At 65.2% G+C, this 98,132-nt stretch carries 105 protein-coding genes, 4 tRNA genes and 1 pseudogene (1 of these 110 running past the window's edge); 64 read left to right on the top strand and 46 right to left on the bottom strand.

What is annotated here, in order from left to right:
- Positions 1 to 116, top strand: a pseudogene (locus tag DIE13_RS22420) (electron transfer flavoprotein subunit alpha/FixB family protein); the annotation flags it as partial.
- Positions 117 to 413: 297 nt separating this feature from the next.
- Here the strand turns inward: DIE13_RS22420 and DIE13_RS22415 are convergent.
- Complete coding sequence (locus DIE13_RS22415) at positions 414 to 1,700, bottom strand: D-amino acid dehydrogenase (protein ID WP_124829332.1); 1,287 nt, start codon at positions 1,698 to 1,700, stop codon at positions 414 to 416.
- Positions 1,701 to 1,845: 145 nt separating this feature from the next.
- Here DIE13_RS22415 and DIE13_RS22410 point away from each other — a divergent pair, with 145 nt between their 5' ends.
- Both DIE13_RS22410 and DIE13_RS22405 read left to right on the top strand, forming a co-directional pair.
- On the top strand, positions 1,846 to 2,334 hold the full coding sequence (locus DIE13_RS22410; protein ID WP_124829331.1) for an Lrp/AsnC ligand binding domain-containing protein: 489 nt from the start codon (positions 1,846 to 1,848) through the stop codon (positions 2,332 to 2,334).
- A gap of 103 nt (positions 2,335 to 2,437) precedes the next feature.
- Complete coding sequence (locus DIE13_RS22405) at positions 2,438 to 3,616, top strand: PA0069 family radical SAM protein (RefSeq protein ID WP_124829330.1); 1,179 nt, start codon at positions 2,438 to 2,440, stop codon at positions 3,614 to 3,616.
- A 15-nt stretch (positions 3,617 to 3,631) separates the two neighbouring features.
- Here the strand turns inward: DIE13_RS22405 and DIE13_RS22400 are convergent, their stop codons facing one another.
- Positions 3,632 to 4,099 (bottom strand): NINE protein, encoded by a 468-nt coding sequence (locus DIE13_RS22400; protein WP_096507577.1) that lies wholly within the window; start codon positions 4,097 to 4,099, stop codon positions 3,632 to 3,634.
- A gap of 109 nt (positions 4,100 to 4,208) precedes the next feature.
- Positions 4,209 to 5,348 (bottom strand): PQQ-dependent sugar dehydrogenase, encoded by a 1,140-nt coding sequence (locus DIE13_RS22395; RefSeq protein ID WP_124829329.1) that lies wholly within the window; start codon positions 5,346 to 5,348, stop codon positions 4,209 to 4,211.
- A 152-nt stretch (positions 5,349 to 5,500) separates the two neighbouring features.
- Between DIE13_RS22395 and rpsP the strand changes: the two genes are divergently transcribed.
- From rpsP to DIE13_RS22365, 6 genes are all read left to right on the top strand, one after another.
- Positions 5,501 to 5,755 (top strand): 30S ribosomal protein S16, encoded by a 255-nt coding sequence (gene rpsP, locus DIE13_RS22390; protein ID WP_006400702.1) that lies wholly within the window; start codon positions 5,501 to 5,503, stop codon positions 5,753 to 5,755.
- Positions 5,756 to 5,797: 42 nt separating this feature from the next.
- Positions 5,798 to 6,475, top strand: coding sequence for a ribosome maturation factor RimM (rimM, locus tag DIE13_RS22385; RefSeq protein ID WP_124829328.1), 678 nt, complete (start codon positions 5,798 to 5,800; stop codon positions 6,473 to 6,475).
- A complete protein-coding gene (trmD, locus tag DIE13_RS22380; RefSeq protein ID WP_124829327.1) occupies positions 6,476 to 7,270 on the top strand; it encodes a tRNA (guanosine(37)-N1)-methyltransferase TrmD in 795 nt (264 codons plus the stop codon).
- A 133-nt stretch (positions 7,271 to 7,403) separates the two neighbouring features.
- Positions 7,404 to 7,796 (top strand): 50S ribosomal protein L19, encoded by a 393-nt coding sequence (rplS, locus tag DIE13_RS22375; RefSeq protein ID WP_011883860.1) that lies wholly within the window; start codon positions 7,404 to 7,406, stop codon positions 7,794 to 7,796.
- Positions 7,797 to 7,883: 87 nt separating this feature from the next.
- Positions 7,884 to 8,570 (top strand): CoA pyrophosphatase, encoded by a 687-nt coding sequence (locus DIE13_RS22370; RefSeq protein WP_124829326.1) that lies wholly within the window; start codon positions 7,884 to 7,886, stop codon positions 8,568 to 8,570.
- A gap of 120 nt (positions 8,571 to 8,690) precedes the next feature.
- Positions 8,691 to 9,629: a CobD/CbiB family protein gene (locus tag DIE13_RS22365; protein WP_124829325.1), complete on the top strand. Its 939-nt coding sequence runs from the start codon at positions 8,691 to 8,693 to the stop codon at positions 9,627 to 9,629.
- 77 nt (positions 9,630 to 9,706) lie between these two features.
- Here the strand turns inward: DIE13_RS22365 and DIE13_RS22360 are convergent, their stop codons facing one another.
- Genes DIE13_RS22360 through DIE13_RS22350 form a run of 3 tightly spaced genes read right to left on the bottom strand, consistent with a single transcriptional unit; the run spans position 9,707 to position 12,279 of the window.
- Positions 9,707 to 10,024, bottom strand: a complete 318-nt coding sequence (locus DIE13_RS22360; protein WP_124829324.1) for a putative signal transducing protein — start codon at positions 10,022 to 10,024, stop codon at positions 9,707 to 9,709.
- A gap of 57 nt (positions 10,025 to 10,081) precedes the next feature.
- Positions 10,082 to 11,023, bottom strand: coding sequence for a ribosome small subunit-dependent GTPase A (gene rsgA, locus DIE13_RS22355; RefSeq protein WP_124829323.1), 942 nt, complete (start codon positions 11,021 to 11,023; stop codon positions 10,082 to 10,084).
- Positions 11,020 to 12,279: a M48 family metallopeptidase gene (locus tag DIE13_RS22350; RefSeq protein WP_124829322.1), complete on the bottom strand. Its 1,260-nt coding sequence runs from the start codon at positions 12,277 to 12,279 to the stop codon at positions 11,020 to 11,022. The genes rsgA and DIE13_RS22350 overlap by 4 nt, the downstream gene beginning before the upstream one ends.
- Before the next feature lie 99 nt (positions 12,280 to 12,378).
- Here DIE13_RS22350 and orn point away from each other — a divergent pair, with 99 nt between their 5' ends.
- Entirely contained in the window at positions 12,379 to 13,002 is a 624-nt protein-coding gene (orn, locus tag DIE13_RS22345; protein WP_124829321.1) for an oligoribonuclease, read from the top strand.
- A gap of 16 nt (positions 13,003 to 13,018) precedes the next feature.
- Here the strand turns inward: orn and mog are convergent, their stop codons facing one another.
- Complete coding sequence (gene mog / locus DIE13_RS22340; RefSeq protein ID WP_124829320.1) at positions 13,019 to 13,642, bottom strand: molybdopterin adenylyltransferase; 624 nt, start codon at positions 13,640 to 13,642, stop codon at positions 13,019 to 13,021.
- Positions 13,626 to 14,231, bottom strand: a complete 606-nt coding sequence (gene yjgA / locus DIE13_RS22335) for a ribosome biogenesis factor YjgA (RefSeq protein WP_275405004.1) — start codon at positions 14,229 to 14,231, stop codon at positions 13,626 to 13,628. Before yjgA ends, mog begins: the two co-directional genes overlap by 17 nt.
- Before the next feature lie 127 nt (positions 14,232 to 14,358).
- Here yjgA and pmbA point away from each other — a divergent pair, with 127 nt between their 5' ends.
- On the top strand, positions 14,359 to 15,729 hold the full coding sequence (gene pmbA, locus DIE13_RS22330; RefSeq protein ID WP_098549374.1) for a metalloprotease PmbA: 1,371 nt from the start codon (positions 14,359 to 14,361) through the stop codon (positions 15,727 to 15,729).
- A 90-nt stretch (positions 15,730 to 15,819) separates the two neighbouring features.
- Here pmbA and DIE13_RS22325 read toward each other — a convergent pair whose 3' ends face one another.
- Both DIE13_RS22325 and DIE13_RS22320 read right to left on the bottom strand, forming a co-directional pair.
- Positions 15,820 to 16,320, bottom strand: coding sequence for a dihydrofolate reductase (locus tag DIE13_RS22325; RefSeq protein WP_124829319.1), 501 nt, complete (start codon positions 16,318 to 16,320; stop codon positions 15,820 to 15,822).
- 270 nt (positions 16,321 to 16,590) lie between these two features.
- Positions 16,591 to 16,827: a hypothetical protein gene (locus tag DIE13_RS22320; RefSeq protein WP_311768338.1), complete on the bottom strand. Its 237-nt coding sequence runs from the start codon at positions 16,825 to 16,827 to the stop codon at positions 16,591 to 16,593.
- A gap of 593 nt (positions 16,828 to 17,420) precedes the next feature.
- Here DIE13_RS22320 and DIE13_RS22315 point away from each other — a divergent pair.
- On the top strand, positions 17,421 to 18,818 hold the full coding sequence (locus DIE13_RS22315) for a sigma-54 dependent transcriptional regulator (protein WP_124829317.1): 1,398 nt from the start codon (positions 17,421 to 17,423) through the stop codon (positions 18,816 to 18,818).
- 41 nt (positions 18,819 to 18,859) lie between these two features.
- Positions 18,860 to 19,831, top strand: coding sequence for a thymidylate synthase (locus DIE13_RS22310; protein WP_124829316.1), 972 nt, complete (start codon positions 18,860 to 18,862; stop codon positions 19,829 to 19,831).
- Positions 19,832 to 19,938: 107 nt separating this feature from the next.
- On the opposite strand, the gene DIE13_RS22305 is transcribed toward DIE13_RS22310, so the two are convergent.
- Together DIE13_RS22305 and DIE13_RS22300 are read right to left on the bottom strand one after the other, a co-directional pair.
- Positions 19,939 to 22,431, bottom strand: coding sequence for a DUF6600 domain-containing protein (locus DIE13_RS22305; RefSeq protein WP_124829315.1), 2,493 nt, complete (start codon positions 22,429 to 22,431; stop codon positions 19,939 to 19,941).
- Between the two features lie 160 nt (positions 22,432 to 22,591).
- On the bottom strand, positions 22,592 to 23,299 hold the full coding sequence (locus DIE13_RS22300) for a helix-turn-helix transcriptional regulator (RefSeq protein ID WP_124829314.1): 708 nt from the start codon (positions 23,297 to 23,299) through the stop codon (positions 22,592 to 22,594).
- A gap of 201 nt (positions 23,300 to 23,500) precedes the next feature.
- Between DIE13_RS22300 and DIE13_RS32970 the strand changes: the two genes are divergently transcribed.
- Positions 23,501 to 23,641: a hypothetical protein gene (locus DIE13_RS32970; protein WP_175751069.1), complete on the top strand. Its 141-nt coding sequence runs from the start codon at positions 23,501 to 23,503 to the stop codon at positions 23,639 to 23,641.
- Between the two features lie 144 nt (positions 23,642 to 23,785).
- Positions 23,786 to 24,298, top strand: a complete 513-nt coding sequence (locus tag DIE13_RS22290) for an acyl-CoA thioesterase (protein ID WP_014897688.1) — start codon at positions 23,786 to 23,788, stop codon at positions 24,296 to 24,298.
- 45 nt (positions 24,299 to 24,343) lie between these two features.
- Here the strand turns inward: DIE13_RS22290 and fumC are convergent, their stop codons facing one another.
- The 3 genes from fumC to DIE13_RS22275 form a co-directional block, all read right to left on the bottom strand.
- Positions 24,344 to 25,738 (bottom strand): class II fumarate hydratase, encoded by a 1,395-nt coding sequence (fumC, locus tag DIE13_RS22285; RefSeq protein ID WP_124829313.1) that lies wholly within the window; start codon positions 25,736 to 25,738, stop codon positions 24,344 to 24,346.
- Positions 25,739 to 25,882: 144 nt separating this feature from the next.
- The gene (gene norM / locus DIE13_RS22280) at positions 25,883 to 27,271 is read right to left on the bottom strand and encodes a multidrug efflux MATE transporter NorM (RefSeq protein ID WP_124829312.1); all 1,389 of its coding nucleotides are present in this window, start codon (positions 27,269 to 27,271) and stop codon (positions 25,883 to 25,885) included.
- Between the two features lie 127 nt (positions 27,272 to 27,398).
- Entirely contained in the window at positions 27,399 to 27,617 is a 219-nt protein-coding gene (locus DIE13_RS22275; RefSeq protein WP_014897685.1) for an RNA-binding S4 domain-containing protein, read from the bottom strand.
- 270 nt (positions 27,618 to 27,887) lie between these two features.
- Here DIE13_RS22275 and DIE13_RS22270 point away from each other — a divergent pair, with 270 nt between their 5' ends.
- The gene (locus DIE13_RS22270) at positions 27,888 to 28,286 is read left to right on the top strand and encodes a hypothetical protein (protein WP_124829311.1); all 399 of its coding nucleotides are present in this window, start codon (positions 27,888 to 27,890) and stop codon (positions 28,284 to 28,286) included.
- Positions 28,287 to 28,403: 117 nt separating this feature from the next.
- Here DIE13_RS22270 and DIE13_RS22265 read toward each other — a convergent pair whose 3' ends face one another.
- From DIE13_RS22265 to fdxA, 7 genes are all read right to left on the bottom strand, one after another.
- Entirely contained in the window at positions 28,404 to 29,183 is a 780-nt protein-coding gene (locus DIE13_RS22265; protein ID WP_124829310.1) for a DUF4088 family protein, read from the bottom strand.
- 159 nt (positions 29,184 to 29,342) lie between these two features.
- Positions 29,343 to 29,681, bottom strand: coding sequence for an AzlD domain-containing protein (locus tag DIE13_RS22260; RefSeq protein WP_124829309.1), 339 nt, complete (start codon positions 29,679 to 29,681; stop codon positions 29,343 to 29,345).
- The gene (locus DIE13_RS22255) at positions 29,678 to 30,445 is read right to left on the bottom strand and encodes an AzlC family ABC transporter permease (RefSeq protein WP_124829308.1); all 768 of its coding nucleotides are present in this window, start codon (positions 30,443 to 30,445) and stop codon (positions 29,678 to 29,680) included. Before DIE13_RS22255 ends, DIE13_RS22260 begins: the two co-directional genes overlap by 4 nt.
- Before the next feature lie 117 nt (positions 30,446 to 30,562).
- Positions 30,563 to 31,465, bottom strand: a complete 903-nt coding sequence (locus DIE13_RS22250) for an AraC family transcriptional regulator (RefSeq protein WP_124829307.1) — start codon at positions 31,463 to 31,465, stop codon at positions 30,563 to 30,565.
- A 61-nt stretch (positions 31,466 to 31,526) separates the two neighbouring features.
- Positions 31,527 to 32,012 carry a CreA family protein gene (locus DIE13_RS22245; RefSeq protein WP_124829306.1) on the bottom strand — a complete coding sequence of 162 codons (486 nt, stop codon included), beginning with the start codon at positions 32,010 to 32,012 and terminating at the stop codon, positions 31,527 to 31,529.
- Positions 32,013 to 32,119: 107 nt separating this feature from the next.
- Positions 32,120 to 32,195, bottom strand: a tRNA-Asn gene (locus tag DIE13_RS22240).
- Positions 32,196 to 32,298: 103 nt separating this feature from the next.
- Entirely contained in the window at positions 32,299 to 32,622 is a 324-nt protein-coding gene (fdxA, locus tag DIE13_RS22235) for a ferredoxin FdxA (RefSeq protein WP_059235411.1), read from the bottom strand.
- 278 nt (positions 32,623 to 32,900) lie between these two features.
- Here fdxA and pncB point away from each other — a divergent pair, with 278 nt between their 5' ends.
- From pncB to DIE13_RS22205, 5 genes are all read left to right on the top strand, one after another.
- The gene (pncB, locus tag DIE13_RS22225; RefSeq protein ID WP_124829305.1) at positions 32,901 to 34,097 is read left to right on the top strand and encodes a nicotinate phosphoribosyltransferase; all 1,197 of its coding nucleotides are present in this window, start codon (positions 32,901 to 32,903) and stop codon (positions 34,095 to 34,097) included.
- 86 nt (positions 34,098 to 34,183) lie between these two features.
- Positions 34,184 to 34,846, top strand: a complete 663-nt coding sequence (locus DIE13_RS22220; protein ID WP_124829304.1) for a lactate utilization protein C — start codon at positions 34,184 to 34,186, stop codon at positions 34,844 to 34,846.
- Positions 34,847 to 34,889: 43 nt separating this feature from the next.
- Positions 34,890 to 36,320 (top strand): sodium:proton antiporter, encoded by a 1,431-nt coding sequence (locus tag DIE13_RS22215; RefSeq protein WP_124829303.1) that lies wholly within the window; start codon positions 34,890 to 34,892, stop codon positions 36,318 to 36,320.
- 82 nt (positions 36,321 to 36,402) lie between these two features.
- The gene (locus DIE13_RS22210) at positions 36,403 to 37,392 is read left to right on the top strand and encodes a D-glycerate dehydrogenase (RefSeq protein ID WP_124829302.1); all 990 of its coding nucleotides are present in this window, start codon (positions 36,403 to 36,405) and stop codon (positions 37,390 to 37,392) included.
- The gene (locus DIE13_RS22205) at positions 37,389 to 38,867 is read left to right on the top strand and encodes a DNA recombination protein RmuC (RefSeq protein ID WP_124829301.1); all 1,479 of its coding nucleotides are present in this window, start codon (positions 37,389 to 37,391) and stop codon (positions 38,865 to 38,867) included. Before DIE13_RS22210 ends, DIE13_RS22205 begins: the two co-directional genes overlap by 4 nt.
- 90 nt (positions 38,868 to 38,957) lie before the next feature.
- On the opposite strand, the gene DIE13_RS22200 is transcribed toward DIE13_RS22205, so the two are convergent.
- From DIE13_RS22200 to DIE13_RS22175, 6 genes are all read right to left on the bottom strand, one after another.
- Positions 38,958 to 39,443 carry a GNAT family N-acetyltransferase gene (locus DIE13_RS22200; protein ID WP_124829300.1) on the bottom strand — a complete coding sequence of 162 codons (486 nt, stop codon included), beginning with the start codon at positions 39,441 to 39,443 and terminating at the stop codon, positions 38,958 to 38,960.
- Positions 39,440 to 39,715 (bottom strand): hypothetical protein, encoded by a 276-nt coding sequence (locus tag DIE13_RS22195; RefSeq protein ID WP_006476519.1) that lies wholly within the window; start codon positions 39,713 to 39,715, stop codon positions 39,440 to 39,442. The genes DIE13_RS22200 and DIE13_RS22195 overlap by 4 nt, the downstream gene beginning before the upstream one ends.
- Positions 39,716 to 39,752: 37 nt before the next feature.
- Positions 39,753 to 41,048, bottom strand: coding sequence for a gephyrin-like molybdotransferase Glp (gene glp, locus DIE13_RS22190; protein ID WP_124829299.1), 1,296 nt, complete (start codon positions 41,046 to 41,048; stop codon positions 39,753 to 39,755).
- Positions 41,049 to 41,152: 104 nt separating this feature from the next.
- Positions 41,153 to 41,770: a molybdenum cofactor guanylyltransferase MobA gene (mobA, locus tag DIE13_RS22185; RefSeq protein WP_124829298.1), complete on the bottom strand. Its 618-nt coding sequence runs from the start codon at positions 41,768 to 41,770 to the stop codon at positions 41,153 to 41,155.
- A 29-nt stretch (positions 41,771 to 41,799) separates the two neighbouring features.
- Complete coding sequence (moaA, locus tag DIE13_RS22180; RefSeq protein WP_124829296.1) at positions 41,800 to 42,912, bottom strand: GTP 3',8-cyclase MoaA; 1,113 nt, start codon at positions 42,910 to 42,912, stop codon at positions 41,800 to 41,802.
- Positions 42,913 to 43,044: 132 nt separating this feature from the next.
- Positions 43,045 to 46,215, bottom strand: a complete 3,171-nt coding sequence (locus DIE13_RS22175; protein WP_124829294.1) for an Rne/Rng family ribonuclease — start codon at positions 46,213 to 46,215, stop codon at positions 43,045 to 43,047.
- 718 nt (positions 46,216 to 46,933) lie between these two features.
- On the opposite strand from DIE13_RS22175, the gene DIE13_RS22165 reads away from it, so the two are divergent.
- The 4 genes from DIE13_RS22165 to DIE13_RS22150 are packed head-to-tail and all read left to right on the top strand — an operon-like array spanning position 46,934 to position 50,015.
- The gene (locus tag DIE13_RS22165) at positions 46,934 to 47,938 is read left to right on the top strand and encodes an RluA family pseudouridine synthase (protein WP_124829292.1); all 1,005 of its coding nucleotides are present in this window, start codon (positions 46,934 to 46,936) and stop codon (positions 47,936 to 47,938) included.
- Positions 47,939 to 47,943: 5 nt separating this feature from the next.
- A complete protein-coding gene (locus DIE13_RS22160; protein ID WP_124829290.1) occupies positions 47,944 to 48,603 on the top strand; it encodes an HAD-IA family hydrolase in 660 nt (219 codons plus the stop codon).
- Positions 48,600 to 49,010: a Rieske 2Fe-2S domain-containing protein gene (locus tag DIE13_RS22155; RefSeq protein ID WP_124829288.1), complete on the top strand. Its 411-nt coding sequence runs from the start codon at positions 48,600 to 48,602 to the stop codon at positions 49,008 to 49,010. Before DIE13_RS22160 ends, DIE13_RS22155 begins: the two co-directional genes overlap by 4 nt.
- 12 nt (positions 49,011 to 49,022) lie before the next feature.
- Positions 49,023 to 50,015 carry a S49 family peptidase gene (locus DIE13_RS22150; RefSeq protein WP_124829286.1) on the top strand — a complete coding sequence of 331 codons (993 nt, stop codon included), beginning with the start codon at positions 49,023 to 49,025 and terminating at the stop codon, positions 50,013 to 50,015.
- A 46-nt stretch (positions 50,016 to 50,061) separates the two neighbouring features.
- Here the strand turns inward: DIE13_RS22150 and DIE13_RS22145 are convergent, their stop codons facing one another.
- Entirely contained in the window at positions 50,062 to 50,784 is a 723-nt protein-coding gene (locus DIE13_RS22145) for an SAM-dependent methyltransferase (protein WP_124829284.1), read from the bottom strand.
- A complete protein-coding gene (locus tag DIE13_RS22140) occupies positions 50,781 to 51,410 on the bottom strand; it encodes a Maf-like protein (protein WP_124829282.1) in 630 nt (209 codons plus the stop codon). Before DIE13_RS22140 ends, DIE13_RS22145 begins: the two co-directional genes overlap by 4 nt.
- A 248-nt stretch (positions 51,411 to 51,658) precedes the next feature.
- Here DIE13_RS22140 and DIE13_RS22135 point away from each other — a divergent pair, with 248 nt between their 5' ends.
- From DIE13_RS22135 to nagZ, 22 genes are all read left to right on the top strand, one after another.
- The gene (locus tag DIE13_RS22135; protein ID WP_096507534.1) at positions 51,659 to 52,294 is read left to right on the top strand and encodes a YceD family protein; all 636 of its coding nucleotides are present in this window, start codon (positions 51,659 to 51,661) and stop codon (positions 52,292 to 52,294) included.
- A 97-nt stretch (positions 52,295 to 52,391) separates the two neighbouring features.
- Positions 52,392 to 52,571: a 50S ribosomal protein L32 gene (gene rpmF / locus DIE13_RS22130; protein WP_047900174.1), complete on the top strand. Its 180-nt coding sequence runs from the start codon at positions 52,392 to 52,394 to the stop codon at positions 52,569 to 52,571.
- A gap of 129 nt (positions 52,572 to 52,700) precedes the next feature.
- Complete coding sequence (plsX, locus tag DIE13_RS22125; RefSeq protein ID WP_124829280.1) at positions 52,701 to 53,807, top strand: phosphate acyltransferase PlsX; 1,107 nt, start codon at positions 52,701 to 52,703, stop codon at positions 53,805 to 53,807.
- Positions 53,808 to 54,797 carry a beta-ketoacyl-ACP synthase III gene (locus tag DIE13_RS22120; protein ID WP_124829278.1) on the top strand — a complete coding sequence of 330 codons (990 nt, stop codon included), beginning with the start codon at positions 53,808 to 53,810 and terminating at the stop codon, positions 54,795 to 54,797.
- An 85-nt stretch (positions 54,798 to 54,882) separates the two neighbouring features.
- Positions 54,883 to 55,815, top strand: a complete 933-nt coding sequence (gene fabD, locus DIE13_RS22115) for an ACP S-malonyltransferase (RefSeq protein ID WP_124829276.1) — start codon at positions 54,883 to 54,885, stop codon at positions 55,813 to 55,815.
- Between the two features lie 36 nt (positions 55,816 to 55,851).
- On the top strand, positions 55,852 to 56,601 hold the full coding sequence (gene fabG, locus DIE13_RS22110; protein ID WP_006752487.1) for a 3-oxoacyl-ACP reductase FabG: 750 nt from the start codon (positions 55,852 to 55,854) through the stop codon (positions 56,599 to 56,601).
- A gap of 144 nt (positions 56,602 to 56,745) precedes the next feature.
- On the top strand, positions 56,746 to 56,985 hold the full coding sequence (acpP, locus tag DIE13_RS22105) for an acyl carrier protein (RefSeq protein WP_004197638.1): 240 nt from the start codon (positions 56,746 to 56,748) through the stop codon (positions 56,983 to 56,985).
- 162 nt (positions 56,986 to 57,147) lie between these two features.
- Entirely contained in the window at positions 57,148 to 58,380 is a 1,233-nt protein-coding gene (fabF, locus tag DIE13_RS22100; protein WP_124829274.1) for a beta-ketoacyl-ACP synthase II, read from the top strand.
- A gap of 11 nt (positions 58,381 to 58,391) precedes the next feature.
- Positions 58,392 to 58,856, top strand: coding sequence for a protein YgfX (locus tag DIE13_RS22095; protein WP_124829272.1), 465 nt, complete (start codon positions 58,392 to 58,394; stop codon positions 58,854 to 58,856).
- Between the two features lie 91 nt (positions 58,857 to 58,947).
- Entirely contained in the window at positions 58,948 to 59,547 is a 600-nt protein-coding gene (rpoE, locus tag DIE13_RS22090) for an RNA polymerase sigma factor RpoE (RefSeq protein ID WP_124829270.1), read from the top strand.
- Positions 59,548 to 59,635: 88 nt separating this feature from the next.
- Entirely contained in the window at positions 59,636 to 60,253 is a 618-nt protein-coding gene (locus tag DIE13_RS22085; RefSeq protein WP_124829339.1) for a sigma-E factor negative regulatory protein, read from the top strand.
- A 5-nt stretch (positions 60,254 to 60,258) separates the two neighbouring features.
- Positions 60,259 to 61,311: a MucB/RseB C-terminal domain-containing protein gene (locus tag DIE13_RS22080; protein WP_124829268.1), complete on the top strand. Its 1,053-nt coding sequence runs from the start codon at positions 60,259 to 60,261 to the stop codon at positions 61,309 to 61,311.
- A 16-nt stretch (positions 61,312 to 61,327) separates the two neighbouring features.
- Positions 61,328 to 62,821: a DegQ family serine endoprotease gene (locus tag DIE13_RS22075; RefSeq protein WP_124829266.1), complete on the top strand. Its 1,494-nt coding sequence runs from the start codon at positions 61,328 to 61,330 to the stop codon at positions 62,819 to 62,821.
- A 7-nt stretch (positions 62,822 to 62,828) separates the two neighbouring features.
- On the top strand, positions 62,829 to 63,065 hold the full coding sequence (locus DIE13_RS22070; RefSeq protein WP_124829264.1) for a glutaredoxin family protein: 237 nt from the start codon (positions 62,829 to 62,831) through the stop codon (positions 63,063 to 63,065).
- Positions 63,066 to 63,291: 226 nt separating this feature from the next.
- Positions 63,292 to 65,085 carry a translation elongation factor 4 gene (gene lepA, locus DIE13_RS22065; RefSeq protein WP_124829262.1) on the top strand — a complete coding sequence of 598 codons (1,794 nt, stop codon included), beginning with the start codon at positions 63,292 to 63,294 and terminating at the stop codon, positions 65,083 to 65,085.
- Between the two features lie 16 nt (positions 65,086 to 65,101).
- Positions 65,102 to 65,995 (top strand): signal peptidase I, encoded by an 894-nt coding sequence (gene lepB, locus DIE13_RS22060; RefSeq protein ID WP_124829260.1) that lies wholly within the window; start codon positions 65,102 to 65,104, stop codon positions 65,993 to 65,995.
- A 155-nt stretch (positions 65,996 to 66,150) separates the two neighbouring features.
- The gene (gene rnc, locus DIE13_RS22055) at positions 66,151 to 67,380 is read left to right on the top strand and encodes a ribonuclease III (RefSeq protein ID WP_124829258.1); all 1,230 of its coding nucleotides are present in this window, start codon (positions 66,151 to 66,153) and stop codon (positions 67,378 to 67,380) included.
- A gap of 60 nt (positions 67,381 to 67,440) precedes the next feature.
- A complete protein-coding gene (gene era / locus DIE13_RS22050) occupies positions 67,441 to 68,340 on the top strand; it encodes a GTPase Era (protein WP_096507522.1) in 900 nt (299 codons plus the stop codon).
- Positions 68,327 to 69,166 (top strand): DNA repair protein RecO, encoded by an 840-nt coding sequence (recO, locus tag DIE13_RS22045; RefSeq protein ID WP_124829256.1) that lies wholly within the window; start codon positions 68,327 to 68,329, stop codon positions 69,164 to 69,166. The genes era and recO overlap by 14 nt, the downstream gene beginning before the upstream one ends.
- The gene (pdxJ, locus tag DIE13_RS22040) at positions 69,163 to 69,939 is read left to right on the top strand and encodes a pyridoxine 5'-phosphate synthase (protein ID WP_124829254.1); all 777 of its coding nucleotides are present in this window, start codon (positions 69,163 to 69,165) and stop codon (positions 69,937 to 69,939) included. Before recO ends, pdxJ begins: the two co-directional genes overlap by 4 nt.
- Positions 69,940 to 70,008: 69 nt before the next feature.
- Positions 70,009 to 70,440 carry a holo-ACP synthase gene (gene acpS / locus DIE13_RS22035; RefSeq protein ID WP_124829252.1) on the top strand — a complete coding sequence of 144 codons (432 nt, stop codon included), beginning with the start codon at positions 70,009 to 70,011 and terminating at the stop codon, positions 70,438 to 70,440.
- A gap of 16 nt (positions 70,441 to 70,456) precedes the next feature.
- The gene (gene nagZ / locus DIE13_RS22030) at positions 70,457 to 71,485 is read left to right on the top strand and encodes a beta-N-acetylhexosaminidase (RefSeq protein ID WP_124829250.1); all 1,029 of its coding nucleotides are present in this window, start codon (positions 70,457 to 70,459) and stop codon (positions 71,483 to 71,485) included.
- Between the two features lie 155 nt (positions 71,486 to 71,640).
- On the opposite strand, the gene DIE13_RS22025 is transcribed toward nagZ, so the two are convergent.
- From DIE13_RS22025 to earP, 3 genes are all read right to left on the bottom strand, one after another.
- Positions 71,641 to 73,026, bottom strand: coding sequence for a sigma-54 dependent transcriptional regulator (locus tag DIE13_RS22025; protein ID WP_124829248.1), 1,386 nt, complete (start codon positions 73,024 to 73,026; stop codon positions 71,641 to 71,643).
- A 271-nt stretch (positions 73,027 to 73,297) separates the two neighbouring features.
- Complete coding sequence (efp, locus tag DIE13_RS22020; protein ID WP_034206788.1) at positions 73,298 to 73,855, bottom strand: elongation factor P; 558 nt, start codon at positions 73,853 to 73,855, stop codon at positions 73,298 to 73,300.
- A gap of 139 nt (positions 73,856 to 73,994) precedes the next feature.
- Positions 73,995 to 75,182, bottom strand: a complete 1,188-nt coding sequence (gene earP / locus DIE13_RS22015) for an elongation factor P maturation arginine rhamnosyltransferase EarP (protein WP_124829246.1) — start codon at positions 75,180 to 75,182, stop codon at positions 73,995 to 73,997.
- 76 nt (positions 75,183 to 75,258) lie between these two features.
- Here earP and uvrC point away from each other — a divergent pair, with 76 nt between their 5' ends.
- The 6 genes from uvrC (at position 75,259) to DIE13_RS21985 (ending at position 79,890) form a co-directional block, all read left to right on the top strand.
- Positions 75,259 to 77,313: an excinuclease ABC subunit UvrC gene (gene uvrC / locus DIE13_RS22010; protein WP_124829244.1), complete on the top strand. Its 2,055-nt coding sequence runs from the start codon at positions 75,259 to 75,261 to the stop codon at positions 77,311 to 77,313.
- A gap of 97 nt (positions 77,314 to 77,410) precedes the next feature.
- The gene (gene pgsA / locus DIE13_RS22005; protein WP_124829242.1) at positions 77,411 to 77,998 is read left to right on the top strand and encodes a CDP-diacylglycerol--glycerol-3-phosphate 3-phosphatidyltransferase; all 588 of its coding nucleotides are present in this window, start codon (positions 77,411 to 77,413) and stop codon (positions 77,996 to 77,998) included.
- Positions 77,999 to 78,143: 145 nt separating this feature from the next.
- Positions 78,144 to 78,219 (top strand) — tRNA-Gly (locus tag DIE13_RS22000).
- 52 nt (positions 78,220 to 78,271) lie between these two features.
- A tRNA-Gly gene (locus DIE13_RS21995) sits at positions 78,272 to 78,347 on the top strand.
- Between the two features lie 100 nt (positions 78,348 to 78,447).
- Positions 78,448 to 78,521: transfer RNA gene (locus DIE13_RS21990), tRNA-Cys, on the top strand.
- Positions 78,522 to 78,690: 169 nt separating this feature from the next.
- Complete coding sequence (locus DIE13_RS21985; RefSeq protein WP_124829240.1) at positions 78,691 to 79,890, top strand: site-specific integrase; 1,200 nt, start codon at positions 78,691 to 78,693, stop codon at positions 79,888 to 79,890.
- Between the two features lie 352 nt (positions 79,891 to 80,242).
- Here DIE13_RS21985 and DIE13_RS21980 read toward each other — a convergent pair whose 3' ends face one another.
- The 13 genes from DIE13_RS21980 to DIE13_RS21925 all read right to left on the bottom strand — a co-directional run bounded on the left by DIE13_RS21980 (position 80,243) and on the right by DIE13_RS21925 (position 86,488).
- Positions 80,243 to 80,584: a helix-turn-helix domain-containing protein gene (locus tag DIE13_RS21980; protein WP_124829238.1), complete on the bottom strand. Its 342-nt coding sequence runs from the start codon at positions 80,582 to 80,584 to the stop codon at positions 80,243 to 80,245.
- Positions 80,571 to 80,927, bottom strand: coding sequence for a DUF4031 domain-containing protein (locus tag DIE13_RS21975; protein WP_124829236.1), 357 nt, complete (start codon positions 80,925 to 80,927; stop codon positions 80,571 to 80,573). Before DIE13_RS21975 ends, DIE13_RS21980 begins: the two co-directional genes overlap by 14 nt.
- A complete protein-coding gene (locus DIE13_RS21970; RefSeq protein ID WP_124829234.1) occupies positions 80,924 to 81,277 on the bottom strand; it encodes a hypothetical protein in 354 nt (117 codons plus the stop codon). The genes DIE13_RS21975 and DIE13_RS21970 overlap by 4 nt, the downstream gene beginning before the upstream one ends.
- Complete coding sequence (locus tag DIE13_RS21965; RefSeq protein ID WP_124829232.1) at positions 81,274 to 82,050, bottom strand: hypothetical protein; 777 nt, start codon at positions 82,048 to 82,050, stop codon at positions 81,274 to 81,276. The genes DIE13_RS21970 and DIE13_RS21965 overlap by 4 nt, the downstream gene beginning before the upstream one ends.
- Before the next feature lie 10 nt (positions 82,051 to 82,060).
- Positions 82,061 to 82,507, bottom strand: coding sequence for a hypothetical protein (locus tag DIE13_RS21960; protein WP_260435111.1), 447 nt, complete (start codon positions 82,505 to 82,507; stop codon positions 82,061 to 82,063).
- Positions 82,504 to 83,919, bottom strand: coding sequence for a pyridoxal phosphate biosynthetic protein PdxJ (locus DIE13_RS21955; RefSeq protein ID WP_260435109.1), 1,416 nt, complete (start codon positions 83,917 to 83,919; stop codon positions 82,504 to 82,506). Before DIE13_RS21955 ends, DIE13_RS21960 begins: the two co-directional genes overlap by 4 nt.
- On the bottom strand, positions 83,916 to 84,158 hold the full coding sequence (locus tag DIE13_RS21950) for a hypothetical protein (protein ID WP_124829230.1): 243 nt from the start codon (positions 84,156 to 84,158) through the stop codon (positions 83,916 to 83,918). Before DIE13_RS21950 ends, DIE13_RS21955 begins: the two co-directional genes overlap by 4 nt.
- On the bottom strand, positions 84,158 to 84,430 hold the full coding sequence (locus DIE13_RS21945) for a hypothetical protein (protein ID WP_124829228.1): 273 nt from the start codon (positions 84,428 to 84,430) through the stop codon (positions 84,158 to 84,160). The genes DIE13_RS21950 and DIE13_RS21945 overlap by 1 nt, the downstream gene beginning before the upstream one ends.
- Positions 84,427 to 84,786 carry a beta-hexosaminidase gene (locus DIE13_RS21940; RefSeq protein WP_124829226.1) on the bottom strand — a complete coding sequence of 120 codons (360 nt, stop codon included), beginning with the start codon at positions 84,784 to 84,786 and terminating at the stop codon, positions 84,427 to 84,429. Before DIE13_RS21940 ends, DIE13_RS21945 begins: the two co-directional genes overlap by 4 nt.
- Before the next feature lie 221 nt (positions 84,787 to 85,007).
- Positions 85,008 to 85,160 carry a hypothetical protein gene (locus DIE13_RS32965; RefSeq protein WP_185731216.1) on the bottom strand — a complete coding sequence of 51 codons (153 nt, stop codon included), beginning with the start codon at positions 85,158 to 85,160 and terminating at the stop codon, positions 85,008 to 85,010.
- Positions 85,161 to 85,162: 2 nt separating this feature from the next.
- Complete coding sequence (locus DIE13_RS21935; protein ID WP_124829224.1) at positions 85,163 to 85,378, bottom strand: hypothetical protein; 216 nt, start codon at positions 85,376 to 85,378, stop codon at positions 85,163 to 85,165.
- 143 nt (positions 85,379 to 85,521) lie between these two features.
- On the bottom strand, positions 85,522 to 86,022 hold the full coding sequence (locus DIE13_RS21930) for a hypothetical protein (RefSeq protein WP_124829222.1): 501 nt from the start codon (positions 86,020 to 86,022) through the stop codon (positions 85,522 to 85,524).
- The gene (locus DIE13_RS21925; RefSeq protein ID WP_185731215.1) at positions 85,979 to 86,488 is read right to left on the bottom strand and encodes a helix-turn-helix transcriptional regulator; all 510 of its coding nucleotides are present in this window, start codon (positions 86,486 to 86,488) and stop codon (positions 85,979 to 85,981) included. The genes DIE13_RS21930 and DIE13_RS21925 overlap by 44 nt, the downstream gene beginning before the upstream one ends.
- A gap of 104 nt (positions 86,489 to 86,592) precedes the next feature.
- Here DIE13_RS21925 and DIE13_RS21920 point away from each other — a divergent pair, with 104 nt between their 5' ends.
- The 11 genes from DIE13_RS21920 to DIE13_RS21870 all read left to right on the top strand — a co-directional run.
- Entirely contained in the window at positions 86,593 to 86,841 is a 249-nt protein-coding gene (locus tag DIE13_RS21920) for a hypothetical protein (RefSeq protein WP_260435108.1), read from the top strand.
- A 100-nt stretch (positions 86,842 to 86,941) separates the two neighbouring features.
- Positions 86,942 to 87,466 carry a phage regulatory CII family protein gene (locus DIE13_RS21915; protein ID WP_185731214.1) on the top strand — a complete coding sequence of 175 codons (525 nt, stop codon included), beginning with the start codon at positions 86,942 to 86,944 and terminating at the stop codon, positions 87,464 to 87,466.
- A gap of 9 nt (positions 87,467 to 87,475) precedes the next feature.
- The gene (locus tag DIE13_RS21910) at positions 87,476 to 87,868 is read left to right on the top strand and encodes a hypothetical protein (RefSeq protein ID WP_124829218.1); all 393 of its coding nucleotides are present in this window, start codon (positions 87,476 to 87,478) and stop codon (positions 87,866 to 87,868) included.
- Between the two features lie 154 nt (positions 87,869 to 88,022).
- Positions 88,023 to 90,761, top strand: a complete 2,739-nt coding sequence (locus DIE13_RS21905) for a VapE domain-containing protein (protein WP_124829216.1) — start codon at positions 88,023 to 88,025, stop codon at positions 90,759 to 90,761.
- A gap of 288 nt (positions 90,762 to 91,049) precedes the next feature.
- On the top strand, positions 91,050 to 91,847 hold the full coding sequence (locus tag DIE13_RS21900; RefSeq protein WP_124829214.1) for a hypothetical protein: 798 nt from the start codon (positions 91,050 to 91,052) through the stop codon (positions 91,845 to 91,847).
- A 219-nt stretch (positions 91,848 to 92,066) separates the two neighbouring features.
- A complete protein-coding gene (locus DIE13_RS21895; RefSeq protein ID WP_124829212.1) occupies positions 92,067 to 92,849 on the top strand; it encodes a hypothetical protein in 783 nt (260 codons plus the stop codon).
- Between the two features lie 214 nt (positions 92,850 to 93,063).
- Positions 93,064 to 93,693: a hypothetical protein gene (locus DIE13_RS21890; RefSeq protein ID WP_185731213.1), complete on the top strand. Its 630-nt coding sequence runs from the start codon at positions 93,064 to 93,066 to the stop codon at positions 93,691 to 93,693.
- Positions 93,641 to 95,713 carry a phage terminase large subunit family protein gene (locus tag DIE13_RS21885; RefSeq protein ID WP_124829210.1) on the top strand — a complete coding sequence of 691 codons (2,073 nt, stop codon included), beginning with the start codon at positions 93,641 to 93,643 and terminating at the stop codon, positions 95,711 to 95,713. Before DIE13_RS21890 ends, DIE13_RS21885 begins: the two co-directional genes overlap by 53 nt.
- A 2-nt stretch (positions 95,714 to 95,715) precedes the next feature.
- Entirely contained in the window at positions 95,716 to 95,922 is a 207-nt protein-coding gene (locus tag DIE13_RS21880) for a phage head-tail joining protein (RefSeq protein ID WP_124829208.1), read from the top strand.
- Between the two features lies 1 nt (position 95,923).
- A complete protein-coding gene (locus tag DIE13_RS21875) occupies positions 95,924 to 97,390 on the top strand; it encodes a phage portal protein (protein WP_124829206.1) in 1,467 nt (488 codons plus the stop codon).
- A gap of 55 nt (positions 97,391 to 97,445) precedes the next feature.
- Positions 97,446 to 98,132 carry the 5' portion of a prohead protease/major capsid protein fusion protein gene (locus tag DIE13_RS21870; RefSeq protein WP_260435107.1) on the top strand. Its footprint extends 1,386 nt past the window's final position, so only the first 687 of its 2,073 coding nucleotides appear in the window; it begins with the start codon at positions 97,446 to 97,448; its stop codon lies beyond the right edge, outside the window.

Genomic DNA, 98,132 nt, shown 5'->3' with positions numbered 1-98,132 from the left:
AGGTGATCGTCGCGATCAACAAGGATCCGGAGGCGCCGATCTTCAGCGTGGCCGATTACGGTCTCGTCGGCGATCTGTTCGCGCTCGTGCCGGAACTCGTGACCGAGCTCGGCTGAAGCAGTGTGATGCTTCAGCGGTAAGCAGCAAGATGAGGGGCGCGATGAGCGCCCCTTTTTTCATGCTCCGAGCGAAGAAGGGGAGGTTCCCGGTACGAAGATCGCGTTCGGGCGATGCTGCGCAGAACATGTATTCATGCCGGCGACGGACTCGAAGCAGAGGGCGCCGGGAGCGGGCTCGCGTTGGCGGACATCCCGTTCAGATCCGGCTGTCCGTTCGTCGAAACGAAAAAGGCGCCCGCGCGGCGCCTTTCCTTTCGATGCCGGCCGGCCCGCATGGCGGCGGGCCGTCTGGACTTACGCGTATGCCGGACGCGTCTGCCCGGCCACGTCCTTCAGGTAGCGATGTACCGACAAGTCGTCGGCCTGGATTGCCGGCTTCTTGCCCGAGATCAGGTCGGCCAGCAACTGGCCCGAGCCACACGACATCGTCCAGCCGAGCGTGCCATGGCCGGTGTTCAGGAACAGGTTCGATACCGGCGTGCGGCCGACGATCGGCGTGCCGTCCGGCGTCATCGGGCGCAGGCCCGTCCAGAACGTCGCGTTCGACGTATCGCCGCCGCCCGGGAACAGGTCGTTCACGCACATTTCTAGCGTTTCGCGACGCGCTGCGCGCAGGCTCTTGTCGAAGCCGACGATTTCCGCCATGCCGCCGACGCGGATGCGCTGGTCGAAACGCGTGATCGCGATCTTGTAGGTTTCGTCGAGCACCGTCGACACGGGGGCAGCCGCTTCGTTGACGATCGGCGCGGTGATCGAATAGCCCTTGAGCGGATAGACCGGAATCTTCATCAGGTTCGAGATGAAGCTGGTCGAGTACGAGCCGAGCGCGACGACGTACGCATCCGCGCGTATCGTCTCGCTGCCGCACTGCACGCCGGCGATCTTGCCGCCGGCAATCGCGAGTGCGTCGATCGGCGTGTTGTAGCGGAACTTGACACCGAGCGATTCGGCGAGCGCCGCGAGGCGCGTCGTGAACAGCTGGCAGTCGCCCGTTTCGTCGCCCGGCAGGCGCAGGCCGCCCGTCAGCTTGTGCGACACGGCGGCGAGAGCCGGTTCGGCGTTCTTCAGTTCGGCCGGCGACAGCAGTTCGAACGGCACGTTCGCTTCCTGCAGCACCGCGATGTCCTTCGCCGCGCCGTCGAGTTGCTGCTGCGTGCGGAACAACTGCAGCGTGCCGCCCGTGCGACCTTCGTACTGGATGCCGGTGTCGGCGCGCAGCGCCTGCAGGCAATCGCGGCTGTATTCGGCGAGGCGGACCATGCGGCCCTTGTTGACCGCATAGCGCTCGGCCGTGCAGTTGCGCAGCATCTGCCACATCCACTGCAACTGGAAGCGCGTGCCGTCGAGGCGGATCGCGAGCGGAGCATGCTTCTCGAACATCCACTTGACGGCCTTCAGCGGCACGCCGGGAGCGGCCCACGGCGCGGCATAGCCGGGCGAGATCTGGCCCGCGTTCGCGAAGCTCGTCTCGAGCGCGGGGCCGGCCTCCCGGTCGATCACCGTGACTTCATGACCGGCGCGCGCGAGGTAATACGCGCTTGCCACGCCCACCACACCGCTGCCCAGAATGACGACTCGCATAGCTGCTCCAGATGGAAGGGATCAGGTCGAGGCCGGGCGCACCCGCGGCTCCGTGTAACCTCTAGCTGATCTAGTTTTTTGAGCTATGGTATTGTCGAATGTGTAGGTTTTGTTATCGTATTTTTCAGGTTTTCAGAAGAAACAAATGAGAACGCAACGCCAGCCAGTACGCTCCCTCGACAAGCTCGACCGGCGCATCCTGAAACTGCTTCAGGAAGACGGCCGGATGGCGATGAAGGACCTCGCGGAACAGGTCGGACTGACCGTGACGCCGTGCATCGAACGCGTGCGGCGCATGGAGCGGGACGGCGTCATCACCGGCTATCACGCGCGCGTCGATCCGGGCCAGCTCGGCGCGGCGCTGCTGGTATTCGTCGAGATCACGCTCGGCCACAAGGGTGGCAACATGTTCGAGCAGTTTCGCCGCGAAGTGATGAAGATCGACGAGGTGCTCGAGTGCCATCTCGTGTCGGGCGATTTCGACTACCTGATCAAGGCGCGGATCGGCGAGATGGCCGACTATCGCAAGCTGCTCGGCGACATCCTGCTGCAATTGCCCGGCGCGGTACAGTCGAAGAGCTATGTCGTGATGGAGGAAATCAAGGAGACGCTGACGATTTCAGTCGGCGAATGACCGCTGCGGCGGCCCGGCTTCGGACTGCCTGTCGGTCCACATATCGCGCCCTTGGCACGCTGCACCCAATACTGTATAAATATACAGTATTGGGTGCAGGCGAATGGGTGAGCGCATGGACGGTCTGTCCGACAACGAATTTCCGATAGCACCGCCCGCGCCCCGCAAGGGGCGTGGTGCGGTCGACAACCTGCAGGGCCGTTACGAAACGACCCTGCGCGAAACGGTGGACGACGGCTGGATGCACGAATCGGACGATGCCGATCTGGCCGCGCCGCTGCGCACGCAGGTGTTCGAGGAGCGCGCCAAGAGCATCCTGACGCACAACCAGTCGCCAGACATTCCGTTCAGCGTGTCGCTCAATCCGTATCGCGGCTGCGAGCACGGTTGCATCTACTGCTTCGCGCGGCCTACGCACAGTTATCTCGGTTTATCGCCGGGGCTCGATTTCGAGAGCCGCATCTATGCGAAGGTCAACGCGGCCGAACTGCTCGAACGCGAGATTTCGCGTAAGCGCTACGTGCCCGAACCCATCGCGCTCGGCGTGAACACAGATGCATACCAGCCGGTCGAGCGCGAACTGCGCATCACGCGCAGCGTGATCCAGGTGATGCACGATCACGGGCTGCCATTCGCAGCGATCACGAAGTCGTCGCTGATCGAGCGCGATCTCGATCTGCTCGCGCCGATGGCCGCGCGCGGACAGGTGATGGCTGCGGTCACTATCACCACGCTCGACGCCGATCTCGCGCGCACGCTGGAGCCGCGAGCGGCGACCCCGGCGCGCCGCTTGCGTACGATCCGCGCGCTGCGCGACGCGGGCGTGCCGGTGGGCGTGAGCATTGCACCGATGATCCCGTTCGTCACCGAGCCCGACCTGGAGCGCGTGCTCGAGGCCTGCGCGGATGCCGGTGCGACGCATGCGAGCTACATCATCCTGCGGCTGCCGTGGGAGGTAGCGCCGCTGTTCAAGAACTGGCTGTCCGCGCATTTCCCCGATCGTGCGGAACGCGTCATGAACCGCGTGCGCGACATGCGCGGCGGGAAGGACTACGACTCGGATTTCTCGAAGCGGATGAAGGGGGAAGGGATCTGGGCCGACCTGTTGCGGCAGCGCTTCCGTCAGGCCGTCAAGCGGCTCGGGTTGAATGAACGCACGAACGGCATCCTGGATCTGTCGCAGTTTCGCGGCGCACCGGCGGGCAAGGCGCCCGCGCAGCGCATCGTTGCGGGCGCAACAGGTGCGAAGGTGCGTGACGACGCGCAGTTGAGCCTGTTCTGACCCGCGCGTCGGCGCTTATTGCGAAATCTGCTTTGCTGCTTCGACTTGCGATTCGAAATACGTCTGGAACGACAGCGCGAGCGCGGTCATCAGCAGGAACGCACCGATCAGCAGCGAGAAGATCACGATGAAGATCACTGTCCAGCCGGATCGGCTGTGCTTGCCGGTGTCGGCATTGAATTGCGCATCCCATTTTTCGTCGGGGCGCAGCCCGTAGACGAGCGCGGCGAGGAACGCGGCCAGCAGCGAGATCGCGCCGGGCACCGCGAGCCACCAGCCGAGGCCGGCGCTGCGCTGTGTGGCGGCGAGCAGCAGGAAGCCGGGGATGCCGACGATCGTCGCGAGCAGGTGCGCCCAGCCGTACACGTCGCGAAAGCCATACAGGTAGAAGCGATGCGCGCCGAGCGATCCGAACAGGAAGGCGAGGGCGGCGGTAAGCGTCTTGGAGCGGAAGCGGCGGGACGGTGCGGTGCTGCTGGACATGGGTGGCGGCGGATGATCGTTGCATGGGCGGCCCGACAGGCCGGCGCGGGCGCACGGCCCGGCACGCATTCTACGATGCCCGGTCGGACCCGGTCACCCCTCGCCTGCGTCAAGGTGACGCATAGGTGACGCGGTAGATGGCGCCCGCGTAATCGTCGCTGACGAGCAGCGAGCCGTCCGGTAGCGGCAGCACGTCGGCGGGGCGGCCCCACACCGTACCGTTCGCACGCAGCCAGCCCGTGATGAATGGCGTCTGGCTTGCGTGACTGCCATCCGCCGACACGACGGCGCGCATTACGCGGTAGCCGACTTTCGTGCTGCGATTCCACGAGCCGTGCTCGGCAATGAATACGTTATTGCGATACGACGCCGGAAACATCGGTCCCGTATAGAAACGCATGCCCAGTGCCGCGACGTGCGCGCCAAGTTTCAGGACGGGCTGCACATATCGGCGGCACACGTCGGGGCTGCCGAATTCGGGGTCGGGCGTGTCGCCGCCGTGGCAGTAAGGGAAACCGAAGTCGAGGCCCGCGCGCGGTGCGCGGTTCAGCTTGTCGTCGGGTGCGTCGTCGCCCATCATGTCGCGCCCGTTGTCGGTGAACCACAGCTCGCCGGAGTCGGGGTGCCACGCGAAGCCGACCGTATTGCGCACACCACGGGCAAATACCTCGCGCCCGCTGCCGTCGGCGTTCATCCGTGCGATGATCGCGTACCGGCTGCGGTCGACGAGACATACGTTGCACGGTGCGCCGGTCGGCACATAAAGCTTGCCGTCGGGGCCGAACGCGATGAATTTCCAGCCGTGGTGATGTTCGGTCGGCAGCGCGTCCGTCACGACCACCGGCGCGGGCGGCTTCGATAGCCGGTCGTCGATGTGGTCGAGGCGCAGGATGCGCGATACGGCCGATATATAGAGCGCACCGTCGCGATACGCGACACCGACGGGCATGTCGAGCCCCGACGCGATCACGTAGTGGGCGCCGATCCGGCCCTCGTGCATCACGAGCGCGTGCACGCGGCCTTCCCGTGTGCCGACATACAGGATACCGCGGGGCGACCACGCCATTTCGCGCGCAGTCGGCACGGCGTCGGTCAGCACGTCCACGTGAAAGCCGGGTGGCATGACGAGTTCGCCCACCGGCAGTGCGGCGCAAGCCGCAGCGGACGCGAGACAGGTGGCGAGACCGGCCAGCAAGCCCGTGAGGCGGTGCTGCGCGCGGTGCTTCGACGTTGCGCGAAATAGCGGCATGGCTGTGGGCGGCGTCTGAACACGACGATTGTATGCCCGGTGACTGAGGCATCCGCGGAATTTTTGCGCGTAAGTGTTTGTTGTGGCTTCAGTTTCCGGCTATAATCGCACGTTTCAGTAGTTTCGAACCCGGTTTCCCCGAAGGATTTCATATGGTTATCATCCGTCTGGCTCGCGGCGGCTCGAAGAAGCGCCCGTTCTACAACATCGTTGCTACCGATTCGCGTAACCGTCGTGACGGCCGCTTCATCGAGCGCGTCGGTTTCTACAACCCGGTTGCTACGAAGGGCGAAGCGCTGCGTATCGCTCAGGACCGTCTGACGTACTGGCAAGGCGTTGGCGCACAACTGTCGCCGACCGTCCAGCGTCTCGTGAAGGAAGCGCAAAAGGCGCAACCGGCTGCCTAACATGGCGCGGTGTGCCGGTCGTGCCGGCTGCAAGGAGCATTGATGTCCGGTCACGATTCCGGTAACACGAAGCGCGGGCGAGCGTCGTTTGGCGCATTCGTCCGCAAGCCGGTCGCACGCGACGTTGTCGCGGACGCCGGTACGGCTGCCGAGCAGGGCAGCCTCGAGGCGGTGCAAGCCTGGCCCGACGATGCTGTCGAGGTCGGGGCGGTGGTCGACGCCTATGGCCTGAAGGGTTGGGTCAAGGTGGCGACGCATGCCGACGCCGGTCGCGGCGGCGATGCGCTGCTAAATGCACGCCGCTGGTGGCTGGAACGGGGTGGGGAGCGGTTGTCCGCCCGCATCCTGCAGTCGAAGACGCACGGCGACACGGTCGTAGCGCAATCCGCGGGTGTCAGCGACCGCGATGCCGCACTGGCTTTGCGCGGCTTTCGCGTGTTCGTGCGCCGGGAGGATTTCCCGGCATTGGCCGCGGACGAATTCTATTGGGTCGACCTGATCGGTCTCGAGGTCGTCAACGAGCAATCGGTGGCGCTCGGGACAGTGAGCGGGATGATCGACAACGGCGTGCATTCGATCATGCGCGTCGAATATCCGGCGATCGGCAAAGACGGTCAGCCGGACACCGCCGAACGGCTGATTCCGTTCGTCGGTGTATACGTCAAAACGGTGGATCAGGCGGCACGTCGCATCGTCGTCGACTGGGAAGCCGATTACTAAATGAACCAGGCTACGGAGAGCGCGGTGCAGTTCGATGTCATCACGCTCTTTCCCGAAATGTTCCGCGCGCTGACCGACTGGGGGATCACCAGCCGGGCCGTGAAGCAGGAGCGCTTCGGGCTGCGCACCTGGAACCCGCGTGATTTCACGACGGATAACTACCGCACGGTCGATGATCGTCCGTACGGTGGCGGCCCGGGCATGGTGATGCTGGCCAAGCCGCTCGAAGCTGCGATCGGTGCTGCGAAGGCAGCGCAGGCGGAGCAGGGTGTCGCGAGCACGCGTGTGGTGATGATGTCGCCGCAAGGCGCGCCTTTCACGCACGAACGCGCGATGCGAATGGCGCAGGAGCCGGGCGTCGTCGTGCTGTGCGGTCGCTACGAAGCGATCGACCAGCGTCTGCTTGACCGTTGCGTCGACGAGGAAATCAGCCTCGGCGATTTCGTTCTGTCCGGTGGCGAACTCCCGGCGATGGCGATGATGGATGCCGTCGTGCGCTTGCTGCCCGGTGTGCTGAACGACTCGCAGTCGGCCGTGCAGGACAGCTTCGCCGACGGGCTGCTCGATTGTCCGCATTACACGCGCCCCGAGGAATACGAGGGGATGCGCGTGCCGGACGTGCTGCTCGGCGGGCATCACGCCGAGATCGAGCGGTGGCGACGGCAGGAAGCCTTGAAGAATACGTTGCAGAAGCGGCCGGATCTGATCGACCGGGCGCGTCGCGACAAATTGCTGAGCCGTGCCGACGAGGCATGGCTTGCGAACCTCGCACGCGAAGCGAAGAACGCCTCTTGAGGCGGCGTCGCAGGCGGGAAATGGCGGTGCCGTGCATGCGTGCGCGGTGCCTGATGTAAATCCATCCTCTATCGGGGCCAAGCCTGGGAGCAGGCGGGTGCAAACGCCGACATGATGGCTTTAGGAGTCAGTGATGAATCTGATTGCAAAACTTGAGCAGGAAGAGATCGAGCGCGCGCTCGCCGGCAAGACGATCCCCGAATTCGCCCCGGGCGACACGGTGATCGTGAACGTGAACGTGGTTGAAGGTAACCGCAAGCGCGTTCAGGCATACGAAGGCGTCGTGATCGCGATTCGCAACCGTGGCCTGAACTCGAACTTCATCGTCCGCAAGATTTCGTCGGGCGAAGGTGTCGAGCGTACGTTCCAGACCTACTCGCCGCTGCTGGCGAGTATCGTCGTGAAGCGTCGCGGCGATGTGCGTCGTGCGAAGCTGTACTACCTGCGCGAGCGTTCGGGCAAGTCGGCTCGAATCAAGGAAAAGCTGGTGTCGAAGGATCGCACCGCAGCAGCTTCCCAAGAGTAAGAGCTGTAAGGAAAAAGCACCCACCCGGGTGCTTTTTTCATTCTGGCGCGACAATATGCTCGATACGACACGAACGCGAGAGTTCCATTGAATCGTCGCCCCATCATTGATCCCGAGGTCCTGCCGGTCGAAGGCACCGGCGCGGGCCTGCCCTCCATCGATTCCCGTTTGCTGATGCCGGCCGGCTTGCGCGAGCGTTTCGCGCGCACGCTCGAATGGAGTGTCGAACCCGGCGAAGCGCGGCTGCAGGAGGGTGTCGATCCGCGCAGCGCTGCCGTCCTCGTGCCGCTCGTCGTTCGCGACACCGGCCTCACCGTGCTGCTCACGCAGCGCGCGGATCATCTGAACGACCACGCCGGGCAGATCAGTTTCCCTGGCGGTCGTCGAGAACCGTTCGATTGCGACACGACCGCGACGGCGTTGCGCGAGGCGAAGGAGGAAATCGGGCTGGCCGCAGAGCGGGTCGAGATTCTCGGCGCGTTGCCCGACTACCTGACGGGCACCGGCTTTTGCGTGACACCTGTCGTGGGACTCGTGCATCCGCCATTTACCGTGCAGGCCGACACGTTCGAAGTCGCCGAGATTTTCGAGGTGCCGCTCGCGTTCCTGATGAGCCCGGCGAACCATCAGGTCCGCGTGTTCCGCTGGGAAGGCGGCGAACGTCGTTTTTTTGCGATGCCCTATCCGAATGGCAAATCCGACGGGCATTACTTCATCTGGGGCGCAACTGCCGGCATGTTGCGCAATCTGTACCGCTTCTTGGCAGCCGGATGACATCCCGCCGGATCCGGCGCACGCGGCCGTCTGCCGGGCGTTCGCGCCGGCAGCCATGCGCTGCTTACGCTGTGCTATCGTTATGCAAAAAATGACATAACTCCGAAGACGGCGCCACGCATGACTTTCTTTTCGGTTCTCCTCGCTCTCATCATCGAACAGGTCCGCGCGTTGTCGCCGAGCAATCCCGTGTTCGCGCTGTTCCAGTTTCATGCGGAAACCGTCGCGCATGGTCTCGACGCCGGCAAGCAAAAGCATGGCGTTCTCGCGTGGCTCGCGGTCGTGCTACCGTGGGTGCTGGTCGTCGCGCTGATCTATTTCCTGCTTTACAAGGTGAGCTTCGTGCTCGCGTTCATCTGGAACGTCGTCGTCGTGTATTTCACGCTCGGGTTCCGTCAGTTCAGCCACTATTTCACTGACATCCATCTCGCGCTCAACAATGACGACGTGCCGCGCGCGCGCGAAATCCTGCACGAGTGGACGGGCCTCGATACGGTCGACATGCCGGTCGGCGAAATCGTCCGCCACACGCTGATTCATGCGGTCGTCGCATCGCATCGTCATGTGTTCGGTGTGTTCTTCTGGTACGTGCTGCCGATCGGCCCGGCCGGCGCCGTGCTGTACCGCATTTCCGAATATCTTGCGCGCACGTGGTCGACGCCGGGCGACGATCGCACGGCTGCATTCTCGACGTTCGCGCAGCGCGCGTTCTTCGCGATCGACTGGATTCCGTCGCGACTGACGGCGCTCGGCTTCGCGATCGTCGGCAACTTCGAGGATGCGATCTACGCGTGGCGCAACCACACGCGTCAGTGGCCGGACCCGAACGACGGCGTGCTGCTCGCGGCCGGTAGCGGCGCACTCGGCGCGCGCCTGGCCGGGCCGCTCGCGGAACCGTCGAGTCTCGACGCGCTCGCAGTCGGCGATAGCGGCCCGCTGACGGTTGGCGACGATTGCACGCCGCGCACGCTGCAGTCGGCCGTCGGCCTGGTCTGGCGCGCGGTGATCCTGTGGATGATCCTGCTGCTGATGCTGACGCTTGCCGTCTGGGTGTCATGACGCGAGAGGGCAGCGCCCGATGAAATGAAAAGGCCGGCTTGATGCCGGCCTTTTTGCTGTGGGTGCGCTCGGCGCATTCAGTCGTCGAGCGGATCGCGCACCGCGCCGCATTGCCAGCAGGCCGTGAACTGGGCCTCCAGCGCTTCGCCGCACTGGCGACAGCGCCATGGGGCAGCGCCGGCCGACGGGCCATTCGACGCGGCATCGAGAAGGCGCCGCGCCAGCGCATCGTCGCGCTCGTCGGCGAGCCACAGCTCGGGCGCGCACGCGTCGGCGGGCAGGCCGCCGAGTGCGCCGGTCGCGTAGCAGTTATGCAGCTCGCAACCTATGCCGGCCACCTGCAGGACATTGGCCCAATGCTGCGCAGTCGCGAGATCGGGTGCCTTGAAACGCATCGCGGCTCCTGTCGGTGAAGGCCGGTCCAACCGGCCCGCCTTCTGCCCGCCGCGCGATCAGCGGACGATCTGGCTTGCCTCGTGCACGAGCTGAGCGTAGAGCGCATGCCGCGACGGCGCGATGCGGCCATCGGCGACGGCTTCGAGAATCGCGCAGCCGGGCTCGTGCAGATGATGGCAATTATAGAAACGGCAGTCCGCGAGCAGCGGGCGGAATTCCGGGAACGCGCGCTCGAGGCGGCCTTCGGTCAGGTGATAAAGGCCGAATTCCTGGAACCCCGGAGAATCGATCAGCGCACCGCCGCCTTCGAGCGGATAGAGGCGCGTGAACGTCGTCGTGTGGCGACCGCTGTTGAGCGCCGCCGAGATTTCGCGGGTCGCGGCCTCGGCATTGGGCACGAGCAGGTTCACGAGTGTCGACTTGCCCATCCCGGACTGGCCGAGCAGGATCGTCGAATGCCCGGCCAGATGCGGTACCAACTGCGCGCGCGCATCGTCGGGCGAGCCTTTTACCGACAGCTCGAGCACGTCGTAGCCGAGGGCCCGGTAGGGCGCGAGACGTTCGCGGGCGACCGGGAGTGCGGCTTCGACGTCGATCTTGTTCAGTACGACGAGCGGCTTCAGTTCGTTCGCCTCGGCCGCGATCAGCGCGCGGCCGAGCAGGTCTTCGCTGAAATAGGGCTCGGTCGCGAGAACGATCAGCAACTGGTCGAGGTTGGCCGCGAAGAGTTTCGACTTGAACTGGTCCGAGCGGTACAGCAGGTTGCGCCGCTCGCCGATCTCGACGATCACGCCCTGGTCGGCCGATGCCTGTTCGTACACGACGCGGTCGCCGACCGCGATGTCGCTCTTCTTGCCGCGCGGGAAGCACTGCAGCATCGGGCCGTCGTCGTCGGGGGCGACGATGTAGTGGCGGCCATGCGCCGCGATCACGCGGCCTTCGACTCGCGGCGCGTCCGACGCACGCGGGGCCGGCTTGCGGGAGGTCGGCCGGCTCATGCGTGCTGCATCAGGCGGTCGATCCGCTGCGAGGCGGGCGGATGCGAGTAGTAGAAGGCCGTGTAGACGGGGTCGGGCGTCAGTGTCGACGCGTTGTCCTCGTAAAGCTTCACGAGCGCGCTGACGAGATCCTGTGCATCGGTCTGGCTGGCCGCGAACGCGTCGGCCTCGAATTCGTGCCTGCGCGACGTGAGGCTGCTGAACGGCGTCGCGAAGAACAGGAACACGGGAATCGCGAGGAAGAAGAGCACGAGCGCGGCACCTGCGTTGCTGGAGTCGAGCGACGGCGTGACGCCGAGGCCGGTGTAGAACCACGTGCGTTGCGCGAGCCAGCCGAGCAGGGCGAGCAGCACGAGGCTCAGCACGAACGACACCAGCATCCGCTTCATCACGTGACGGCGCTTGAAGTGACCGAGCTCGTGTGCGAGCACGGCTTCGATTTCCTGGCCCGACAGCCGAGCGAGCAGCGTGTCGAAGAACACGATCCGCTTCGATGCGCCGAAGCCCGTGAAGTACGCGTTGCCGTGCGCGGAACGGCGGCTGCCGTCCATCACGAACAGGCCCTTCGCCGCGAAGCCGCAACGCTTCATCAGCGACTCGATGCGCGTGCGCAGCGCGTCGTCCTTCAGTGGTTCGAACTTGTTGAAGATCGGCGCTATGAAGGTCGGGTAGATCAGCAGCACGAGCATCTGGAACGCGACCCAGACGATCCACGTCCACAGCCACCACAGGCTGCCGGCCTGGTTCATCAGCCACAGCACGACGAACAGCAGCGGCAGGCCCAGCACGGCGCCGAGCAGCGTGTTTTTCAGCATGTCGGTGAAGAACAGCCGCCTGGTCATCCGGTTGAAGCCGAAACGCTGTTCGATTCCGAACTGGCGGTAATACTCGAACGGCACGTCGATCACGCTCGTGATCACGAGCACGGCGGCGACGAGCGCGACCTGCTGCCCGTAGCCGCGACCGAACCAGCCGGTGAGCAGCGTGTCGAGCGCGCCTACGCCGCCGAGCAGCGTGAGACCGACCAGCACGGCCGCGCTGACGACGATCTCGAACATCGCGAGCCGGGTGCGCTCGACGGTGTAGTCGGCCGCGCGCTGGTGAGCACTCAGCGGAATGGTGGCGCTGAACTGCGCGGGCACACCGTTGCGGTGCGCGGCGACGAAGCGGATCTGCCGCGACGCGAGCCATAGCTTGGTGACGACCATCGCGAGCACGGCGATCGCAAACAGCAGGGTGAACGAAAAGGGTGACATCGAAGGCGCCAAAGGGTTCTATGCGAGAATTATATGTTCTTGCGGACCGGGCCCGCTTACGCGATGCCGCCCGCCGTCCGCCATTTTCCAGGATGACTCATGACCGATACCGCCGCTTCCGCCAGCCAGCCCGCGCTCGTGCGCAACGAGTTGAACCTCGTCTGGCTCGACATGGAGATGACGGGCCTCGACCCGGATAACGACCGCATCATCGAAATCGCGGTCGTCGTGACCAATTCCACGCTCGACATTGCCGTGGAAGGCCCTGTGTTCGCGATCCACCAGAGCGACGAAACGCTCGCGAAGATGGACGACTGGAACAAGTCGACGCACGGCCGTTCGGGCCTGATCGACCGCGTGCGCGCGTCGACCGTGACCGAGGAGGAAGCCGCCGCGCAGTTGCAGGCGTTCCTCGCGCAGTACGTGTCGCCCGGCAAGTCGCCGATGTGCGGCAACTCGATCTGCCAGGACCGCCGCTTCATGGCGCGCTGGATGCCGGAATTCGAGCGGTTCTTCCACTACCGCAACCTCGACGTCAGCACGCTCAAGGAGTTGTGCCGCCGCTGGCAGCCCGCGATCTACAAGGGTTTCCAGAAGCGCGCGATGCATACGGCGCTGGCGGACATCCTCGAATCGATCGACGAGCTCAAGTACTACCGCCAGCATTTCCTGATTCCGGCCGCATCGGCGGCGCCGGCAGGCGAGTCCGCGCCGGCCGCCTGAGCGGGCCGGCACACGCTCAGCGCGGCGCGCGCTGGGCGTTCTTCGGCCGGAATGCCGCGACCACCGCGGCGTCGGTCTCGATATACGGGCCGCCGATCAGGTCGATGCAATAGGGCACTGCGGCGAAGATGCCGGGCACGGTCGACTTGCCGTCGGCATCGCGCAGCCCTTCGAGCGTTTCCCGGATCGACTTCGGCTGACCGGGCAGGTTGATGATCAGCGCCGCATGGTCGGCCCGGGCCGTTTCGCGGATCACCGCGACCTGCCGCGAGAGGATTGCGGTCGGCACGAAATTCAGGCTGATCTGCCGCATCTGTTCGCCGAATCCCGGCATTTCCTTTGTTGCCACGGCCAGCGTGGCCTCCGGCGTCACGTCGCGGCGCGCGGGGCCGGTGCCGCCCGTCGTCAGCACGAGATCGCAGCCGGCGACGTCGACGAGTTCGGCCAGCGTGGCGGAGATTGTCGGTGCGTCGTCCTGGATCAGCCGGGTTTCGGCGCGCCAGGGCGAGGTCAGCGCGCCGGCAAGCCATTCCTGCAGCGCCGGAATGCCCTTGTCCTCGTAGACGCCGGTGCTCGCGCGGTCGCTGATCGACACGAGGCCGACCACGAGCTCGTCCGGGTGGTTACGCTTCGTCGTCATGGTCGTCTCCGGCATCGTCCGGCGCGTCATCGCCGTCCGCCTCGTCCGTGCCGCTTGCGGTCTTGATCCACTGGAACAGTTCGCGGAAATAGCGCGGCGGCTTGCCTTGCTGCGCTTCCTTGCGTGCGTTGCGGATCAGCGTGCGGCCTTCCTGGATGTCGGCCTCGGGGTGCTGGCGGAGGAATTCGGTCAGCGCGTCGTCGTTCGCGAGCAACTGTTCGCGCGTGCGCTCGATCCAGTGCAGGCGCGCCGTCGCGGCCTTGTTGACGCCGCGCTGTGCGTCGAGCGCGGTGCGCAGCGCGGCCGTCTCGTCGTCGGTCAGCGAGCGCATCACGCGGCCGACGTACTGCAACTGGCGGCGCTTGCCTTCGTGATCGGTGATCCGGCGGGCTTCGCGCACGGCGTCCGCAAGATCTTCGGGCATCGGCATGCGCTTGAGCGCGTCCTTCGGCAGGTCGACCAGTGCCTGGCCGAGCTCCTGCAGCGCGTGCATCTCGCGTTTCAACTGGGATTTGCTGGGGCGATCGTATCCATTGTCGTCGTCTTCGACGGCATGCTCGATCGGCTGGATTCGGGTTTTGCGTGTCATGGGCGGCATTGTATCGCGGCGCGGACCCCCGAAGCTTGTCGGTATCCGGCCCCGGACCTTGCTATGATCGCGGGATACGCAACATTTTGAACACGCGGGCGCCCGCCCGCCACCGGATATCAAGACGATGGCAGCCAATCTCGACGTACAAGCGCGCTATTTCCCGCACACGCAGGACCAACTCAAAGAAATTGCCTCGGACATCCTTCGCCATGCGAAGGCGCTCGGCGCGAGCGACGCCGCGACTGAAATCTCCGAAGGTGACGGCCTGTCGGTGTCGGTGCGCCGCGGCGAGGTCGAGACGATCGAACACAACCGCGACAAGATGGTCGGCGTGACGGTGTTCATCGGCAAGAAGCGCGGCAACGCGAGCACGTCCGATTTTTCGCCGGCCGCGATCAAGGATACCGTCGCCGCCGCATACAACATCGCGCGCTTCACGGCCGAAGACGACGCGGCAGGCCTCGCCGAAGCCGAACTGCTCGAAACCGACCCGCGCGACCTCGATCTCTATCACCCGTGGGCGCTGTCGGCCGACGAGGCCGTCGAGCTCGCCCGCCGCGCGGAAGACGCCGCGTTCGCCGTCAGCCCGCAGATCCGCAACTCGGAAGGCGCGAGCGTGTCGGCGCAGCATTCGCAGTTCGTGCTCGCAACGTCGCGCGGCTTTCTCGCCGGCTACCCGTATTCGCGTCACTACATCGCGTGCGCACCGATCGCGGGCAGCGGCCGCCACATGCAGCGCGACGACTGGTATTCGTCGAAGCGCAGCGCGGTCGATCTCGCCGCACCCGAAGCCGTCGGGCGCTATGCGGCCGAACGCGCGCTCGCGCGGATGGGGGCACGCCGTCTCGACACCCGCAAGGTGCCCGTGCTGTTCGAGGCGCCGCTTGCGGCCGGCCTGCTCGGCGCATTTGTGCAGGCCGTGAGCGGCGGTGCGCTGTACCGCAAGACGTCGTTCCTCGTCGACAGCCTCGGCAAGCCGGTGTTCGCACCGCACGTCCAGGTCGTCGAGGATCCGCACGTGCCGCGCGCAATGGGCAGCGCACCGTTCGACGAGGAAGGCGTGCGCACGCGCGCGCGCAGTGTGGTCAGCGACGGTGTCGTCGAGGGCTACTTCCTGTCGACCTATTCCGCACGTAAGCTCGGCACGCAGACCACCGGCAATGCGGGCGGCTCGCACAACCTCGCGCTGCGCAGCTCGAATACGCAACCGGGCGACGATTTCGACGCGATGCTGAAGAAGCTTGGCACGGGCCTGCTGCTGACCGAACTGATGGGGCAGGGCGTGAACTACGTGACCGGCGACTATTCGCGCGGCGCGGCGGGCTTCTGGGTCGAGAACGGCGTGATCCAGTACCCGGTCGAGGAAATCACCGTCGCGAGCACGCTACAGGAAATGTTCCGGCATATCGTCGCGATCGGAGCGGATTCGATCGTGCGCGGTACAAAGGAAACGGGCTCGGTGCTGATCGAACAGATGACGATCGCCGGCCAGTAAGCCGAGCGGCATCGGCCGCCATGAAAACGAAAAGCCCGATCGGCGCGAGCCGGTCGGGCTTTTTCATTACGCGTCGCGTCGCTTTGCGCGTCAGCCGTGCTTGCGCGCGTAGACGACGAACGCATAGCCGAACGTGTTCGGCGCGGCAGCCTGGTGCGGGTCGCGCGACACTTCGTGCCAGTGCGCGGGATCGGGCGCGGGGAACGACGCGTCGCCGTCGAAATCCGCATCGATCTCGGTGACGACCAGCTTGTCCGCGAGCGCGAGGCCTTCCATATAGAGCTGAGCCCCGCCGATCAGGAATGCTTCGGGCACGCCATCGCGCGCAGCGAGCGCGAGCGCGTCGGCGAGGGACGTGACGGTGTCGCAGCCATCGAAGCGGCGCGCTGCGTCGCGTGTGACGACGATGTTGCGGCGGCCCGGCAGCGGACGGCCGATCGACTCGTGGGTCTTGCGGCCCATCACGATCGGCGCACCCATCGTCATGCGCTTGAAGAACGCGAGGTCCTCGGGAAGTTTCCAGGGCAACTGGTTGTCGCGGCCGATGATGCCGTTGCGGGCACGCGCGACGATCAGGGTCAACGTCGTCATGAGAGTCGGGAAAAGGGGGAATCGCAATGGCGCCGATTCTACCGGAACGGCAAGTTGTGCCGGATGCGGCGCGGGCTGGCAGCGGTGTTCGCGTTCTAGCATGCGCGACGGCGATGCCCCGAACAAAAAGAGTGCCCGCCGGGGGACGGGCACGAAAAAGGTGCGCGTGGTTGCGTCGACGATGCGGGATGCGACTCGGGGTTCGTCCATGACGAAATCAATCGATATGTAATCCTCATCGAATGTCGGGGATGCGAAATCGCATGCGCATCATTGATGCGGCTGGTTTCCTGCGCCTCCTTCCATCGCATGCTGCATGTCACCGGGGCGTGGTGCGGGAATCGGCATCGGCAGCCGGGCGGGCGGTGCGATTTCGTCCCACAGCGTCACCGAGGACTTGTCGGAGGAAAGCGGTTGCGGCGCCGCGACGAACATGATGCCGAATTCGTCTTCCTGTCGTGCGTTCAGCGTGCTTTCGGCAAGCAGCGTCGCATGACCAGGCATCATGCTTTCGCCCGCGTATGCCGGTATGAACGGGCAGGCCGCTGCGAGCGCAATCGCAGCGGGCAGGAAAGAAAGTAAAGGGATTTTTCGCATGGTCGGCGCTCTCCGATCTGTTACTCATTCAGCGAAATGCATGCCATCGCTCGAGGAGCGTTGTCGCATCTGCGACTCGCTCGTGAGCATTGCGAATCACGGTCGAAAACGCCGAAAAATGTTTCAGGCATGAAACGATGGGGCTCGGGAATACTGCGGATTCAATCACCACGCCGCAAGGATGAAAATCGGCGCATGTGTCGATACGGGAAGATGTCACTGCCCGTGTGCTATGTGCAGATGATTGACCTGTATCGACCGCAGAGCGATTCGGCCGCTCGCCCACGTGCGCTGCAATTGGTTTGTCGTATTCGGCGCCTATAACTAAGCTGTCTTGATCAAAAAAATAACTGGACGCGAAACAAGCGCCATCATCCGAGGCATGTCGTTGCCGCGTATGGACATGGCGAATCGAGCCGCTTCGGCTGACCCGATTTGATCCTTTTCGCACGTGATTTCGCGTGCGCGGCAATCGTTAGACGGTTGATGAACGGGGTGTGCATATGCGAGCCGAGCAGCGGCATGTGATCTATTTTTCGCGCGAACCGAACGACGCGTTGCGCGGACATTTCGACGAATGCGGATGGCGTGTCGATCTTGCGGAGACCGCACGCGACGTGCGGCGCGTCGTGCAGCACGGCGTTGCATCTGCCGGCCTGCTCGATTTTTCGCCGGGTTTCAGGCCCGCGGACCTGCGCGAACTCGAAGCGTGTCTGAGCATTCAGCACATCGGCTGGATCGCTGCGACGCTGCGCGGCCAATTGCAGGACGCCACGCTGCGGCACCTGATTCGTGACTATTGCTTCGACTACGTGACGATGCCGTACGAAACCGCGCGAATCGTCGAGACGGTCGGCCATGCGCACGGGATGGTCGCACTGACCGATCCGGTGGCGTCGCCGGTCGGCGCCGGGCGCGCCGAAGGCGAGATGGTCGGCACCTGCGACGCGATGCTCGGGCTGTTCAAGACGATCCGGCGCGTCGCGACGACCGATGCACCGGTATTTATTTCCGGCGAATCGGGCACGGGCAAGGAGCTGACGGCCGTCGCGATTCACGAGCGCTCGTCGCGCGCGCACGCGCCGTTCGTCGCGATCAACTGCGGTGCCATCCCGTCGACCCTGCTGCAGGCCGAACTGTTCGGCTATGAGCGCGGTGCGTTTACGGGGGCGAATCAGCGCAAGATCGGCCGCGTCGAAGCGGCCAATGGCGGCACGCTGTTTCTCGACGAGATCGGCGACCTGCCGCTCGAAAGCCAGGCGAGCCTGCTGCGCTTCCTGCAGGAAGGCAAGATCGAGCGGCTTGGCGCGCACGTATCGGTGCCGGTCGACGTGCGCGTGATCTGCGCGACCCACGTGGACATGGAGGCGGCGCTGCGCGAAGGGCGTTTCCGCGAGGACCTGTTCCACCGCCTGTGTGTGCTGAAGATCGAGGAGCCGCCGCTGCGTGCGCGCGGCAAGGATATCGAGGTGCTGGCGCGCCACATGCTCGAGCGTTTCAAGGGCGATGCGCATCGCCGCCTGCGCGGTTTCTCGCCGGATGCGATCGCCGCGCTGTACGGCTATCCGTGGCCGGGCAACGTGCGCGAGCTGATCAACCGCGTGCGTCGGGCGATCGTGATGTCCGAGGGACGGATGATTACCGCGGCCGATCTCGAGCTGAACGAGTTCGCGATGCTCGCGCCCGTGTCGCTGACGGAGGCGCGGGAGGCGGCCGAACGGCAGGCGATCGAGCAGGCGCTGTTGCGGCATCGCGGCCGTTTCGCCGATGCCGCACGCGAACTCGGCGTGTCGCGCGTCACGCTCTACCGGCTGATGTGCGCGCACGGAATGCGCGATCGCGGCGACACGCTGGCAGGGTTTTCCGCGCCGTTGCCGGAGGTTCCGCGGCACGCTTGCTAAAATTGGCGGGTACGGCCGCCCTCGCGGCCGAAGGAACCCGCATGAAACAGTACCTCGATCTCGTTCGCACCATCCTCGACACCGGCACCTGGCAGGAGAACCGCACGGGCATCCGCACCATCAGCATGCCCGGTGCGATGCTGCGTTTCGACCTTCAGCAAGGTTTCCCGGCCGTGACGACCAAGAAGCTCGCGTTCAAGTCCGCGGTCGGCGAGCTGGTCGGTTTTCTGCGGGCATCGCGCAGCGCGGCCGATTTCCGCGCGCTCGGCTGCAAGGTATGGGACGCGAACGCGAACGACAATGCGCAGTGGCTCGCGAACCCGTATCGCCAGGGCGTCGACGATCTGGGCGACGTGTACGGCGTGCAATGGCGCCAGTGGCCCGGTTACAAGGTGCTCGATGCAGGCGCCGACGCGCAGATCGCCGACGCGACGCGCCGCGGTTTCCGGATCGTCACGCGTTTCGACGAGGACAGTGCACCGAAGGTGCTGCTGTACAAGGCGATCGACCAGTTGCGCCAGTGTCTCGACACGATCATGGAAAACCCGTCCGACCGCCGTATTCTGTTTCATGCATGGAATCCGGCGGTGCTCGATCAGATCGCGCTGCCTGCGTGCCATCTGCTGTACCAGTTCCTGCCGAACGTCGCGAAGCGCGAGATTTCGCTGTGCCTGTACATCCGCAGCAATGACGTCGGGCTCGGCACGCCGTTCAACCTGACCGAAGGGGCCGCACTGCTGGCGCTGGTCGGCCGGCTGACGGGCTACACGCCGCGCTGGTTCACGTATTTCATCGGCGACGCGCACATCTACGAGAATCAGCTCGACATGCTGCAACAGCAGCTCACGCGCGAGCCGTACGAGAGCCCGCGGCTCGAGATCGCCGAGCGCGTGCCGGAGTACGCGAAGACGCGTGTGTATGCGCCTGAATGGCTCGAGCAGATCGAACCGTCCGATTTCTCGCTCGTCGGTTATCGGCACCATGAGCCGCTGACCGCGCCGATGGCGGTCTGACAACCCGCCGGCCCGGGCGGCGCGGAACACGCGAGTCCCGCCCGGCATCAGGATGAAGGCCCGACCGGCATCAGCCGGCCGGGCCTTTTTGCTTTGTCGGACGACGGTCACGGACGGCGGTGTTCCTCGTGACCGCCGGCCGGCGGACTGCCGTGGTGCGGTGCTTCGACGTGCGGTGCCGGCTGCGGCCGCGTTTCCATGTGTGGCGCGGGTATCGACGGTCGCGGCTCGATACGCGGTGCCGGCGGCTGCGGTCGTGGCATGGGATGCACGGCGGGCGCAGGCGGGCGGTACTCGTTCACGCGCGGCGGCGCGACTTCGTGGTGCTGTGTCGGTCGCGCAAATTCGGGGCGCGATTGCAGCGCAGGGGCCGCCCGCTCCGGTCGCGGCTGCGAATGCTGGGCTGGCGCCGCGAAATCGGGGCGCGGCCGCGGTTGCGGAATCTGCGCGGTGGTGTCGAGTCGCGGTTGCGGCAACGCGCGCGGCATCTCCTGGCGCATGCCGGGTTGGGTGCCAGGTGTGTTTTCCGGATGCGGCACCGGCGCCGCGCTGCGCACGGGCGGCAGCGCGTTCTGTCCCGCCGCGTGCAACGCGGTCGGCGGCGTCGGGCGCTGACGTTCCATGGCCGTGTGCGGTTGCATCCAGGCGGCCGCATGCGGGGTGCCGCGTTCGTCCGGACCGCTGCCGGCCGTCGGCGGGTGCGGGACGGGGTTGCCGGGCGCGAATGCCGAATGCGGGGTCTCGCGGCCCGGCGGCTGCGATGCGCCGTCGTTTGCAAAGCGTGCTGCATCGGGTGCCGTACCGTTCGCGGGCCGCGCAACGTTCGCCATGACCTTCATCGGCATACCCGGCCGCGCGGCCGGTGCCTGAGCCTGGATGCGGGCCGGCTGGCCTTCGCGCGGCGCGTGAGCCGGCTGCACGACGGGGCCGTGCGGATTCACGAGCTGCACGTTGCGCATCGCCCATGCGCCACCTTTCGGATCGCCCGGCATGTGGACTTGGCGCGCCGTATAGTCGGACGGCACGGTCGTCTTCACGACCGGCGCACCCGCGCCCGGCACGTGCTCGCCATGCCGGGCGAGATGCGCGGCGGCCTGGTCGCGATAGGCCGCCGGGACGGCCGGATTCCGGGTCGCGACGAACGGGTGCTGTCCGATCGCCGCCGGCGGACGGTAGCTGGCGGTGCGCAATGCCCCGGTAAAGCTCTGACGCACCGGCGCGATGCCGGGCGTACCGGGCATCACGTGTGCATTGCGCCATTGCCGCGGATCGACGTGCTGCGAGAAGTGTGCGACAGGCTGGCCGTGCACGAACGCCGACGCCGGCACGGCCGTGATCGCATGCGGCGCGCGGAAGTTCACGTACGTCTTGTTGATGTTGGTGATGTTCGTCACGTTGACGGTCTTGTTCACCGTGACGTTGTTCACCACGATGTTCCGGTTCACGCGATCGTAGTAATGCGGGCTCCAGCCGCCCCAGCCCGGATGCCACGCTTCACCCGGGCCGAGCGCGAACCATGCGCAGCCGGCCGCGGCGACGCCGCCGATCGTCAGCGCGACGCTCCAGTCGGGGCCACCACCACCGCCCACGAACGCGACGAGTGCCGGGGCGTAGACGGGCGGCTGGCTGACGGCCATTGCGCCGGGCACCCACGCCCAACTGTCGTCGACATAGGCCCAGCGTCCGTAGTGATACGGAGCGAAGCCCCACGGGGCGTCGTCGACCCACGTCCAGCCCCACGGCGCCTGCCAGATCCAGTGCCCGTCGTGATAGGGCGCCCAGTCGGCCGGCGTGTCGTTCGGCACCCAGACCGCGCCGTAATTCGGGGTTTCCCGCCATGTGCCGTTCGCGTCGAGATCCTGATAGCCGGGGATGTCGCGCGACACGTAGCGGGCCGACACCGAGCGTTCCTCGGCCGCGTCGCGGCTGGCGGCCCACTGGTCGAGCGGATCGGGGCGGGGCACCGCCGACTGTTGCGCGACCTGCAGGTCGGTGCCGGTGAACACGACCTGCTGCCCGGACGACAGCGGATACCACCCGTTGCTGCCGTAGACGGTCGCCGTGCCGCTGCGCACGGTCACCGTCGTGCTCGTGCCGTTCGGCGCGACGTCGACGCGATAGTCGCCGGGGCCGCCGATGCCGAGCGCGAGGTTGGGCGTGTCGAGTTCATAAGAGGCGCCGGACGGCAACTCGCGCACGTGCGTCGATACCGTGCCGAGGCCGACCTTGAGCTGCGTCGTCGTGTCGTCCAGGTTCAGCACGGACAGGCTCGTCGAGGCGCCAAGCCGCACAGCCGTCGAGCCGATGTGCAGTTCCGAGCGCGCGTCGGCGTCGTTCCACAATTGATCGCCAGTGGTCAGCGGTCGGTTCACGGCGGCGTACGACCACGTATCGGTGCCTGCGGGCTCCGTCGTCACCGCGCCCGACAGGTAGTTGAGTCTGGCGACGCGGCCGGGCGGGTCGCCGCCCGATTGCCGGGGAGCGGCCGCATACGGTGCCGCTGTGGTCGATTGCGCGAATACGGGGGGCACGGTAGCCAGTGCGAGAAATGCGAGCAGGATGCAGCGGGCGGTTCGCTTCAGCTTGAACAGGGAGGCCATGTTGAGCGTCTTGTCGTAGGCGCGGCGCGTCGATTCGTGCCGTCCAGTTCACAATATCCGCTGGGCCTGTTTCAATGCTCGGTGTTTTGTAAGTCGAATGGCTTGCGATGTAACAAAACCTGTCCATCGGGCGCCGTTGTCGTACGGCGCAAGGCGCGTGTCAAACGGACGTAAGCCACTCGTCGAAAATCTGCTGACCGGGCACGGTGACGCGCAGCACGCGCGGTCGCGCGGTGCGCTCGATCCAGCCGTGCGCGCAGAAGCTGTCTAGCAGCGCCGCACCGAGTGCGCCGCCGAGATGTGCGCGGCGCTCGCTCCAGTCGAGACAGCCGCATGCGAAGCGGCGCCGGCGCGCGCGTTGCTGCTCGACGTCGATGCCCCAGCGCGCGAGCGCCTGCGTGCCGAGCTCGGTGGTCGCGATCTCGTCGCCGTTTGCCTGCAGCCAGCCGCGCGCGGTGAGTCCGTCGAAGATCCGGACCGCCAGTTCGCCGGCCATGTGGTCGTAGCAGGTGCGCGCATAGCGCAACTCTGCCGGCACCGTGCGCGATGGCGGCGGTACCGGGCGATGCGGAGCAGCTGCGCGCGCGACGTACGCGAGCGCTTCGAGCGATGCCGCGATGTCGGCCGATGCGAGCCGGTAGTAGCGGTGCCGGCCACGCACGTCGAGCGCGAGCAGGCCGCCGTCGGTCAGGCGGGCGAGGTGCGCGCTCGCGGCGGATGGCGACAGCCCCGCGATCATCGTCAACTCGCCGGCCGGCCGTGCGCTGCCGTCCATCAGCACCCACAGCATCGCGGCGCGCCCCGGATCCGCGATCAGCGCGCCGATGCGGCTCAGGCCCGGAAAGTGGTGGTCGTCTTGATCGGTCATCGTCGTGTCTCGTCTGGCGGGATGACTGCAGTGTAGGCGCTGGACGCATTCGATGTTTCGCGTTCGGGTGAAATGTCGGATGCGGTGGGGCGACACCGGTGCAGCAGCGTCGCGGCGGGCCGGACTGCGGCCGCCGGTCGTGCACGCGTAGAATGGCCGGACACGGCGGCAGTGGGCCGCCGGATGCGACACGATGCAACGATGAAGACGATTTTCTGCCTGTTGGCGGCCGCGCTGGTTTGCGCGGCCTGTGCGCAGGGCGGCGCGGCCGCCGCCGGCGAGCGGGGCGGCAGCCTTGAGATGTACGGGACGATCGATCAGGGAATCACGGTGCGCCGCTGACGCGCGCCGGTTTCCGGCGAGTGTTCCGCGTCAGCGCACGGTTGTGCGTGCGGCGCCCGCGGCGCGGCGCGTATTGCGACGCGTTGCCGCAGTGCAACGTATAATGCGCCGATTGCAGCGCCCCCGCCGCCTGGAGCCAACACGATGTCCCAACCGTCCCCCGTACCGGCCGCCCTCGACCGCACCGAAACCGTATTCCGCTTCCTTGCGGAGCCGTCATCCGTGAATTTCGGCGGCAAGGTGCATGGCGGCGCGCTGATGAAGTGGATCGACGAGGTCGCGTATGCGTGCGCGGCGGTCTGGTCGAGCCGCTATTGCGTGACGGTCAGCGTGGGCAATATCCGCTTCCAGCGTCCGATCCTCGTCGGCAATCTGGTCGAACTGAAGGCGCGTGTTGTCGCGACGGGCCGTACCAGTATGCATATCCACGTGTCCGTGCATGCCGGCGATCCGAAGGGCGGCGTGCTGCGTCAGACGACCGACTGCCTCGTCGTGTTCGTCGCGGTCGACGAGAACGGCAACCCGGTGCCGGTGCCGCCGTTCGTGCCCGAGACCGACGAGCAGAAAGTGCTCGCGAAATATGCGGCCGACGTGCGTGCCGCGCTCGACAAGATTGTCGAGATGAAGCCCGAGGAAGTGGCGAAGGGCACGGTCTGACATCCACGGACGCCGCGCGTTCGCGCCGCGCCCGTCATCGTGTGATTACCGCGATCCGATCATCTGCTCGGGCCGCACCCACGCATCGAATTCCGCCTCGGTCAGGTAACCGAGCGCGAGCGCGGCGGCCTTCAGCGTCGTGCCTTCCTTGTGCGCCTTCTTCGCGATCTGCGCGGCCTTGTCGTAGCCGATGTGCGGGTTGAGCGCCGTCACCAGCATCAACGATTCGTTCAGCAGCAGGTCGATGCGCTCGCGGTTCGGCTCGATGCCCACCGCGCAGTGGTCGTTGAAGCTCTGTGCGCCGTCGGCGAGCAGCCGCACCGATTGCAGCACGTTGTGCGCGATCATCGGCCGGAACACGTTCAGCTCGAAATTGCCGCTTGCGCCGCCGACGTTGACCGCGACGTCGTTGCCGAACACCTGGCAGCACAGCATCGTCACGGCTTCCGATTGCGTCGGATTCACCTTGCCCGGCATGATCGAGCTGCCCGGCTCGTTTTCCGGAATCGACAGTTCGCCAAGCCCGCAGCGCGGCCCGCTCGCGAGCCAGCGGACATCGTTCGCGATCTTCATCAGGCTGGCCGCGACGGTCTTCAGCGCGCCGTGCGCGAACACCAACGCGTCGGCGGCCGCCATCACCTCGAACTTGCTCGGTGCCGTCACGAACGGCAGCTTGGTCAGCCGGCCGATCTCGTCGGCGACGCGCACCGCGAATTCCGGATGCGCGTTCAGCCCGGTGCCGACTGCGGTGCCGCCCAACGCGAGTTCGTACAGGTGCGGCAGCGTCGATTCGAGGTGCCGGATGCCCTGGTCGAGTTGCGCGACGTAGCCGGAGAATTCCTGGCCGAGCGTGAGCGGCGTCGCGTCCTGCAGGTGCGTGCGGCCGATCTTCACGATGTCGGCGAATGCCTTCGACTTCGCATCGAGCGTCGCGCGCAGCGTGCGCAGCGCGGGCAGCAGGTGATTGACGATCGCGTACGCGGCGGCAATGTGCATCGCGGTCGGGAACACGTCGTTCGACGACTGGCCGCGGTTCACGTCGTCGTTCGGGTGCACCTTGCGCGCTTCGCCGCGTTCGCCGCCCATCAGCTCGCTCGCGCGGTTCGCGATCACCTCGTTGAGGTTCATGTTGGTCTGCGTGCCGGAGCCCGTCTGCCATACGGCGAGCGGGAATTCGCGCGGATGCTTGCCCGCGATGATTTCGTCGGCCGTGTCGATGATCGCGTGCGCCTTGTCGTCGGCGAGCACGCCGAGCGACTGGTTTACCGCAGCCGCCGCGCGCTTGACGATCGCGAGCGCGTGGATCAGCTCGGGCGACTGCTTCTCCGTCGAGATCCGGAAATTCTGCAGCGAGCGCTCGGTCTGTGCGCCCCAGAGCCGGTCGGCCGGCACGGCGATCTCGCCGAACGTGTCGCGTTCCATCCGAACTGCTTCGTTCATGATGCACTCCTCTTGGGAAGGGGAAAGGCCGCGCGTCGCGCGGCGTCTGGCGTATCGTGGGGCAGTCGCGTCGCTTGGACGGCGGCGTTCTGGATCTTCAAGGGACAAGCATAGCGCCGGAGGCGATTTTGCGTCGTGTCGCGCTCAGCGTGTCGCTGCGACAAGCGATGCGCTCTTCAGATGGAAGCGCCATGCCATCAGCACGGCGACGCTCGCGAGGCCGGCCGCGAGCCCCCACCACAGGCCGCGGGCGCCGAGGCCCGCGTGGAATGCCAGCCAGTAGCCGGTCGGGAAGCCGATCCCCCAGTAGCCGAAGGTCGCCGCGAGCATCGGGATGCGCGTGTCCTTCAGTCCGCGCAGTGCGCCGGATGCGACGGTCTGCATGCCGTCGACGATCTGGAACACCGCAGCGATGCCGAGCAGCGACGCGGCGAGCGACACCGTGCCGACGTTCGAAGGATCGTCGAGGTGCAGGTACAGGCCGACGATCGCATGCGGTGCGACGATCAGCACGAGACCGGACAGCGACATGAACGCGACGCCGAGGCCGAGCGCGACGAAGCCCGCGTGCCGGGCGGCGACCGGCGCACCGGCGCCGACCCAGTAGCCGACGCGCACGTTGGCGGCCTGGCCGATCGCGAGCGGCACCATGAACGCTACCGATGCGACGTTCAGCGCAATCTGGTGCGCGGCAAGCGAGGTCGCGCCGAGCACGCCGATGGTCAGGCCCGTCGCGAGAAAGAGCGTCGATTCGACCCCGTACGTGATCGCCACCGGCCAGCCGATGCCGATCAGCTCGCCCATCACGGGCAGCTTCGGGCGCGCGGCGGTCACGAAATGGCGGAACCGCTGGCGGCCGTGCAGCAGCCAGATCAGCGCGAGCGCCGTGAGCCAGATCGTGATCGTCGTCGCGACCGCCGAACCGAGGAAGCCCAGCCGCGGCAACCCGAAGGCGCCGTGGATCAGCCCGTAGTTCAGTACGCCGTTGATGCCGACGCCGCCGATCGACACCCACAGCAGGCGCCGCGCGGCGCCGATCGCGGGCAGGAACGCGCGCATCAGCCCGACGCCGATCAGGCTGCCGAGCGCCGCGAAACGCAGGATGCCGGTGTACTCGCCGACGTGATGCGCGAGCAGCGGCGGCTCGTGGAACATCAGCAGGATCGGTTCGGACAGCGACAGCGCGACGATCGCCGGAATCGCGAGCAGCACGGACAGCACGAAGCCGGTCCAGTAGATATGCGGCACCCGGTGTTCGGCCTGCGCGCCGCGCGCATGCGCGACGCTCACGCTCACCGACGACAGTACGCCCTGCAGCACGGTCACGATGACGAAGAAGAAGTTCGCACCGAGGCCGCCGGCCGCGAGCGAATCGGGGCCGAGCGAGCCGAGCAGCACCGTGTCGGTGACGCTCATCGCCATCTGCGAGAGTTGTGCGATCGCAAGCGGAGCGGCGAGGCGCGCGGTATCGGCGGCATGACTGGACAGGGACGGCGGCGCGGCGGCCGTCCGCGTAAGACCGGAATGCGACATGGAATGGGCGCTCGCGCGGGTGCGGACCCGCGCTGTCTGTATTTATTTTGAGAGACAGCTAGCTTACGGCTTTATTGAAACCGTGTCGAACGCGTGCCGATGGCCATGCCGTGGTCAGGGGGAACCGCTATGCGTCGTGGACTGCGATCCGCGTATCGCCGAATAGCACGACCTGACCTGCGCGGATCTTGCAGGTCTTGCGCAGTTCGACCGCGCCGTCGACTTTCACCGCGCCGGACGCGACGAACATCTTCGCGGTGCCGCCGCTATCCGCGAGGCCGGTGATCTTGAGAAGGTTGTGCAGCTCGACGTATTCGCCGGTCAGCGTGAAATCCAGGTTGGGCATGACGAAAGGGGGGCGCAATGCGCGGGAGGAGTCGCCCCGCATCATACGGCACCGCGGGCCGGCACGCGAGCGCGCACGGTCGCGGCCCGCGGTTATTAAGGACTGTGAGCCATTCGTCAGCAAATGAAACGGTGGGTAACAGTCTGAGAGATTCGAGAACCGGCCGTGCCGCCCGCGGGTCTTTCGTCGTACCTGCTGCATGTTGCGGCAGCGGACGCGACGGATCGCATCGATGCGATCCGCGCCAACAACTTCTTGAGGAGGACTGTCATGTCCAAGATTCGTACGATGCTGATCGGTGCCGCGCTGACGGCGTTTGCCACTTCGGCCGCATTCGCGCAGACGGGCGTCGCGACCCAGGGCAGTGCGGGAGCCGGCGTGCAGGCACAGGCGCCGGCCGCAGGTGTCGGCATGCAAGGAGGTGCCGGCGCGAACGCATCGGGCAATGCGGCGGGCGGCGCGACCGACGCGCTCGGTACTGCAGCCGACGGCGCGAAGGATACGGCTGCGTCGTCGGTTCATTCGACCAAGAAGCACGCGAAGCATGCGGCTAAGTCGGCCAAGCACCATGCCGGTATGGCCAAATCGAAGGTGGGCGACGCGGCGGCCGAAGGCGGTGCATCGGCAGGCGTGCAGGGCGGTGCATCGGCCCAGGGCGCCACACAGTAAGCCGTGCCTTGTCGCCGCGCGATGCTCGCCCCGGACGGCGCGTCGCGACGGCGGTGATCCGGCGGCCCGGTTCGCATTGCGCGGCCCGGGCCGTTTTTCATGCGCCGGTGCGGGCCGTCATGGCCGACGCTGTTCCGGCCCCGGTCCGGGCGCACGCCGCGCAGCGGTGGCTGGCGTAAACACGCTGCGCAGCCATCCGGCAAGCCGGGCGAATACGTCGTATGGTTCGTCGACGAAGATCTCGGGCTTCAGGAGCCGCATGTACTCCATGATCTGCTGCGCTTCCTGTTTCTGGAACGAGCCGTGCGAGAGACCGAGCCGCAGCAGCCCGCGCAACTCGCCGAGCTTGTCGCGTGCCGCGCTGCCGACGCTCATCTCGCACGCGAGCTTCGCCTCGTAGATGCGCTGCCGCAGCGACTCCGCGAGCCGCCACGCGGGCGTCTGCATCATCTCCTCGAGTGTCTGGATATCGTGCACCGCGCTCTTGATCTGCGCGGCGAGCGGATCGACGAGCGATACGTCGCTCTGCGCTTCGGCGACGATCGCCTTGGCCCAGTCGCGGCATGCCTTCGCGAGCTCGTCCGGCGTCCACTCGGAGCGCGCCGCGAAACCGAAGCCGAATTCGCCGGCCTGTCGCATCAGGATCGCGACGACGTCCGGGAATTCCTTGTCGAGGGTGCGCTTTGCCCACGCGTACTGGCCGCCCTCGAGCATTCGCTGTACCGCGTGCTCGGTCAGCGGCACCATGTTGTCGAGCAGCTTGGCGCGCAGGAAATCCTCGAACGACGGCGTCGCGAACTGCGGGTCGAGCTTTAGCGATACGCGCACGAACGCATCGTAGTCCTTGCGCAGGGACGCAAGCGTGTCGTCCTTGATGGAAAGGGTGATCTGGCCCATGAATCGTCTCGATGGCGGCCCGCGCGGGTAGGTCGCCGGCATCACGCACCAGGACGGGCGCAGCGTCGACGGACCGGTTCGCGCCGAGGCCGATGGCGGGTCTTCATTCCCTATATCGGCGCGCCGCACGCAAACTTGAGCGCGACCGGCGAAGCGCGCTTACGCCGGCAGCCAGTGCGGCATCACGACTCCTTGCCAGAAGAAGAACACCGCGAGCCCGACCGCGATCGTCAGGAGCGGCCGGCGCGTCGTTGCCGATACGAGCACGGCGGCGAGCGCGCCGACGAGCTGCGGATTGCGCCAGGTCAGTTCGGCCGTGCCGCCGTGCGGCGAGACGACCATCGGCACGATGATCGCGGTCAGCACCGTGACGGGCACGAAGCCGAGTGCGGTCCGCACGAGCGGCGGAAAGGTCAGTCGCTCGCCGAACAGGAACAGCGTCGTCCGGATCGCATAGGTGATGACGGCCATCCCGAGGATCAGCAGCGCGTAGCTCACGATGCGGCCTCCGTGCGCGAACCGGTGCGCGAGCGCGCGTGCAGCAGCGTGAGCGCGACGCCGACCGCGACGCCGGCGGCCACGGCACCGAGCAGCCCGAGCTTGTAAGGCCAGCCCTGCCAGAAGTATGCGAGCGTGCCGGCCGTCGCGGCGGCCGCGAAATAGCGCAGCGTGCCGAGTTGCGGGACGACGATCGCGATGAAGGTCGCCGCCATCGCGAAATCGAGGCCGAGCGACTGGAGGCCCGGGAACGCGGCGCCGAAGCCGATGCCCGCGAGCGTCCAGACCTGCCAGTTCAGGTACATCGCGAGGCCTGAGCCGAAGAAGTAGTACGGGCCGATCGCGCCGGGCGGGAAGTGCCGGTAATGCGCATAGGCGACCGCGAATACCTCGTCGGTCATCAGCGCGCCGAGCATTGCGCGCCAGCGCAGCGGCAGGTGCGCGACGTACGGCGCGAGCGTCGCGCTGTACAGCAGGTGGCGCAGGTTTACGATCAGCGTCGTCGCGAGCACGACGACGAAGCTCGCGCTTCCGGCGATCAGGCCGAGCGCGATGAATTGCGCGGAGCCGGCGAACACGACGAGCGACATCAGCGCGCCGTGCCAGGCGGTGAGCGGGCCGCCGCCGACGAGCGTGCCGAAGATCACGCCGAACGGCGCCGCGCCGATCATCATCGGGATCGTGTCGCGTGCGCCGTCGAGCCATTCGTTCAGCGGACGGCGGGGTGGGGGCGAGGGTACGGGGTTCAATGGGCGCTTCTCCATGAGTCGGAGGATAGCGGGCCGGCGCCGTGGCGGCTTGTATGTTCTTGCGCGCGCCGATGTCGGCGGCGCGACGTGCGGGCACGGTTTCCCGTGCCGGCGCATGCGCGAATTCGTTCGTCAGCGCGCCTGCCAGCGCCCGGGCGGCACGCCGAACATCCGTTTGAAGTGTCGCGTGAAGTGGCTCTGGTCGACGAAGCCGCTTGCCGCCGCGACATCGGCGACGGGTACGCCTGCGCGCAACGGTGCAAGCGCGCGCTGCAACCGCAACTGGTTGCGCCACGCATGCGGCGGCATCCCGGTCGTACGGGTGAACAGGCGTGCTGCATGGAACGACGACAGGCCGACTGCCTGTGCGACATCGTCGAGCGTCACCGTGCACGTGAGATCGGCCGCGAGCCGTTCGCGCATCGCGTCGACGCGCGGTTCGTCTGCCGCGAGCACCGCCGGTTGCAGCCGCGCGTCGGCATGGCGCGCGATCAGTGTCGACAGCGCGTCGAGCAGCGCCGTTTCGGCGGCGAGCGGATCGTACGCGCGCGGCGTGCCGGGTGCGGGATCGTCGGTTGCCACTGGCCCGTGCGCGCCGGATGGCGGCATGGGTTCGCTGCCGGCTTCCATCATCCGGTGCGCGAGCGCGAGGCGCGCCGCGAGATCGGGGTCGCGGATCACGCTGGACGGGAACCAGGGCGCATCCTGCTGGCGACCTGCGATCGCGCTCGCGAGTGCGCGGATATAGTCGACCGGCACGTAGCTGACGCGATAGCACCAGCCCTCGTCGGTCGCGCGCGAGCCCGTGTGCACTTCGCCGGGATTGATCACCGGCACGGTGCCCGTTTCGGCGACATGGCCGCTGCCGCGGCAGGTGTAGCGCTCCGCGCCCTCGAGGATCACCGGAATCGTGTACGCGTCGTGCCAGTGCGGCGCGAACGTATGGTCGCGATAGGTCGCTGTGAGCAGGTCCGCATTCGGCAGCAGCGGCGTGCGCCAGTAGCGTGCGGAATCCGGAAGGCGGGTGGCGGACATGATCGGGCGCGGGAACGGTCGAATCGACAGTGTATCGCTCGCGCGCCTGGCAGGCGCGGGCTTACTTGACCGGGATCGTCGTGCCGGCCGGCATCGGCACTGCGGTGACGGCGTTCTTCGGGCTGCCGCTGACGATGCGGTCGCTGTAGGTCAGGTAGACGAGCGTGTTGCGCTTCTTGTCGACCACGCGCACGACGTGCAGCGTCTTGAAGATGAACGACATGCGCTCGCTGAACACGTCGGTCTGCTGCTTGAGCGGCTCCTTGAAGCTGAGCGGGCCGACCTGCCGGCATGCGATCGACGCTTCGCTTGGATCTTCCGCGACACCGAGCGTGCCCTTGATGCCGCCGGTGCGTGCGCGGGACACGTAGCAGGTCACGCCGCTCACGAGCGGATCGTCGTACGCTTCGACGACCACGCGATCGGAGCCCGTCACGCGGAAATGGGTGTTGACGCTGCCGACTTCCTCCGCGTGCGCGAGCGGGGCGACGGCAAGGGCGGAAAAGAGAAGGGTGAACGGCGTGGCGGAAAGGAGGCTGTGCTTCATCGACGGAACCGGATGCGAATGCGGGACAACGACTCTAGCATGCGCGGCGCTGGCCGACGGGCGCCGAAAAGACAAAAGGCCCGTCGAATGACGGGCCTTTCATTTTCTGGCTCCCCGACCTGGGCTCGAACCAGGGACCTACGGATTAACAGTCCGGCGCTCTACCGACTGAGCTATCGGGGAACAAACAACAACAGCAGAGAAACGAGATTGTATGGAGGGTTCGCTAACCTGTCAACCCTTTTGGGCCGCGGCGTACAAAAAAATTTTCGGCGCCGCTGCGCGATCAGCGCTCGAGCAGGTGCAGCTTCTCTTGCACGTCCTTCCACTCGTCCGCGTCGGCCGGTGCCGGCTTGGTCTTCGTGATCGACGGCCAGCCCTTCGCCAGCTCGGCGTTCAGCTCGGTGAACTGCTGCTGGTCGCCCGGAACGTCTTCTTCGGCATAGATCGCATTGGTCGGGCATTCGGCGACGCACACGGCGCAGTCGATGCACTCGTCCGGATCGATGGCGAGAAAGTTGGGACCTTCACGGAAGCAATCCACCGGGCACACATCCACGCAATCCGTGTATTTGCACTTGATGCAGCCTTCGGTCACAACGTGAGTCATTAAAACGCTCCTGCTTGGCGGTATATATGGGGTGGCGTTTGCGCCAAAAGCGGCATTGTAACTGAAGCGCAAAACCCGCATGACGTGGTCGGCTTTCCGGCTTATATCGTTTCGTGATTAGTTTATGGCGTCGGCGGCGAGCGGCGGCAGGATGTGTCGGCCCGACGGGGCGGCCGGGGTTTCACGATGGTCGGGCACGCATTCGGGTAACATGGCCGACAGACCGGGCGGCGCGCGGTGCGCCGGGGCCCGATCACGATATTTGCGGTACCGCAATCATGATCATCACTTCGCTGCTCGACACGGATCTCTACAAGTTCACGATGATGCAGGTCGTCCTGCATCACTTTCCTGCCGCAAACGTCGAATACCGGTTTCGGTGCCGCACGCCCGGCGTCGATCTCGTGCCGTATATCGACGAGATCCGCGACGAGGTGCGCGGCCTCTGTTCGCTGCGCTTCACCGACGACGAGCTCGACTACCTGCGGCGCATGCGCTTCATCAAAAGTGACTTCGTCGACTTCCTTGCGCTGTTCCATCTGAACGAGAAGTACATCTCGATTACGCCGTCGCCGAAGGGCAACGGCGAGATCGACATCGAGATCGTGGGGCCGTGGCTGCACACGATCCTGTTCGAGATCCCGGTGCTGGCGATCGTCAACGAAGTCTATTTCCGCAACACGCAGCGCGAGCCCGACTATCGCGAAGGCCGCGAGCGACTGCGCGAGAAGGTCAAGCTGCTCGGCGCGAAGCCCGAGTTCGCCGACTGCAAGATCGCCGACTACGGCACGCGCCGGCGCTTCTCGAAGGTGTGGCACGAGGAGGTCGCGCTGACGCTGCGCGACGGGCTCGGGCCGCAATTCGCGGGCACGAGCAACGTGTTCTACGCGATGAAGCACGACCTGACGCCGCTCGGCACGATGGCGCACGAATACCTGCAGGCATGCCAGGCGCTCGGCCCGCGGCTGCGCGATTCGCAGACCTACGGTTTCGAGATGTGGGCGAAGGAATACCGCGGCGACCTCGGGATCGCACTGTCGGACGTCTACGGGATGGATGCGTTCCTGAACGACTTCGACATGTACTTCTGCAAGCTGTTCGATGGTGCGCGTCATGATTCGGGCGATCCGTTCGACTGGGGCGAGCGCATGCTGCATCACTACGAAGCGAACCGCTGCGATCCGCGCACCAAGGTGCTCGTGTTCTCGGACGCGCTCGACATCCCGAAGGTCATGCAGCTGTACGAACGGTTCCGCGGCCGCTGCAAGCTCGCGTTCGGCGTCGGCACCAATCTCACGAACGATCTCGGCTACGTGCCGCTTCAGATCGTGATCAAAATGGTCCGCTGCAACGGACAGCCTGTCGCCAAGCTGTCGGATTCGCCGGGCAAGAGCATGTGCGACGACAAGGCGTATCTCGCCTACCTGCGCCAGGTGTTCGGCATCGCGCAGCCGGCCGACGACGCGTCGAAGTAGGCGTCGGCCGAACGGGCAGGTGCGTGGCGGCGAGGGCCGCCGGTATAATCCGACGGTATCGCACGCCAACGTCACGAGGACCGTTCATGGACACTTCCGCTGCCCGTCGCCAGATCCTCGCGCGCATTCGCGCGGCGCAGGGACGCACGGGCGAACCCGATGCAGCGGAGCGCGAAGGCGTCGCCGACTATCTCGCCCGTCATCCCGAGGGGCCGCGTCCGCCGATGCCGGCCGACCTCGTCGCCGCGTTCGTCGATGAAGCTGCGCGTCTGTCGACGACGGTCGACGAAGTCGCGACGCTGGCCGACGCGCCCGCCGCCGCTGGCCGCTATCTTTCCGCCCACGGCCTGCCGATGCAGGCCGTCGCATGGCGCACGCTGTCCGATCTCGACTGGGCAGGCGCCGGCCTGTCGGTCGAGTGCCGAAAGCCGCGCGACGGCGATCTCGTCGGTCTGACGGGTTGCTTCTGCGCAACCGCCGAAACGGGTTCGCTGGTGCTGCTGTCCGGCCCCGACACCTACGCATCGGCGGGCCTCCTGCCGGAGACGCATATCGCGATCGTGCCGGCGTCGCGGATCGTCGCAGGCCATGAAGACGCATTCGCGCTGATTCGCGCGGAGCGGGGCGAATTGCCGCGCGCGGTCAATTTCGTATCGGGCCCGTCGCGCACCGGCGACATCGAGCAGACCATCGTGCTGGGCGCACACGGCCCGTACCGCGTTCACGCGATTGTCGTGCGGGGCGCATGACGCGTCCGTTGCATCCACAGCCATTCATACGAGGAAGTTCTGCATGAAACGACATGCCGCCTGGGCAGGCATGGCATCGGGAGCCGCGCTTGGCGCCGTTCCCGCGCTCGCATCGGCCGCCACGCTCGACGGTGCCACGTTGTCCGCGCTCTGGGGCATCCCGTTCGCCGGGATCCTGCTGTCCATCGCGGCGTTCCCGCTCGTCGCCCCGGTGTTCTGGCATCACCACTTCGGCAAGATCGCCGCCGCGTGGGCCGTCGCGTTCCTGGTGCCGTTCGCGCTCGCGTTCGGCGCGGACACCGCGTTCGGTACGCTGGTGCATGCGCTGCTCGAGGAGTACATCCCGTTCATCGTGCTGCTGACCGCGCTTTACACGGTGGCCGGCGGCATCTGCGTGAACGGCAACCTGCACGGCACGCCGAAGCTGAACACGGCGATCCTCGCGCTCGGCACGCTGCTCGCGAGCGTGATGGGCACGACGGGCGCCGCGATGCTGCTGATCCGGCCCCTGCTGCGTGCGAACGACAACCGCAAGCATGTCGTGCACGTCGTGCTCTTCTTCATCTTCCTTGTCGCAAATGCGGGCGGCTCCCTGTCGCCGCTAGGCGATCCGCCGCTGTTCCTCGGTTTCCTGAACGGCGTGAGCTTCTTCTGGACGACCACGCATCTTGCGCTGCCGATGCTGTTCATCTGCGCGGTGCTGTTGACGCTGTTCTTTGTGCTCGACACGTACTTCTACCGGAAGGGCGGCGAGGAGCGGCCGGACGAGCTCGACCCGACGCCCGACAGCGTGGGGCTGACGATCGACGGCAAGATCAACTTCGTGCTGCTCGCGGCCGTGATCGGCCTCGTGCTGATGAGCGGGATCTGGAAGCCGGACGTCGCGTTCGACGTGTGGGGCACGCACGTCGCGCTGCAGAACCTCGTGCGCGACGTCGCGCTCGTCATCGTGGCGCTCGCGTCGCTCGCGCTGACGCCGCGTTCGGCGCGCGAGGGCAACGCGTTCAACTGGGCGCCGATCGAAGAGGTCGCGAAGCTGTTCGCGGGGATCTTCGTGACGATCGCGCCCGTGATCGTGATCCTGCGCGCGGGTGCGGACGGCGCGTTCGCGCAGATCGTCCATCTCGTCACGGGCCCCGACGGCAAGCCGATCGACGCGATGTACTTCTGGGCGACGGGCGTGCTGTCGTCGTTCCTCGACAACGCGCCGACCTACCTCGTGTTCTTCAATCTCGCGGGCGGCGACGCGCAGTCGCTGATGACGACTGGCGCGACGACGCTCGCCGCGATTTCCGCTGGGGCCGTATTCATGGGCGCGAACAGCTATATCGGCAATGCGCCGAACTTCATGGTGAAGGCGATCGCGGAATCGCGCGGTGTGAAGATGCCGAGCTTCTTTGCGTATCTCGGCTGGTCGCTGGTCGTACTGATGCCGGTGTTCCTGCTGACGTCGTGGATCTTTTTCGCGGCGTAGGACTGACGATTTTCAACCAAGCGCGGGCGGTCCCGGCGGCACACGGCGTGCCGCGTTCCGGCTGTGGCATGTGGAGATGACGATGCAGAAGATCCTGGTCGCACGTCCGATTTTTCCGGACGTGATCGAGCGGCTCAAGCAGTATTTCGAAGTCGAATGGAATAACGGCGACGCGCTCGCCCCCGATGCGCTCGCCGCGCGTCTTGCCGACAAGGACGGCGCGCTGACGGCCGGCGATCCGGTCGGCGCGGCCGTGCTCGCGGCGGCGCCGCGCTTGCGCGTCGTGTCGAACATGGCAGTCGGCTACAACAACTTCGACATGGCCGCGTTCAACGCGGCGAACGTGCTCGGCACCAACACGCCCGATGTGCTGAACGAGTCGACCGCGGATTTCGGCTGGGCGCTGATGATGGCCGCCGCGCGACGAATCGCCGAATCCGAGCACTGGCTGCGGGCCGGGCACTGGCGGAAGTGGGCGTACGACGGCTTTCTCGGCAGCGACATTTACGGGTCGACGCTGGGCGTCATCGGGATGGGGCGTATCGGCCAGGCGCTCGCGCGCCGTGCGCGCGGTTTCGGGATGCAGGTGATCTATCACAACCGCTCGCGGGTCGCGCCCGACATCGAGACTGAATTGAATGCCGAATACGTGTCGAAGGATGCGCTGCTGTCGCGTGCCGATCACGTCGTGCTGGTGCTGCCGTATACGAAGGAGAACCATCACACGATCGGCGCGGCCGAACTCGCGAAGATGAAGCCCACCGCGACGCTGACCAACATCGCGCGCGGCGGCATCGTCGACGACGCGGCGCTGGCCGCTGCGTTGCGCAACGGGACGATCGCCGCGGCAGGCCTGGACGTGTATGAAGGCGAGCCGAGCGTGCATCCGGCGCTGCTCGATGTGCCGAACGTCGTGCTGACGCCGCACATCGCGAGCGCAACCGAAAAGACGCGCCGCGCGATGGCGAACCTCGCGGCCGACAACCTGATTGCCGCACTGGGCGAAGGGCCGCGCGCGGGCCAGCCGCCGAATCCGATCAACCCGGATGTGATCGGGAAGCCGCGCGCATGACGACGACGTTGTTGCTGGCGGCGATCGTCGTGCTGGCCGTGGCGCTGGCGGTGGCGGTCGTCGTGATCGTGCGCGGGGGCGGAGGTCACGACGATGCAGCCGTGCTCGGCGACCAGATCGAGGACGCCGCGCATGCGCAGGCGCGTGCGGTCGAGCGGCTCGAACGCGAGTTGCGTGGCGAGATCGTCGAGAACGCGCGCGGCTCGCGTACCGAGCTGGCCGGCAATTTCTCGCAGCTTCAGCAGACGCTCGCGACGCAGTTAACGAGCATCGCGACCGTGCAGAACAACCAGATCGAGGGCTTCGCGCAGCAACTCGGCAAGCTCGTCGCCGGCAACGCGCAGCAGTTCGACGCGATGCGCGAAAGCGTGCAGCGCCAGGCGCAGCAGGCGCGCGAAGAGCAGACGGTCGCGCTGCGGCTGTTCGGCGACACGCTGAACCGCCAGCTCACGCAGCTGACCGAAGCAAACGACCGCCGGATCGGCGAAGTGCGCGCGACGCTCGAACAACGGCTGAAGGAAATCGAGACGAACAACGCGGCGAAGCTCGAGGAGATGCGCCGCACCGTCGACGAGAAGCTGCACGCGACGCTCGAACAGCGGCTCGGCGAATCGTTCAAGCTCGTGTCGGACCGGCTCGAGCAGGTGCACCGCGGGCTCGGCGAGATGCAGACGCTGGCGGCCGGCGTCGGCGACCTGAAGAAGGTGCTGACCAACGTGAAGACGCGCGGCACGTGGGGCGAGGTGCAGCTCGAGGCGCTGCTCGAACAGATGCTCACGCCGGACCAGTACGCGAAGAACGTTGCGACGGTGCCCAAGAGCAGCGAGCGTGTCGAGTTCGCGATCCGGCTGCCGGGTCGCGAGGGCGGCACGCGCGACGCGCCGCCGGTGTGGCTGCCGATCGATGCGAAATTTCCGCGCGAGGATTACGAGCGGCTGATCGATGCGCAGGAGCGTGCCGATTCGGCGGCGGTCGAGGAAGCTGCCCGTGCGCTCGAAGCGCGCGTGCGGATGGAGGCGCGTACGATCGCCGAAAAGTACGTCGCGCCGCCGCATACGACCGATTTCGCGCTGCTGTTCCTGCCGACCGAGGGACTCTATGCGGAGATCCTGCGTCGCCCGGGGCTGACGGATCTGCTGCAGCGCGACTATCGCGTGACGGTAGCCGGCCCGACGACATTGACCGCGCTGCTGAACAGTCTGCAGATGGGGTTCCGCACGCTCGCGATCGAGCAGCGCTCGAGTGAAGTGTGGCAGGTGCTCGGCGCGGTGAAGACCGAGTTCGGCAAGTTCGGCGATGTGCTCGCGCGCACGAAGGCGCAGCTCGAAACGGTCACGCGCTCGATCGAGGCGGCCGAGCAGCGCACCCGTGTGATGAACCGCAAGCTGAAGCAGGTCGAGGCGTTGCCCGGCGACACGGCGGCCGGGCTGCTCGGGTCGGAGGGTGCGGACGGCGCCGATGCGGACGACGCATGACGTACGTGGCCAGAAACCGGCTGCAAAAGAAAACGGGCGCCGTGGCGCCCGTTTTCTTTTGCAGCGGCGCCCGGCATGGCCGGGCCGCGCTCAGTTACCGGCGAGCGTGTCCAGTGCGTCGCCCGTCACGCGCACGATGCGCCATTCCGGCAGCACGGTCGCGCCCATCTTCTCGTAGAAGTCGATCGCCGGCTGGTTCCAGTCGAGCACCGACCATTCAAAGCGACCGCAGCGACGCTCGACGGCCAGCGCCGCGAGGTGCCGCAGCATCGCGGTGCCGAGACCCGTGCCGCGCTGCGACGGCTGCACGTACAGATCCTCGAGATAGAGGCCGCGACGGCCGAGGAACGTCGAATAGTTGTGGAAGAACAGCGCATACGCGACGATCGCGCCGTCGCGCTCGGCCACGAGCGCCTCGGCAGCGGGCCGTTCGCCGAATAGCGCGTCGGCCAGGTCGGCGTCGGTCGCGACGAACAGGTGTGCAAGTTTCTCGAAGTCGGCCAGTTCGCGCATCAGCGCGAGGATTGCGCCGACATCACGGGCGTCGGCCGCCCGGATCAGCGGCGTGCCGCTCATGCTTCCTCCGGCGGATCGGACAGCACGATCTCGATGCCGCCGAAGCGCGATGCGACCCAGTTGTACGCGTGGCATGCGATCCACAGCAGCACGAAGCCGAGGATCGCGTTCAGCAGCAGCGCGCTCAGGATCGTGCTCAGCTCGACCATCCCGTAGCGGATGTATGCGACCAGAATGCCGAGCAGCACGATCGGCACGCTGAACGTCAGGTAGACGAGGATCAGCGCCTTCGCGGTCTGCCCCGCGGCGATCGACGAGATTTGTTTTTTCATGTGCGGATTGCCCCCGTAGAGATATACCGATTGGAATTCAGATCAGGCCGTCGAGCGGCAGGATGTCGACCGGGGCGCCCGCGTCGACCGCCGCGGTATCGTGGCCCAGGACGATGAAACAGTTGGCGGCCGCGAGGCCGCTCAGCGATGCCGAGCTCTGCGAGCCGGTCGGCACGACGTGCCACTGGCCGTCGGCGGCGCGCGTCGCGATGGCCCGTAGGTACTCAGTGCGGCCCGGGCGCTTTTTCAGTGCCTGCATGCTGAGTGCCGTGTACATCGCCGTCGGCGGCGCGTGCGCACCGGCCAGCATCAGCAGCGCGGGGCGCACGATGGCGTAGAACGTCACGGCGGATGCGACCGGATTGCCGGGCAGCCCGAAGAACAGCACGTGGCCGGCGCCATCGGCGGCGCGCGCGAGCGTGCCGCACGCGAGTGGACGGCCGGGCCGCAGAGCAAGGCTCGCGAACGTGACGTCGCCGAGGCGCGCCATCACGTCGCGCGTGAAGTCGGCTTCGCCGACCGACACGCCGCCCGACGTGATCACCGCGTCGGCCTGTGCGGCGACCGCGTCGCTCAACGCGCGTTCGAGCGCGGCCGGATCGTCGCGGACGATCCCGAGATCGACGGCGTCGATGTGCAGCCGCTCGAGCATCGCGACCAGCATTCCGCGATTGCTGTCGTACAGTGTGCCGCGGCCGAGCGGTTCGCCGGGTTCGCGCAGTTCGTCGCCGGTCGAGAACACGGCGACGCGCACGCGGCGGCGCACCGTGACTTCGGTCAGGCCGAACGATGCGAGCAGGCCGAGATCGGACGGACGCAGGATGCGGCCGGCGGCGAGCGCGCACGCGCCGCGCGCGAGGTCCTCGCCGGCCTTGCGGCAGTTTGCGCCGCGTGCGGCGTCGTGCGCGGCGAAGCGGATGACGTCACCGTCGATCCGAACGCGTTCCTGCGGAATGACCGTGTCGCATCCGGCCGGCATCGGCGCGCCGGTCATGATGCGGATGCATGCGCCGGCTGCCACGGCGCCGTCGAACGGATGGCCGGCGAACGCGGTACCGGCGATCGTCAGCGTGACGTCGCCGGGCGATGCGGGCGCGCTTGCGCTGCCGTCGAACGCATAGCCGTCCATCGCCGAGTTGTCGTACGCGGGAATGTCGAACGGCGCATTCACGTCGGCCGCGAGCACGCGGTCGAGCGCGTCGTGCAGCGATACCGTGTCGCAAGCATCGACCGGCACCGCGAAACGGCACGCGAGTGCCTGCGCGTCGGCGAGCGACAGCGGGGCAGCGGAATCGGGTGCGGTTCGGGAAACGGGCGGGGGTTGCTTGATCATCAGTCGGACTGCGCCGCAAGGCGTATCGGGTTCGTGGCCGGTGGCGCGAAGAGGGCGCCTGAGCGCGCAGGCGCATGCGGCGGGCGGGAACGATGCCGGTGCCGTCAGCGGCGGGCGAGCGCGGCGAGTTCCTGCCAGGAGTTGGCATTGTAAAACGCACGCTCGTCGCGAAACTCGACTTCGACCGTCTTGTGGCGTGCGTACCACGCACGCACCTTGCGCTCGCCGGTCGCGAGCCCGACGGCGAGATCGTCGGCGAGCGACGTGCGCAGCAGTGCGAAGGTCGGTTGCGGCGAGCGCGCTTGCAGCGCGTCGACGGTCACTGCCATTGCGATGTCGGCTTGTTGCGCGTCGAGCGCCGCGCGCAACTGCGCGACGAGGTCGGTTGGCAAATACGGCGTATCGCAGGGCGAGCACGCCACGAGCGGCGTGCGTGCCGCCCGCATGCCGGCAAGCAGGCCCGCGAGCGGGCCGGGGAAATCGGGTGTTTCGTCGGGCACGATGCGCGCGTCGAACGGTGCGCCGAGCTCGGCGTAGCGATCGGCATTGCGATTGGTGCTGATCAGCGTCTCGTCGACCTGCGGCGACAGCCGGCGCAGCACGTGCAGCGCGAGCGGCGTACCGTCGAGCAACTGCAGGCCCTTGTCGGCGCCGTCCATGCGCGTCGCCCGCCCGCCCGCGAGCAGCAGGCCGGTGATGGAGGGCGCGTCGGAAGCGGGCATCGTCGGGAAAATCGGGGCGGGCGGCGCGGTCAGCCGCCGATGTAGGACATTTCGACACGCTTGCCGTCGCCGTGGGGGGCGACGTCGCCGGCCGCGCTGCCGCGCAACTGCGAATAGCGGTCGGTGCGGGCCTGCCAGATCCGGGCAATCGCGGTCGCGATCTCGGCGTCGCTTGCACCGCCGCGCACCAGCGCGCGCAGATCGTGGCCTCCCGACGCGAACAGGCACAGGTACAGCTTGCCTTCGGTCGACAGTCGCGCGCGCGTGCAGTCGCCGCAGAATGCCTGCGTGACGCTCGAGATCACGCCGATCTCGCCGCCGCCGTCCGCGTAGCCCCAGCGCTGCGCGGTTTCGGCCGCCGTGTGCGGCTCGAGCGGCACCAGCGGGAATCGTTCGGCGATCCGCGCGATGACGTCCGCGGACGGCAGCACTTCGGTCATGTTCCAGCCGTTCGACGTGCCGACATCCATGTATTCGATGAAGCGCAGGATCACGCCGGTGCCGCGGAAGCGCTCGGCCATCGGCAGGATCTCGTCGTCGTTGGTGCCGCGCTTCACGACCATGTTGACCTTCACCGGTGCGAGGCCCGCGGCCTGCGCGGCGAAGATGCCGTCGAGGACGTCGGCGCTCGCGAAGTCGGCGTCGTTCATGCGTTTGAACAGCGTGTCGTCGAGCGCATCGAGGCTGACCGTCACCCGTGTGAGCCCGGCGTCCTTCAGCGCGCGCGCCTTGCGGGCGAGCAGCGAGCCGTTGGTCGTCAGCGTCAGGTCGAGCGGGCGACCTTCGTGGGTCGTCAGGCGCGCGAGGCGCTCGATCAGGAATTCGAGGTTCTTGCGCAGCAGCGGTTCGCCGCCCGTGATACGGATCTTCTCGACGCCGTGTGCGACGAAGAGCCGCGCCACGCGCTCGATTTCTTCGTGCGTGAGCAGCGCGCTGTGCGGCAGGAACGGGTAGTCCTTGTCGAATACGTCGCGCGGCATGCAGTACACGCAGCGGAAGTTGCAGCGGTCCGTCACCGAAATGCGCAGATCGCGCAGCGGCCTGGCGAACGTGTCGGCCAGGGCGCCGTCAGGGGTATGCGCGACGCCGGAGATATCCGGCATCCCGCTGACGTCGGCGAGGGGAATGATGCGTCGGGACATGTTGAAAGAAGTGCGAGCCAGACCTCTATTTTAGCCGCAAGCGGCTGGCCGGGCCGGTGGGCGGAAACCCGCAGCGCGGAAATGAAAAAGCCCGCCGGAGGCGGGCTCTTTCTGGTCGGTGCGCTGCGCCGCTTAGCGGTGCGACGTTTCGACCTGCTGCATCGGGGTCGAGTCGACCGGCGGCAGTGTCTTGCGCTCGCGCGGCACGCGGGCTGCACGCGGCAGGCGCGAGGCGGCTTCCTGCGCCGCGCGGAACTTGTCGGCGTCCGTGTTCACCCACACGAGGCCGGCTTGTTCCAGCACGACATCGAGGCTCGCCGAAGCGGGCGCTGCGGCCGGTTGCGAGGGAGCCGGTGCCGGTGCCGCAACCGCTTCGGCCGGTGCGGCTTCGACCGGTGCGGCTTCGACACGAACCGGTTCGACAGTTACCGGAGCGACAGTTACCGGAGCGACTTCGGCTGCAACGACCGGTGCCGGTGCGGGCTGCTCGACGGGCGCGGGCTGCTGCGCTTCGACGGCAGTCGGTGCGGCCGGCACTTCGAACGCATCGGTAGGCGAAACCGCGACCGGAGCCGGGCCGGCTTCCTCGGCGGCAGCCGGTGCGACCGGTGCCGGTTCGGCGGCCAGGGCGACCACGGCGACCACGGCGGGCTCGACCGGAGCAACCGGCGTCGCTTCGACGCGAACCGGTGCCGGTTGCGGCTCGACCGCGGCCGGTTCGGCACGCTGCTCGACGGCTGCGTCGGCAACGGCGGCGCCTGCTGCGGCAACGGCTGCCACGGCAACCGGTGCGGCCGTATGGGTCGGCTCGATCGCAGGCGACGCTTCCGTTGTCACGACCTGCTCGGCGGCTTCGCCGTGCATGCCCTGGTCGACGACTGCGCCTTCGTCCTCGCGTTCGCGGCGACCGCCACGGCGGCCGCGGCGGCGGCGGCGACGTTCCTCGCCGTCACGTGCGCCAGCTTCCGCATCGGCAGCCACATCGGCGCCCGGCAGGGCGGTTGCGGCTGCTTCGTCGGCTTCCGACTCCGGATGGTTCTCGCCACGGGTGACGGTTTCGAGCGTGGCCGCATGCTGCGTCGGCTTGCGGCGTTCGCCGCGTTCGCGACGCTCGCCACGTTCCTGGCGCTCGCCACGGCCGGCTGCGTCGGCGGCTTCCGGCTGCTCGGCGCGTTCGCGCGGCTCGCGGTTCTCGCGGTTCTCGCGCGGCTCGCGAGGTTCGCGGTTTTCACGCGGCTCGCGCGGTTCGCGACCTTCACGCGGGCCACGGCCCTCACGACCTTCGCGGTTTTCACGCGGTTCGCGAGCGTCGCGCGGCTCACGACCCTCACGGCCTTCACGCGGTTCACGCGGCTCGCGCACTTCCTTGCCTTCGCGTTCCAGGCGTTGCGGCTGGCCGCGGCCTGCCGCAGCCTGGTCGCGACCACCCTGAGCCTGCTGGGTGCCGCCACGACGATTGCGGTTGCGATCGCCGCCGCGCTGGTCCGATTTCTCGGTCCGCTCGCGGGCCGGACGGGCAGCCTGTTCCTTCACCGGTGCCGGTGCAACCGGCGCGGGTGCCGGAGCCGGCGACATGCCGAACAGACCCTTCAGCCAGCCGATGAAGCCGCCGCTTGCCGCGGCGACCGGTGCCGGTGCAGCAACCGGCTCGGCCGGGCGCTGGGGTGCCGGGCTCGGAGCCGGCCGCTCGGGCGTGATGCCCTTGACCGCCGCTTCCTGCTTCGGCTTCACGTCGGCTGCGCGCTTGCTGTAGCCGGTTTCCGACTCCAGTTCGCGGGCGGCTTCCTCGGCCATCTTCCAGGACGCGCGCGGATCGTCGAGGCGTGCGTCGTCATGGCGCAGGCGCTCGAGCTTGTAGTGCGGCGTATCGAGGTGCTTGTTCGGGATCAGCACGATGCCGACCTTGAAGCGCGACTCGATCTTGTTGATTTCCTGACGCTTTTCGTTGAGCAGGAAGGCGGTCACCTCGACCGGCACCTGGCAGTGGATCGCCGCGGTGTTTTCCTTCATCGCCTCTTCCTGAATGATCCGCAGGACCTGCAGCGCGGACGATTCGGTGTCGCGGATGTGGCCGGTGCCGTTACAGCGCGGGCACGTCACGTGGCTGCCTTCCGACAGGGCCGGGCGCAGCCGCTGGCGCGACAGTTCCATCAGGCCGAAGCGCGAGATCTTGCCCATCTGCACGCGGGCGCGGTCGTGCTTGAGCGCGTCCTTCAGGCGTTGCTCGACTTCGCGCTGGCTCTTGGCCGACTCCATGTCGATGAAGTCGATCACGATCAGGCCGCCGAGGTCGCGCAGGCGCAGCTGGCGGGCCACTTCGTCCGCCGCTTCGAGGTTCGTGCGGGTTGCCGTTTCCTCGATGTCCGCACCCTTGGTCGCACGCGCCGAGTTCACGTCGATCGCGACGAGCGCTTCGGTGTGGTCGATCACGATCGCGCCGCCCGACGGCAGCGGTACCGTGCGCGAGTACGCGGTTTCGATCTGGTGCTCGATCTGGAAGCGCGAGAAGAGCGGCACGTCGTCGTGGTAGCGCTTCACCTTCGACACGTTGTCCGGCATCACGATGTCCATGAACGCACGGGCCTGATCGTAGATCTCGGTCGTGTCGATCAGGATTTCGCCGATATCGGGCTGGAAATAGTCCCGGATCGCGCGGATCACGAGGCTCGATTCCAGATAGATCAGCATCGGCTGGCCGGAATTCCCGCTTTGCGACGCTGCTTCGATCGCGCGCCACAGTTGCAGCAGGTAGTTCAGGTCCCACTGCAGTTCCTCGGCGCTGCGGCCGATGCCCGCGGTACGGGCGATCATGCTCATGCCGTCGGGAATCTGCAGCTGCGCCATGGTTTCGCGCAGTTCCTGGCGCTCGTCGCCTTCGATCCGGCGCGACACGCCGCCGCCGCGCGGGTTGTTCGGCATCAGCACCAGATAACGGCCGGCGAGCGAGATGAACGTCGTAAGGGCGGCGCCCTTGTTGCCGCGTTCTTCCTTTTCGACCTGGACGATCAGCTCCTGGCCTTCGCGCAGGGCATCCTGAATGCGCGCGGAGCGCATGTCGATGCCTTCCTTGAAGTACTGGCGGGCGACTTCCTTGAACGGCAGGAAGCCGTGGCGGTCTTCGCCGTAGTTGACGAAGCACGCTTCGAGCGACGGCTCGATGCGGGTCACGACACCCTTGTAGATATTGCCTTTGCGCTGTTCGCGCCCGGCTGTTTCGATGTCGATGTCGATGAGCTTTTGCCCATCGACGATGGCGACGCGCAGCTCCTCCTGCTGCGTCGCATTGAACAGCATGCGTTTCATGAACGACTCCAGGCGACTCTGCTGCCGGCGCCTCGCGGTTGTCGCGAGGACGGAAACGGCGGCAGGCCGCACCTTGTTGTGTTGTCACAAGCACGCTGGAGCGGGAAGGATGGCGGGGAGAATTGCCTGAAGAGGCGCTTGGGCCCGAAAGACGGGGCCGGCGGCCATAGGGCACCTGCGAACACGGCTTCAAAGCACGGCGTCCACACACCGCACGCTGCGAAAGCGCGCTAAGCCTGAGACCGGCATTGCCACGGGGCGCGCGCAATGCGTCGCGCGCGCCGACGGGCGGCAGATGCTGCGGCTTGGGCCGCAGCGGGGAGTATCGAATCCTGCCCGACTTTCCCGCCTGGGGTGTACTTCCCTGGTTTGACGTCGCCAAGCCCCGCACGCTTCGCGGGGCCAAATCGGGCGCAACGCCGTAATTTTCGCAACCGGCAGCCTGCGGACGCACTTCGCGCCGTCGGGCTACCGATCAAATTCTTTTCAACCAACTTTCCGTTACCGCGGCGCGTTGCCGACCGAATCCGCCTGTGGGCGCGATCCTTGCCGACGGGCTGCGCCGTGCGTGCAACTTGCTGCATCTCTTTGATCAGGGGTGAGCAGCAGACCCCCGGCGCAAGTAAAATAACGGTTTCCGCTTGCGCCTTGCCCGACTCGGTCGGGGCCGGCCTGTCAGGCCACCCTCAACGTCCGGCTGGGCAAAATTATATTCAGTATGAATGAGTTAGGCAAAATATCCCAGAATTCAGTCGCAAGCGGCCAGGTATCGATGATCCAGATCGACGAAAACTCGGCCGGTCAGCGGATCGATAACTTTCTGTTGCGCGTCTGTAAAGGCGTGCCCAAGAGCCACATTTACCGAATCCTGCGCAGCGGGGAAGTTCGGGTAAACAAGGGGCGGGTCGATGCGCAGTATCGTCTCGCGTTCGGCGACATCGTCCGCGTGCCGCCCGTGCGGGTGGCTGCAGCCGACCTCGCGCGCGCCGACACACCGATCGTGCCGCCCGCGCAATTCGACGTGCTGTACGAAGACGACGCGATGCTCGTCATCAACAAGCCGGCCGGTGTCGCAGTGCATGGCGGCAGCGGCGTCGCGTTCGGCGTGATCGAGCAGATGCGCCAGGCGCGCCCGCGCGCGAAATTCCTCGAACTCGTGCACCGGCTCGATCGCGAGACGTCCGGGATCCTGATGCTCGCAAAGAAGCGCACTGCGCTTGTCGGCCTGCACGAACAGATCCGCGAAAACCGGATGGACAAGCGCTACTTTGCGTGCGCGCACGGCGAATGGCAGCCCGACTGGGGTCGTCGCCGCGCGGTGAAGGTGCCGCTGTTCAAGTATTCGACCCCGGAAGGGGAGCGGCGCGTGCGCGTCCAGGACGACGGTCTGCCGTCGCACACCGTATTCAACCTGCTCGATAGCTGGCCGGACTACGTGCTGGTCGAGGCGGAACTCAAAACGGGTCGGACCCATCAGATTCGTGTGCACCTCGCGCATCTCGGCCTGCCGATTGCCGGCGACGCCAAGTATGGCGATTTCGCACTGAACAAGGCGCTGGCGCGCGCGAATGCGCAGCCGTCGCTGAAACGGATGTTCCTGCATGCGCATCGGCTTCGGCTGGCCCACCCGCTGTCCGGCGAGGCGCTGCAGTTCGACGCGCCGCTGCCGGACGAATGCCGGCGCTTCCTCGACCAACTCAGCGCTCTGCGCGATACCGCCTGAATCGCATGGCCCGACAGCAATTTGATCTGATCGTCTTCGACTGGGACGGCACGCTGATGGATTCGACTGCGCACATCGCGCACAGCATCCAGGCCGCCTGCCGCGATCTCGGTCTGCCCACGCCTTCCGACGAGGCGTCCCGTTACGTGATTGGTCTCGGTCTGCGCGATGCGCTGCAGATTACCGCTCCGACCCTCGATCCGTCCGACTATCCACGGCTGGCCGAGCGCTATCGCTATCACTATCTGCTGGACGACCAGCGCATCGAGCTGTTCGCCGGTGTGCGCGAACTGCTCGCCGAGTTACGCGACACGGGCTACCTGCTCGCGGTCGCGACCGGCAAGGGTCGGGTCGGGCTGAACCGCGTGCTCGACCAGTCGAAGCTGACGAGCCTGTTCGATGCGACGCGCTGCGCGGACGAGACGTTCTCGAAGCCGCATCCGGCGATGCTGCACGAGTTGTCGCGCGAACTGGGGCAGGATCTGGCGCGCACGGTAATGATCGGCGACACGACGCACGACCTGCAGATGGCCGCAAGCGCGGGGGCCGCGGGCATCGGCGTTTCGTACGGCGCACACACGGCCGACGCGCTGGCTGCGCTGACGCCGCGTTTCGTCGCGCCGGACGTCGTCGCGCTGACGGCGTGGCTGCGGGAGCACGCATGAGCGCGGCGCCCGACGCCGTGCGCGTATGTGCATCCGACGCGCTGACGGACGGCGGAGCCGGCGTGCGCGTCGATGCGACGCTGCGCGGCGAGCAGGCCGTCGTATTCTTCGTGCGCTACGATGGTCGCGCGTACGGCTACCTGAACCGCTGCGCGCACGTGCCGATGGAGCTCGACTGGGCCGAAGGGCAGTTCTTCGAATCGTCCGGCCTCTATCTGATGTGTGCGACGCACGGTGCGATCTATGCGCCGGACACCGGCAAGTGCGTCGGCGGCCCGTGTCGCGGCGGACGCCTGCGGCCGGTAGAGGTGGACGAGCGCGACACGTCCGACGGGCGTGCGGTATTCTGGGTGCCCGATGCGGACCTGCATCCCGCCGCGCCGGTTCCCCCCGCCACGACCGACTGACGACAACATTGCATGGCCGACCAACCGAATTCCCCTGATTCCTCGTCCCGTCCCGACAGCCGTGAACCGAACTGGGAGCGCGCCGCGCTCGAACGGATCGCGCTCGCGGCCGTGAAGGAACAGCGTGCGGCGCGGCGCTGGAAGATCTTCTTCCGTTTCGCGTTCCTCGGTGTATTCGTGCTGCTCGCGTTTGCGCTGATCGATTTCTCGAGCGACTCGAAGTTTTCGTCGAGCGGGCGGCACACGGCACTCGTGACGATCGACGGCGAGATCGCGGCCGGCACCAACGCGAACGCCGACGACATCAATACCGCGCTCGATGCAGCATTCGACGACGACGGCACGGCCGGCGTCGTGCTGCGGATCAACAGCCCCGGCGGAAGCCCGGTGCAGGCCGGCATGGTCTACGACGAGATCCGGCGGCTGCGCGCGAAGTACCCGGACAAGCCGCTGTATGTCGTCGTGACCGACATGTGCGCATCGGGCGGCTATTACATTGCGTCGGCCGCCGACAAGATTTTCGTCGACAAGGCGAGCATCGTCGGTTCGATCGGCGTGCTGATGGACGGTTTCGGTTTCACGGGCCTGATGGGCAAGCTTGGCGTCGACCGGCGCCTGCATACGTCGGGCGAAAACAAGGGCTTCTACGATCCGTTCTCTCCCGAGACGCCGAAGATGGATGCCCATGCGCAGGAACTGCTCGACCAGGTCCATGCGCAGTTCATCAAGGCCGTGAAGGATGGCCGCGGCAAGCGGCTGCATGAAACGCCCGACATGTTCTCGGGGCTGTTCTGGACCGGCGAGAAGAGCGTCGAACTCGGACTCGCGGACGGCTACGGCACGACGGACACGGTCGCGCGCGACGTGCTGAAGGCACCCGACCTCGTCGACTACACGGTGAAGGAAAGCCTGACGAACCGCGTCGCACGCAAGTTCGGTGCGGCCGTCGGCGGCGCTGCGATGAAGGCGCTCACAGCGGGCGGCACGTCGTTCAGCCTGCGCTGAGCGGCGAACGGGGCGGAACGACCCGTACCGCCGCTGGCTTCCCGCCTCAGTTTGCGAGCAGCAGGAAGATGGCAGGGCGCTTGTGCAGATTCGGTGCAGGCGCCTTTTTCCAGTCCGCCACCGAACGGCTGGCGATCGTCTCGGTATCGAGGGTCAGATCGGCTGCGACACAGATCTGCGTCGACGGCGCACATGTCGCGACCAGCGTGTCGAGCATCGCGTGGTTCCGGTACGGCGTCTCGATGAAGATCTGCGTCTGGCGTGCCTTGCGTGACAGTTGTTCCAGCTCGCGCAGACGTTTCGCGCGCGCCGCCGCATCGACCGGCAGATAGCCGTTGAACGCGAAACTCTGGCCGTTCAGGCCCGATGCCATCAGCGCGAGCAGGATCGAACTCGGCCCGACCAGCGGCACGACCTTCACGCCGCGCTCGTGCGCGCGGCGCACCAGCAGCGCGCCGGGGTCGGCCACGGCAGGGCAGCCGGCCTCGGACACGAGCCCCGCGTCCGCGCCGGCCAGTACAGGAGCGAGCAGCCGGTCGATCTCGCCGCCCGGTGTGTTGACGTTCAGCTCGCGGATCTCGATTTCCTGAATCGGCCGCGTCGTGCCGATCTTCTTCAGGAACGCGCGGGTCGTTTTCGCGTTTTCGCCGATGTAATAGCCGAGCGTGCCGGCACGGGCCTGCACGGCGGCGGGCAGCACCGCGGCGAGCATCGATTCGTCGCCTTCGCCAAGGGTGTTCGGGACGAGGTAGAGCGTGCCGGCGGTCATGCGCGGTCTCCGTGGTTGGCGAACAATGGATAGCCTGCAGCGCGCAGCATTCGCGTGAGCGCGATCAGCGGCAGGCCGACAAGTGCGGTGGGATCGTCGGAGTCGATCGCGTCGAGAAGCGCGATGCCGAGCCCTTCGGATTTTGCGCTGCCGGCGACGTCGTACGGCGTTTCCGCGCGGAGATACGCGTCGAGTTCGGCCTCGGGCAGCGAGCGAAAGCGCACGTGCGTGACGACGTCCTCGGTTTGCGTCTCGCCGGTGCGGCTGTCGTACAGGCTGAGCGCACTGTGGAACTCGACATCGCGACCCTGCATCGACATCAGTTGCGCGAGTGCGCGCTCATGCGTGCCGGGCTTGCCGATCTGCAGTCCGTCGAACGTCGCGACCTGGTCCGACCCGATCACGAGCACGCCGTCCGGCGCGTCGAGCGTCGCGGCGACGGCGCGTGCCTTCGCACCGGCGAGGCGCAGCGCGGTCGCGGCCGGCGTCTCGCCGGCGAGCGGGGTTTCGTCGAGATCGGGCGACACGACGTCGAACGGCATGCCGAGGCGCTCGAGGAGCGCGCGGCGGTATCGGGAACTGGAGGCGAGAATCAGCCGCGGCGGGCGGCAAACGGTATCCGGCATGGTCGGTTGGGTCGGTGAGTCGTCAGGTGTGGCGCGGCGTTGCGCGGACGCAAGCTTAAGTGATTGACCGCAAAAGGTAAAACAGGTATGCTTTCCCGCTTTTCGTCGGCAGGCTTTCGTTGTGGTGGCGCCTGCCGGGTCTTCGGAAGTAAAGTACGAACCGTGCGCGGCGGTATATCACCCAGGTGAGCGCGTACGTGAGCGGTGCCAAGCCGGATCCGCAAGTCAGCCTGTAGGCAGGAGCGCATATGAACACTTCTTCTGGCAAGCCTGCGGCATCGCTTGATCCGCACGCGGTCGACCTGTTCGAATTCGCCCGCAGCGGGCGGCAGGCAGCAGGCGCGGTGCGTCTTTCGCAGCTGCCGCGCATGTTAAACGAAGTGCCGGCGGACGCGCCAGATCGCGACACGGTCTTCACGTGGCAGGCCGAAGGGTTCACCCAGAAGGAGTTGCAGGACGATGGCGCCGATGGGCAGCAGCCGTATCTGCGTCTTGCGGTGCACGGCCATGCGTGGCTCACTTGCCAGCGCTGCATGACTCCGTACGACCAGACGTTCGACGTCGACATGACGTACCGGGTCGTCGCGACCGAAGAAGAAGCTGAAGAATTTCCGCTCGACGACGATGAAGCCGATGTGATCGTGGGCTCTCGCCAGTTCGATCTCGTCGACTTGATCGAAGAGGAATTGCTGCTTTCGTTGCCGCTCGTGCCCAAGCACGAGGTTTGCCCGGCAGTTCACGAAAGCCTCGTGTCGGGCGCGAGCGGTCCTTTGGAAGACGCGGACGATGAGTCCGGGGAAGCCGGGGACGAAGGCAAACGGCCGAATCCGTTCGCAGCGCTGGAAGCGTTGAAGAAGGACGGGGACGGCAGCAAGAAACACTAAGCAGTTGTGGCGCGGGAAGGCGTAGGGCTTTGGGCCAGGGTAGTTAAGCGCCGGATCGGGCTGTGTTAGAATCCGGAAAATTATTTAGGAGTTAGTCATGGCAGTCCAGCAAAACAAGAAGTCGCCGTCGAAGCGCGGCATGCATCGTTCGCACGATTTCCTGACGGCGTCGCCGCTGGCAGTCGAGCCGAGCACGGGTGAAGTGCATCTGCGTCACCACGTCAGCCCGAACGGCTACTATCGCGGCAAGAAAGTCGTCAAGACGAAGAACGACTAAGCGTCAAGTCACGCGTTGCGCGCTACGATCGCCGTTCGCGTGACAACTGGTTCGCTTGACACTTTCCTGGCTCAACAAAAAGGCGGCATTCAACTGCCGCTTTTTTGTGCCTGAAATTCGTCGCATTCCATGACCGTAAAGCTCACAATCGATTGCATGGGAGGCGACCACGGCCCGTCCGTGACCGTTCCCGCGGCAGTCAAGTTCGTCCGCGCGCATCCTGATGCGCACCTGATGCTCGTCGGCATCGAAAGCGCGATTCGCGCTCAGTTGAAAAAGCTGAAAGCCCTCGACGATCCCGCGCTGACCGTCGTGCCCGCCACAGAAGTCGTGGCGATGGACGACCCTGTCGAAGTGGCGCTGCGCAAGAAGAAAGATTCTTCGATGCGCGTCGCGCTCAACCACGTCAAGGAAGGCGCGGCCCAGGCCTGCATCTCCGCCGGCAATACCGGCGCGCTGATGGCCGTTTCCCGTTATGTGCTCAAGACGCTGCCCGGCATCGAGCGGCCTGCGATCGCGTTCGCTTTGCCGAACCCGACCGGCTACACGATGATGCTGGACCTCGGCGCGAACGTCGACTGCGAGCCGCAGCACCTGCTGCAGTTCGCGGAGATGGGGCATGCGCTCGTCGCCGCGCTCGAAGGCAAGGAGCGTCCGACGATCGGCCTCTTGAACATCGGCGAAGAGGTCATCAAGGGCAACGAGACGATCAAGCGCGCAGGCGAACTGCTGCGCGCCAGCACGCTGAATTTCCGCGGCAACGTCGAAGGCAACGACATCTACAAGGGTACGGTCGACGTGATCGTCTGCGACGGCTTCGTCGGCAACGTCGCGCTGAAGACGTCCGAGGGGCTCGCGCAGATGCTGTCGGACATCATCCGCGAGGAGTTCGGCCGTTCGCTGATGTCTAAGTTCATGGCGCTGCTCGCGCTGCCGGTGCTGATGCGTTTCAAGAAGCGCGTCGACCATCGCCAGTACAACGGCGCGGCGCTCCTGGGACTGAAGAGTCTCGTGATCAAAAGCCACGGTTCGGCCGATGCCTACGCGTTTGAGTGGGCGATCAAACGCGGGTATGATGCCGTCAAAAACGGCGTGCTGGAGCGCCTCACGCGCGCGATGGCGGACAATTCGGTGTCGCTCGGCGACGGCGAACACGACGCAGGCAGCGCGGGCCAGGCGAGCCCGGCGGCAGGCCATCACGCTGAACCTTCCGCTGCGCAATCCTCTAAAGCATAAATGGCCCAATCGACTCTCTATTCCCGCGTGCTCGGCACGGGTAGCTATCTGCCGCCCGACCGCGTCACGAACCAGCAGCTCGCCGAGCGTCTCGCAAAGGAAGGCATCGAGACGAGCGATGAGTGGATCGTTGCGCGCACGGGCATCCATGCGCGCCATTTCGCCGCACCGGATGTCACGACGAGCGATCTCGCGCTCGAAGCGTCGCGGCGCGCGATCGAGGCGGCCGACATCGATCCGCAGTCGATCGACCTGATCATCGTCGCGACTTCGACCCCCGATTTCGTGTTCCCCAGCACGGCTTGCCTGCTGCAGAACAAGCTCGGGATCAAGAACGGCGGCGCGGCGTTCGACGTGCAGGCGGTGTGCTCCGGCTTTGCCTATGCGATGGCGACGGCCGACAGCTTCATCCGCAGCGGCCAGCACCGCACGGCGCTGGTGATCGGCGCGGAGACGTTCTCGCGCATTCTCGATTTCAAGGACCGCACGACCTGCGTGCTGTTCGGCGACGGCGCGGGCGCGGTGATCCTGTCCGCATCGGAAGAGCCCGGCGTGCTCGGCAGCGCACTGCACGCCGACGGCAGCTATTCGCACATTCTCTGCACACCGGGCAACGTCAATCGCGGCGTGATCGACGGCAGCGCGTTCCTGTACATGGACGGGCAAGCCGTGTTCAAGCTCGCGGTCAACGTGCTCGAGAAGGTCGCGATCGAGGCGCTCGCCAAGGCGAATCTCGCACCCGAGCAAGTCGACTGGCTGATTCCGCACCAGGCCAACATCCGCATCATGACCAGCACCTGCCGCAAGCTCGGCCTGCCGCAGGAGCGGATGGTCGTGACGGTCGATCAGCACGGCAATACGTCGGCTGCATCGATCCCGCTGGCGCTCGACACGGCGGTGCGCGACGGTCGCATCCAGCGCGGTCAGCACGTGCTGATCGAAGGTGTCGGCGGCGGCTTCACCTGGGGCGCATCGGTCTTCCGCTTCTGATCCGCAGTGCGCGTTTGCCGCGCGCGGATCCCGAACCGGCGCGCCGTTCGCGCGCGCCGTCCGAATCGATTCAATTGGGGACGATATGAAATTTGCATTCGTTTTTCCGGGGCAGGGCTCGCAGTCGGTCGGCATGCTCAATGCATTCGCCGATCTGGCCGTCGTACGCGAGACGCTTCAGGAAGCATCCGATGCACTCAATCAGGATCTCGGCAAGCTGATCGCCGAAGGTCCGGCCGAAGAACTGAATCTGACCACCAACACGCAGCCCGTGATGCTGACGGCCGCGTACGCGTGCTACCGCGCATGGCAGCAGGCAGGCGGCCCGGCACCGTCGATCGTCGCGGGCCACAGCCTCGGCGAATACACGGCGCTCGTCGCGGCCGGCGCGATCGCGTTCAAGGACGCGGTGCCGCTGGTGCGCTTCCGTGCGCAGGCAATGCAGACGGCCGTGCCGGTTGGTCAGGGCGGCATGGCCGCGATCCTCGGTCTCGATGACGACACGGTACGCGCCGTGTGCACCGAAGCCGCGGAAGCGGGCGTCGTCGAAGCGGTGAACTTCAACGCGCCGGCGCAAGTCGTGATCGCGGGCGCGAAGGCGGCCGTCGAGAAAGCGTGCGAGATCGCGAAGGCGAAGGGCGCGAAGCGCGCGCTGCCGCTGCCGGTCTCGGCACCGTTCCACTCGTCGCTGCTCAAGCCGGCGTCCGATCAACTGCGCGACTATCTTGCGAACGTCGACGTGAAGGCGCCGCAGATTCCGGTCGTCAACAACATCGACGTCGCGGTGGTCAGCGATCCGTCCGCGATCAAGGACGCGCTGGTGCGCCAGGCAGCGGGTCCGGTGCGCTGGGTCGAGTGCGTGCAGCACATCGCGGGCACGGGCGTCACGCACGTGATCGAATGCGGTCCGGGCAAGGTGCTGGCAGGCCTGACCAAACGCATCGACGGCAACCTGGTCGGCGCATCGGTGTTCGATCCGGCGTCGCTCGAAGAAGCGCTCAAGCTGGCGACCGCCTGACGCGGCGCCTTTCCTCAAGAGACGGATATTCGATTCATGGAAAAGACTCTCGATAAACAGGTTGCGATCGTGACCGGTGCATCGCGCGGCATCGGCCGGGCGATTGCGCTCGAACTGGCGCGCCTGGGCGCGACGGTGATCGGCACGGCGACGAGCGAATCGGGCGCTGCCGCGATTACCGCCGGGTTTGCGGAAGCGGGCGTGACGGGCCGCGGCGCGGTGCTGAACGTCAACGACGCGGCGGCAGCCGAGGCGCTGATCGACGCGACCGTGAAGGAATTCGGTGCGCTCCACGTGCTCGTCAACAACGCCGGGATCACGCAGGACCAGCTCGCGATGCGGATGAAGGACGAGGACTGGGACGCGGTGATCGACACCAACCTGAAGTCGGTGTTCCGCCTGTCGCGCGCGGTGCTGCGCCCGATGATGAAGGCGCGCGGCGGCCGCATCATCAACATCACGTCGGTGGTCGGCTCGGCCGGCAACCCGGGCCAGGCCAACTACGCGGCCGCGAAGGCCGGTGTCGCGGGCATGACCCGCGCGCTTGCGCGCGAAATCGGCAGCCGTGGCATCACTGTGAACTGCGTCGCGCCGGGCTTCATCGATACCGACATGACGAAGACGCTGCCGGAAGAACAGCAGGCAGCGCTCAAGACCCAGATTCCGCTCGGCCGCCTCGGCAGCCCGGAAGACATCGCCCATGCCGTCGCGTTCCTTGCATCGCCGCAAGCCGGTTACATCACCGGCACGACGCTGCACGTGAACGGCGGCATGTACATGTCGTAACGGTTTTCGTTTACCATCCGCGCCGTATCCCGTTTTTCAGGCGGACCGGCGCTTGATCGACCATCAAGCCAACGCGCGTTTTGGCGTCAGCAAACCTGATAAAATGCGCGCACTTGTAAATTTGAACTTTCCCTCGGAGGGGTAATGGACAACATCGAACAACGTGTCAAGAAGATCGTCGCTGAACAACTGGGCGTCGCTGAAGCCGAGATCAAGAACGAAGCTTCGTTCGTGAACGACCTGGGCGCGGACTCGCTCGACACGGTCGAACTGGTGATGGCTCTGGAAGACGAGTTCGGCATGGAAATCCCGGACGAAGAAGCAGAGAAGATCACGACGGTTCAGCAAGCGATCGACTACGCTCGCGCAAACGTCAAGGCGTAAGCGCGCTTCGCGCTCGTCTGCCACGTCGCCGCGATCTTCGCGTTTGACGCGCCATCCTGCCGGCAACCGCGCCGGACGGACTAACAGCCACAGGGCTCGCAGGGCTGGTTCCTGTGGCCACTGTGGCTTTTGTTTTTGTCATCCAATGGAAAAGAGGTTACCGTGAGCCGCCGTCGAGTTGTCGTTACAGGCCTGGGGCTGATTTCGCCTGTTGGCAATAATGTTGCCGACGGCTGGGCCAATCTCGTCGCCGGCAAGTCCGGCATCGCCACCGTCACGAAGTTCGATCCGTCGAACCTCGCCGTGCACTTTGCGGGCGAGGTGAAGGGTTTCAGCGCCGAGGAGTACATCCCGGCGAAGGAAGCCCGCAACATGGATACGTTCATCCACTACGGCATCGCAGCCGGCGTCCAGGCAATTCGGGACAGCGGCCTCGAAGTGAACGAAGCCAATGCGGAACGCATCGGCGTGCTGGTCGGCTCCGGCATCGGCGGTCTGCCGATGATCGAAGACACGCACCAGACCTACGTCGACCGCGGCGCACGCCGGATTTCGCCGTTCTTCGTGCCGGGTTCGATCATCAACATGATCTCGGGTCACCTGAGCATCATGTTCGGCCTGAAGGGCCCGAACCTCGCGGCCGTGACGGCCTGCACGACCGGCCTGCACAGCATCGGCCTCGCCGCACGCCTGATCCAGGCCGGCGACGCCGACGTGATGGTCGCAGGCGGCGCCGAATCGACGGTGTCGCCGCTCGGCATCGGCGGTTTCGCAGCGGCGCGTGCGCTGTCGACCCGCAACGACGATCCGGCCAGCGCGTCGCGTCCGTGGGACAAGGACCGCGACGGCTTCGTGTTGGGCGAGGGTGCCGGCGTGATGGTGCTTGAAGAGTACGAGGCGGCGAAGGCGCGCGGCGCGAAGATCTATGCGGAAGTCTCGGGCTTCGGCATGACGGGCGATGCGTACCACATGACCGCGCCGAACATGGACGGCCCGCGCCGCTGCATGGTTGCGGCACTGCGCGACGCCGGCGTGAACGCGGACGAGGTCCAGTACCTGAACGCGCACGGCACGTCGACGCCGCTCGGCGACAAGAACGAGTCCGATGCGGTGAAGGCGGCATTCGGCGAGCACGCGTACAAGCTCGTCGTGAACTCGACGAAGTCGATGACGGGTCACCTGCTGGGTGGCGCGGGCGGCCTCGAATCGGTGTTCACGGTGCTGGCGCTGCACAACAGCGTGTCGCCGCCGACCATCAACATCTTCAACCAGGACCCGGAGTGCGATCTCGATTACTGCGCGAACACCGCGCGTGACATGAAGATCGACGTGGCCGTGAAGAACAACTTCGGCTTCGGCGGTACCAACGGCACGCTGGTGTTCAAGCGCGTCTGAAGCAGAATCGCTTGACGAGTCCATTCGATGCTCCGGCCGGGCGTCCGCAGCGTTTTGCGCTGCGGGCCTCGGCCGTGTCGTATGTCGTGCTGGCCGCATTCGTCGCGGCGGCTGCCGCGTCCGTGTACCTGTTCTGGGCGCCGCGGGCGGGCGCTGCTGCAGGCGCATGCGTGTCCGCGGCGACGGCCGCGCTGCTTGCCATGTGCGCTGTGCGGGCCTGCGCCCGTCGGTTGCCGGCCGAGCTGCGGATCGATGCATTCGGGGAGATTGCGGCTTTTGGCCGCAGCGGGCGGCTACTTGCGCGTGGCCGCGTGACGGGTCATGCGCACTGGAGCAGCCAGCTGCTCGTGCTGTCGATCGGGCAGGGCGCCCGGCGTGCACGGCCGCTGCTGATTCCGGCCGATGCGCTCGACGCCGCGTCGTTCAGCGCATTATCCGTGCTGGCGCGAACCGCGGATACGGCGGGAAGGGCATGATGGCTGCGCAGTTACCGACCGTAACCAGCGCCCGGCGCCGGAACGCTACAATAACGCTCCGCGTTGCATCCCTAGTTAACGGATTTGTCAGGTGAGTGAAAAAGAAATCGATCAGGCTCTGGTCGAGCGCGTACAGAAAGGCGACAAGGCAGCGTTCGAACTCCTGGTCTCCAAATACCACCGCAAGATCATTCGGCTGATCTCGCGCCTCGTGCGGGATCCCGCCGAGGTCGAGGATGTGGCCCAGGACGCGTTCATCAAGGCGTATCGTGCGCTGCCGCAATTTCGCGGCGAGTCGGCGTTTTACACGTGGTTGTACCGGATTGCCGTCAATACGGCGAAGAACTACCTTGCGACGCAAGGCCGTCGGGCACCGACGTCGACCGAGGCCGATGCAGAGGAAGCGGAAACTTTCTCCGACGCAGACCAACTAAGGGATATCAACACGCCTGAGTCGATGTTGATGAGCAAGCAGATTGCCGAGACGGTCAACGCTGCAATGGCCGTCCTGCCCGAAGAACTGCGTCAGGCGATTACGCTGCGCGAGATCGAGGGCCTGAGCTACGAAGAGATCGCGGAAATGATGGGTTGTCCGATCGGGACGGTCCGGTCGCGCATCTTCCGGGCGCGCGAGGCAATCGCTGCGAAATTGCGTCCGCTGCTCGATACGCCCGAAGGCAAGCGCTGGTAAGCGCGATGGGTGCATCGACGCGGGTCGGGGTCTAGTTACGGATAGAGTCGTGGAATCACGACGGGGTGTGTGCAAGATGGGGAGCATCATGGGGTCGGTCAATACGCAGTCGCAGGCGTGCTCGCGCGGCGAGCGCCTTTCCGCTCTGGTCGACGGAGAACTGTTCGACGGCCCGGATCACGGGCAGTTTCTGGCTGAGCTCGACCGCGCGGACCGCGCAGCGTGGGCCCATTACCACTTGATCGGCGATGCGTTGCGCTCGGATGAGCTCGCGCTGTCGCCCGCGCTGAGCGTCGCGTTCACCGCGCGCATGTCGGCCGCGCTCGAAAGCGAGCCGCACCTGCTCGCGCCGGCCGCTGCGCCGGTCGCCCGCAAGCTGCTGTCGCTGCGCCGGCGCGTCGTGCCCGCGTTCGCGGTGGCAGCCGCGGCAGCCACGCTGACGTGGATCGTCGTCCCGCAGATGCAGACGGCCGGTACGCCGGGCGCCGTCCAGGTCGCATCGGCAGGCGCGCCGCAGAGCGGTGACCTGCAGCGCGTGACGGTCGCGCAGGCATCGGTCCAGCCGGGCCTGCAGGACGTCAACATCATTCGCGACGCCACGCTCGACCAATACCTCGAAGCGCATCAGCAATTCGCACAGCAGCCCGTCGTCACGGGCTCGATGCCGCTGATCCGCGCTGCCGTGACCACCACGCCAGGCCAATAAACCCGATGCGGACATTGCAGTTGAATCAAGCCATCTCCGGATGGAAGCGGCTGCCGGCCCTCCTGCTTTGCGCAGCCGCCCTGTTGTCCGTTCAATCCCTTCCTGCCAGCGCCCAGCAACCGGACGATCCCGTCGCGACCCGCAAGGGTGCGGCGGACTGGCTCGACCGCATCCAGCAGGCGGCGCAGCAGCAGAACTACGAGGGGACGTTCGTCTACCAGCGCGGCGGATATGTGCAGTCGTCGCGCATCGCGCACGTCTCGTCCCGCGACGGCGAGTTCGAGCGCATCGAGACGCTCGACGGCAAGCCGCGCAAGGTCCTGCGGCATAACGACGAGCTCTACACGTTCGTGCCGGAGCGCAAGCTGTGCGTGGTCGAGCGCCGCCAGACGCGCGACTCGTTCCCCGCGCTGCTCGGCGCGAGCGGCGAGCACGTGATGTCCGTCTACGACGCGAAGCCGCTCGGCAAGGATCGCGTGGCAGGAATCGACGCGCAGGTCGTCGAGCTCGTGCCGAAGGACGCGTATCGCTTCACGTACAAGCTGTGGGCCGATGCCCGCACCGGGCTGTTGCTGCGTTCGCAGACGCTCGACGCGAGCGACCACGTGCTCGAGCAGATCGCATTCTCGCAAGTGCAGACGGGCGGTACGGCCGGCGACAAGTCGTCGATCGCCGCCGGAATCCGTAACCTGGGCGGCTGGACGGTCGTCCGTCCGCCGGTCGCGACGATCGACATGGAAGCACAAGGCTGGCAGATTGCACCGAACGTCGCCGGCTTCCAGAAGATCCGTGAAGTGCGCCGGCCGATGGCTGCGCGCGACGCCGGCGATCCGCCGATTCCGGTGGATCAGGCCGTCTTCACCGACGGACTCGCAACGATCTCCGTCTTCATCGAGCCGGCCGAGAAAAATACGCGCAAGGAAGGCGCGGGAAGCACCGGCGCGACGCACGTTCTCGTGAAGCGCCGCGGCGACTACTGGATCACCGCGCTCGGCGAAGTACCGCCGGCTACGTTGCAGCAGTTCGTGTCTGCCATAGAATACAAGGCTTCCAAGTAACGCTTCGGCTTCCGACATGACGAAACTCACGCTGCGCAACTGGCTCGCGGCGGCGGCGCTGTGCGCCTGCCTGCCGCTCGTCCCGCATACCGCGGTGGCGGCTACGGCTCCCGCCGCCAGCCTCCCGGACTTCGCCGATCTGGTCGAAAAGGTCGGGCCGGCTGTCGTGAACATCCGGACCACCGCGAACGTGCCGATAGCAGGCCCGCGCGGAGCGCTCCCGCCTGGCTTCGACAACGGCGACATGTCGGAATTCTTCCGGCGCTTCTTCGGTATTCCGTTGCCGCAGGCGCCCGGCAACGGTAGCGGTAACCCGAAAGATGCCCCGGCGCCCGACAATCCGCCCGATGCCGAACAGAACCGCGGCGTCGGTTCCGGCTTCATCGTGTCGGCAGACGGCTACGTGATGACCAATGCGCACGTCGTCGACGATGCGGACACGATCTACGTGACGCTGACCGACAAGCGCGAGTTCAAGGCGAAGCTGATCGGCGTGGATGATCGCACGGACATTGCCGTCGTGAAGATCCAGGCGTCGAACCTGCCGATCGTCGCGATCGGCGATTCGAACAAGGTGCGCGTCGGCGAGTGGGTCGTCGCGATTGGTTCGCCGTTTGGTCTCGACAATACCGTGACGGCCGGCATCGTCAGCTCGAAGAGCCGGAACACCGGCGACTACCTGCCGTTCATCCAGACCGATGTCGCCGTGAACCCCGGCAACTCGGGCGGCCCGCTGATCAACATGCAGGGCGAAGTGATCGGCATCAACTCGCAGATCTACAGCCGCACCGGCGGCTTCATGGGCATTTCGTTCGCGATCCCGATCGACGAGGCGATGCGCGTGGCCGACCAGCTGAAGGCGACCGGCAAGGTTACGCGCGGCCGGATCGCGGTGGCGATCGGCGAGGTGACGAAGGACGTGGCCGATTCGATCGGGCTGCCGAAGGCCGAAGGCGCGCTCGTCAGCAGCGTCGAGCCGGGCGGTCCGGCCGACAAGGCGGGTATCCAGCCGGGCGACATCATCCTGAAGTTCAACGGCCGGCCGGTCGATACGGCATCGGATCTGCCGCGCATGGTCGGCGACACGAAGCCGGGCACCAAGGCGACCGTCAGCGTGTGGCGCAAGGGTCAGGCGCGCGATCTGCCGATCACGATCGCGGAGACGCCGGCGGAGACGACGGCGAAGGCCGAGCAGCGTAAAAACGCGCCGCAGAAGCCGCGCCAGGCCAACTCGCTCGGCTTGACGGTCAGCGATATTTCGGCGGATCAGATGAAGTCGCTGAAGCTGAAGAACGGCGTGCAGATCGACGGCGTCGACGGCCCGGCAGCCCGTGCGGGCCTGCAGCGCGGCGATATCGTGCTGCGTGTCGGCGATACCGACATCACCAGTGCGAAGCAGTTCGCCGAAGTGACCGCGCAACTCGATCCGCAGAAGGCTGTCGCGGTGCTCGTGAGACGCGGCGACAACACGCAGTTCGTGCCGGTGCGGCCGCGCCCGACGCAGAAGTAGCGCGCGGATGTTCACGCTCTACGGCCGCGGCTGGTGCCACCTGTGCGACGACATGCGCGATGCGCTGGCGCCGGTCGCGGCCGAATTCGGTGTCGCGGTCGACTATGTCGACATCGACTCCGATCCGGCACTCGTTGCCCGCTACGACGAGGACGTGCCGGTGCTGCTGCTCGACGGCTCGGAAGTGTGCCGGCATCGCTTCGACGAGGGGAGGGTGCGCGACGCGCTCGCGGCCCGGCGCTGAAGCTGGCTCGAGCGCCTGGTGTGGCACCGCTTCGCGCGGCGCGTTTTCGCTTCGGGGGCGGCAGCATTGGCCTCTCGCGGGGAAGCCGTTACCGGGCGCGCGGTGCCCGGCGCCCAAATTACCGCCCGGCAAAGGCCTTTTCGGCTAAAATAAGCCGTTTTTTCACCGACTTACAAGGCGTGCTCCGCGGTCGTCGAGCGCGCCTTTTTCGCTTGATCGGCACTGAATGGATCATATTCGCAATTTCTCGATCATCGCGCACATCGACCATGGCAAGTCGACACTCGCAGATCGCATCATCCAGGTATGCGGCGGCCTCGCCGACCGTGAAATGGAAGCGCAGGTGCTCGACTCGATGGACATCGAGCGCGAGCGCGGCATCACGATCAAGGCGCAGACGGCTGCACTGTCGTATCGCGCCCGCGACGGCAAGGTCTACAACCTCAACCTGATCGATACGCCGGGGCACGTCGACTTCTCCTACGAGGTCAGCCGTTCGCTGTCCGCGTGTGAGGGCGCGCTGCTCGTGGTCGACGCGAGCCAGGGCGTCGAGGCGCAGACGGTCGCAAACTGCTACACGGCGATCGAGCTCGGCGTCGAAGTCGTGCCGGTGCTGAACAAGATCGACCTGCCGGCCGCCAACCCCGAGAACGCGATCGAGGAGATCGAGGACGTGATCGGCATCGACGCGACCGACGCGACGCGCTGCAGCGCGAAGACGGGTCTCGGCGTCGAGGACGTGCTCGAAGCGCTGATCGCGAAGGTGCCGGCGCCGAAGGGCGATCCGGCCGCGCCGCTGCAGGCGCTGATCATCGACTCGTGGTTCGACAACTACGTCGGCGTCGTGATGCTCGTGCGCATCGTCAACGGCACGCTGCGTCCGAAGGACAAGATCAAGATGATGGCGACCGGCGCGCAGTATCCGGTCGAGCACATCGGCGTGTTCACGCCGAAGTCGCGCAATCTCGAATCGCTGTCGGCCGGGCAAGTGGGCTTCATCATCGCCGGCATCAAGGAGCTGACGGCCGCGAAGGTCGGCGATACGGTCACGCATTCGACCAAGCCCGCCACCGAGCCGCTGCCGGGCTTCAAGGAAGTGAAGCCGCAGGTGTTCGCGGGCCTCTATCCGGTCGAGGCGAACCAGTACGACGCGCTGCGCGAGTCGCTCGAGAAGCTGAAGCTCAACGACGCATCGCTGCAGTACGAGCCGGAAGTGTCACAGGCGCTCGGCTTCGGTTTCCGTTGCGGCTTCCTCGGGCTGCTGCACATGGAAATCGTGCAGGAGCGGCTCGAGCGCGAGTTCGACATGGACCTCATCACGACCGCACCGACGGTCGTCTACGAGGTGGTGCAGAGCGACGGCTCGACGATCATGGTCGAGAACCCGGCGAAGATGCCGGAGCCCGGCCGCATTGCCGAGGTTCGCGAGCCGATCGTCACCGTGAACCTGTACATGCCGCAGGACTACGTCGGCTCCGTGATCACGCTGTGCGAGCAGAAACGCGGCTCGCAGATCAACATGCAGTACCACGGCCGCCAGGTGCAGCTCACGTACGAAATCCCGATGGCCGAGATCGTGCTCGACTTCTTTGATCGCCTGAAGTCGGTGTCGCGCGGCTATGCGTCGATGGACTACGAGTTCAAGGAATACCGTTCGTCGGACGTCGTGAAGGTCGACATGCTGATCAACGGCGACAAGGTCGATGCGCTGTCGATCATCGTGCACCGGTCGCAGTCGCAGTACCGCGGCCGCGAAGTGGCCGCGAAGATGCGCGAGATCATCCCGCGCCAGATGTACGACGTGGCGATCCAGGCCGCGATCGGTGCGCATATCGTTGCGCGCGAGAACATCAAGGCGCTGCGCAAGAACGTGCTCGCGAAGTGCTACGGCGGCGACATCACGCGAAAGAAGAAACTGCTCGAGAAGCAGAAAGAAGGTAAGAAACGCATGAAGCAGGTGGGTTCGGTCGAGATCCCGCAGGAAGCGTTCCTCGCGATCTTGCGCGTCGAAGACAAATAACAGGACTGATCCTTTTATGAATTTTGCGCTGATTCTTTTTGTGCTCGTCGTGGTGACGGGCGTAGCGTGGGTGCTGGACAAACTGGTGTTCCTGCCGCGGCGACGCAAGGCAGCCGACGTGGCGATCGAGGAGTTCGATCGTCAGCAGTCGCGCATCGACAAGCGTTTCGCGGATGAAAATGCGGTGCAGACGCGTTCGAAGCTGCGCGACGAGAAGCTGCGCCAGCCGTGGTGGCTCGAGTACACGGCCAGCTTCTTCCCGGTGATCCTCGCGGTGTTCGTCGTGCGTTCGTTTGTCGTCGAGCCGTTCAAGATTCCGTCGGGCTCGATGGTGCCGACGCTGCTCGTCGGCGACTTCATCCTCGTGAACAAGTTCGAATACGGTCTGCGTCTGCCGATCACGAACACGAAGATCACGCAGGGCAGCCCGCTGTCGCGTGGCGACGTGGTCGTGTTCCGCTATCCGAAGGACGAGTCGGTCGACTACATCAAGCGCGTGATCGGCCTGCCGGGCGACACGGTCGCTTACCAGGACAAGCAACTGACGATCAACGGCCAGCCGGTGCCCGAAACGCCGCTGCCCGATTTCTTCGACGACGAGCGCCAGAATTACGCGAAGCAGTTCGAGGAAACGATCGGCACGAAGAAGAACGCGATCCTGAACAATCCCGCCGTGCCGCCGTTCGTGATGGGCGCCTACGATTATCCGTATCGCGACAACTGCACGTACAACAGCCGCGGCGTGATCTGCAAGGTGCCGCCGGGACACTACTTCATGATGGGCGACAACCGCGACAACAGCGCGGACAGCCGCTACTGGGGTTTCGTGCCGGACAACAACATCGTCGGTCGCGCGTTCTTCATCTGGATGAACTTCAGCGATCTGAAGCGCATCGGTTCCTTCAACTGATCGCGTTTTGCGACTCACACGCAATACGCGATGCACGGGCCGCGTCGCGTATTGCCGAACTACTTTAAGAACCGGCGGTAACACCGCCTCGTCACGCCTTTTCGCGTCCGGCCGCGCCGTTTCGGCCCGACCGGCGCCCGCGTTATACTCCTGCCATGCCCCTATCCCAGTTGGAAAGCCGGCTGCGCTACGAATTTCGCAATGCGGAATTGTTGCGCCAGGCTTTGACCCATCGCAGTCACAGTGCCACGCACAACGAACGGCTCGAGTTTCTCGGCGATTCCGTTCTGAATTGCGCGGTGGCCGCCCTTTTGTTCCAGCGTTTCAGCAAGCTGGACGAAGGTGACCTGTCGCGCGTGCGCGCCAATCTCGTCAAGCAGCAGTCGCTGTATGAAATTGCTCAGGCCCTGAATATTTCGGAAGGGTTGCGGCTGGGCGAGGGCGAACTGCGCAGCGGCGGCTTCCGCCGCCCGTCGATCCTCGCGGACGCATTCGAAGCCATCATCGGGGCCGTATTCCTCGATGGCGGCTTCGAAGCCGCCCAAGGGGTCATCAAGCGCCTCTACGTGCCGATTCTCGACCACATCGATCCGCGCACGCTCGGCAAGGACGCGAAGACGCTGCTGCAGGAGTACCTGCAGGGGCACAAGATCGCGCTGCCGACCTACACGGTCGTCGCCACGCATGGTGCGGCGCACAATCAGCAATTCGAGGTCGAATGCACGGTGCCGAAGCTCGACGTGAAGGTGTCGGGTTCCGGTGCGAGCCGGCGTGCGGCCGAGCAGGCTGCCGCGAAGAAGGCACTCGACGAGGTGATGGCGGCCGCGCCGATGCTGGCGTCGAAGCCGAAGCGTTCGAAGAACGCGCGTGGCTCCAAGCATGTCGAGCCCGAAATCGTGCCGGGCGTGAAGGGTGTGCAGGAAGCGCTCGACCTGCGTTCCCCGGAGCGCAAGGAGCGCGCGGCCGCGCGCGATGCGAAGGCGGTGGCGGCCGAGGCCGGCGCGGAGTCGACCGAGCGTCCGGCCCAGGCGCCGATGGCGGCGATTCGCGCATCCCACGTGGAAACGGCTTCGGACAAGGCCGAACGACCGGCGAAGCCAGCGGCCGACAAGCCGTCGGACAAGGCGGCCGAGCGCGGCGAAGCCGGATCGCGCGGGGCGGACAAGCCCGCGGAAGCCGCCTCCAGAGCGGCCGACAAGCCGGCAGGGCAGGTGAGCCAAACGACCGATTCCGCGTCGCCGTCCGCTGAAAAGCCGGTCGGTTCCGACCCTGCTTCGCGTCCGACGTTGCGCGCCCGCGATTCCGCGTCGCCCGACACCGATACGCCGCCGGGCGGCGCAAGCCTCGCTGCCGCGCAGGCGCGCGTGGCCGATGCCGACCACTGAATTGCCCATCGATCGTGCCGCGCGCCGCGCGGCCGGTTCCGAACCTGTCTCCCAAACGATATGAACACTCCCGCTCCTACCGGTTTCCGTTGCGGCATGATCGCGATCGTGGGCCGCCCGAACGTCGGCAAGTCGACGTTGATGAACGCACTCGTCGGCCAGAAGATCAGCATCACGTCGCGCAAGGCGCAGACGACCCGTCACCGCATCACCGGCATCAATACCTTCGACGACGCGCAATTCGTGTTCGTCGACACGCCGGGCTTCCAGACCCGTCACAGCACCGCGCTGAACCGCTCGCTGAATCGTGCGGTCACGTCGACGCTCACGTCGGTCGACTTGATCCTGTTCGTGATCGAGGCCGGCCGCTTCGGGCCCGACGACCAGAAGGTGCTCGACCTGATCCCGCCCGGCATGCCGACGCTGCTGATCACGAACAAGATCGACCGCGTGACCGACAAGGCATCGCTGTTCCCGTTCATGCAGAAGATGAGCGCGCTGCGCGAATTCGCCGAACTCGTGCCGCTGTCCGCGCAGAAGCCGGAAGACATCAAGCGTCTGCTGGAAACGATCAAGCCGTATTTGCCGGAAGGCGAGCCGATCTACGGCGAGGACGAGTTGACCGACCGCAGCTCGCGTTTCCTCGCGGCTGAAATCCTGCGCGAGAAGGTGTTCCGCTGGACCGGCGACGAATTGCCTTACACGAGCACCGTCCTGATCGACAAGTTCGAGGAAGAGGGGCGCCTGAAACGCATCTTCGCGACGATCCTCGTCGAACGCGATTCGCACAAGGCGATGGTGATCGGCAAGAAGGGCGAGAAGCTCAAGCAGATCAGCACCGAAGCGCGGATGGACATGGAAAAGCTGTTCGACGGCCCCGTGTACCTCGAGACCTTCGTGAAGGTGAAGAGCGGCTGGGCCGACAACGAGGCGGGGCTGCGCGCCTATGGGTACGAATGACGCGCTGACGTCGACCGAAGACGCGGTGACGGCCGGCGCGAACGACGCGCCGCTGCCGACACCGCCCGAACCGCCGCGTCGCAAGGCGCGACGTGCGACGTCTCGCACGTCCGATTTCCGCGTCGCCGAGCAGCCGGCGTTCGTGCTGCACAGCTATCCGTACCGCGAAACAAGCCTGATCATCGACGTGCTCACGCGTGATCACGGCCGGCTCGCACTCGTCGCGAAAGGCGCGAAGCGCCCGCATTCCGCACTGCGCGGCGTGCTGCAGACGTTCCAGCCGCTCTTGCTGTCGTGGTCGGGCAAATCCGAAGTGCGCACGCTGACGGGCGCCGAGTGGGTGGGCGGCATGCTGCCGCTCGGCGGCGACGGGCTGCTGTGCGGCTTCTACGCAAACGAACTGCTCGTAAAATTCTGCGCGCGCGAGGATCCTCAGCCGCCGCTCTTCAATCATTACGTGTTGACGCTCACGCGCCTCGCGCACGGCGAACCCGCGGTGCAGGTGCTGCGCTCGTTCGAGCGCGTGCTGCTGCGCGAGACCGGTTATGCAATGGCGCTGAACCGCACGGTCGCGCGCCGCGCAGTCGAGCCCGATGGCCGGTACGTGTTCGATCCCGAGCGCGGCGTGCGCAATGCGGGCGACGACGTGCCGTCGCATTGGCCGGTGATTTCAGGACAGACGTTGCTCGACATGGAGCAGGACGATTACCATCGAGCCCAGACGGTCGCGCAAAGCAAGACGCTGATGCGCTTCCTGCTGAACACCTATCTCGGCGGTACGCCGCTTGCCACGCGTCAGATCCTGATCGACCTGCAAAATCTATGAGCTTCTTCCTGACAACGCCCACCGCCATCGACCTCGGCGTGAACATCGACCACGTCGCGACGCTGCGTAACGCGCGCGGCACGACCTATCCCGACCCGATTCGCGCAGCCCTGGCCGCCGAAGAGGCCGGCGCGGACGTGATCACGCTGCACCTGCGCGAGGATCGCCGTCACATCGTCGACGCGGACGTGCGCAAGCTGCGTCCGCTGCTGAAGACGCGGATGAACCTCGAGTGCGCGGTGACGGCCGAGATGCTCGACATCGCATGCGAAGTGCGTCCGCACGACGCGTGCCTCGTGCCCGAGAAGCGCGAGGAACTGACGACCGAAGGCGGTCTCGACGTCGCCGGCCGCTTCGAGGCCGTGCGCGCGGCGTGCAAGCAGCTTGCCGACGCCGGCGTGCGCGTGTCGCTGTTCATCGACCCGGACGAGACGCAGATTCGCGCGGCGCACGAAGCTGGCGCGCCGGTTGTCGAGCTGCATACGGGCCGCTACGCCGATGCGCACGACGAAGCCGAGCAGCAGCGCGAGTACGAGCGCATCGTCGCGGGCGTGCAGGCCGGTGGGCAACTGGGCCTGAAGGTCAACGCCGGTCACGGTCTGCACTACACGAACGTGCAGCAGATCGCCGCGATCGACGGCATCGTCGAGCTGAACATCGGTCACGCCCTCGTCGCGCACGCGATTTTCGCGGGCTGGGACAATGCGGTGCGCGAGATGAAGGCGATCATGGTTGCGGCGCGTGTCGCCGCACTGCACGGCGGCGCGCGCTGACGATGACGCCGGTGCGCACGCGCTTCGCTCGTCGTCCTGTGCCGTCGATGCAACCCGAGGGGTGTTGACATGGCGATCTACGGCATCGGTACCGACATCGTCCAGGTGAGCCGCATCGCGGCCGTGCTTGAGCGCACGGGGGGCCGGTTTGCCGAGAAGGTGCTCGGCCCCGACGAACTGCAGGTGTTCCACGCGCGCCGCGCGCGTTCCGAGGCGCGCGGCATCGCGTTTCTCGCGACGCGTTTTTCCGCGAAGGAAGCGTTCTCGAAGGCGATCGGCCTCGGCATGCACTGGCCGATGACGTGGCGTGCGCTGCAGACCCTCAATCAACGCAGCGGCGAGCCGTACGTCGTCGCGTCGGGTGAGCTGGCCGACTGGCTTGCCGCGCGTGGCATCACGGCACGCGTGACGGTCAGCGACGAACGCGACTATGCGGTGTCGTTCGTGGTCGCCGAGACGGACGCCGCCCCGCCTGCACCTGTTTCCCGAACTACTCCCTGACGGACTTTCCGATTCGATGAAAACGACTCCCGGCCCGGTCATGCTCGACGTCGTCGGCACGGCCCTGTCGCGCGACGATGCGCGGCGCCTTGCGCATCCGAACACCGGCGGCGTGATCCTGTTCGCGCGGCATTTCCAGAACCGCGCGCAACTGACCGCGTTGACCGATTCGATCCGCGCGGTGCGCGAGGACATCCTGATCGCCGTCGATCACGAAGGCGGCCGCGTGCAGCGGTTCCGCGCCGATGGTTTTACGGTCTTGCCCGCGATGCGCCGCCTCGGCGAACTGTGGGATCGCGACGTGCTGCTCGCGATGAAGGTCGCGACCGCGGTCGGCTACATCCTGGCCGCCGAGTTGCGCGCATGCGGAATCGACATGAGCTTCACGCCCGTGCTCGATCTCGACTACGGGCACTCGAAGGTGATCGGCGATCGCGCGTTCCACCGCGACCCGCGCGTCGTCACGCTGCTCGCGAAGAGCCTGAACCACGGGCTGTCGCTCGCCGGCATGGCGAACTGCGGCAAACATTTCCCGGGGCACGGTTTCGCGGAAGCCGATTCGCACGTCGCGTTGCCGACCGACGACCGTTCGCTCGACGAGATCCTCAAGCAGGACGTCGCGCCGTACGACTGGCTCGGCCTGTCGCTGTCCGCGGTGATTCCGGCACACGTGATCTACACGCAAGTCGACAAGCGGCCGGCGGGCTTCTCGCGCGTATGGCTGCAGGACATCCTGCGCGGCCGGCTGGGCTTCACCGGCGCGATCTTCAGCGACGACCTGTCGATGGAAGCGGCGCGCGAAGGCGGCACGCTCACGCAGGCGGCCGACGCGGCACTCTCCGCCGGCTGCGACATGGTGCTCGTGTGCAACCAGCCGGACGCGGCCGAGGTCGTGCTGAACGGGCTGAAGGCAAATGCGTCGACCGAGTCGGTGCGGCGCATCAAGCGGATGCGGGGGCGCGGCAAGGCGCTCAAATGGGACAAGCTGATCGTGCAGCCCGAATATCTGCAGGCGCAGACGCTGTTGAGCAGTGCGCTGACGTAAGCGGGAAGGGTGACGAGACACCGCACCGTTCCGGTTGCTGGAAACAAAAAGCCGCGCTGATACGCGGCTTTTTTGTCGGGGCGATCAGTGGGGCGATCCGTTTTCACGCAACTAACCGTCAAATCCGGCCAGCGCCCGCGACAACCGCCGCCCGGTCAGTTGACCTTCATCCGCTGCAGCTTGTTGTACAGCGTCTTGGGGCTGATGCCGAGCAGTGTCGCCGCCCGGTGGCGCGTGCCGCCGACCGCGTCGAGCGTTGCGCGGATCAGCAGATCCTCGACGTCGGACAGCGGGGTGCCGACCTTGATCTGCACGCTGCTGCCGTTCAGCGCGGCACCGGCCGCGAAGCTGGCCTCGCCCGCCCGCAGCGTTTCGATGAAGTCGCCCGAGGCGTCGTAGGCAAAGCGCACACGCTCCTGCAGTTCGCGCACGTTGCCCGGCCATTCGTAGGACAGGCATTCGCGCACGAAGCCCGGCGCCGCACGCTTGTCGGTCGTGCTGCGGCCCGTGGCGCGTGCTTCGCGATTCAGTTCGTCGATCAGCGCATCGGCGATCGCGAGCGCATCGCCGTCGCGCTCGCGCAGCGGCGGCATCGTGATCGACGCTGCATCGAGACGCAGCCACAGATCCTCGCGCAGCGTGCCGTTCGCGACCGCTTCGCGCGCGGGGCGGCGCGTCGTCGCGATCAGCCGGAAGTCGCTGGCGATCGAACTCGTGCCGCCGATCCGCATGAAGTTCTGCGAATCGAGCGCATGCAGCAGCGCTTCCTGCAGCACGAGCGGCAGCGCGGTGATCTCGTCGAGGAACAGCGTGCCGCCGCCGGCCTGTTCGAACAGGCCCGATTCGCGCCGCTCGGCGCCGTCGAACGCGCCGCGCTCATGGCCGAACAGCACGCTGTCGAGCGACGCGCCGTGACGTCCGGCTTGCGCGATCGTGCGGCAGTCGAACGACACGAACGGCCCCTTGCGGCGGCGGCTCAGGTCATGCAGCGTGCGCGCGGCCAGCTTCTTGCCGGTACCGGCTTCGCCTGCGAACAGCACGGCCGTTTCGGTACGCGCGTTGTGCTCGATCATGTCGTACACGTGCTGTATCGGTTCGCTGCGGCCGACGAGGGCGCCGAAGCGGCCGAGGTGGCGCAGCGACGCGCGCAGCGTCTGCACTTCATCGATCAGTTCGTAGGGCCGAGGAATCCGGGCGAGCAGGCTGCGCAGGCGCGGGATGTTGATCGGCTTCAGCAGGTAGTCCCAGATGCCGTGACGCAGGCCTTCGATCGCGCTCTCGACGGTCGCGTTGCCCGTCAGCACGATCACCGGCAGCGAGCCGTTCGGCTGTTGCTGCGGCAGGTGCTGGAGCAGGTCGAATCCGCTGCCGTCCGGCAGGTTCAGGTCGACGAGGACGACATCGGGAATCGAGCGGCCGAGCGCCGTGCGCGCTTCGGCGAGCGACGTGGCCGTGTCGACCGAGAAGCCGTCTGCGGCGAGCAGCGCGGTGAGGCCGGACAGACTGTTGGGATCGTCTTCGACAATCAGGGCGTGTGGCATGGTGAACGCGAGTCGAGTCAAGAGAGGCGGGCTGTCGGCATCGAGCCGGCCGCAGCCGCATGTCAGAATAAAAACTGATTTTATGCCCCGCCGAACGCGTAACGAGCATTATTTCTCCGGCGCTATAAAACAGTTACCGATGATACAAATTGAATATCTTTACCGGTGGCTTTTGTGCTGCTTATGGCGGCAGCGTGCGGCCGCTGTTGGTGCCGGACAAACAAAAAGCGCCCCGAAGGGCGCTTTGTTCGATGCGGAAATCGCAGACCGATTAGGCGCGGCTGCGGTATTCGTTCGTACGCGTATCGATTTCGATCTTGTCGCCGGTGTTGCAGAACAGCGGCACTTGCAGTTCGAAGCCCGTTGCGAGCTTTGCGTTCTTCAGCACCTTGCCCGACGACGTGTCGCCCTTGACGGCCGGTTCCGTGTAGGTGATTTCGCGAACCAGGATCGTCGGCAGTTCGACCGAGATCGCCTTCTCGTTGTAGAACACGACTTCGCAAGCCATGCCGTCTTCGAGGTAGTTCAGCGCTTCGCCCATCATTTCCGCTTCGACTTCGTACTGGTTGTAGTCGGCGTCCATGAACACGTACATCGGGTCGGCGAAGTACGAGTACGTCACTTCCTTGCGGTCGAGCACGACGACGTCGAACTTGTCGTCAGCCTTGTAGACCGATTCCTGGCCTGCGTTCGTCAGCAGGTTCTTCATCTTCATCTTGACGACGGCGGCGTTACGGCCCGACTTGTTGTATTCCGTCTTTGCGATGACCCATGCGTCGCTGCCGATCTGCACGACGTTGCCTACGCGGAGTTCCTGTGCGGTCTTCATAAAAAAACTGTCCTGATCCAATCAAATAAATAGGTGCCTGAGCGTTGCGCAACGGCTGACGGCGCAAGCGGGGGTGCGTTCCGGTGGGCGCCAGGAGCCCAAACGCGAGCGCTTGCATGGTCAGCCGTCGGATAACCGCTTATTTTAACTGAGATTTTGCGTATTCCGCCAGCTTTCCGGCGAGATCGCCGACGCTCGCCAACTCGTCGGCCCAGCGGGCTGCATTCGCGTCGAGCACGGTGCGATGTTGCAGTAAATCGGCCCAATCGGGCGTGCCGGCGCCGTTCCACGCATGCCAGAAGCGTTCCAGCGCCGCGCGTGGCGCGTCGGCGAGGCCTGCCGACACATGCGCGAGCGCAGCGTCGAGTTTCGGCAGATGCGCATCGTCCGCCTGCGGGTAGATGTGCCATACGAACGGCTTGCGGGCCCATTGCGCGCGAACGAACGAGTCCTCGCCGCGCACGAAATTCACGTCGGCCGCCCACAGCAGCGGATCATAGTCTGCCTGCGGGACGAACGCGAGCCCGTACGCGGTCAGGTTGCCGCTGCTCGCGCGTGCGCCGGCGTCGAACGATTCGACCCCGAAGAAGCGCGCAAGCGCGGGCGATATGCGACCGGCCGGCACCAGCGCGACCACGGGCGACGGGCCGTCGCGCCACTGCGCGAACAGCGCGTCGACGGCCGGATTCTCGTACGCGAACAGGCTGACGACTGTCGTGCCGGGCGCGGGCGGCGCGCTGCCGGTCGTACGCTGCCACCATGCGGCGCGTGCCGCGGCATCGGCTTCGAAGACCGCGCGGCGCGCATCGAGATCGCGCTCCTTCAGCACGCCGCCGGTGCCGGCCGACAGTCCTGGAAAGAAGAACGTCTTCAGGAGCGGATAGCGCGGATGCGGCGACGGGCGCAAATGGAAATCGGCGACCCAGTCCTCGGCGCTCAGGTATTCGAGGTTGATCCACACCGGGCGGCGCGCGCGGCGCGCCATCGCCGCGAGATACGCGCCGGGCAGTTCGCACGCGAACGCCTCGATCACGACGTCGGCGATGTCCAGCGCGTCGCCGGCTTCCGCATGCCAGTGTTCGACGACGATGCCGTCGAGCGTCTGGCGCCCGGCATCGGGATCGACCCCCGGCAGCAGGCGCGCGAACGTGCCCAGGTCGTCGATGAAGAGGCGAACCTGCCAGCCGTGCTCGTGAACGAGCTGGCGGGCGAGACGCCAGCACACGCCGATGTCGCCGAAGTTGTCGATCACAGTGCAGAAGAGGTCGCACGCGATCGGTTCGTCGGGCGCGAGCGGCGAAGGAGAGACGGGGGCGGTGCGGGGCATCGAAGCGGGCCGGTGAATGCTCTAAACTGGCGATTCTAATGGACCCGTTCCGCGCCACAAGGTGCCCGGATCACGCATGACATCCCCAGAAGCCGCCGACATCCCGTTCGAACCGAAGAAAATCCTCGCGCAATTGCCGCACATGCCGGGCGTCTACCGCTACTACGACGCGGCGGGCGCCGTGCTCTACGTCGGCAAGGCGCGCGACCTGAAGAAGCGCGTATCGAGCTATTTCACCAAGACGCAGTTGTCGCCGCGCATCGCGATGATGGTCACCCGCATCGCGCGCATCGAGACGACCGTCACGCGCTCGGAGGCCGAGGCGCTGCTGCTCGAGAACAACCTGATCAAGGTGCTCGCGCCGCGCTACAACATCCTGTTTCGCGACGACAAGTCGTATCCGTACCTGAAGCTCACCGCGCATCGTTTCCCGCGCATGGCCTACTACCGCGGCTCGGTCGACAAGCAGAACCAGTATTTCGGGCCGTTCCCGAGCGCGTGGGCGGTACGCGAGAGCATCCAGATCCTGCAGCGTGTGTTCCAGTTGCGCACCTGCGAGGATTCGGTGTTCAACAACCGCACGCGGCCGTGCCTGTTGCACCAGATCGGGCGCTGCACGGCGCCGTGCGTCGGTGCGATCTCGGCGGACGACTACGCGATCGACGTGTCGAACGCCGCGCGCTTCCTGCTCGGCCGGCAGTCGGAAGTGATGAAGGAGCTCGAGCAGAAGATGCACGCGTTCGCGGGCGAGCTGAAGTTCGAGCAGGCGGCGGCCGTGCGCAACCAGATGAGTTCGCTCGCGACGGTGCTGCACCAGCAGGCGATCGAGGTCGGCAGCGACAGCGACGTCGACATCCTGGCGGTCGTCGCGCTGGGCGGCCGCGTGTGCGTGAACCTCGCGATGGTGCGCGGCGGGCGACATCTCGGCGACAAGGCTTATTTCCCGACGCACGTCGAAAGTGCGCTGACGCTTGCCGAAGGCGGCCTCGGTGACGACACCGACGCGCTGGCTGCGGCCGGGGCGCAGCCTGATCTGGCGGCGGAAGACGCGACCGTAGAGGCTGCAGAAGAGGCGGTGGAAGAGGCGGCCGGTACGCGCGGTGCGATCCCGTCGGTGGAGGCCGAGGTGCTCGATGCGTTCATCGCGCAACACTATCTTGGCAATCGCGTGCCGCCCGTGCTGGTCGTCAGCCATGCGCCCGCGAGCCGCGACCTGCTCGAACTGCTGTCCGAACAGGCCGGCCACAAGGTGTCGATGGTGCGGCAGCCGCAGGGGCAGCGGCGCGCGTGGCTGTCGATGGCCGAGCAGAATGCGCGGCTCGCGCTCGCGCGGCTGCTGTCCGAGCAGGGCTCGCAGCAGGCACGTACGCGTGCGCTCGCGGAGACGCTCAGCTTCGAATGCGACGATCTCGCGACGCTGCGGATCGAGTGTTTCGACATCAGCCATACAATGGGCGAGGCGACGCAGGCGTCGTGCGTCGTCTACCACCATCACAAGATGCAGTCGGGCGAGTACCGTCGCTACAACATCACCGGCATCACGCCGGGCGACGATTACGCGGCGATGCGGCAGGTGCTCACGCGCCGCTATGAGAAGATGGTCGAACAGGCTGCGCAGGCGGCCGCTGCCGACGATGCGACCGGCATCGACGGCGAATCGACGCGACAGGCGGAGGCATCGAGCCTGCTGCCGAACATCGTGCTGATCGACGGCGGGAAGGGGCAGGTCGAGATTGCCCGCCAGGTGTTCACGGAGCTCGGGCTCGACACGTCGATGCTGGTTGGCGTCGCGAAAGGCGAGGGGCGCAAGGTTGGCCTCGAGACGCTCGTGTTCGCGGACGGTCGTTCGCCGCTCGAACTCGGCAAGGAAAGCGCCGCGCTGATGCTCGTCGCGCAGATCCGCGACGAGGCGCACCGTTTTGCGATCACCGGGATGCGCGCGAAGCGGGCTAAAGCGCGCCAGACTTCGCGGCTGGAGGAGCTCGAAGGGGTCGGCGCGAAACGCCGGCAGCGGTTGCTCGCGCGGTTCGGCGGGCTGCGCGGCGTCGTTGCGGCCAGCGTCGAGGAACTGGCGAGCGTCGACGGCATCTCGCATGCGCTGGCCGAGCAGATCTACAAGCAGCTTCACTGACAGGCCGTGCGGCCGCCGCCCTTGCGCGCGTTCTGGCGTTCTTGTGGCAGGCCGGTCGACACGGCACAATTGCGAATCCTTTACTGACCCGCATGCCATGCCGTTCAATTTCCCGATTTTCCTGACGTGGGTACGGATCGTGTTGATCCCGCTCGTCGTCGGCGTGTTCTATCTGCCGGACACGGTGATGGGCGGCGCGCACCGCAATATCGCGGCGGCGGCGATCTTCATTCTCGCTGCGCTGACCGACTGGTTCGACGGGTATCTCGCCCGCAAGTGGAACCAGACGTCGTCGTTCGGTGCATTCCTCGATCCGGTCGCGGACAAGCTGATGGTGACGGCGGCGCTGCTGATCCTTGTGCAGATTTCGCGGGTCGACGCGGCGATTGCGTTGGTAATCGTCGGCCGCGAGATCGCGATCTCCGCGTTGCGCGAGTGGATGGCACAGATCGGCGCGTCGAAGAGCGTCGCGGTGAACCAGCTTGGCAAGTTCAAGACCGCATGCCAGATGGTCGCGATCCCGATGCTGCTTTACTACGGCCCGCTGCCGCTCGGCATCGCGACGATCGACACGCGCGTGTGGGGCGAATGGCTGATGTATCTCGCGGCGGTGCTGACGATCTGGTCGATGCTGTACTACATGAAGCTCGCATGGCCGCAGATTCGCGAGCGCGGCGGCGCGTGACGAGGGTGCATACGTTCGATCGCGCAGGTTTTTGGAAAAAGGGCTGGAAAAGCCCTTGACATACGAATGTGCCTTCGACATAATCTCGCTTCTCCGCTGCACGACGATGTAAGTGTGTGACGGGGAAGCAGTAGCGCAGCAATACGCGGGAGTAGCTCAGTTGGTAGAGCGCAACCTTGCCAAGGTTGAGGTCGCGAGTTCGAGACTCGTCTCCCGCTCCAGATTTTTCTGGCAGCGTGTTGTACGGCAAAGCGCTGCAGATGCAGGACACATGCGGGAGTAGCTCAGTTGGTAGAGCGCAACCTTGCCAAGGTTGAGGTCGCGAGTTCGAGACTCGTCTCCCGCTCCAAGTAATGGGGAAGCCAAGCTTCCCTTTTTATTTGATGGACTGATGGTCCTCGAATAAAAATCTGTCGGTTGTCTTCATGGCATCCGGACAGTCCGCTTTTGGCGCGATAGCAAAGCGGTTATGCAGCGGCCTGCAAAGCCGTTTAGGCCGGTTCGACTCCGGCTCGCGCCTCCAAGTAGAACGAGATAAAGCCCTGATTCGTCAGGGCTTTTCTTTTTTCTGCACATTTCCAAAGATGGAAATGGATCGCCAAGAGTGGTAAAAAGTCGCCTCTAACCAACCAAAAACCGACGCCAACCACCCGTCAATCGGCTAATTGGCAATCGAGGCGAGTTGACCAGGCATGGCGAACAAACGGCGGCGCCCCTCCGGCACGTGGGAATACACCATCAAGCGAGCTAAGCTTTTACCAAAGCCACTTTCGCTCACGTTCGACACTGAGGAAGAGGGCGATGCGTACGTCGCCCGCCTCGAGCAGTTGCTCGACGCCGGCATCGTCCCGGAGGAGGTCGTGCAGCAGCACGTCGCTCTCGTGACCACCGGCGACGCAATCCGGGCCTATTTGCGCCGCGTATCCGTCCCCGACTCTGACGTCCAGGTGCTTAATGCATTGCTCGGCCGTGAGGCCACAAAGGCGAAGGCGCTGTCTACGCTCGACTATCGATGGGTTGAGCAGTGGGTGACGAGCATGAAGCGTCATGACCATCTTTCACCATCGACGATCCGTCACTATGTAGGTGCGCTTGCTCGCTGCCTCGATTGGGTGGTGAGGTCCGGATCGCCGATGCTGGCAACAAATTCGATCCGGTTGCTCCCGAAGCGCTACGCGACCTATACCGAAGAAGACCGCATCGCAGTGGAGGCGCAGGACGTCGACGCGAAGGAGGACGTGCATCGTGATCGCCGGCCGAGCGACGAAGAGCTCGTGGAGATTCGGCGGTTGATGACAGGTGGAAAGCCGAAGGGTCGCGAGCGTGCCTTCGAACTACCGTATCGGCCGGCATTGGTGTTTCTCTTCGAGCTGGGTATCGAGTCGGCGATGCGTATGCGGGAAATGTACACACTTGAGATCGACCAGTTCGACGTCGGCCGGCGGACGGCCGCGCTCGAGCGGACAAAAAATGGGAGCAAGCGTGCGGTGCCGCTCACAACAGTGGCAATCGCCGCTTACGAGCGCTACATCGCAGCCGTGACCGACCGGGATCCCGAAATGAACGGCTTCACCTTTGACAGAGGCCAACTATTTCCCTGGGTGGGCGACATGGAGGCATCGATCCGCGCGGAAGGCGTGCCGCTGCTTCGGAGAAAGGTGCTAGCCCGCGTGTCGTCGCGCCTATCGGCTCAGTTTGGACGGATCTTCGATGCGGCCGGCTGCTCGGATCTTGTGTTCCATGATCTCCGGCATGAGGCGACGTCGCGATTGTTCGAGCGGACCACGTTGAACGATATCCAGATTGCGAAGATCACCGGGCACACGAATCCGAAGGTGCTGATGAGGTATGCGAACCTGAGAGGAAGTGACTTGGCGGAGAGGCTGTGGTGATCTGCTACTATGAGCTCGAACAATCTTCTTTGGGGGGGCTCGACTATGAAGCTGATGTATACCGGACTCGACGGCGAGTATGTGTCCGGACACGTACAAGAAATCGTGAAAGGCCGTAAATACACGCTTTGTGAAGAGAATGGTCTGCCACGAGTAATCGAAATGTGGGCGCCATCGGGGCTGCGAATCCCGTACTACTTCGACACGGTCGAGATTGATGGTGACGATGTGTATGGAGTTTCGTCGGTGAATTATTCCCCGCGAACGAAGGTCGGTAGTCGTGCGATGGTGCACTAAGTCTAGCGTGATGAATTGGGAATGCCCCGGCCATCTGGCCGGGGGAACTGATCAGTCAGGCCGCCATTGCGGTCGGCGCCGTATCCACATCAGGGAGGCGGGGAAGCGGGCGGGCCTTTCGACCCAGGCGTCGTGGATCAGTGGCGGAAAGTTGCTTTCGGATCGCCTTATCTACGCGCGCTTCGGTCGCCGGCGATCCGCTGCGGATCTGTTCGATTCGCTTCTGCGTTTGCGCCTGTACCTGTTCACGCAGGTAGGCCACAACATCATCTTCGAGAAAGACCCATGCGCGGCCGATCTTGGCGCCGAGGATGTCGCCACGATGAACGATATCCAGGAGCGTGGTGCGGTCGATCTTGAGGAATTCCGCGCATTCGATCAGGTCAAGCGTGCGCATCCAATCCTCCCGTCTTTCGTTGCGCGAAGTGGTGTTCGAGCCATGCAATCGCGTCGCTCGGCGAGCCAAGGGCGCCCGTCACGCGTCGACGAGCATTCATCGCGCCGCACTCGCGGTAGGTGATCTTGACGGCACCGGCCGCGATCGCTGCCTGGCGCATCGACATCGCGATATCGAAATGCTCGTCGGCCGTGTCGGCATGCTGGATCCACTTCGCGTTCACGCCGATCGTGTGGACCATCGCAAGCAGCTCGGCCGTCGTGTCAGCGATCAGATGCGACATTTTCATGCGGCCGAAACGGCCTGCTGGATAGAGGTACATATCGTCGACGTATACGGTCATGATCGGTCCCCTCGAAGTTGGCGAATGCGTTGATGCAGCTCAGTCGATTTGCCCGTCGGAAGATCCCGCTCATAGATCGCTACGAGTTGGTTCCAGTTGTCGAGAATGCCTTTGAACGTAGGGATTGCCGCCGCGATATCAGAAAAGCGACCCCGGATCTCCGGAACTGCTTTCACTAGGCGGTAGCACCGGCCGAAATCTGCGGGATCGTAAGGAGCATCTAGCTCATGGGCGAGAGACTTTGCGCGTGCAACTACTGCAACCATCGATTCGGACGAGACTCCGGTGTCGCCGGCGATGTACCAGCGAACGATCTTTTGCAGGGCCTGTTTGTTGAGTGCTCTGCTCATTCGGCATCTCCCGTTTCGAGCGAACCGGTATCGCGGTATTGATATACACCAGTCCGTGCGGCCTTACCCTCGTCGATGAAATACTCCCGCCTCGGTGAAAGTATGGCGGGCACCTGGTCGGAGGATTCACCGGCGACAATGCCACCGATCGCATAGCGACCCTGCAGGATGCGGACCGCCTGCTCAACGCATGCCTCGCTCGCTGATTTTGGAAATGACGCGAGTGCGGCGCCGAGATGCGCGAGCGCGGCTTGGATCCGGCCGCACGCGAGCTGAAACACGTAGTCGCTGCTCGAGCGCAGGCGGCCGTCGTCAATCCCTGCGAGCAGTGCAGCCCGATACTGGCCCATCGTCTGAAAGGTTGCGGCGTGCGCCGAGTCAGCGATGAGGGCGCGAAGCGTCGACATGGGAGCAGCTGCAGGCGTTTGGTCGACGTCGGGAGCGTCGCCGGCGTTGAGCCGGCTGAGAATGTTGGCCGACAGCTTAGGATGCGTATCGGCACACGACCGGGCATAGGCGAGCATCGCCGCCGGCGCGTGCTGGTCGCAGTCGAGATCCAGCACGAAGTACTCGCAGCCGTGATGCTTGCCGCCGGGCTGGTCGCTACCGTCGACGCGGCGCACGTCGAACTTGCGAAACAGGCCCTGCTGTTCACTCGGCTTCGCAGCATCGCGCTCAGCCAGGGCAGCGATAGGCCAATAGCGACGGTCGCCGGTTTCATCTTGCAGGTATTCGGCGTTCCCGCTGGTCACGTGGATTTTGTTCTCGGTCATGGTGACTGTCTCACTTCGATTGATTGGGAATCGCGCGGTCGAGCTGCATCAGCCCCGTCTCGAGCGTGACGCCGGCAGTGGCCGCCCACGCGCGGGCGTCCTGCGCGGCTTTGTGGCGCACGAACGAACCGACCTCGTCGGCCATCAGGTCGAGCAGTTCGACGTCGGCCGCGTGCGATATCTCGGCGACCAGGTCGCGGATCGTGGCGCGTAGCGCTTCGATCCTCTCGGCTCTGCCTCGGCGGGCAACCGCCGAGGCATCGTTCACCTGGATAGGTTTGCGCCGCGCCCGCGGCGCTTCGTTCTTCTGGATCGCTTTTGCGGGCGCACGCCCGCGTTTTTCGGTCGCGATTGCCTTGCCGTCGACGCTCGCGAGCGCGATAGCTGTGCGCTGTTTTCCGTGTTCCCGCTTACGCGACAGCGGACGTGGGGTAGAAAGAGCCGGGCGCGGAGTCATTTGGCGGCCTCCTGCCACGATGCGAGCGGGCAACCCGTTGCATCAAGGCCGAGGCGTGCGCGAAGATCAGAGGCTTCCTTGGGGCTGAATGCCGCCGGCAGCTCTCTCAGCTCAGGCGTCAAGTCTGCATCGTTCTTCGGCGTGATTCGCTCGGCCCAGCGGATGATCTTGTCCGCGACCGAGCGAATGTGCTTGGAGGAAGCGTGGCCGTTGGCAAATGTATCGATCAGCGAACGCGCACTGTGTTGGAGTGCCTGGTCGTGCGTTCGGAAAATGCGAGTGGTGCTGAAGAGCTTGAGCGGGCCACTCGATCCGCCCTGGCTGTGCGAGTATGCGATCGCGTAGATCCACGCGTTCTGTTCGATCTGAGCTAGCTCGATGGATGCGAGAGGATCGGAAACCTTCACGTTGCCAGACGGGAGGGTCCATGTATCGACCTCTTCGAATACGCCATGCTCATTCATCGGGCTGACTTCCCACGCGCGAGGTTCAGCCGCAGTTGAGGGCGTCTTTCTCGTGGCCGGTTTCGCATCGAGCAGGTCCGCGAGCGGCATGAGGACATCATGGACTACATTCCGGGTCGGCTCGAGCAGCTTCCCGAAATTGACGTCGTGAAGAACTGCCTGCAGCGCACACAACAGTGACTTTGCTTGCGGCGCGGTGATGCCCTTGGTCTTCGAGTTCGCGCGTGCGGCGCTCAGGTGCTTCTTCGTGACCTTGCTTTTGCCTGCCTCCTTCGCCTTCGAAAGTCCGGACACGATGCGTTCGAGCGCCTTGTCGGCGCCATGTGTGCGGATTTCCTCGATCGCGAGCGTGCCAGCGATCGAGCCGTCGCGTACGAGCGCATGCAGCTCGGCCGGTGCCTTTTCCAACAGCGCCGCGTCTCGGATCGACTGCTCGCTGATGTTGAGGCGTGCGCAGATCGCCTTCGAGTCCATTCCGTGAACGTCGCGCAGCTCGGCGATCGACGTGGCGAGATCGAGCGGAGAGGAGGCTTTCGATACGTTGCTCACGTACCCGTCGATCACCATTTCCGACCGCTTCACGTCACGCGCATCCCGCACGACGATCGGAATCTTTCCGAGGTCTTTCCCGGCCTTGATCGCCGCGCCTGCTGCGAGATACCGGTGTTGGCCCTTGTAGACGTAGAAATAGTCCTTGCCGTCGACCTTGCGTGCGTAGCAGTGGAGCGGCGAACCCTTGTCGTAGCCGTTCTGGATCATGAGCGACGCGAGGTCTTTGACCCACTGCTGGTCGACCGGGCGGACGTTGTCGCGCGGGTCATAACGAAGCGACTCGTACGGCGTCATCCAGAGATCTGCCGACGTGGCACCGGCAGCAGCAGCGGCAGCCTTGGTGTTGCCCGTGACGATCGGTGCGTCGAGCTGAAGGGCATGCGTGCGAATGTTCATACGGCACCTCGCGCGAGCAGGGCGGAGAAGTGGCGAACGATGGGGCGGGCGAAGCAGATCGCGCAGATGATGGCGACGATGGCGACCGCGTACGTCCGGCCGTCGATCGCTGCCAAGATCCAGAGAAGCGAGTCGACCAGGCCGAGTGCAGCGCCGACGACGCGGCGATGATCGTCCTCGCTGCCCGTGAGCAACCATACGGCGAGACACGTGGTGATGGCGATGGCGAAGGAGAACATTATTCGGGATCCTTGAGTTCGAAGTGCCGGCCGCGGCTGCCGCATGCGCCGGTCCAAATTGCGATGAGATTGGGAATGGAGCGCTGATAGTCCGCGCGGGCGGTCGACGCGTAGCGGATCGGCTCGCCGGTCGTGAGACTGACTCCTTCCGACGTGCTTGGATGCAGGCAGAGAAGTGCGGAGCCGGGTTGCGGAATCACCGGTCGCTCGTCATGACTGATTGGCGTCGGTGCATTCAGCCCATAAAAGCGGCAGTCGGTGCAATGCTTCATGCCGGCACCTTCGCGCTGCGCTTACTGCGGCGCTTAGCGCGCTCGGCTGCTGCCTCGATCGCGTCTTGGGCGGCTTGCTCCGCTGCTTTCCGTTTCCGGCGCGAAGCATTGATTGCGCTTTCGCAGTCGCCTTCGCTGGGAATCGAGATCTGGGTGCGGACGACATGCGTGCCGTCCATGATCAGGTATTCGGTGTAGATGCTGTCCTGGATCGGGCGGCGCATCACTACGGTCTGGCCGATGAGGATCGGCGTCGAGGGACGGCGGGCTTCACGGTTGTATCGGACGATTGTCCGCAGGCCGAGGGTGTCGCCGCGCGGGGTGTCAGGTTCGAAGCGCTTGATCTGGCGGGGCATCGTGTTATTCCTCTTCGCTTTCGCCGGCCGCGCGACTCTTGATGTCGACGTGTCTGGCGTGTGGTTGCTTGTCGCGCGACCGGAGCGCAGCGCAGTTGGCGAGGCAGATCCGGAGGGCGGGATTGGTCAGAGAGGCGGAGGCAGGACCGGGCAGGCAGCGAAGGCGATGTTCGCGGGCGATTACTTCGTCGGACATCAGATCCGTCGCCGCCATGTCCGGATCACCCCGCGTTCGTGGTCGTGGTGACGAGGCTGATGCGACTGACCATCGACATTTCAGCGCGGAATGTACTCACGGCAACGGCGATGAAAATCACGATCAGGACTGCGGCGCCGCGAGCGCGGCTGGTATGGGCGTTGTTGTTCCGGCTCATGGCTACACCTGCGGGCGGGCGTGCGAATGCACTGCCGGAGCGGCCGGGACATCGTTGCCGGGAACGAGATTCACGAAAATCACGACCAGGGCGGCAACGATCGTGAGACGCCAGGCAGCGGACGACTCGATCGGCTTGGCGGGCGGAAAGTGACTTTTCTGCAGTTCCTGCAGCGCCGCACGTCGGGCCGGGCCGTGCGCGTCAAAGATGGGTTTCATGTAGGTCTCCGGTGGACGCGTCGGGTGACGCGTTCCGCCGGAGAATATCCGCATACGGAATTACGTGTCAATCCATATACGGATATTTCTGTTTCGAAATTGCACTAACAAATGGGGTTCGATTGCCGCGTGCGGAATTCGGATCAGTCCTTACGCCCCCACATCCTTGCTGCGCAGACTTGAGCCGCAACAGACAGCGCAGCGTCGAGCCATGCGTAGTCGTTGAGGTAAGTGGCGGCGACGAAGCCGATCGTCGTGATTGCGGCAAGCGATGCATTGCCGCGTTGGCGTGGAGAGGTGGCTGATGTTCGTCTGGGGCTCTTCAGCTTGCCGGCGAGGCTAGTGAGGCCGCGTACAAGGAGCGGAATGAACTCGGTTTCGAGACCTGTCGATGTGGAATCGAGAGAGCCATCTGCACGCAATAGGACGAGTGCAGCCGCGACAGCGTGCGGCCCGTTTGATTCGAGGCGAGTGCTGAGGTGTGATGCGATTCGCAGGTGCCGCGCTTCGAGATTGGCGGCGGCTGGCTGCTTCGCGATGTTTGCGGCTTTATGGCGCCGCGTTCGATATGACGAGAGGTTCGTTACTGTTGCTTGTGCCTCAATTTCGGCGGCGTTTTCGTGCTTGTGGGTTGTTGGTCTCATTTTCGCTCAGCGTATCCGTGGTTAGATCACGTTGAGCGACGCCTGCGACGAGCGCGCGCTCGTCACTGGTTGCCGGAATCGTCTCCGACACCGTCGTCAATTCGCCAGCACTGCCTTTGCTGGCTTCGTAAGTCGCCATCACAAATTCGGCGAAGGCCCGAATCTTCTCTTTCTCGCTGGCCGGAAGGTCAGCAAAGCGCCTGGGGTCGACAGGAAGCGCATTCGTCCCTTCAGCGCGGTCCTCATCTTCAAGCAGCTGCGCAATCGAGATCCCGAACGCGGATGCGAGCTTGTACGCGGTCGACAGTTCGGGTTCCGTGCCCAGGTTGAGGACGCGGTGAATGGAGCTCTGCGACATCTTTGCCCGTTCGGCGAGTTTGGCCTGCGTGTCGGCGGCTGGCACTCTGCCCATCCAGAGGCGCACTTTGTCGGCCAACAGCTTCCGCATTGAAAAGTCTTTGCTCATGTGGGGAATCATTCCATACATGGAATTCCCTATGAGGAAGTTTGGATTGTGTGTAAAATTCCGCATACGGAAGTTTTCCGCCAAATTTTCCAATGAGGTGTGCGATGAAGGGCAACCGCGAACCGATGCTCGACACCGTGCTACGGCGTCTGAATCAGGTGAAGGGCGATTGGCCCCGAATCGCAGACGAAAGCACGGTTCCTTATCAAACGATCACGAAGATCGCGTGCGGCTTCGTGCGCGATCCACGGATCTCGACCGTCCAGACGCTTTACGACTATTTCGAGGATCAGTCGGAGCAGGGGGCTGGAGATCCCGATGCAACTGGTGACAGTAATCACGGACCGCATTGATCTGGAGTCGGCGTGATGTCCGATGCCCTTCATCGTAAGGGCGGCACGCCCGGGTAAACAGAATGAAAGTCCACATCCACCAAGAACAGACGGGGCTCCAATGACCTGCCGATATAGCGGGACCGATTGGCTTGACGTTCTCTACACGTCGATTCGCAACACGCCGGGCGGGGTGTCGGATGCGGCACTTTTCCTGACTGCTCGCCGTGGGCGATCGATCTCGGTTGAGGCGCTGCGACTGCGTCTCCGTGCGGTCGACGAGAACCGCCTCTCGATGGAAATGTTCGTGTTGCTGCTGAAGTGGATGGAGGAGCACGGGTCTCCTCATGCGCTGGACGCTCTCTATGCGCTGAACGAGCAGTTCGGCCTACGCACATCTGAAGCCGATGCGGAGCCGTCGCAGGATTCGTCGGTCGCGCTGATTGCCGAAGCGCTCAAGATCGCGACGCATACGGGTGAAGTCGCTGAATCCGTGCGCGTAGCGCTCGAAGACAACGTCATCAGTGAAGATGAGGCGACGACCATCACGACGGCAGCACGTGCGCAGCAGCGGGCGCTCGACCGCCTTATCCAGCATCTTCGCACCGTAGTGCGGAGCCCGAAGCGCCTGTTCGTTCGCGACTGAACCGCTGCTATGCGATTCATTCCCGGAATGCAGTGCTGCAACGTGTATCGCGAGCAAGCAGGCCTGTCGTGCGACTACGGCAACCAGTTGTGCTGCGCCAGCTCGGCGCTCGAGCGCATGGCGAATCGCATGCCGTCGGGTATCCCGCGTCTTCTCAATACGCTGTTTGACACGTTCCCTGCCTCGGCCGGGTACGTGATGCAGCACGCACTACGTTATTCCGATCCTGCCGTCGCACTCGACATTGCGGCGAAGTATTGCGCGTCGATGCAGTCACGCGCAGATCGGTTGGCATTCAAAGACCAGGTCGCCGGCTATCTCAGCGCTGAGCAACTGGCGACATTCGAAGAACACACTCTCGCCGAATTTCATCGGCGAAAGGCATCAACCAACCGGGGGTAACAAAGTGACTTTGTCTCAGTCATCCGCACTTCGCACGCGCCACAATCGCGTCCGCCGACTCAATACGAGCCCTTCGTGCATGTCCTTCGCTGCCGGGCGCGCTCAATTCCGCCTTCACATTACGTCCCGCAAATTCTGGATCGGAGCGTAAGCCTTGTCCTCGATCGATCAGATCATCGCGCAGCTCGATGCTGCGGGGCACCCGCGATTGCCCGACGGACACCCCATCGCGGACGGTAAGCCGCACCGCTATGGCCCGAAAAAGAAGCACTGGTATTCGTTGCATGAGGTCGTCCGCGCCGGGCAGGTTGTAGGTTATGCCGGCGCGTTTGGCGAGTGGAGTGCGGACGACAACGGGGCGCAGAAATTCGTTTGGCAGGGTGGCACGCTTCCACCCGATGTGCTGGCCGAAACACGGCGGAGGCAGGAAGCAACGGAGCGAGCCGAGGAAGAAATGCGCCGGAATGCAGCAAAGCTCGCCGCGAATCGCGCGCGGCAGCAGTGGGGTGACGCATCGGAAGACGGGGCGTCACCCTATCTCGAGCGCAAGCAGATTACGGCGGAGGGCGTACGGTTTGCCGAAGACGGGACACTGTACGTTCCCCTGCTGAAATACACCGTCGACGGCGCCCGCATGGTCGGTCTCCAGAAGATCACGCCCGACGGTGCGAAGCGCTTCAACAAGGGCACCGAAAAGAAGGGCGCGGAATGCCGCCTCGGCACATCGAGCGCTGACGACAAGGTCGTGATGATCGCAGAAGGCTACGCGACCGCACGTACGATCCGTATGGCGACCGATGGTGCGATCCCGGTATCCGTGTGTTTCGACGCCGGCAACATCATGTTAACGGCGCAAGCGCTGCGCGACGCATATCCAGACGTGCATATCTTGATCTGCGCTGACGACGACTGGAAGGTCGAGCAGCAGATGAGGAACTGGCTCGTCGACAAACTCGGCTATGCCGGCGACCTGGTCGTCGGCGCCGATCCGGTCGAGATCCAGCATCGCGGCATTGTTCATAGCGTGAGCGCGGAAATCGGCCAGATCCACGGAGGCGTTCCCTTCGTCGAGCTGCGCATTGTCGTCGAGTCGCGTCCTGAGCAGGTCAAGCGATTCGAAAACACGGGTCGCATACGAGCGGAGGAGGCGGCAGCAGCCGTCGGTAACGCGAGTGTCACGTTCCCGGCCTTCTCGAACCGTGAGGACCGCAAGCTCACGGACTTCAACGACCTGCATTGCGAGGAAGGCTTGCACGTCGTCAAAGAGCAGATCGCCCGCGCGATCCTCGCTGTTTTGGCGCCGGCCGCGAGCGATGTGAAGCCGTTCCCACACCTGCATGCTGTCGAGTCGGTCGCTGACCCATTGTTCGACCAGGCCGTCGCTGCAGTTCGTGAGGCTCGGCGTGCATCGGTGTCACTCGTGCAGCGTCAGCTTCGGATCGGCTACAACCGTGCGGCTCGGCTCCTCAGTGATATGGAGAAAGCCGGGATCGTGTCGGAAGAGAACGACGGCGGTGCTCGTCGTATTCTCGATGCCGGCGATGCGTTGCCCCCTTCGTCTGCTGGCGCTGCAGATGATGAACTGCCCCCTGAGGAAGCGCGGCAGCCTCGGTCGTGGTACGCGGATCTGCGCCGCACGAATAGCGGAGCATTGCTGCCGACCGTCGACAACATCTTCGCGATCCTGTCCAACGATCCGAAGTGGGACGGTGTTCTCGGCTTCGAGCTGTTCGCGCTGCGGATCGTGAAGCTGAAGCCGCCCCCGTTCCCCGGTGGCGAAGTGGGCGAATGGACCGATCGCGACGATGCGCGTTGTGCATTGTGGCTAGGCCAGCGATACGCGGTCAGTCCGCGCGCGGATCTGATCTCCGACGCTGTTTTCCTTGTTGCTGAGCGCAATTCTTTTCACGAGGTGCGTGACTACCTCGCCAGCTTGACGTGGGACGGGACGCCGCGGCTGCAGAGCTGGCTTGTCACGTACTTGGGTGCTGAGGATACGGAGTACGTGCGCTTGGCCGGGTTCAAGTGGCTTGTGGCATCGGTCGGTCGCGTCATGAAGCCCGGCTGCAAGATGGACAACGTCCTGATTCTCGAAGGCGCGCAGGACGCTGGCAAATCGTCTGCGTTCCGGACAATCTTCTCGCAACGCTGGTTCACCGACGCGAACATCATCATCGGCGACAAGGATTCGTATGCGGTGATGGCGGGGAAGTGGGTGATCGAGCTGGCCGAGCTCGATGCGCTCTCGAAGTCCGAGTCGTCGAACTCGAAGCGCTTCTTTTCGACCGCAGTCGATACCTATCGGCCGCCCTATGCGAAGCGCGCGATCGACGTGCCACGTCAAAGCGTATTCGCCGGCACCGTGAACTTCGACACGTACCTGAAGGACGAATCGGGCAACCGTCGTTACTGGCCGGTGAAGGTGGCTGACATCCTGAACTTGAAGGACCTCGCGGCCGATCGCGATCAGATCTGGGCCGAGGCGTATCAGACCTATTGCGAGTGGGACACGGCGAACCTTGAGGCCGATGGTGCTATTCCGGCTCCATGGCAGGTGTTGGCGCATGAGAAGCCGCTGTTCCGTGTCGAGCAGGATGCGCGCTACGAAGGTGACGTGTTCGAGCCGATGATCGCGCGATTCATCGAGATGAAGGATCGCGTCACGATGGAAGAAATCCTCGGCGAGTGTTTGAAGCTCGACATGTCGAAGTGGACGCCGGCCGAACAGCGCCGCATCGGCAAGGCGATCAAGTCGATCGGCTGGATCCGGAAGCGGGAGACGAAGGGCGGCCGGGAGTGGTATTACGAGCGGCCGGAGCAGGTCGAGATCATCGCACGGCCTGCGTCAGCAGCGCTCGCGACAGCGGAGGCAGGTGATGAATCGTGCTTCTGATTATCGCGTTCTCGCCGCGCCGATCGCGTCTTTCTTCGCATCGTGTCAGCGTCTTTTGTCGCGCCAACTCGGCACATTTGTCGCGCCGCGTCAGCCGATTTGGCGCGCTTCGAGTCGTCCCATGTCCCGACGTCCCAAGCATATCGCCTCGCGTACGTGTGCGTATGCGTGCGACGTGCGCGACGTGAGCGCGTGGATGAGCGCACGTCGCAAGCGCGCGCACGCGCACCTGACCTTCTTTCCTTGGGACAGTGGGACAGTAGGACGAGATAAGAAACGGGGGGAGCGATGATCGACCTGAAAGAACGAGCCGGGACAGCAATGAACGTGCAGAGTCAGCTGAACGATCAGGCGGTCGACGGTGAAACCACGTTGGCTGCTCTCGCGTTTGCTGGTGAACTCGGAAAGTTACTTTGGCACATGAAGTACGGTCAGGATGTGACGTACGTTCATGACGTGAAGCGCTCACCGTTTCGCCGTGCGGTGCTGCTCCTGTCGCAGACCATCCGCACATCGCGGAAGTTTTCGCGAGTGAAGTTCACGGGCCTGGATCGCCAGCAGGCACGCGACAAGCGACGTGGCTGCAAGGTCGAGGTGGCGAAGGCCGACATCGTCGAGCGATTCGCCCGCCGCGTGATTGTCGAATGGTGCGCGGATCTCTGCGTCGACTGCGATGGTCGGGGTGTGCTCGGTCGCTCGCATGGCGATGAACGTGCCGGACGCGACGTTGAGTGTCCGAGCTGCATGGGGCGTCGGAAGATGATTGTCGACGAGCAGCGCGTTCCGTTCGCCCATAACGGGCGTGGCCCGATGGTGTTTCGCGAGCTGGACGCATGTTCGGTATGTGACGGAAAGGGGCGACTTAACCTCTCCGCGTACGTTGCACGTGTTGGCCGGCAGATCTGTCGCAGCTGCGCGGGAACTGGAAAAGCCGCGATCGACGAACCAGCCCGTGCACACGCGCTCGGCATTACGTTAGAGCTATACCGATCGCAATGGCCCCGACATTTTGTCGCCGCACTCGCGCTGCTCGACAAGATCGATGGCAGCGTGTCAGACACGGTGCGGCGGAAGATGCAACGATGAAAATCTTGCAAACCAAGAAACTCGCGCATAAAATTCGGCCATCCTTTACCGAGTCACTGGATATTCGCTGGCACCGCGCGTTAGTCGTGCAAACCTCTCGGAGACATAACAACAATTAAGGGTGCCCGTTAGGTCAGTGGGAGGCGTTCGCCTTCACGAAATGAAATTCTCGAAGCCTCGAGCGCGAAAGCCTCGAGGCTTTTTGCATTGGGGTGCCGTATGGCAGGACCTGCCGTCAAGTTCAACGTCGATGACTCGGACTTCGAGAAAGCGCTCGCGGATCACATGACGCGCAAGATGCCGAGCATCGCTGCGAAGGCTCTGAACGCGACAGCGCGTGAAGCGCAAACCGCGCTGAAGACGGCGATGCCGCAGTACTTCGACCGGCCGACGCCGTGGACGATGAGGTCGACGCGTGTCGTGTCGGCCACGTCGGCTCGCCTGGCTGCGTCGGTCGGCTTCAAGGACGAGGCGTACAAGGGAACGCCCGCAACAAAGTACCTGTTGCCGCAGGTCGATGGCGGAGGTCGCGGCGTGAAGCGGATGGAGAGTGCGCTTCGTCGCATCGGTCTGCTTCGCGGCGACCAGTTCGCTGTTCCGGGTGGTGGTGCGACGCTCGATGCGTACGGCAACGTTGCGCGATCGCAAGTGATCCAGGTGATGTCGTACCTGAATGCATTCGCCGAACAAGGGTATCGAGCGAACATGACGCAGAAGCGTCGGGACTCGCTGGCTCGCGGCCGAAAGGGAACGCGTGGCTTCAGCTACTTCGCATTGGTCAACGGCGAAGGCAAGTTGCCGCCCGGCATCTACCGTCGGACGAACTACGGCGTCGATCCGCGCATCAGTCACCTCGCGTACGGGGCGGCGAAGCCAGTGTTCGTGTTCACGCGTGCACCGAACTACCGGCCGCGCTTCCCATTCGCGCAGATCGTGACCGACAGCATCAACGCGAGGTTGCTTCCGAACCTGAGCGGCGCGTTCCGCCTGGTCTACCCGTGATCGACGGGCGGCCGGGGCGCGGGCCGGTCGGGGTCGCGAATTTCGCGGACGGGTAGGGGAAACCACTGATGGCAGCGCGAAAAATCGGCGGGTCCTCCCCCTGACCCCGGCCGCACGGGTAATTCGAGCCACGCACTCCGCACGGTGTCGGGCCTTTTTCAGGGTGGTCACTCGGGTGGTCGGGTGGTCATTTTTTGGTGGTCAGGGTGGTCATATGCCTGAGATGAGCCAGCGGGCCTTTGCCCGTCACATGGGCGTGGCGCTCAATGCCGTGCAGAAGGCCCTGAAGTCTGGGCGGATCGCGCTCACCGCGAACGGAAAGATCGACTCCGACGTCGCAGTCGGAGCCTGGCGCCGCAACACGGATGAGAGCCGGCGGTCATTTACGGACCTGTCACGGTCGACTCTCGCGCTGTCGGGTGAAAGCGCCATCCCTCCGGCTGAAGCCGACGACGATTTTCCAGCTGCCGCAGGGTCGAGCGATCCGCACATGTCTGCATATCGCGCTGCACGTGCAGAGCGCGAATCGACGCGCGCGCAACGTGAGCGGATGGAGCTGGACCGGGATCTCGGAAACCTGCTGGCGCTCACAGACGCGAACCGGATCGCATTCACCGCGTTCCGTACGCTGCGCGATCTCGTGATGAACGTGCCCGTACGCGTGAAGGATCAGCTCGCGGCAGAGACGAGCGCGGCGCGAGTCGAGGCGATTCTGGAAGAAGAGCTGGCGCGCGCGCTGTCGTCAATCGACGTGCAGCAACTGATGCACGATGACGATATGGAAGACGACGATGGGAGCGATCGACAGCTTTCTGAAGACGATACAGGAGGCGATTCGCCCTGATCGGCGTATCGGCATCGCCGAATGGTCCGAGAAGCATCGCATCCTGCCGGAGAGCAGTCCGGAGCCTGGACCATGGCGTAACGCACGCACACCGTATCTCGTCGGCATCATGGATGCGCTGTCGGGTCAGCCGAGCATGGTTACGCGTTATGCACATGACGATACGCGTCCATTCGATAACAGCGGCGTCGTGATCGTCGGGTTGCAGAAAGGGCACCAGTTGGGCGGGTCCGCACTCGGCGAAAACTTCATTGGCCGCAGCATTACGACGGCGGCCGGGAACATCCTCGCGGTGTTCGCGACGAAGGACGACGCCGAGAAGTGGGAGATGGATCGCTTCGAGGCGATGCGCACGTCGACCGCGGCATTGCGCAAGCGTGTAAAGGACGCGAATCGCAAAGGCAGTGCGAACACGAAGCTGCGCAAGCGCTTCCCTGGCGGGATCATGAATCTCGTCAGCGCGACGCGCGCCGGCCGGCTGAAGTCGACGACGGTGCGGTATGTGCTGCTGGAGGAGGTCGACGAGTACGAGCAGAACGTCGACGGTCAGGGTAATCCGATCGATCTGGCGATCAACCGTACAAGTAACTATGGCCGTCGCGCGAAGATCTTCGCGAACAGCACGCCGACGATCAAGCGGCGTTCGCAGATCGAGCGCCTGTACGAGCGCGGCGACCAGCGGCGCTATTTCGTCCCCTGTCCCGAGTGCGGCGCTGCTCAGTTCTTCGAATGGAAGAATTTCCGTCGCGTCGACGATGAGTCGCGCACGGTGCTCTGCTACTGCCAGGCCCCGGGGTGTGGCGTTGGAAGCCCGGAGCACGCCTGGAAAGCCGGCTACGGCCGTTCGTACTGGATGCCGACCGCGCCGGGCGATGGTAAGGCCGCAAGTTTCCACCTGAGCGCGCTATACGCGCCTCTTGGATGGCGCCCGTGGTCGGATCTGATGGACGACTGGGAGGCGAGCGAGCAGGACGTCGAGAAGCGAATTGCTTTCACGAACAACGCGCTTGCTGAGTGCTGGGAGGACAAGAGTGCGGAGGTCAAATGGGAGGCAATCAAGCGCCGCGCAGAGCCGTACGCGCAGCGCACGATTCCTACCGGTTGCCTGGTGCTGACGGCGGCGGTCGACACCCAAGATGATCGCCTTGAAATGGAGATATCCGGCTGGGGGCGCGGTATGCGCAACTGGACGATCGATCACATCGTCATTCGCGGCGATCCCGCGACGCCTGAGCCATGGCTCGCAGTGGACAGAGTGCTCGACACGTCGCTCGTGAACAGTTTCGGCGTTTCTATGCGGATTGAAGTGTGTGCCGTCGACACCGGTGGTCACCGCACGCAAGATGCATACGACTACTGCCGCACTCGGACGCACCGGGGCGTATTCGCGGTCAAGGGAGCTTCTGTCCGGCATCGTCCGATTGTCGGCAAGCCAACGGACCAGGACGTGAAGAAAGACGGTCGTGTCCTCAAGGGGGGCGTGAAGGTGTGGCCGGTCGGCACGGACACCGCGAAGGATCGGATTTTTGGTGCGCTGGCGGCCGATGAGGAACGGGAGGTGTCCGAGCGCCGCATGCGGTTCTCGATGGACCTCGACGACGAGTACTTCGAGCAACTGTGCGCCGAGGTCTACAACCCGTCAAAGGACCGATGGGATCGCCTGCGCAAGCGTAACGAAGCGCTCGATCTGAAGGTCTACAACTTCGCGTGTGCCTATCACCCCCGCTTGCGGCTCAACGCATATCAGGATGCCGATTGGGCGGCGATCGAGATCGTCGTCGAACCGCGTGTTCGCGATCTCTTCGCGGCATCTACCGGGGAGCATGCGACCCGTTCGGATGCACAGCTCGTGGACGAGATGGATGACCCGAGCGATGCGCTTGATGATCAGTCGACCAGCGTGTCTGCTGTCGAGGAAGTTGAAACTGCCGTTGCTGCTCCGGAGCCAGTGGAGTCAGCGGGCCGTCCTGCGCGCGCAGGGTGGGTCCCACGGCGCGAGAACTGGCTGACGAGGCGTTAGATATGGCATTCACTCAAAACGACCTGATTGCGGTCGAGCGGGCAATCGCCAGTGGCGCATTGACTGTCGAATACAACGGGAAGAAGACGACGTTCCGCAGTGTCCAGGAACTGCTGGCTGCTCGCGACCTGATCAAGGCAGACGTCGCGGCCGCCAGCGGAACGGGCGGCCGATCGCGCGCAAGCATTGCCATCATCGAGCGGTTCTGACATGAAGATGAATTTTTTCGAGCGAATGATCGCGTCGGTTTCGCCGGAATGGGGCATGCATCGTATGCGTGCGCGAATGGCGCTCGATGCTGTTCGCGGCTTTGATGGCGCGAAGCGTGGCCCGCGCGCGGCAGGCTGGCGCGTAGGCGGGGCGAGTGCGAATGCCGAGCTGGCGCCAGCCCTTGCGACCCTGCGAAACCGATCGCGAGACCTGATCCGGAACAACGGCTACATCAAGCACGCGCTCAACGTGAAGGTCGCCAACCTGGTCGGCACAGGGATTCGAGCGAAGTTCGCTGACAAGAAGCTTCAGAAGTTGTGGAAGCGGTGGATCAAGCAATGCGACGCGGCTGGCTTGCTCGACTTCAACGGCATCCAGGCGCAGTGCTACCGGGCAATGGAGGAATCCGGCGAGGTGTACGTGCGTTTCCGCGTTCGCCTGGCGGGAGACGGGCTTGATGTACCTCTGCAGCTTCAAGTGCTCGAATCTGACTACCTGGACAGCACGAGAACCGGCCCGACCGACAGCGGGGGATTCATCATCACCGGGATTCAGTTCGACGCGATTGGGCGACGCGTCGGCTACTGGTTCTTTGATCGGCATCCTGGCGAAATCGCCACAGTGCCCCGTGACATGCAAAGTCACTTTGTGCCTGCATCCGAAGTGATTCACCTGTTCGATGCGATCAAGCGACCAGGCGCCGTGCGCGGCTTTCCGGAATTCGCGACGTCAATCTGGAAGGTGCGTGATCTCGATGAGTATCAGGACGCCGAGCTGGTACGAAAGAAGATCGAAGCGTGTTTCGCGGCCTTCGTCAAAACCAACGACGATAGCTTCCAGGCGGGCAGACCGACATCGTTGGCGGGGGCGGGCGGTGACGGTCCTCGCGTCGAGGCACTGTCACCCGGCATGATCGAATATCTGCGGGCAAACGAAGAGGTGCAGTTCGCGGCGCCCGCTGCAAGCAACGGCTACGAGGAGCACGTGCGGATCGAGTTACGTGCGATTGCGGCCGGCGCAGACCTCACGTACGAGCAACTGACCGGCGACTACTCGCAGGTCAATTTCACGAGTGGTCGCATGGGCAAGATGGAGTTCAAGCGAATCATGGAGCAGAAGCAATGGCTCATCGTGATCCCGATGCTATGTGAACGGGTAGCCTCGCGATTCGTCACGACCGCATATCTTGCGGGCAGGACCAAGTTGACCGACTGCGATGTTACGTGGACGCCGGAGCGAATCGAATTCATCGATCCGATGCGCGAAGCCTCCGGGTTGATTGCGTTGATCGAGGCCCGGCTCAAGAGCCGCGTGCAGGGTATTCGCGAGCTCGGTGACGATCCGGAGGAAGTCGACGGCGAAATTCTCAGCGATACGCTTGACGCTGATCTGCCACAGCCGAGCGGCAAGGTAACTGCCGTTACCAGCCGCGCTCAACGACGACGACCACCTGTCGACGCTGCCTGACCGGTTCTTTTCTCACCACGCCCGCCTATGCGGGCGTTTTCATTTGGAGGCGAGCATGCCCCGAAGCAATACGGATTCGACCGACCCGCAGGCGCGGAGCACGTCGATGCCGATCATGACGCGGCAGATGCCTGTTGGCACTGTCAATCAGGACGCGCGAACGGTCGATGTCGTGTGGACCGCCGGCGCTCAGGTGCTGCGGTACGACTGGTATCGCGATCGCAGCTACCTCGAAGAGCTGAGTACCGAGCCCGGTGCTGTGCGCATGGAGCGTTTGCAGTCCGGCACGGCGCCGGTTCTCAACAACCATGACGGGTGGAGCGGTCTCGATGCTGTCCTGGGCGTTGTGCAATCGGCTGATATCGATTCGGCCGACGGCTCGGGCACGGCGACGCTTCGATTTTCGCGCCGGCCCGACGCAGATCCCGTCTTTCAGGATGTTGTTGACGGCATCTTGCGGAACGTCTCGGTCGGCTATCGAACCTATCGCGTCGACATGATCCCGCCCGGACAGGAGGGTAATGACCAGTGGATCTACCGCGCTGTCGACTGGGAGCCGAACGAGATCTCCATGGTGCCGATCAATGCGGATGTCGGCGCAACTACACGCGGTGCAGGAGCGCCGCGCTCCGAACGTTCTTACCCCTGCGAGTTCGCCGAACGTAATGCAGGAAATCAAGCCAGCGGCGCGAATAGCTCGCCGAACCACCAAGGAGTTGTGATGCGTGTCCAAGACCAAAGC

Source organism: Burkholderia sp. Bp9016 (assembly GCF_003857765.1).
In the GTDB taxonomy this organism is placed as follows: domain Bacteria; phylum Pseudomonadota; class Gammaproteobacteria; order Burkholderiales; family Burkholderiaceae; genus Burkholderia.
This window is presented reverse-complemented; position numbering and strand designations above follow the sequence as displayed.

What these genes read in the sequence shown, in the direction of transcription:
- DIE13_RS22415 (WP_124829332.1), bottom strand. Translation starts at nt 1,700, where the DNA reads ATGCGAGTCGTCATTCTGGGCAGCGGTGTGGTGGGCGTGGCAAGCGCG.
- DIE13_RS22410 (WP_124829331.1), top strand. Translation starts at nt 1,846, where the DNA reads ATGAGAACGCAACGCCAGCCAGTACGCTCCCTCGACAAGCTCGACCGG.
- DIE13_RS22405 (WP_124829330.1), top strand. Translation starts at nt 2,438, where the DNA reads ATGGGTGAGCGCATGGACGGTCTGTCCGACAACGAATTTCCGATAGCA.
- DIE13_RS22400 (WP_096507577.1), bottom strand. Translation starts at nt 4,099, where the DNA reads ATGTCCAGCAGCACCGCACCGTCCCGCCGCTTCCGCTCCAAGACGCTT.
- DIE13_RS22395 (WP_124829329.1), bottom strand. Translation starts at nt 5,348, where the DNA reads ATGCCGCTATTTCGCGCAACGTCGAAGCACCGCGCGCAGCACCGCCTC.
- rpsP (WP_006400702.1), top strand. Translation starts at nt 5,501, where the DNA reads ATGGTTATCATCCGTCTGGCTCGCGGCGGCTCGAAGAAGCGCCCGTTC.
- rimM (WP_124829328.1), top strand. Translation starts at nt 5,798, where the DNA reads ATGTCCGGTCACGATTCCGGTAACACGAAGCGCGGGCGAGCGTCGTTT.
- trmD (WP_124829327.1), top strand. Translation starts at nt 6,476, where the DNA reads ATGAACCAGGCTACGGAGAGCGCGGTGCAGTTCGATGTCATCACGCTC.
- rplS (WP_011883860.1), top strand. Translation starts at nt 7,404, where the DNA reads ATGAATCTGATTGCAAAACTTGAGCAGGAAGAGATCGAGCGCGCGCTC.
- DIE13_RS22365 (WP_124829325.1), top strand. Translation starts at nt 8,691, where the DNA reads ATGACTTTCTTTTCGGTTCTCCTCGCTCTCATCATCGAACAGGTCCGC.
- DIE13_RS22360 (WP_124829324.1), bottom strand. Translation starts at nt 10,024, where the DNA reads ATGCGTTTCAAGGCACCCGATCTCGCGACTGCGCAGCATTGGGCCAAT.
- rsgA (WP_124829323.1), bottom strand. Translation starts at nt 11,023, where the DNA reads ATGAGCCGGCCGACCTCCCGCAAGCCGGCCCCGCGTGCGTCGGACGCG.
- DIE13_RS22350 (WP_124829322.1), bottom strand. Translation starts at nt 12,279, where the DNA reads ATGTCACCCTTTTCGTTCACCCTGCTGTTTGCGATCGCCGTGCTCGCG.
- orn (WP_124829321.1), top strand. Translation starts at nt 12,379, where the DNA reads ATGACCGATACCGCCGCTTCCGCCAGCCAGCCCGCGCTCGTGCGCAAC.
- mog (WP_124829320.1), bottom strand. Translation starts at nt 13,642, where the DNA reads ATGACGACGAAGCGTAACCACCCGGACGAGCTCGTGGTCGGCCTCGTG.
- yjgA (WP_275405004.1), bottom strand. Translation starts at nt 14,231, where the DNA reads ATGACACGCAAAACCCGAATCCAGCCGATCGAGCATGCCGTCGAAGAC.
- pmbA (WP_098549374.1), top strand. Translation starts at nt 14,359, where the DNA reads ATGGCAGCCAATCTCGACGTACAAGCGCGCTATTTCCCGCACACGCAG.
- DIE13_RS22325 (WP_124829319.1), bottom strand. Translation starts at nt 16,320, where the DNA reads ATGACGACGTTGACCCTGATCGTCGCGCGTGCCCGCAACGGCATCATC.
- DIE13_RS22320 (WP_311768338.1), bottom strand. Translation starts at nt 16,827, where the DNA reads ATGATGCCTGGTCATGCGACGCTGCTTGCCGAAAGCACGCTGAACGCA.
- DIE13_RS22315 (WP_124829317.1), top strand. Translation starts at nt 17,421, where the DNA reads ATGCGAGCCGAGCAGCGGCATGTGATCTATTTTTCGCGCGAACCGAAC.
- DIE13_RS22310 (WP_124829316.1), top strand. Translation starts at nt 18,860, where the DNA reads ATGAAACAGTACCTCGATCTCGTTCGCACCATCCTCGACACCGGCACC.
- DIE13_RS22305 (WP_124829315.1), bottom strand. Translation starts at nt 22,431, where the DNA reads ATGGCCTCCCTGTTCAAGCTGAAGCGAACCGCCCGCTGCATCCTGCTC.
- DIE13_RS22300 (WP_124829314.1), bottom strand. Translation starts at nt 23,299, where the DNA reads ATGACCGATCAAGACGACCACCACTTTCCGGGCCTGAGCCGCATCGGC.
- DIE13_RS32970 (WP_175751069.1), top strand. Translation starts at nt 23,501, where the DNA reads ATGAAGACGATTTTCTGCCTGTTGGCGGCCGCGCTGGTTTGCGCGGCC.
- DIE13_RS22290 (WP_014897688.1), top strand. Translation starts at nt 23,786, where the DNA reads ATGTCCCAACCGTCCCCCGTACCGGCCGCCCTCGACCGCACCGAAACC.
- fumC (WP_124829313.1), bottom strand. Translation starts at nt 25,738, where the DNA reads ATGAACGAAGCAGTTCGGATGGAACGCGACACGTTCGGCGAGATCGCC.
- norM (WP_124829312.1), bottom strand. Translation starts at nt 27,271, where the DNA reads ATGTCGCATTCCGGTCTTACGCGGACGGCCGCCGCGCCGCCGTCCCTG.
- DIE13_RS22275 (WP_014897685.1), bottom strand. Translation starts at nt 27,617, where the DNA reads ATGCCCAACCTGGATTTCACGCTGACCGGCGAATACGTCGAGCTGCAC.
- DIE13_RS22270 (WP_124829311.1), top strand. Translation starts at nt 27,888, where the DNA reads ATGTCCAAGATTCGTACGATGCTGATCGGTGCCGCGCTGACGGCGTTT.
- DIE13_RS22265 (WP_124829310.1), bottom strand. Translation starts at nt 29,183, where the DNA reads ATGGGCCAGATCACCCTTTCCATCAAGGACGACACGCTTGCGTCCCTG.
- DIE13_RS22255 (WP_124829308.1), bottom strand. Translation starts at nt 30,445, where the DNA reads ATGGAGAAGCGCCCATTGAACCCCGTACCCTCGCCCCCACCCCGCCGT.
- DIE13_RS22250 (WP_124829307.1), bottom strand. Translation starts at nt 31,465, where the DNA reads ATGTCCGCCACCCGCCTTCCGGATTCCGCACGCTACTGGCGCACGCCG.
- DIE13_RS22245 (WP_124829306.1), bottom strand. Translation starts at nt 32,012, where the DNA reads ATGAAGCACAGCCTCCTTTCCGCCACGCCGTTCACCCTTCTCTTTTCC.
- fdxA (WP_059235411.1), bottom strand. Translation starts at nt 32,622, where the DNA reads ATGACTCACGTTGTGACCGAAGGCTGCATCAAGTGCAAATACACGGAT.
- pncB (WP_124829305.1), top strand. Translation starts at nt 32,901, where the DNA reads ATGATCATCACTTCGCTGCTCGACACGGATCTCTACAAGTTCACGATG.
- DIE13_RS22220 (WP_124829304.1), top strand. Translation starts at nt 34,184, where the DNA reads ATGGACACTTCCGCTGCCCGTCGCCAGATCCTCGCGCGCATTCGCGCG.
- DIE13_RS22215 (WP_124829303.1), top strand. Translation starts at nt 34,890, where the DNA reads ATGAAACGACATGCCGCCTGGGCAGGCATGGCATCGGGAGCCGCGCTT.
- DIE13_RS22210 (WP_124829302.1), top strand. Translation starts at nt 36,403, where the DNA reads ATGCAGAAGATCCTGGTCGCACGTCCGATTTTTCCGGACGTGATCGAG.
- DIE13_RS22205 (WP_124829301.1), top strand. Translation starts at nt 37,389, where the DNA reads ATGACGACGACGTTGTTGCTGGCGGCGATCGTCGTGCTGGCCGTGGCG.
- DIE13_RS22200 (WP_124829300.1), bottom strand. Translation starts at nt 39,443, where the DNA reads ATGAGCGGCACGCCGCTGATCCGGGCGGCCGACGCCCGTGATGTCGGC.
- DIE13_RS22195 (WP_006476519.1), bottom strand. Translation starts at nt 39,715, where the DNA reads ATGAAAAAACAAATCTCGTCGATCGCCGCGGGGCAGACCGCGAAGGCG.
- glp (WP_124829299.1), bottom strand. Translation starts at nt 41,048, where the DNA reads ATGATCAAGCAACCCCCGCCCGTTTCCCGAACCGCACCCGATTCCGCT.
- mobA (WP_124829298.1), bottom strand. Translation starts at nt 41,770, where the DNA reads ATGCCCGCTTCCGACGCGCCCTCCATCACCGGCCTGCTGCTCGCGGGC.
- moaA (WP_124829296.1), bottom strand. Translation starts at nt 42,912, where the DNA reads ATGTCCCGACGCATCATTCCCCTCGCCGACGTCAGCGGGATGCCGGAT.
- DIE13_RS22175 (WP_124829294.1), bottom strand. Translation starts at nt 46,215, where the DNA reads ATGAAACGCATGCTGTTCAATGCGACGCAGCAGGAGGAGCTGCGCGTC.
- DIE13_RS22165 (WP_124829292.1), top strand. Translation starts at nt 46,934, where the DNA reads ATGAATGAGTTAGGCAAAATATCCCAGAATTCAGTCGCAAGCGGCCAG.
- DIE13_RS22160 (WP_124829290.1), top strand. Translation starts at nt 47,944, where the DNA reads ATGGCCCGACAGCAATTTGATCTGATCGTCTTCGACTGGGACGGCACG.
- DIE13_RS22155 (WP_124829288.1), top strand. Translation starts at nt 48,600, where the DNA reads ATGAGCGCGGCGCCCGACGCCGTGCGCGTATGTGCATCCGACGCGCTG.
- DIE13_RS22150 (WP_124829286.1), top strand. Translation starts at nt 49,023, where the DNA reads ATGGCCGACCAACCGAATTCCCCTGATTCCTCGTCCCGTCCCGACAGC.
- DIE13_RS22145 (WP_124829284.1), bottom strand. Translation starts at nt 50,784, where the DNA reads ATGACCGCCGGCACGCTCTACCTCGTCCCGAACACCCTTGGCGAAGGC.
- DIE13_RS22140 (WP_124829282.1), bottom strand. Translation starts at nt 51,410, where the DNA reads ATGCCGGATACCGTTTGCCGCCCGCCGCGGCTGATTCTCGCCTCCAGT.
- DIE13_RS22135 (WP_096507534.1), top strand. Translation starts at nt 51,659, where the DNA reads ATGAACACTTCTTCTGGCAAGCCTGCGGCATCGCTTGATCCGCACGCG.
- rpmF (WP_047900174.1), top strand. Translation starts at nt 52,392, where the DNA reads ATGGCAGTCCAGCAAAACAAGAAGTCGCCGTCGAAGCGCGGCATGCAT.
- plsX (WP_124829280.1), top strand. Translation starts at nt 52,701, where the DNA reads ATGACCGTAAAGCTCACAATCGATTGCATGGGAGGCGACCACGGCCCG.
- DIE13_RS22120 (WP_124829278.1), top strand. Translation starts at nt 53,808, where the DNA reads ATGGCCCAATCGACTCTCTATTCCCGCGTGCTCGGCACGGGTAGCTAT.
- fabD (WP_124829276.1), top strand. Translation starts at nt 54,883, where the DNA reads ATGAAATTTGCATTCGTTTTTCCGGGGCAGGGCTCGCAGTCGGTCGGC.
- fabG (WP_006752487.1), top strand. Translation starts at nt 55,852, where the DNA reads ATGGAAAAGACTCTCGATAAACAGGTTGCGATCGTGACCGGTGCATCG.
- acpP (WP_004197638.1), top strand. Translation starts at nt 56,746, where the DNA reads ATGGACAACATCGAACAACGTGTCAAGAAGATCGTCGCTGAACAACTG.
- DIE13_RS22085 (WP_124829339.1), top strand. Translation starts at nt 59,636, where the DNA reads ATGGGGTCGGTCAATACGCAGTCGCAGGCGTGCTCGCGCGGCGAGCGC.
- DIE13_RS22080 (WP_124829268.1), top strand. Translation starts at nt 60,259, where the DNA reads ATGCGGACATTGCAGTTGAATCAAGCCATCTCCGGATGGAAGCGGCTG.
- DIE13_RS22075 (WP_124829266.1), top strand. Translation starts at nt 61,328, where the DNA reads ATGACGAAACTCACGCTGCGCAACTGGCTCGCGGCGGCGGCGCTGTGC.
- DIE13_RS22070 (WP_124829264.1), top strand. Translation starts at nt 62,829, where the DNA reads ATGTTCACGCTCTACGGCCGCGGCTGGTGCCACCTGTGCGACGACATG.
- lepA (WP_124829262.1), top strand. Translation starts at nt 63,292, where the DNA reads ATGGATCATATTCGCAATTTCTCGATCATCGCGCACATCGACCATGGC.
- lepB (WP_124829260.1), top strand. Translation starts at nt 65,102, where the DNA reads ATGAATTTTGCGCTGATTCTTTTTGTGCTCGTCGTGGTGACGGGCGTA.
- rnc (WP_124829258.1), top strand. Translation starts at nt 66,151, where the DNA reads ATGCCCCTATCCCAGTTGGAAAGCCGGCTGCGCTACGAATTTCGCAAT.
- era (WP_096507522.1), top strand. Translation starts at nt 67,441, where the DNA reads ATGAACACTCCCGCTCCTACCGGTTTCCGTTGCGGCATGATCGCGATC.
- recO (WP_124829256.1), top strand. Translation starts at nt 68,327, where the DNA reads ATGGGTACGAATGACGCGCTGACGTCGACCGAAGACGCGGTGACGGCC.
- pdxJ (WP_124829254.1), top strand. Translation starts at nt 69,163, where the DNA reads ATGAGCTTCTTCCTGACAACGCCCACCGCCATCGACCTCGGCGTGAAC.
- acpS (WP_124829252.1), top strand. Translation starts at nt 70,009, where the DNA reads ATGGCGATCTACGGCATCGGTACCGACATCGTCCAGGTGAGCCGCATC.
- nagZ (WP_124829250.1), top strand. Translation starts at nt 70,457, where the DNA reads ATGAAAACGACTCCCGGCCCGGTCATGCTCGACGTCGTCGGCACGGCC.
- DIE13_RS22025 (WP_124829248.1), bottom strand. Translation starts at nt 73,026, where the DNA reads ATGCCACACGCCCTGATTGTCGAAGACGATCCCAACAGTCTGTCCGGC.
- efp (WP_034206788.1), bottom strand. Translation starts at nt 73,855, where the DNA reads ATGAAGACCGCACAGGAACTCCGCGTAGGCAACGTCGTGCAGATCGGC.
- earP (WP_124829246.1), bottom strand. Translation starts at nt 75,182, where the DNA reads ATGCCCCGCACCGCCCCCGTCTCTCCTTCGCCGCTCGCGCCCGACGAA.
- uvrC (WP_124829244.1), top strand. Translation starts at nt 75,259, where the DNA reads ATGACATCCCCAGAAGCCGCCGACATCCCGTTCGAACCGAAGAAAATC.
- pgsA (WP_124829242.1), top strand. Translation starts at nt 77,411, where the DNA reads ATGCCGTTCAATTTCCCGATTTTCCTGACGTGGGTACGGATCGTGTTG.
- DIE13_RS21985 (WP_124829240.1), top strand. Translation starts at nt 78,691, where the DNA reads ATGGCGAACAAACGGCGGCGCCCCTCCGGCACGTGGGAATACACCATC.
- DIE13_RS21980 (WP_124829238.1), bottom strand. Translation starts at nt 80,584, where the DNA reads ATGCGCACGCTTGACCTGATCGAATGCGCGGAATTCCTCAAGATCGAC.
- DIE13_RS21975 (WP_124829236.1), bottom strand. Translation starts at nt 80,927, where the DNA reads ATGACCGTATACGTCGACGATATGTACCTCTATCCAGCAGGCCGTTTC.
- DIE13_RS21970 (WP_124829234.1), bottom strand. Translation starts at nt 81,277, where the DNA reads ATGAGCAGAGCACTCAACAAACAGGCCCTGCAAAAGATCGTTCGCTGG.
- DIE13_RS21965 (WP_124829232.1), bottom strand. Translation starts at nt 82,050, where the DNA reads ATGACCGAGAACAAAATCCACGTGACCAGCGGGAACGCCGAATACCTG.
- DIE13_RS21960 (WP_260435111.1), bottom strand. Translation starts at nt 82,507, where the DNA reads ATGACTCCGCGCCCGGCTCTTTCTACCCCACGTCCGCTGTCGCGTAAG.
- DIE13_RS21955 (WP_260435109.1), bottom strand. Translation starts at nt 83,919, where the DNA reads ATGAACATTCGCACGCATGCCCTTCAGCTCGACGCACCGATCGTCACG.
- DIE13_RS21950 (WP_124829230.1), bottom strand. Translation starts at nt 84,158, where the DNA reads ATGTTCTCCTTCGCCATCGCCATCACCACGTGTCTCGCCGTATGGTTG.
- DIE13_RS21945 (WP_124829228.1), bottom strand. Translation starts at nt 84,430, where the DNA reads ATGAAGCATTGCACCGACTGCCGCTTTTATGGGCTGAATGCACCGACG.
- DIE13_RS21940 (WP_124829226.1), bottom strand. Translation starts at nt 84,786, where the DNA reads ATGCCCCGCCAGATCAAGCGCTTCGAACCTGACACCCCGCGCGGCGAC.
- DIE13_RS32965 (WP_185731216.1), bottom strand. Translation starts at nt 85,160, where the DNA reads ATGAGCCGGAACAACAACGCCCATACCAGCCGCGCTCGCGGCGCCGCA.
- DIE13_RS21935 (WP_124829224.1), bottom strand. Translation starts at nt 85,378, where the DNA reads ATGAAACCCATCTTTGACGCGCACGGCCCGGCCCGACGTGCGGCGCTG.
- DIE13_RS21930 (WP_124829222.1), bottom strand. Translation starts at nt 86,022, where the DNA reads ATGAGACCAACAACCCACAAGCACGAAAACGCCGCCGAAATTGAGGCA.
- DIE13_RS21925 (WP_185731215.1), bottom strand. Translation starts at nt 86,488, where the DNA reads ATGAGCAAAGACTTTTCAATGCGGAAGCTGTTGGCCGACAAAGTGCGC.
- DIE13_RS21920 (WP_260435108.1), top strand. Translation starts at nt 86,593, where the DNA reads ATGAAGGGCAACCGCGAACCGATGCTCGACACCGTGCTACGGCGTCTG.
- DIE13_RS21915 (WP_185731214.1), top strand. Translation starts at nt 86,942, where the DNA reads ATGACCTGCCGATATAGCGGGACCGATTGGCTTGACGTTCTCTACACG.
- DIE13_RS21910 (WP_124829218.1), top strand. Translation starts at nt 87,476, where the DNA reads ATGCGATTCATTCCCGGAATGCAGTGCTGCAACGTGTATCGCGAGCAA.
- DIE13_RS21900 (WP_124829214.1), top strand. Translation starts at nt 91,050, where the DNA reads ATGATCGACCTGAAAGAACGAGCCGGGACAGCAATGAACGTGCAGAGT.
- DIE13_RS21895 (WP_124829212.1), top strand. Translation starts at nt 92,067, where the DNA reads ATGGCAGGACCTGCCGTCAAGTTCAACGTCGATGACTCGGACTTCGAG.
- DIE13_RS21890 (WP_185731213.1), top strand. Translation starts at nt 93,064, where the DNA reads ATGCCTGAGATGAGCCAGCGGGCCTTTGCCCGTCACATGGGCGTGGCG.
- DIE13_RS21885 (WP_124829210.1), top strand. Translation starts at nt 93,641, where the DNA reads ATGGGAGCGATCGACAGCTTTCTGAAGACGATACAGGAGGCGATTCGC.
- DIE13_RS21880 (WP_124829208.1), top strand. Translation starts at nt 95,716, where the DNA reads ATGGCATTCACTCAAAACGACCTGATTGCGGTCGAGCGGGCAATCGCC.
- DIE13_RS21875 (WP_124829206.1), top strand. Translation starts at nt 95,924, where the DNA reads ATGAAGATGAATTTTTTCGAGCGAATGATCGCGTCGGTTTCGCCGGAA.